Genomic DNA, 113,164 nt, shown 5'->3' with positions numbered 1-113,164 from the left:
GCCGAGGATCATCGCGCCGGTCGCGCCGAGCGGGTGGCCCATGGCGATCGCGCCGCCGTTGACGTTGACCTTGTCGAGCGAGAGGCCCATGTCCTGGGCGAAGCGCAGGACGACACCGGCGAACGCCTCGTTGATCTCGACGAGGTCGATGTCGTCGATGGTCAGTCCGGCTCGCTTCAGTGCCTTGCGGGTGGCAGGGGCGGGGCCGGTGAGCATGATGGTCGGCTCGGAGCCGGAGACGGCGGCGGAGACGATCCGGGCCCGCGGGGTGAGGCCGTAGCGCTCGCCGACCTCCTTGTTGCCGATGGCGACGAGGGCGGCGCCGTCGACGATGCCCGAGGAGTTGCCCGCGTGGTGGACGTGGTCGATCTTCTCCACCCAGTGGTACTTCTGCAGCGCGACGGCGTCGAAGCCGCCGAGGTCGCCGATGCCGGCGAAGGAGGGCTTGAGCGCGGCGAGGGAGTCGGCGGTGGTGCCGGGGCGCATGTGCTCGTCGTGGTCGAGGACGACGAGGCCGTTGCGGTCGCGGACCGGGACGACGGACCGGGCGAAGCGGCCGTCCTTCCAGGCCGCCGCGGCGCGCTCCTGCGACAGCGCCGCGAACTCGTCGACGTCACGGCGCGACCAGCCCCCGAGGGTGGCGATCAGGTCGGCGCCGATGCCCTGGGGCACGAAGCCCGTCTCGTGGTTGGTCATCGGGTCGGCGAACCAGGCGCCGCCGTCGGAGGCCATCGGCACCCGCGACATGGACTCGACACCGCCGGCGAGGACGAGGTCCTCCCAGCCGGAACGGACCTTCATCGCGGCCATGTTGACCGCTTCCAGGCCCGAGGCGCAGAAGCGGTTCTCCTGGACGCCCGCGACCGTGTCCGGCAGCCCGGCGGCGATGGCCGCGATGCGGGCGATGTCGGAGCCCTGGTCGCCGACCGGGCCGACGACGCCGAGCACGATGTCGTCGATGGCGGCCGGGTCGAGGCCGGGAAAGCGGCGCTCGATCTCGTGGATCAGCCCGACGACGAGGTCGATCGGCTTGGTGCCGTGCAGGGCGCCATTGGCCTTCCCGCGCCCGCGCGGGGTGCGGATCGCGTCGTACACATACGCTTCGGTGCTCACTGTCTGGAGCCTTTCGATGAGGGTGGGACCGTGCGATGAGGTGAGTCTGCGGAAGGAGACGGTGCGGAGGTGCTGAGTTGGGGCGGTGTGCCTGTCGTCGGGCGCGTCTCAACTGAGGAGGGAGCGGCCGATGATCTCCTTCATGATCTCGGTCGTCCCGCCGTAGATCGTCTGGATGCGGCCGTCCGTGAACGCCCGGGCGACGCGGTACTCGTTCATGTAGCCGTACCCGCCATGGAGCTGGAGGCAGCGGTCTGCGGCGCGCTTCTGGAGCTCGGTCGCCCACCACTTGGCCATGGAGGCGTGGACGGCGTCCAGTTCGCCGGCCGCGTGGTCGGCGATGCAGCGGTCGAGGAAGGCGCGCGTGACGGCGCACTCGGTGGCCAGCTCGGCGATCTCGAAGCGGATGTGCTGGAGCCTGGCGAGCGGCCGCCCGAACGCCTCGCGCTCCTTCACATACGCGGTCGTGATCTCCAGCAGGTGCTCGGCGGCGGCGATCCCGGCGACGGCTATGGCCATCCGCTCCTGCGCCAGGTTGGTCATCAGGTGGACGAAGGCGCCGTTCGGTTCCCCGAGGAGGTTCTCCTTGGGCACGCGCACGTCGTTGAAGAACAGCTCGGCGGTGTCCTGGGACTTCTGGCCGATCTTGTCGAGGTTCCGGCCACGCTCGAATCCCTCCATACCGCGCTCGACGACGAGCAGGGACAGGCCGTGCGCGCCGCCCTCCGGGGTGGTCTTGGCGACGACGATCACCAGGTCGGCCAGGATGCCGTTGGAGATGAAGGTCTTGGAACCGTTCAGCACCCAGTGGTCGCCGCGGTCCTCGGCGGTGGTGCGGATGCCCTGGAGGTCGGAGCCCGCGCCCGGTTCCGTCATGGCGATGGCGGTGATGGTCTCACCGCTGCAGAAGCCCGGCAGCCAGCGCCGCTTCTGTTCGTCGGTGGCGAGCGAGGTGAGGTACGGGCCGATGATGTCGTTGTGCAGCCCGATGGCCAGGCCGGGTGCACCGGCGCGGGTGAACTCCTCGTGCAGCACGGCGGCGTAGCGGAAGTCGTCGTTGCCGCCGCCTCCGTACTCCTCGGGCACGGCGAGGCCGAGCAGCCCCTGACGGCCCGCCGCGAGCCAGGCGTCCCGGCTGACGATGCCGTCCTTCTCCCAACTCTCGTAGTGCGGCAGCACCTCCTTGGCGAGGAAGGTGCGGACGGTCTCGCGGAAGGCGTCGTGCTCGGCGGTGAAGATCTGGCGCTTCAACGGTCCTCCAGGGGAACGGACAAGGTCACGCCCCAGTCACGGGCGACCTCCGCGGTGTCCGCGCCCGGCAGGGCCGGGGGCCGGGTCACGGCGCCTGGCGTGGCGGAGAAACGCGGCGCGGGCGCGGGCTGGGTGATGCCCGCGTGGTCGACGAAGGTGGCGCGGGCGGCGAGGTGCGGGTGTGCGGGGGCCTCCCGCAGCGTGAGCACGGGTGCGACGCAGGCGTCCGAGCCCTCGAAGACGGCGGTCCACTCGGCGCGGGTACGGGTCCTGAAGCGGGCGGCGACGGCCTCGCGCAGCTCGCCCCAGCGGTCGAAGTCCTTGCGGGCGGGGAGCTCGTCCTTGATGCCGAGCAGGTCGACGAACTCGTCGTAGAACCGCTGCTCCAGCGCGCCGACCGCCATGTACCGGCCGTCGGCCGTCTCATAGGTGCCGTAGAAGGGGCAACCGCCGTCGAGCAGGTTCGCGCCGCGCCTGTCCTGCCAGCCCCCGGCCGCCATCATGCCGTGGATCATCGTGGCGAGGTGGGCGGCCCCGTCGACGATGGCCGCGTCCACGACCTGGCCCCTGCCGCCTTCGCTGCGCGCGTGCTGGAGGGCGGCCAGCACACCGATGACGAGGTAGAGCGAGCCGCCGGCGTAGTCGCCGACGAGGTTGGCGGGGACGACGGGCGGCTCACCGTCCTTGCCGATCATGGAGAGCGTGCCGGCGAGGGCGATGTATCCGATGTCGTGTCCGGCCCTCGGGGCGAGTGGGCCGTCCTGCCCCCACCCGGTCATCCGCCCGTATACGAGCCGTGGATTGCGGGCCAGGCACACGTCCGGGCCGACGCCGAGGCGTTCGGCGACACCGGGGCGGTAGCCCTCGATCAGCACGTCGGCCCGTTCGACGAGATCGAGGACCCGGCCAGGACCGTCCTCGGACTTGAGATCGATCAGCACCGAGCGCTTGTTGCGGTTGGTGAGGTCGTGGGCCGGATCGATACCGAGTCCCGCGCCGCCGGGCCGGTCGATCCGTACGACGTCGGCCCCGAGGTCGGCCAGGAGCATGGCGGCGAACGGGCCGGGCCCGATGCCCGCCAGCTCCACCACACGCACCCCGGCCAGCGGGCCGTTCATTGACGCTGCCATCCAGCCCCCAGCACCGTGACACAACTGATGTAACACCAGTGATGGTAAGAACGCGTTCCACTCCGCACAAGGGCTTCGGCAGAGCAAGCGCTTAGAAGTTGCGGAGTGCCAGGTTACCGATGGGAAACGCTTCTTCTGCGAGGCCGCGCGGCGCGCTAGCCTCAGCCACCGACATCGGCGTTCTGGCCCCGTGCCCTGATCCGCCGTACAGCCCCGACCGGCGGAGGAGCCATTGGACAGCCAGAACGGGACCGGCCGCGCGCAGCGCCCGTACGACATCGTGCTCTTCGGGGCCACCGGGTTCGTCGGGCAGCTCACCGCCGAGTATCTGGCGCGGCACGCGCCGGACGACTGCCGGTGGGCGATCGCCGGCCGCAGTCGGCCCAAGCTGGAACGGCTCCGCGAACGCCTCGCGGTGATCGCTCCTTCGTGCGCGGACCTGCCCCTGATCGAGGCTGACGCGGACGATCCGCGCGCCCTGCGGGAACTCGCCGAGTCGGCACGGGTCGTCGCGACGACGGTGGGGCCCTACGTCATGTACGGCGAGGCCCTGGTGGCCGCGTGCGCCGAGGCAGGGACGGACTACGCGGACCTGACGGGCGAGCCGGAATTCGTGGACGCGATGTTCGTACGCCATGACGCGCGCGCCCGTGAGACCGGCGCGCGCCTCGTCCACGCGTGCGGATTCGACTCGGTCCCGCACGATCTGGGTGTCTGGTTCACCGTGCGACAGCTGCCCGAGGGGGTGCCGCTGAGCGTCGACGGGTTCGTCCGCTCCAACGCCATGTTCTCCGGCGGCACCATGGCCTCGGCGCTCACGGCGATGGCGCGCGGCCGCGAAACGCTGCGCGCCGCGCACGAGCGCCGGCTGCACGAGCCGAGACTCGTCGGGCGGCGCGCCCGCGCACCGCTCGGCACGCCGCGCTTCAGCCGGGAGACGGGCGCGTGGGCGCTGCCGCTGCCGACGATCGACGGGCAGATCGTGGCGCGTTCGGCCCGCGCGCTGGAGCGCTACGGCCCCGACTTCCGCTACCGCCACTATGCGGCGGTCCGGTCCCTGCCGATGGCACTCGGCGGCCCGGCGGCCATCGCCACCGGGTTCGCCCTCGCCCAGATCCCGTCGGCCCGCCGTTGGCTGATGAACCGTTACGCACCGGGGGACGGCCCGAGCGCGCACCGCCGTGCGAAGAGCTGGTTCTCGATCCGCTTCGTGGGCGAGGGCGGTGGCCGCCGGGTGTTCACTGAGGTGTCGGGCGGCGACCCCGGGTACGACGAGACGGCGAAGATGCTGTCGGAATCGGCGCTGTGCCTGGCGTTCGACGATCTGCCGGGCGTCGGGGGCGGCCAGTTGACGACGGCGGTGGCGATGGGGGGTGCGCTGGTGTCACGCCTGGACTCGGCGGGGATCGTCTTCCGCGTGGCCGCGACGCGGTAGGCGCGTGGTGGCCGCTGCGCGGGGCTCGGGGGCTCTGCCCCCGGGCCCCGCGCCTCAATCACCGGCGCTGCTCAATCACCGGCGCGCCTCAATCACCGGCGCGGCTCACTGTGTCAGCCCCTGTGGGCTCCGGGCGAAGCCCACAGGGAGGTTGAGGACGCGTCCGAAGGGCGGTACGGGGTTCTGGGACCAGGGGCCGTTTCCGGCAGACCTTGCCGGGCGACCCCTGGTCCCGGTGTGGGCTCAGCGCTTGAGCATGAAGGTGAAGTCGCCGGAGAGCTTGCCGCTCAGGCGGACGGCCGAAACGAGTTTCCCCTCCGTGATCAGTCTTTCGACCTCGGCCCGCGAAAGGCCACAGCCTTCAGCGATCAGTCGCACCGGCCGGACAGGAATCCGCGCCGCAAAGCGGACCGAGACGTCGATCACCTCGCGGTCCAGGTGATCCGACCCGCCGGTGTCGAGATGCCAGGCGTTGTCCCAGTCGAGGGCGATGCGATTACGGCGCCGCACGACCGGATCCTGGAGCAGCTCAGCTGTCAGGCCAGGGTCGTTGTCATGCAGCCGGTCCAGCAGCTCAGGTCGTACGGAGCGCACATTCATCCGCTCCAGGACCGTGAGCTTTGCAGTTTCCCCGCAAGCGGTACAGAGCGCGAGGAGCCAGGCGTCGATGAGCTTGTGGTTTGCGTTGACGCGAAATTTACCGCTTGCCCGGAAGCGCTCGGACGCGCACGCGTGGCAACGACGGAGAACGAGCGGCAGGCAGGTGGGCACGACCACCCAGTTTTTGAGCACAGAAGTACACCGGTTTCAGTGAGAAGTCCGCAGCAAAAAGAAGCGCGGCGCACATGCGCGACGCGCGACGAATCAGCACTCGGGAGGTCTCACAGGGTGTACAACGGCACGTCCTTGACCAGACGACTTGGTTCGGCAGCACGGTAATGGCGCACAGCTGCGCTGTTCCACCGGTTTTCGAGCGCCTCACCGCCAGGTCCTGTCCGGCGGATCACGGACGAAGCCAGAGCCGGATCGCGGCCACTTGTTCTCCGGTCGGTGTGCTGCCGTACCTCCCACAGACGGCCACGCCGGGCGATTCCCTACGGAGCGATCAGTTCGCAATTGCTCGTGGGCAGCCAGGTCGTCGTGGGGTGTCGGGCGGCCAATCCACGCAAGCCGTCAGCGGCAGAAGACGTAGAGCCACACCCGACACCCCTGGGCGGGTCAAGCTGTCTCTTCCCGGCACTCGCGGCGGTTTCTTGCGCGCTCGGGCGGCGTGTTGGTGGGCGCGACAGGAGGTGGAATCCACGCGCGCCATGGACCAGTCGATGCGGCCTGCCGCATCGGCGTCGGCTCGGACGGCCCGCAGGATCTTGTCCCACGTGCCGTTCGCAGAGCAGCGTCTGTGTCGTTCGTCCCTGAGCCCCGGCTTCGGGAGGGGGGGTACCTCCCACCGCCGCCAGGTCCTAGGCGGAGGGCGGGTAGGGGGAAGCGCCCGCCGCGGACGTCACGACCCCGTCGCCTCCAGCAGCGCCCTCCGGCACAGCGCGTCCGCGTGGCGCGTCGTCTCCGGGATGCGGAAGCGCGGCGCCAGGTGCAGTACATGTGCGCACGCCGTGTCCAGCGTCACCCGGTGGCCCGCCGAGACGTAGACCGGCTTCACACCCGACCGGGTGCGCAGCGCCCGGCCGACCTCCTCGCCGTCGTCGGCGCGCAGCGGCGCGAAGTCTCCGCGCCGATCGCCCAGTTCGCCGTGCGTGAAGACGAACGGGTTCTTCGCGACCCCGATCGCCGGCAGTCCCGTCACCACCCCGAGGTGGCTCGCGAGTCCGAAGCGCCGTGGGTGTGCGCGTCCATAGCCGTCGCAGACCACCAGGCCGGGCGGCACGGGCAGGGACTCCAGCGCGGCCAGGACCGTCGGCATCTCCCGGAAGGCGAGCAGGCCGGGGACGTACGGGAAGGAGACGCGGCCGATCGCCGTGGACTGCGCCACGACCTCCAGGGTCGCGGCGTCGAGCACGACGGCCGCCGCGGCGACGATGTCACGCTCGTCGTCGTACGCCACGTCGACACCGGTCACCGACCCGTGGCCGGGCGGTGGCCCGGGCTCGTCCAGGACGACGCGCTTGCGCAGTTCGTCCTGGACGGCCAGGGCGGCCTCTTCGTTCGCGGGCCAGTCGGCGGGCACTTCGACGATCTTCATGGTGGGCCCAGCCTAGTGCGGTGACCGCGTAGGTCCGCCGTGGCCGGCAGTCGGGGCGGATGGATGGTCGGTGACGTCTGTGCAGACCGCTGGAGGTGCTTGGCGGACAGGCCCACGAGGACTGCTCGTCCCTGTGGCAGCCCTGCGCGGACCGATCTCGGTCAGCTGGACGAGCCGGCGTAGCCGTGGTCATCCCATGTGCGGGCGGTCCCGATCGCCGCCGAGTCGGCGGCGATCGGACACCCGGGCCACGTATGGCGACGGGCGCAGCGGTACGGTCGTACGCGATCGCTCGTCCAGCGGGCCAGGGAAGCGCCATTTCGAGCATCGCGAGCCGGTGAACCCGTCCGGTCACAGCACTGGGCCCGCCCGTCCCGAGGCGGTCCTTCCCGGGCACGGACGGTATACGCCACGGCCCCGGCTCCGGCGGACCCCGGGCGGTAATCTGGCGATCATGTTCGTCATGGAATTGACCTATACCGCTCCCGTCGACCGCGTCGAAGAGCTCCTCGCCGCACACGTCGAGTGGCTCGACGCGCTGTACGAGGAGGGCGTGGTCCTCGCCTCCGGCCGCAAGAACCCGCGCGACGGCGGCGTGATCCTGGCCGTGGGGGACGACCGCGCGCGGATCGAGCAGATCGCGGCGGCCGACCCCTTCGTCGTCGGCGAGGTGTGCACGTACCGGATCACGGAGTTCATCGCGACGAAGACCGCGCCCGAACTCGCCGCGTACCGGCAGAAGTTGCCGTCCTAGCTCCGTCCGGTCAGAACTCCAGGCGCGCGACCCGGCCCTTCTCGCCCGACGCCCAGCACCCGAAGTCCGGTGTGCAGTCGACCGTGTCGAACGATCCGGTGTCCACAGTTCGCCACGTACGGCCGCCGTCGACCGTCAGGTCCGTGCCCGTTGGGCCCACGGCGAGCGCGGCGGACTTCAGGTGAGGCAGCCAGGCGACACCCGAGCGGTAGGCGGGCGGCGGTGTCGTCGTCTGGCGCCAGGTGCGCCCGCCGTCGCCCGTGACGGCCGCGGCCCGGGGCGATGCCTCGCCGGAGCGGTAGTCGCCGCCCACGGCGATGCCGTGGGCGCGGTCGCGGAAGGCGAGGGCGAAGACTCCGCGCGCCGGGTCCCCGGCCGGAACGGTCGACTCCGCGACGCTCCAGTTGAGTCCGCGGTCGGCGGAGTGCAGGACGCGGGCCGTTGCCCCTCCCCCGGTGGCCAGCCAGACGTCCTTCGGGCCCGAGCTGACCAGGCACTGGCCGCTCGCGGCGAATCCGGCCTCGCCCGGGAGGGCGGCCGGCATGCCGTCGTTCGGCAGCACCTTCCACGACCGGCCGCCGTCACCCGTCGACAGGATCCGGTACCTGCCGTCGACCGGATCACTCATGGCGAGGCCGTGCCGGCTGTCGAAGAAGGTGAGGCAGTCGTAGAAGGCCCGGGGATCGGTGTTGCGGAACGACTCGGTCCAGGTCGCCCCGCCGTCGTCGGTGCGCAGGACCCGTGACGCCTCGCCCTCGCCGATGGCGAGCGCCACGGCCCGGTGGGCGTCGAACGCCTCGATGTCCCGGAACTCCAGCTCCCCCGCTCCCGGCGGCGAGACGTCCACCCACTCACGGCCGCCGTCACCGGTGCGCAGCACCGTCCCCTTGGAGCCCGCCACCCACGCCACCGTGCGGCTGACGGGCGCGAGGCCGCGGAAGCGAACAGCGGTCCCGGTGTCCTTCAGTTTCCAGGCGGGCAGCGTCGCGGCCGCGCGCGTGTCCGCCTCAGCGGCCGGGCGGGCCGCCTGCGCCGGTACGGCGAGCGCTGCGGAAACCGCAGCCGCGCACAGCCCCACCGACACCATTCGTCTCGTCTTCCCCTTGGACGTCATGGCGCTGGAAGTTAGCCCACGGCCCCAGCGGCGTCCAGAGTGCGAGACGGCGCACGGCACCGGGCAGCGGCGGTGACGCAGCTCACTGGGTTCCCGGATGCACGGATTCCGTTGATCGACCGTCTTCCCCGGTGTCCGGGAGCCCCGGGTCCGACGATTCCACCGAGCCGCACACGAAGGAGCGGGCCTTGTCCACCGTCATCGAGCAGGCCGTTCATGCCCGCCTCGTCTCCTCGGCACCTCGTACGAAGTCGGTTCCGGCGACGCTGCACTACGACCGCCGGGACCCCTTCGCCGTGCGCATCGGTTTCCCGGCGCCGGCGACACTGGAGGGAATCGACACCTCGTGGGCGTTCTCCCGCGAGCTGCTGGCGGAGGGGGTCCATGCGGCAGCCGGTGTCGGAGACGTACGGGTGCGGCCGTACGGCTACGACCGTACGGTGCTGGAGTTCCACGCCCCGGAGGGCATCGCGGTGGTGCACCTCCGCACCGGCGAGCTGCGCCGCTTCCTCGCACGGGCGCAGAGCCTGGTGCCGGCGGGCAGCGAGCACCTGCATCTGGACCTCGACCACGAACTGGCCGAGCTGCTGCGCGACGCCTGCTGATCCGAGGGGCGATCCGCTACATGTCCCTCCGGCCCTTCCCCATCAGGGCATTGAGCTCCCCGTAGTCGTAACCGCCGGCCAGCGACGTGTATGTGCCCGTCCGAAGCAGTTCGACCGCGGCTCGGCGCACAACGGCGTGCGTGGCCTGCGCTATCCCCGATCCGACGCTGACGCGCGCCGCCCCGAGCCGGCCCAGCTCGGCCGCATCGGGGGCGCCGGGGCCGGCCATCACGTTCAGCGGCGCGCCGATGCCCTGTGCCAGGGCCCGCACGGTCCCCGGGTCGGTCACCCCGGGCACGAAGACCCCGTCCGCCCCGGCGGCGACGCACGCGGCGGCCCGCTCCAGCGTCTCGGGCAGCCGGTCCTTCTCCGCGCCGATTCCCGCGAGGTACACGTCGATGCGGGCGTTGACGAAGAGGGGAACACCGGCCGCGTCGGCCGTCGCGCGTGCCGCGGCGATCCGGCGGACGTGTTCGTCCGCGGGCCGCGGGCCGTCCTCGATGTTGATGCCCACGGCGCCGGCGGCCAGCACCGCGCGCACGGTCTCGGCCACGCCGTCGGCATCGACCGCGTAGCCGCCCTCGACGTCCGCCGTGACGGGCACGCCGACGGCCGAGGCGATGCGGGCCACCTGTGCGAGCGCGGCGGTCCGGTCCAGCCGGTCACCGTCGGCGGCGCCGAGGTCCCAGGCGACCCCGGCGCTGGTCGTGGCGACGGCCGCGGCGCCGGCGTCCGCGATGATGCGGGCGCTCGCGGTGTCCCAGGCGTTGGCCAGGAGCAGCGGGCGGCCGGTGGCGTGCAGGGCGTGGAAGCGGAGGGCCAGGTCACGGAGGTTCGTCATGCCCGCACTCAATCAGCGCTCACCCTGCGGCCGCTGGCAGGTTTGCGACATCAACGCCGGGGCCCGGCTCGCACTTTAATCGCGTTGACAGCCTCGCGTCCCGCTCCCTACCGTGAGGGACGGTTCTGTTGTCGTCGATCGGAGTAGGACGTTGCTCGTCTGAGGTTCTGAGACACCGTGCAGCCCGGCTTCCGCCCTGCGCGCATGTGTGCGACCTCGACGCCTCGCCGTCCGCTTTCCGGCCGACCGGGACCTCTTTTTGATCCCGTACGGCTCCGTCGCCACGTGTCCCGGTGTCTCCACCCGTTGCCCTGCCCCCTTCCATGCAACCGGGAGACCCGTATGACCCTCACCCCCACCTTCATCACCCTCTCCTCCCTCGGCTTCGCCTGGCCGGACGGGACGGAGGTCTTCGACGACTTCCAGCTCGCCGTCGGCCCCGGCCGCACGGGCCTGATCGGGCTCAACGGCTCGGGAAAGTCCACCTTGTTGAAGCTGATCGCCGGTGATCTCGCCCCCACGTCGGGCACCGTCCGCGTCGCGGGCGAGGTCGGCTACCTGCCGCAGAATTTGGTCCTCGACACCGGACTGCGGGTCGACGAGGTGCTCGGCATCGCGGCGACGCGCGCGGCGCTGCACGCCATCGAGGGCGGCGATCCGAGCGAGGAGCACTTCACGGCCGTCGGCGACGACTGGGACGTCGAGGAACGCGCCCGCGCCACTCTCGACCAGCTCGGGCTCGGGCACATCGGCCTGGACCGCACCATCGGCGAGGTCTCCGGCGGCGAGGGCGTCCTGCTGCGGCTGGCGGCCCTGCTGCTGGCCCGGCCGGACGTGCTCCTGCTCGACGAGCCCACCAACAATCTCGATCTGTATGCGCGCCGGAGACTCTACGACGCGGTCACCGCCTGGTCCGGGGTCATGGTGATCGTCAGTCACGACCGCGAACTGCTCGAACTAGTCGACCGGATCGCCGACCTGCGGGACGGCGAGGTGAGCTGGTACGGGGGCGGCTTCACGGCATACGAAGAGGCGCTTGCCGTCGAACAGGAGGCGGCGGAGCGGATGATGCGCGTCGCGGAGGCCGACGTACAGCGACAGAAGCGCGAACTGGCGGACGCCCAGGTGAAGTTGGCGCGCCGCAAGCGGTACGGCCAGAAGATGTGGGACACCAAGCGGGAGCCGAAGATCGTGATGGGCGCCCGCAAACGCGCCGCGCAGGAGTCGGCCGGGAAGCACCGCATCATGCACACGGAACGGCTCACGGAGGCGAAGGAGCGTCTGGACGAGGCGGCGGAGGCCGTGCGCGACGACGACGAGATCCGGATCGAACTGCCGCACACCACCGTCCACCCGGGCAAGGAAGTGCTCCGGCTGAGCGGGCTGCGGCTGCGGCACGGGACGGAGGTGCCCGGAGAGCTGGAGGTGCGCGGGCCCGAGCGCATCGCGCTGGTCGGCCGCAACGGCGCCGGCAAGACGACGCTGCTGCGCACTGTGGCCGGAGAGCTGGCGCCGACCGGGGGCGAAGTGGCCGCCCAGGTGCCGCTGCGCTTCCTGCCACAGCGCCTCGACCTGCTCGACGACGAACTGAGCGTGGTGGAGAACGTGGCCCGCTTCGCGCCGGGTGCGACGAACAACGCGATCCGGGCCCGGCTGGCGCGGTTCCTGTTCCGCGGGGCCCTCGCCGACCAGCGGGCGGGCACGCTCTCGGGCGGTGAGCGCTTCCGGGCGGCCCTCGCGGCCCTGCTCCTGGCAGAGCCGGCCCCACAGCTGCTGATGCTGGACGAGCCGACGAACAACCTCGACATGGCGAGCGTGCGCCGCCTGACGGCGGCGCTGGAGTCCTACGAGGGCGCGCTGATCGTGGCAGGCCACGACCTGGCGTTCCTGGAGTCGATCGGGGTCACGCGCCGGCTGCTGCTCGACGACGAGGGGCTGCGGGACATCTCGGCCGACGAGCTGCGGACGGAGGTGTTTCCGGCGGACTGACCGGTCGGGGTGGCAGGGCCGCTTGGGGCGCGGCCCTCCCCCAGTGCGGTGACGTGCCTCTCCCTTCCGTTCCGCCACCTGCCGCCATAACTGAGCGTAAAGGGACATTACGGATCCGGGCTTGGCCGAGGCCTTATCGCACCCTTAACCTACGGTCTCGTAACCTACGAAGCCGTAAGTATTACTCGACCCGCCCCAGGAGCACTCGTGACGATCACCTCTCCCCACCTCGGCAGCTCGGAAGCGTGGACCGACGCCCGGCTGCTGTATGCGCTGGAAGAGGTGGTGGAGAAGGAACTCAACCGCCATCTCAAGGTCGCCAAGGACTGGATGCCGCACGAGTACGTGCCGTTCAGCGACGGCCGGAACTTCCCGGGCATCTTCGAAGACGGCGAGGCCTGGGAGCCGGAGCAGTCCAAGGTCACCGACATCGGCAAGATCGCCCTCGTGGTGAACCTGCTGACCGAGGACAACCTCCCCAGCTACCACCACGAGATCGCCTCCCTCTTCGGCCGCGACGGAGCATGGGGCACCTGGGTGCACCGCTGGACCGCGGAGGAGGGCCGGCACGGCATCGTCATGCGCGACTACCTGCTGACGTCACGCGCCGTGGACCCGGACAAGCTGGAGCAGTTCCGCATGGCGCACATGGCGGAGGGCTTCGAGTCGGACAACCGCCACTCGATGCTGCACTCCGTCGCGTACGTCGCCTTCCAGGAGCTCGCGACCCGCGTCTCGCACCGCAACACCGGCCACCAGTCGGGCGACCCCGTCTGCGACCGGATGCTGGCGCGCATCGCGACGGACGAGAACCTGCACATGGTCTTCTACCGCAATCTGCTGGGCGCGGCGTTCGAGCTCGCCCCCGACCTGACCATGCAGGCCGTCCGTGACGTCGTGGTCAACTTCCGGATGCCCGGGCACGGCATGCCCGGCTTCGAGCGCGCGGCCGCGCAGATGGCGATCGGCGAGATCTACAACATGCGCATCCACCACGACGACGTCCTCCAGCCCGTGCTGCGCTTCCTTAAGGTCATGGACATCGACGGCCTGGGTCCCGATGGCCTCAAGGCGCAGGAAGAGCTCGGCCTGTACATGGGCGGGCTCGACGCGGAGGCGTCGAAGTTCGACGAGAAGCTCGCGGCCCGCAAGGCCCGCATGGCGGCACGCGCCGGGCGCTGACCCCGCGTCTCACCACGCGGCCTCCTGGTAGTCCTTGAGGAACACGCCGGCGACCGGGTCCCCGGCCTCGCCGCGCACGATCGGATCGTAGATCCGGGCGGCTCCGTCGACGACGTCCAGGGGCGTACGGGTGCCGAAGGCGGCGATCCGCGCCTTGCGCGGCGCCGGATTCTCGTCCGTGATCCAGCCGGTGTCGACACTGCACATGTGCACGCCCTCGGCGGCGAGCTGCGCCGCGCTCGTGCGCGTGAGCATGTTCAGTGCCGCCTTGGCCATGTTGGTGTGCGGGTGGCGTGCCGTCTTGTTGCGTACCGCGAACCGTCCCTCCACGGCGGTCACATTGACGATGTACCGCCGCGGCCGGGGCGAGGCCATCAACAGCGGCAGCAGGCGGTCGGCGAGGAGCGCCGGTGCGAGGGCGTTGACCAGCTGGGTCTCCAGCAGCTCCGCGGGGTCGAGCCCGCCGAGCCGCACCGACCACGAGTTCTCCGGCGCGAGGTCGGGCAGCAGGCCCGCCTCGTCGGCCTCCTCCGGCTCCGACAGTACGAGGGAGAGCGCGCCGTCCGCTGCCCCGACGGCCGCCATGGGCGCGTACCCGGGCGCCATGAGCACACGGGGCCGCGGCACGCCGCTCTCCCCCGCGGCCAGGAGCGCGTAGGCCTCCGGCGGGCGGCGGATGGTCTGGGCCGCGTTGTTGACGAGGATGTCCAGCGGCTCGCCGGCGGCACGCAGCCGCTCGCACAGGCCCAGCACCTGCCGGGGGTCGCGCAGATCGACGGCCACGACGGTGACCCGGTCGAGCCACTCGCCGCTGCCGGGCACGGCCCGGAACCGGCGCAGTGTGTCGTCCGGGAACCGGCTGGTGACCAGCAGCTCCGCGCCGTCCCGCAGCATCATCAGGGCAAGCTGGAAGCCGATCTTCACGCGGCCGCCGGTGAGCAGGACCCGCCGGCCGTGGAGGTCGGTGCTCAGCGAGCGCCTGGCGGTGTTGTCCTCGGCGCAGGGCGGGCAGAGGCGGTGGTAGAAACTGTCGACCTGTCGGTAGAGCGTCTTGCAGACATAGCAGTGCCGGGGCCGTGCGTAGTGCTCGACGCCCCTGCCCGGCTCGACGGCCTCGAGCGGCGCGTCCTCCCGCCGGTCGAGCGCTCCGGTGGCGGTCGCGGCCGCGAGAGCGGCATCCGCCTGTGACCGCGCGTGCCGCACGGCCTTGCGGCGCAGGTTGCGGCTCTCCCGCGCGAAGGTCGCGGCGATCTCCTCGCCCCGCATCCGCCGCGGATCCCCCAGGGGCAGTGTGCGCAGCCGTTGCACCATGACGCCGAATGCGTCGAGCTCGTCGTTCGTGACCTGGTCGTTCATACCGCCGCACCACCCCCGTGACTCCGGGCGATCTTAACGACAGCACGTCGACCGGAGCATCCGGATATCCCCACCGCGGTGCGGGGTAGGGGGTTGACGCGGGCTCAGGGATGGATGTTCACGGGCTCGTCGTACCGGTGCGTGGCGCCGGGTCGATGGCCATACGTGGCGAACGACACTGAATACGGCGCGAGCGCAACACCCTGCCCGCCCCGCGAGCAGTCGGCCGGTGTCTGGGCAGCGCCGTCCGCGGACCACTGCAACTCGGTACGGCCCGGGGAACGGAAGCGCCACGTGCGCCGCGTGCCCGCCCCCGCTCGACGGGGCACCCGCCCTCTCCGGATCACCGCAGGTCGGCGCGCCCTCCCCCGCGGCGTCGGTGCCACCGGCGGGCGGGCGGGACCGTGCGGCGGAAGCTAGCGCCCCGCCCGCTCGCGGCCCTGCTTCAGCCGGTGCCGCTCCTTCTCCGAAAGGCCGCCCCATACGCCGAATCGCTCGTCGTGCGCGAGCGCGTACTCCAGGCACGCCACCCGCCCCTCGCACGCTCCGCACAGCTGCTTCGCCTCGCGGGTGGATGATCCGGGGGCCGGGAAGAAGAACTCCGGGCCCGCCTGGGCGCACAGCGCTGTCTCCTGCCAGGCCAGTTCCGGCTCGATGATGGTGTTGATCGCCATGCAGGTCACCTTGCCGCGTGGCGATAAACAGCCGATCAATGAAGCGTCAACAAGCCGGGGCCCAGCCCTTCAGCTCCGTTGCTCCACACCCCGCAGCACCGCGAACCGCGCACCCGCCGGATCCGCGAGCCGGGCGAAGCGGCCCACCCCCTCCATCGTGGTCGGGGGCATCCTGATCTCGCCGCCGAGTTCCTGGGCCGTGGCCGTGCTCGCGTCGCAGTCCGTGACCTCGAAGTACGGGAGCCAGAAGGGTCCTTGGGCCTTCTCCCGGGGATCCGCCGTCAGCGGTACGGCTCCGGCGAACGCCGCCTCGGGGTCCGAGCCGCCCGGCCTGATCAGGGTGTAGTCGCCGCTGCCGTCCGGGAGCGGCATCGTGTCCGTCTCCCAGCCGAGGACGGTGCGGTAGAAGGCGAGCGCGGAGTCCGGCTCGGGGGTGTAAAGCTCCAGCCAGCACAGCGTGCCGGGGTCGTTGACGGCGTCGAGTCCCTTGTTGATGCGCGGCTGCCAGGCGGAGAAGCCCGCCCCCGACGGGTCCATGAAGACCGCCATACGACCCTGGTCGAAGACGTCCATCGGCTCGTACACCACCGAGCCGCCATGGCCCTCGACCGCTTCGGCCGTCGCGTCGAGGTCCGGTGTCTGGAAGTAGACGCTCCAGCCGGCGGGGGCCTGTTCGGCCGGCACGGTCATGCCGGCAGCGACGGTCCTGCCGTCGAGGCGGAACATGCCGTAGCCGCCCGCTTCCGGCCCGGCGGACGCGAATTCCCAGCCGAACAGCCTGCCGTAGAAGAAGGCGGCCGCATCGAGGTCAGGCGTGCCCAGGTCGATCCAGTTCGGGGAGCCGGTGACGTAGTCGGTGCTCAGCATGGTCCCTCCTTCGTGGCCCCCCGGGCGGCGGTTCCTGCGACCGCGGTCCCTGCCGAGTCTGCTACCGAACAGCGCCGGACGCACGCAGTACCGACTCCACGGCGATTCGCGCCCGGCTCAAGTGCGTTGCGGGTGCGCCCGACGCATGGGCAGGATCGGCGTCATGACGTCCAGAAAGGCCGGCGCACTGGTAGGGCGCGCCGCCGGGTGGTCGGCCGTGGCCCGCGCATCCACGTGAAGGCCGCGCCGTACACCGCGTGGAAGGTGTGGGACCTCGGCGTGTCCGCCTAGCGACTCAGTGCGCGTGGCCGCCGTCGGTGGCAGGGTGGTGCGGCTCGTGGCCCGGGATCGTGCCGTCCTCCTTCGCGACCAGCAGCAGCCCGGCCATCCCCATGTCCGAGTGGCTCTGCACGTGGCAGTGGTACATCCAGGCCCCCGCGCCCACGTGTTCGCCCGCGATCACCTGGAAGCCGAACGAGTCCGCCGGGCCGGTGATCTTGTTGTCGATGACCTGGCTGACATCCTCCGGACCGGCCGGCAGGCCCGTCCTGTTGTCCGCCCAGCGGTGACCGTGCAGATGGAAGGTGTGATAGAACTCGCCGTGCGTGATCATGATGATTTCGACGCGGTCGCCCACGGTGGCAAGGAAGTTGGGCGGATCGGCGGCCGGCCGGTTGTTGATCGTCATGTCGTTGAAGACGATCGTGAACTGCTTGTCGGGGAGGACGTCGCCCTTCCTGCGCACCACCAGCGGGCCGTAGAGCCCCTTGCGGATGCCTCCGGAGCCGTGGTCGGTGCCCACGACGTGGTCGTGGTAGTGCCAGTAGCCCGCGCTGCCGGGCCGCCAGGTCCCGTCGGCCCGTCTGCCGGGGGCGTGGGTGCGCCAGGTGTAGGTGCGGGTGGCGCCCGGTTCGACATGGCTCCGGCTCATCTTCGTGCCGTCGTTGTGGATGTCGTAGTCGACGCCGTGCGGATGCAGGCTGACGGGCACGTCCATCAGGTTCTCGAACTCGATGTGGAGCGTGTCGCCCTCGTTCAGTTCGATCAGCGGGCCAGGGACGGTCGCCTTGCCCTTCTCCAGGCCGTAGCCCATCGAACCGTTCGCCAGTTTCTCGGCGTACAGCTTGAGGTGGCGTACCAGACCGCCTGCCGGGGCAGTCTTCGGTGACGCTGCCGCGGCGGGGGCGGCGTTGGAGGTCGAGGCAGGGGACAACGATGTCATTCCCGTGGCCGCGACGCCGCCCGCGATCAGGCGCCGGTTGAAGCTGCGTCTGTCCATGCCGAACTCTCCAGTCGTCGGCGGAGATTGAGGGGCGTGGCGGCGCCCCCGGGGACGGCCATACGGTAGCCGGGCCCCCTCTGTTTATCCACGGTCAGGACAAAGTTCGTTCTTCTCCGGCCATACCTATTGGCGAACCGTCAAAAGAGGTCTAGCTTCAACGGCTGTCGTTGTGACCAAAGAGGGGTGGGTGACCACATGCAGCGCGCACCACATCACCGGTCGAGATCCCGAAGAGGGCTTCTGGGTGCGGCACTTGGCGTCGGAGCCCTGACCGCTTCACTCCTGGGCGGCAACGCCGCCTCGGCCAGACCGTATCCGGATGCGCCCCCGACAACGTTGTCCCTCCCCTCTCCGCCGGGCGGCGCGAACGTGAGGGTGCTCGTCTTCCACGCATCGGCGACCCAGGAGTCGCCGACCGTGAACGCGGGGATCTCCGCGATCGAGACGATCGGGCTGACCGGTCCCGCCGAAGGCCGGTTCAGGACCGAGGCCACCGACGACCCGGCCGTGTTCACCGACGCCAAGCGGCTCGGCAGGTTCAACGCGGTCGTGTTCCTGACCGGCGGCGGCGATGTGCTCGACCCGGAGCAGGAGGCCGGGCTCGAGTCGTACCTGGAGGCGGGCGGCGGATTCGTCGGCATCCACGACGCCGCGCGCACGGAGCCGTACTCGGACTGGTTCACCGGGCTTATCGGCGCCCGGCCGGCAGGGCCCGCGAGCAGCACCCAGCGGGCGGTCGTCGAGGTCGGTGACCGCCGGCATCCGGCCACCCGGTCCCTCCCGCTGAACTGGCGGCGGCCCGACAAGTGGTTCAACTGGGCGCAGAATCCTTCCGGAGCGGTGCACACCGTGGCCCGGCTCAAGGAAAATTCGTACACCCCTGCCGAGAAGCCCAACGGCTGGGACCACCCGGTCTCCTGGTGCCGCGACTACGACGGCGGACGGTCCTTCTACACCGGTATGGGCGGTACGGTCGACAGCTTCGCCGAGAGCGACTTCCGCGACCACCTGCGCGGCGCGCTCGCATGGACGACGCGCCTGTCGCAGGCCGACTGCAAGGCCACGATCGACGCCAACTACACGGCCGAGCGCGTCACCAAGCCCAACCAGCCCGGCCGGAACGACCAGATCGGCGAACCCCACGGCCTGGTCGTGGCACCCGACGGCCGGGTGCTCTACATCGGTCGCGGCGGCGCCGACTCGAGCGTGCCGGTCGTCAGGGACTGGAACAACCCCAACATCGGCAAGGGCAACGGCGAGATCCACGTCTACGACCCGTCAACGGGCAAGGTGACCAAGGCCGGTGCCCTGACCGTCTTCGGCAACAAGGGCGGCGGCGACGAGCTGATCAAGAACGAGGAAGGCCTGCTCGGCATCGAGCTCGACCCGGACTTCATGACCAACGGCTGGGTGTATCTGCACTACACGCCGCACTCGCGGATCAACCGCGATACGCACACGGCCGAGCGGCGCGTCTCCCGCTTCACACTCGACCTCGCCACCAACACGCTCGATACGGCGAGCGAAAAGGTGCTGCTGCACTGGCCGGTACAGATCCACAGCTGCTGCCACGCGGGCGGCGGCATGGCCTGGGACTCGAAAGGCAACCTCTACATCGCCACGGGTGACAACAACTCCTCGGGCTTCAGCGGCGGTTACTCCGGCAACAACCCGGAGCCGGACTTCCAGGGCGTCTCGTTCGCCGACGCGCGCCGCACCGCGGGCAACACCCACAACCTCAACGGCAAGATCCTGCGGATCCACCCCGAGGACGACGGCACCTACACCCTCCCCGAGGGCAATCTGTTCACGGGCCGGGAGATGGCCGAGGGCGGCGGCAAGACGCGCGGTGAGATCTATGTGATGGGCGTACGGAACCCGGCGCGCGTCTTCGTCGACCAGCAGACGGACATCCTCTACGCGGGCTGGGTCGGCCCCGACGCGGGCGCGCCGTCGACGACGTGGGGCCCGGCCAAGTACGACACCTTCGCGGCGATCACCAAGGCGGGCAACCACGGCTGGCCGTACTGCATGGGCAACAAGCAGCCCTACCGCGACCGGAATCTGCCGGACCCCAGCGTGCCGCTCGGCTGGTACGACTGCGACGCGCCGAAGAACGAGTCACCGAACAACGACGGTCTGGTGAATCTGCCGCCCGTCACGGCCAACACCATCTGGTACTCGCCGCAGGGCGGCGGCGTGGACTACCCGCGTGACGCGAACGGCGTCCCGAGCTACAAGCAGGAGGAGCAGAAGCTGCTCATGCCGTGGCTCAGGGGCGGCGGCCAGGCGACGATGAACGGTCCGGTCTACCGCTTCGACGCGGCGAGCGACTCCCGCGTCAAGTGGCCCTCCTACTGGGACGGCAAGTGGTTCGTCGGTGACTTTTACGACGGAGACCAGCCGCGGCACGCGGTGCTCACCGATCCGCGGACCGTGGGGCAGGGCGGCATCCCGGTGCACGCCGAGTCCCTGAAGAAGATCGTCCCCGTCGGCGCCGGCGGCATCCGCAACCTCATGGACTGGAAGTTCGCCCCGGACGGCTCGCTGTACGTGCTCGACTACGGCCGCGGCTTCTTCACCTCCGACTCCAACTCCGCGCTGTGGCGTGTGACCTACAAGGGCGGCGGGGCGACCCCGGCCGCGGACCAGCTGGCGAGGAAGGCGGCGCAGTGAGAACGGGACACCGAACGGCGAGCCTGTGGACGGCCCTGCTGGCCGCGGTGGCCATGGTCGTGGGACTGACGTCCGCGGTGGCGTACGGCAGGACCGACGACGACCGGGTGACCGAGGCGGCCCAGGTGCTGACCTGGACGGCGGGCGACCCCATCGACCGCTATCTGTCCTTCCCCACCACGGCGGTGGCGGGGGCGGCCACGATCGTCTTCGAGAACAGCACGGCCACCGGCAACACGACCGGCATGCCGCACACCCTGACCTTCGACGTCTCGGACCCCGAGTACAACAACGACGTGCCGCTGAACATCCTGGCGAACCCCAACGACGACATGGGCGGCCGGCACACCGCCGAGGTCACACTGACGCCGGGCCGCTACCTCTTCACGTGCACGATCCCCGGTCACGGCCAGATGCAGGGCATCCTCACGGTGACCGAGGGCGGTGGTGCGGACACCACCGCCCCCGAGACCACGGTGAAGGTCGACGGCGACAGGAACGCCGACGGCGCGTACATCGGCCAGGCCACGGTGACCGTGGGCGCGACCGACTCGGGCTCGGGCGTGGACAGGGTCGAGTACGCCGTGGGCGCGGACGGACCCTGGCAGCCGTACACCGCCCCGGTGGTCGTCGACGAGGTCGGCGCCCACACCGTCCGCTACCGGGCGAGTGACAAGGCGGGCAACACAGCGGCCGAGAAGTCCGTCGACTTCACGGTCGTCGCCCCGCCCACCGACGACACGACACCGCCGGAGACCTCGGCGACCGTCAGCGGCGACAAGAACTCCGACGGCGCGTACATCGGCCGCGCCGAGGTGACGGTGTCGGCGACGGACTCCGGTTCGGGCGTGGACCGCGTCGAGTTCTCGCTCGACGGCGGGCCCTACCTCGCCTACACCACGCCGGTGATCGTCGACCGGGTCGGCTACCACACGCTGCTGTACCGGGCGACGGACAAGGCGGGCAACACCTCCGCGGCGAAGAGCGTCGCGTTCTCGGTGGCCGAGGGCGGCGGAGTGCCGCCGCCCAACTGCCCCGAGTACGACGAGCGGCCGACCGTGATCGTCGGCACCGTGGACACCGGCATCCCGAACCGGATGACGGGCAGCCGCTGCACGATCAACGAGCTGATCGAGGACGAGAAGGACTGGTCCTCGCACGCCCTGTTCCTCAAGCACGTCGACGGTGTGATCGACGGGCTGCTCGCCGACGGTGTCATCGACGAGCGCGAGCACAGGAAGATCTACCGGGCGGCCAAGGAGTCGGGCATCGGCAAGCCCGGCCGGACGGCCGGCTACCGGGACCTCTTCGACGGCACCCAGGAGACCTTCGCCAAGTGGGAGCAGGTCGGCGGCGGCAGGTTCGCGCTGGGCGACGACGGCGCCATGACCAGCAGCACCACGGTGCCGGGCATGGGGATGCTGTGGTTCCCGCAGCGGCAGTACGGCGACTTCTCGCTGAAGCTGCAGTGGCGGGACGACGCCCCGGGGTCGGGCAACGCCAACGGCGGTGTTTTCGTCCGCTTCCCGTACGTCCACGACAACCCGGAGGAGTCACGTCCGGAGTGGGTCGCCATCAAGTACGGCCATGAGGTGCAGATCCTGGACCGGCCGGACGGCGACATGTACAAGTCGGGTTCGATCTACGGATTCGACCGCGTGGGCCTCGGCGGTGCAGGGGTCACCCCGAAGGGCACCTGGAACGACTACGAGATCAGGGTCGAGGGCCAGCACTACTCGGTCTTCCGCAACGGCAAGCTGGTCAACGAGTTCGACAACACCGGCGGGCAGGTCTTCGAGCCGCCGCGCTCCGACGACCCGGGCACCGACGGCCGGCGCTATGCCTCCGGCTACATCGGCCTCCAGGTCCACGGCACGACGGATGTGATCTCCTACCGCAACATCAGGGTCAAGGAGCTGTAGGCCAACTCCGCACACACAGCAGGCACGGACGGCGGTTCTCCTCCCCCACCGCGGGGAGGAGAGCCGCCGTCCGCCGTACGCGCGGTCAGTCCGTCGCCTTCTTCGCCCTGCTGGGCTGCACCCGCTTCGGCTCGCCCGGCATCTTCGGGTACTCCGGCGGATAGGGCAGGTCACCGAGCCCGTGGTCCGCCTCGTCCTTGCGGGCGATCTCCAGCAGGCTCTCCAGGCTGAAACGGTGGTCGTCCATGTCCGCGTGGACGTCACCGACCTCGGCGTAGCGCCCGGGCATCGTCTTGATGTCGAAGTCCTCGGGGCGTGCGATGTCGAGCTCGTCCCAGCGCAGCGGGGCCGAGACGGGGGCGTGCGGGCGGGGCCGTACGGAGTAGGCGGAGGCGATGGTGCGATCGCGGGCCGTCTGGTTGTAGTCGACGAAGATGCGCCGGCCGCGTTCCTCCTTCCACCACTTGATCGTCACCCGGTCCGGCATCCGGCTCTCCAGCTGCCGCCCGCAGGCGATGGCGGCGCGGCGGACCTGGGTGAAGCTCCAGCGGGGCTCGATCGGCACGAAGACGTGCACGCCGCGTCCACCGGAGGTCTTGGGCCAGCCCCGCAGTCCGGCCTCGTCGAGGACGGCGCGCAGTTCGTGGGCTGCCCGCACGGCGTCGTCGTAGTCCGTGCCGGGCTGCGGGTCGAGGTCGATGCGCAGCTCGTCGGGGTGGTCGGTGTCGTCGCGGCGGACGGGCCACGGGTGGAAGGTGACGGTGCCGAGGTTGGCTGCCCAGATGACAGCGGCGGGTTCGTCGGGGCACATCTCGTCGGCGGAACGGCCGGAGGGGAAGGTGATGTGCGCGGTGGGGATCCAGTCCGGGAGATATTTGGGGACGCGCTTCTGGAAGAACGATTCGCCGGTCACTCCCTCGGGGTAGCGCTCCAGCGTCGTGGGGCGGCCGCGCAGGGCCCGGGTGATGCCCTCGCCGACGGCCAGGTAGTAGGTGACCATGTCCAGCTTGGTCCAGCCGCGCTCGGGGAAGTACACCTTGTCGGGATTGGACACCCGGACGGTGCGCTCCCCCACTTCCAGTTCCACCGCTCCAGCCATGCCCGCCAGCGTAGGCCGTGCCGAGTGGGGCCGCATGCCGGAGAATCGGCCCATGGATCTGCCCGTGATGCCGCCCGTGAAGCCGATGCTGGCCAAGTCCGTGAAGGAGATCCCGCCCGGAATGCAGTACGAGGCGAAGTGGGACGGCTTCCGGGCGATCGTCCACCGCGACGGCGACGAACTCGTCATCGGCTCCCGCACCGGCAAGCCGCTGACCCGGTACTTCCCCGAGCTGGTCGCCCAGCTCCTCGGCCAGTTGCCCGGGCGCTGCGTCGTCGACGGGGAGATCGTCATCGCGCACGAGGGCCGGCTCGACTTCGACCGGCTCACCGAGCGCATCCATCCGGCCGACTCCCGGGTCCGCATGCTCGCCGAGCGCACACCCGCGAGCTTCGTCGTCTTCGATCTGCTCGCCCTCGGCGACGAGTCCTTGCTCGACGCACCGCTCACGGTACGGCGGACCACGCTGGAGCGGGCCCTGACGGGCGTCCGGCCGCCGGTCCATCTCGCCCCCTCGACGACGGACGTGGCGGTGGCGGAACAGTGGTTCGAGCAGTACGAGGGCGCCGGCCTCGACGGGGTCGTCGCCAAGCCGCTGGATCTGCCCTACCGGCCGGACACCCGGCTGATGTACAAGATCAAGCACGAGCGGACCGCGGACGTCGTCGTGGCCGGTTACCGCTTCCACAAGAGCGGTCCGGTCGTGGGCTCCCTGCTGCTCGGGCTGTACGACCACTCCGGGGCGCTCCAGCACGTCGGCGTGTGCGCTGCGTTCTCCGTGCGGAAGCGTCAGGAGCTGGTGGAGGAGCTGGAGCCGCTGCGGATGGAGGACGTCTCGGAGCACCCGTGGGCGCGCTGGGCCGAGGAGAGCGCGCACGAGAGCGCGCGGCTGCCCGGCGCGCCGAGCCGCTGGTCGGGCAAGAAGGACCTGTCCTGGGTGGCGCTGCGGCCCGAGCGGGTGATGGAGGTGGCGTACGACCACATGGAGGGCGACCGCTTCCGGCACACCGCGCAGTTCCGGCGGTGGCGGCCCGACCGGGAGCCCTCCAGTTGCACGTACGAACAACTTCAGGAGCCGGTGCGGTACGACCTGGACGAGGTGCTGTCGGCTCCCGGGCGGTGAGCGGCGCTCACCGCCCGGTGGGCGCAGGCCCCTGCCGCGCCGGGGCGGCGCCAGGGCCCGCGTGAGCGGAGGACGTCAGGCGTAGAGCGCCTTGATCTCGGCGGCGTAGGCCGCGGCGACCGCATGCCGCTTGATCTTCAGGGACGGCGTCAGCAGGCCGTTCTCCTCCGTGAACTCGCCCGCGACGATGCGGAAGCGGCGGATGGACTCGGCGCGTGACACCGCCGCGTTGGCGTGGTCGACGGCCCGCTGGACGTCGGCGATCAGCTCGGGGTCCTCGCACAGCCGCGCGAGCGGCGTGTCCTTCGGCCTTTTGCGCACGGTGAGCCAGTGCTCCATCGCCTCGGGCTCCAGGGTGATCAGGGCCGCGACATGGGGCCGGTTGTCGCCGACGACGATGCACTGGCCGACGGGCGGGCGGCTGCGCAGCCGGTCTTCGAGGACGGCGGGCGCGACGTTCTTGCCGCCGGAGGTGACGAGGATGTCCTTCTTCCGGCCGGTGATCGTCAGATAGCCGTCGTCGTCGAGTGATCCGAGGTCGCCGGTGGCGAACCAGCCGTCCGCGAGGGCCTCGCCGGTCGCCGCCGTGTTGTTCCAGTACGCGCCGAAGACGATGCCGCCCTTGATCAGCACCTCGCCGTCGCCGGCGATCCGGATCGCCGTGCCCGGCACCGGCTGCCCGACGGTGCCCGGGCGCGGCGCGAGCGGCGGGATGATCGTGGCGGCCGCGGTGGTCTCGGTCAGTCCGTATCCCTCGTAGATCACGATGCCGGCCGCGCAGAAGAAGAGGTTGAGCTCGCGGTCGAGCGGGGAGCCACCGCTGATCGCATAGCGGAGCCGGCCGCCGAGCTCGGTGCGGATGCGGCGGTAGACCAGCAGGTCGTACAGGGCCCAGGCCAGGGTGAGACCGACGCCGGGCCCTCTGCCGGTGCCCAGGAACCTGGCGAGATACGCCTCCGCGAACCGTACGCCGATGCGGTGGGCGCGGTCGAAGGAGGCGCCGCGGCCGATCTTCTCGGCCGTGGCCCGGCCGGTGTCGTGGATCTTCTCGAAGAGGTAGGGGACGCCGACGACGAAGGTGGGCCGGAAGCGCCGCAGCTCCGGCCTGAGCTCGTCGGGCTTGATGCTCGGGCAGTGGCCGAGCTCGATACGGGCCATCAGACAGGCGATCTGGATGGTCCGGCCCAGAATGTGGGCGAGCGGCAGGAACAGGAGCGTGGACGCCGCCTGCCCGGTGACCGCCTGGAAGACGGGGTGCAGCAGTTCCACGGTGTTGGCGGCCTCGGCGTGCAGGTTCGCGTGGGTCAGGACGCAGCCCTTGGGCTTCCCTGTGGTGCCGGAGGTGTAGCAGAGGGTGGCGACCGTGTCGGGCGTCAGGGCGGCCCGCCGCTTGGTGATCTCCTCGTCCGGGACGTTTCGGCCGAGTGTGGTGAGTGTCTCCATCGCCGCGTCGTCGAAGGTCCACACTCGGGGCTCCCCGTCGAGCCCACAAGCGGCGGCGGTCACGGTCGCCGCGTGCTCGGCGGTCTCGGCGACGACATGCCGTGCGCCGCTGTCGTGCATGATCCAGGCGACCTGCTCGACGGAGGAGGTGGCGTAGACGGGGACGCTCTGGCCACCGGCGGCCCAGATCGCGAAGTCGATCACGGTCCACTCGTAGCGGGTTCGGGACATCACGGCGACCCGTCCGCCCGGCTCAAGCCCCGCGGCGATCAATCCCTTCGCGGCCGCCGTGACTTGGCGGGCGAAGCCGGCGGCCGTGACGGGGCGCCAGTGACCGTCGTCACCCTTGCGCCGGAGGATTACCGATGCGGGTGCTTCGGCGGCATTCGCGTAAGGTATGTCGGCGGTGCTGCCGGATGCGGACGGCCGGGCGAGATGTGCGGTGCGCGCCTCTCGTACGACGCCGTCCTCCCTGACCAGTTCCACCGGGACGCGGTCGGCGAGATCGCTGTGCTTTTTCGCCCTCTTCAGATCCTTGTGTACGCCCATGGTCGGCTCCTGTTCGCGGCTCTCGCGTTGCGCGGGCGGGGAGTTGACGGGACCTCGGCACTTACTCGAGGGTCAACTTACTCTCGCGTATCGACAAAGCAACGGGGCGATCAGCAACCGATGCCGCACAAAGACACCCCCGCCGCGGAACCCGGACAGCGCTCCGGTAGTCATGGAGGGGTGGGAGGCCGACCGACCGACGGACTCCCGACGAAAGAGAAGACAAGGACTTCGACGTGACCGCCTCCAACCTCGTCCCGGTACCGATCCCCGACCGCGTGGCCGTGATGATCGGCTCCTGCATGCCGGCCCATGTCCTGCACGCCGAGATCGAGGCCGAGTGCGCCGCGCGCGAGGTGTACCGGTTCCGCGGCCCGCTGTGTGCCGACGACCGGGCCGACCGCGAGCACGCGCTGTCCGCACTGGCCCGGGCGAACAAGGTGCTCGCGGCGTACGACCCCCGGCTCGCGGTCAGGCCCGGCCGCACCCACTGGTGATCGCCGGCTGCCCGACGGCCTGGCGCCCGCTCACTCGATGAAGGTGCCGTCCACGTAGACCCACGCCCCGTTCTCGCGGGTGAAGTTGCTGCGTTCGTGCAGTTCTCCGCGCTTGCCGTGGTGCCGGTAGCGGGCCCGGAAGGTGACCGTGCCTTTGGTGTGGAGCGCGCTGCCGTCCGTGACGTCGGTGATCTCCAGGCTCGACCACTGCATCCCCGGATCCAGTGTCAGCTGCCAGGGCCTGGTCGAGGAGTGCCAGGTGCGAAGCAGATACGCCGCGTCATGGGCGGCGAAGGCGCTGTAGCGCGAGCGCATCAGCAACTCCGCGGTGGGTGCCGTCTCCTCGCCGCTGTGGAAGCGGCCGCAGCATTCCGCGTACGTGGCGGGCAGACCGCAGGGGCAGGGCGATGCGGGGGTGAGAGCGGGCGGTTCGGTGCGCCCGGGGCGCTTGGTGCGTCGTGCCATGGCTCCATTTTCCAGCCATTGAAGGAATGGGCCCACGCGTGGCTTCCGGGTCACGAGGGTTCTTCGTATGCTCCTGCGCCGGACCGCGAAAAGTTACCGTCGGTAAGGGGATCGGATGGACCGTTCGGGGACCTCACGACGCACGTCACGACGCACCTTCATCGCGGGAGCCGCCGCGGCCGGCGGCACTGCGGCACTCTCCTCGGTCGGGGGTGTCGCCGCGGCGGCCGCGGCCCCGGTCCCCGGATCGGTCGCCGTGCTCGGCGGCGGCGTCGCGGGGCTCACCGCCGCGCACGAGCTCGCCGAGCGCGGCTTTGGCGTCACCGTCTACGAGCGACGGGCGCTCGGCGGCAAGGCCCGCAGCATGGACGTGCCCGGCAGCGCCCGCGGCGGGCGCAGACCGTTACCGGCCGAGCACGGCTTCCGCTTCATTCCCGGCATCTACCACAACCTCCCCGACACCATGCGGCGCATTCCCTTCCCCGGGAACGCGCGCGGGGTCTGGGACAACCTCGTCGCCCCGCCTGAGATGTCCCTCGCCCGCACCGGACGCGAGGATTTACGTATCCCGCTCCCGTGGCCGGGGCACCGGCCCGCCGAGCTCACGCTCGACGAGATCCGCCGCGCGCTCACGGCGATGCTGGACACCGCGCTCGGCATCCCCGTCCACGAGACCGCGTACTTCGTGAACCGCGTACTCGTCTTCCTCACCAGCTGCGACGAGCGCCGTGACGAGGTCTGGGAGCGCACGCCCTGGTGGGACTTCATCCGGGCCGAGCGCATGAGTCACGACTATCAGCGCATCCTGGCGATCGGGATGACGCGCAACATCGTGGCCACCAAAGCCGAGGTGGCGAGCACGCGCACGGTCGCCACCCTGCTGGAGGCGTTCGTCTTCAACGCGCTGGGCCGCGGCGCCGACGGCCCCCTCGACCGCATCCTGGACGCGCCCACCAACGAGGCCTGGATCGACCCCTGGGTGGCGCATCTGGCCTCGCTGGGCGTCCGGTTCGCGGTTGGCTGGACCGTACGGGAGATGGCGTACGGCGACGGACGGATCACGGCCGCGGTCGTCGAGGACCCGCAGGGGACGCGCCGCTCGGTGACCGCCGACCACTACGTCTCCGCGCTGCCCGTCGAACACGCCCGGCGCACCTGGGGTCCCGCGCTGCGGGCCGCCGACCCGCAGCTCGCCCGCTGCGACGAACTGCACACCGACTGGATGACCGGCATCCAGTTCTATCTGACCGAGAGCGCACCGCTGCTGCACGGCCATCTCAACTGCGTCGACTCCCCCTGGTCGCTGACGGCCATCCAGCAGGCGGGGCACTGGCCGGACCGGGACTTCCCCGCCGACTACGGCGACGGGGCGGTGGTGGACTGCCTGTCCGTCGACATCTCCGAATGGGACCGGCCCGGGGTCCTGTACGGGAAAACGGCCAAGCAGTGCACCCGCGCCGAGGTCGCGAAGGAGGTGTGGGCGCAGCTGAAAGCCGCGCTCAACGACACGGGAAGGACCGTTCTCAAGGACAGCGCCCTGCACTCCTGGTTCCTGGACCCCGGCGTCGACGGCCTCGGCACCCCGCACCCCACCAACGAGGACCAGCTCCTGATCCATCCCGTCGGCACCTTCCACAACCGGCCCTCCGCGGCCACGGCGGTCCCCAACTTCTTTCTCGCCGGGGACTACGTGTCCGTCGACATCGACCTGGCCACGATGGAGGGGGCCAACGCGTCGGCGCGCGCCGCGGTCAACGCCCTGCTGGACGGCACCGGTTCGGCCGCGCCCCGGTGCACGGTCACCCCCCTGTTCCGGGCGCCCGAGCTGGAAGCGCTCAAACGGCACGACCGCTCCCGCCACCGGTGGGGGCTGCCGAACGCCTTCGACCTCGGTTAGCTTCCATCGGCCGCAGACGGGCCGAGGAGAGGGGGTGTCCGGCCGGTCAGGGACGGACACCCCCGCCGCGTCTCAGGCGCCCAATCCCACCGGGGTGCGCAGGTGCGCCGGGGCGATCAGGCGGTTGTTGGGGTTGTCGCCCAGTGGCTCACCGTTGACGATCGTGTTCCGGCGGGCGTCCATGAGCGCAGTGTGCAGTTCCTCCGCCGAGCCGGCCGTCACCACGAACAGCGTGACGCTGTCCAGCTGGTCCGAGCGGCCGGTCAGCCGTGCGCCGATCTCCTTGGTGATCCGTACGTGGCGCGCGGCCGGCGGAACCGTGATGTCACGCAGCTCGGTGGTCCCGGGCCGGGGCAGCACGAGGCACTCGGCGGCCCACCGCACCGGGCGGAGCGCGGCCAGATCCGGCGCGACCCCGCACGCGAGGTCCGTCAGCAGTTCCTCGTAGGGGCTTCTCAGTACCTCCGAGAAGGCGAGCACCGCCCCCGCGCCGGCGACCCGCAGGTTGAAGTCGATCAGCTCCACGGGCCCGTCCTCGGGGACCATCACCTCAAGATGAGTGGGGCCGTGGGTGATGCCCAGACAGCGGTGGAACGCCACTGCCGCCTCGGCGATCTCGTCGTACCGCGGGTGCCGGTACGGGAAGACCGCGGCCTGCTCGACAACGGGGTCGTCGGCGAGGACGTAGCGGCCGAGCATGCCGATCACGTTCACCTCGCCGCCGTACACGAGCGACTCGACGGACAGCAGCTCGCCCTGAGCCTTCTGCTCCAGGACGAACTCACCGGTCCGCAGGACGTAGTCGCGGGTCATCCCGGCGTCGAGGGTGGTGCGTTCGATGTCCGCGGCGGCGGTGCGCAGCGCGTCCAGGGAGTCGACGGTGTAGCACAGGGCGCTGCCTGTGCCGTGCACCGGCTTGAGGATCGCCGGTCCGTCGAAGCCCCAGGTGTCCCAGAGCAGGGCGCCCGAGAGGGTGGTGGAGCGCAGCCGGGACAGTCCGGCGGCACGGAGCCGGTCGCGCACCCTTGCCTTGTCGAGCGCGGCGTCCAGGGTGGCGGCACCGCTGGTGGGCAGCCCGAGGCGTTCGCGGAACTCCGCGTCGTAGGGCAGCGCCGCTTCGAACGCGGCGTAGGTGCCCACGACGTCGTAGCGTCTGTGCAGGTCGTCGAGCGCCGCGCGCACCCCGTCGGCGTCGGACCAGCCGGCGATCGGGACGAACTCGTCCACGACCCCGTCAGGGACGGCGTACGGGCCCTGCCGCGGCAGCGGGCTCTGCCCCACGACCACCACTGCCAGGCCGCGGGCCTTCGCCGACCTGGCCACCAGCGCCACGTGATTGACCAGTTCCAGCAGGACGAATGCTTTCCGCATGACGACTCCCAGATCGGTGTGCGCGGGCTTCCCAGCCGATGACCAGCAGGGAGATGAGGACGAGATCGAGGGCGACGGCCCACTCGGCGCCGAGTGCGTCCATGCCCCAGGAGAAGACGAAGCCGAAGACGGCCATCAGGCTGTAGCCCACCGCCGACATCAGGCCCACGACGGAGGACACCTTGGCCTCGGGGGTGTGGGCGATGAGCCGCTTGTACTGATGGGCCCAGACGACCTCGCCGGCGAGGACGACGGCGACGAACGCGGTGAGTGCGAGGGCGAGGCTCGACCGGGACGAGCCGAGCACCGCGTACATGCACACCGCGAAGCCGGTGACGGCGAGGTTGAGGAGCCGCTGGCGGTGCTCGGGCACGAGTCCGCGGCGGCTGAGGTACTGGTAGAGGAACAGACCGGCGATGACCGCCAGGGACTCGGCGGTGAAGAACAGCGCCGTGCCCGACTCGCCGAGCGAGAACCAGAGGTCGGGGACTGCGGTGATCAGCACTTCGTACGTCGCCTGGAACGCGGTCACCGCGAGGACGATGTAGAAGACGGCGGTGGAGATCGCCGGGGTCGCCGCGATGATCCGCGCGGCCGACCTGACGTTCTGAGCGGCGCTCTCCCGCTTCGCGCCCGCCACGGCCCGGGCCTCCGCGATCCGCGCCCGGTTGGGGCGTACGCACGCGAACAGGGCGGCCGAGACGAGGAACGTCGCCACATCGATGAGCACAACGGTGCCCATGCCGGTGAAGTTGAGGATGATCGTGCCGACCGCGCCCGCGGCGGCGATCGCGATGAACAGGCTGGAGTTGAGCACCGCCGAGTAGATGTCGGTCTGCTGCTTGTCGAAGAACTGCACCAGGGCCTTGACCCGGGCGGCGTTGACGGCGCTGTTGAGCAGGGCCCGGACGAAGATGACGGAGACCGCCACCGGGAACTGATCGGGCGTCAGGCAGGCAAGGAACACAAGCGTGACAGCCGCGGCCGCCAGGTTGAGCCGCAGCAGCAGACGTTTCGCGTCCGCACGGTCGATGTACTGCGTGGTCAGCAGACCGACGAAGAGGTTGGCGATCCAATCCGCGGCGAAGACGGCGGAGGCCAGGGTGGCGCTGCCGGTCTCGCCGTAGACGAAGGCCACATAGGAGATCATCAGCAGCTTCGACCCGAACAGCGAGATGAACGACGCGGCATAGGTCAGAAGGAAGTTGCGGTCGAGGTAGACGCGCATAGGGGCGCTCCTTGATGAGGGCTCCGTGACGGGGGGCCTGGACGCCGACGACCGTAGACAGCACCACTCGAACAGGGGAACGGCCGCCTGGGGACTTCATCAATTCCCGTGGGCGTCGTACCGCCCGGCGGGAAGGTCTGCGCCGACGTCGGGGAAGGGCGCCGACGTACCGTACGGGGATGAAGCTCACGATTCTCGGCGGTGGCGGATTCCGTGTGCCCCTGGTGTACGGGGCGCTCCTCGGCGACGGCGGTGAGGGCCGGATCACCGACGTGTGCCTGTACGACGTGGACGACGGCCGGCTCGGGGCCATGGCCCGGGTGCTGGAGGAGCAGGCCTCCGGACGCCCGGACGCGCCGCGGGTCTCTCTCACCCCGGACCTCGACGAGGCAGTGCGCGGCACGGACTTCGTCTTCTCCGCGATCCGTGTCGGGGGCCTCGAAGGGCGCGTGGCCGACGAGCGGATCGCGCTGGCCGAAGGGGTACTGGGACAGGAGACCGTGGGCGCGGGCGGGATCGCGTACGGGCTGCGTACGGTCCCCGTGGCCATGGACATCGCCCGCCGCGTCGCGGCGCTGGCCCCCGAGGCGTGGGTCGTCAACTTCACCAATCCGGCGGGTCTGGTCACCGAGGCGATGAGCCGCGTCCTGGGCGACCGGGTCATCGGCATCTGCGACTCGCCGGTCGGGCTCGGACGGCGGGTGGCCCGGGTGCTCGGCGCCGACCCCGCGACCGCCTGGGCCGATTACGTCGGGCTCAACCATCTCGGCTGGCTGCGCGGGCTGCGCGTCGGCGGCCGGGATCTTCTGCCGGGGCTGCTCGCCGACCCGGAGGCCCTCGGCTCGTTCGAGGAGGGAAAGCTGTTCGGGGCGGACTGGCTGCGCTCGCTGGGCGCGGTCCCCAATGAGTATCTGCACTACTACTACTTCAACCGGGAGACCGTCCGCGCCCATCAGGAGGCCAGGCGGAGCCGGGGCGCGTTCCTGCGGGAACAACAGGCTGGATTCTACGAGGATTTGAAGCGGCCGGGCACGCCGGCACTGGCCACCTGGCGGCGCACCCTCGCCGAACGGGAGGCCACCTACATGGCGGCCAACCGGGAGGCCGCGGGGGTGGGCGAGCGCGCCGAGGAGGACCTGGAGCCGGGCGGCTACGAGCAGGTGGCCCTCGCGCTGATGCGCGCCGTGGCGCGCGACGAACGCACCACCTTGATCCTCAACGTCCGCAACCGCGGCACGCTCTCCGTCCTCGACGAGGACGCCGTGATCGAGGTCCCCTGTCTCGTGGACGCCAACGGGGCGCATCCCCTCGGCGTCGACCCGCTGCCCGGCCACGCCACCGGCCTGGTGACCTCCGTGAAGGCGGTGGAGCGCGAGGTGCTGGAGGCGGCAGGGAGCGGATCCCGGGCGGCCGCGGTCAAGGCGTTCGCCCTGCACCCGCTCGTCGACTCGGTGAGCGTGGCCCGCCGCCTCATCGACGCATACCGCGCCGAGCATCCCGGTCTCGCGTATCTGCGCCACCCCTAAAGGTCCCCCGCCCGGGGGCGCCACTCCTTACGGACCTGTGACGCACCGGCGCGGACCGGCGGTCTTTGCCGGCCCGGACCGTAGCGTCGGCCGTATGCGTGTACTCGTCACAGGAGGCGCGGGCTTCATCGGCTCGCAGATCGTCACGGCCCTGGCGGCGCGCGGGCACGATCCGGTCGTGCTCGACGCCCTGCTGCCCGCCGCCCATCCCTCGCCCCCGCGGCTGCCGGAGGCGGAGTGTGTGATCGGGGACGTACGCGACCCGGACGTCGCGACCCGTGCGCTGCGCGGCGTGGACGCCGTGTGCCACCAGGCCGCGATGGTCGGCCTCGGCACGGACTTCGGTGACGCCCCCGACTACGTGGGCTGCAACGACCTCGGGACCGCCGTCCTGCTGGCGGCGATGGCCGGGGCCGGCGTCGGGGACCTCGTGCTCGCGGGCTCGATGGTCGTCTACGGCGAGGGCCGCTACGACTGCGCCCGGCACGGTCGGGTCCGGCCGGGCCCCCGGGCCGCGGCGGACCTCGCGGCCGGGCGGTTCGAACCCCGGTGCCCCGAGTGCGGCGCGGAGCTGACGCCCGGGCTGGTCGGCGAGGACGCGGCCTGCGACCCGCGCAACGTGTACGCCACGACGAAACTGGCCCAGGAGCACCTGGCCGCGGCGTGGGCCCGGTCCACGGGCGGCCGGGCGGTGTCCCTGCGCTACCACAACGTGTACGGCCCCGGGATGCCGCGCGACACCCCGTACGCGGGCGTCGCCTCCTTCTTCCGCTCGGCGCTGGAGCTCGGCGAGGCCCCGCGGGTGTTCGAGGACGGGCGGCAGCGGCGGGACTTCGTGCACGTGCGGGACATTGCGGAGGCGAACGCGATCGCGCTGGAGGCCGTGCACGGCCGGGAGCCGGGCGAGCTCAGCGCGTACAACGCCGGCAGCGGCACCCCGCACACCGTGGGCGAGATGGCGGCGGCCCTGGCCGAGGCCCGCGGCGGGCCCGCCCCGGTCGTGACGGGCGAGTTCCGGCTCGGCGACGTACGGCACATCACCGCCGACTCCCGCCGTCTGATGACCGAGTTCGGCTGGAAGCCGCGGATCACGTTCGGCGAGGGCATGGCCGCGTTCGCGACGAGCGGGATGCGGGGTGCGCGGTCGTGAACGTCGATGTCGTGCTGCCCTGTCTCGACGAGGCGGCGGCGCTGCCATGGGTGCTGGAGCGGATTCCGGCCGGGTGGCGGGCGATCGTCGTCGACAACGGGTCGACGGACGGTTCGGACCGGATCGCGCAGGAGCTCGGTGCGCATGTGGTCCGGGAGCCGCGGCGGGGTTTCGGGGCAGCGTGTCATGCCGGGCTGCTGGCGGCCCAGGCGGAGTACGTGTGCTTCTGCGACTGCGACGCGTCGCTCGATCCGGGCCTGCTCACCGGCCTCGTACGCCGCGTGGCGGGCGGGGAGTGCGACCTCATGCTGGGACGGCGGCGGCCGCGGGCCCGAGGGGCGTGGCCCGTGCACGCCCGCGCGGGCAACGCGGCCCTGTCGTGGATGCTGCGCGGGCGGACCGGGCTGCGGCTGCACGACCTGGGTCCGATGCGGGCGGCCCGCAGGGCGGACCTGCTGGCACTGGATCTGACGGACCGGCGCAGCGGCTACCCGCTCCAGATGGTGGTGCGCGCGGCGGACGCGGGGCTGCGGGTGTGCGAGACGGAAGTCCCGTATCTGCCGCGAACCGGGAAGTCGAAGGTCACCGGCACCTGGCGTGGGACCTGGCACGCGGTGCGGGACATGCGGGCGGTGCTGGCGGAGAAGCCGCGCGTGCCGGTGGCCGGTGGTGCGCGGTGAACGGGACGCTGCTGGTGATCGCCAAGTCCCCGCTGCCGGGCCGGGTGAAGACCCGGCTGACGCCCGCGTTCTCGCCACAGCAGGCCGCGCGTCTGGCCGAGGCGGCGCTACGGGACACCCTCGACGCCGTACGGGCCACCCCGGCGCGACGGCGCGTGCTCGTCCTGGACGGCGCGCCCGGCACATGGCTCACGCCCGGCTTCGATGTGGTGGCGCAGTGCGGCGGCGGCCTCGACGAGCGGCTGGCGCACGCGTTCGGGCTGTGCGAGGGTCCCGCGCTGCTCGTGGGCATGGACACCCCTCAGCTCACGCCCGCGTTGCTGGCCCCGGGGCTGGAACTGGCGGCGGACGAGGCGTCGTTCGGGGCGGCGGAGGACGGCGGGTTCTGGGCGCTCGGCCTCGGCGCGCCGCGGCCCGCGCTGCTGCGGGGCGTGCCGATGTCCTCGCCGTCGACGGGGGCGGTGCAGCGGGCGCGGCTGGTGGCTAAGGGGCTGACGGTGCGTGAACTGCCCGTGCTGCGGGACGTGGACACGGCGGCCGACGCCTTCGCGGTGGCCGCGCTCGCTCCGAGGTCCCGCTTCGCGGCGGTCCTGTCCTCGTTCGCCGGGGCCGGGGCGCGATGACGGCCCCGGCGTGGCAGGCGGACCCGTACACCGACGCCCTGCGCACCGAACGCGGCCCGCTCTTCCTGCGCCGCCCGGACGGCTGGCTGCTGCCCCTGGACGTCGAACGCTGGTGCGCGAAGCCGGACGAGGCGGACCAGACCGTGCTGGACCGCTGCCGGGGCGCGGTGCTCGACATCGGCTGCGGGCCCGGCCGGCTCGTCGCCGCGCTCGCCGTGCGCGGGCGGCCGGCGCTCGGCATCGACGTCAGCCCCGAAGCGGTGGCCCGCACGACACGCATCGGCGGAAGCGCACTGCGCCGCTCCGTCTTCGACCCGCTGCCGCGGGAGGGCGCCTGGGACACCGCCCTGCTGATCGACGGCAACATCGGCATCGGCGGCGATCCGGTGGCCCTGCTGGGGCGGGCCGCCGAACTCCTCGCCAGGCGGGGCGCGTTGATCGTGGAAAGCGCGCCGGTCGAGGTGGACGAACGGGCGGAGGTCCGCGTGTTCGCAGGCCCGGGCGCGGAGGGCGCGCTGTTCCCGTGGGCACGGGTGGGCGCGGGGGCGCTGCGGCGCTACGCGGGGGCGGTGGGGTGGGAGGTGGTGGAGTCGTGGGAGTCGGCGGGACGGTGCTTCGTGAGGCTGGGGCGGGGGTCTCCCCCGCCCGTCCCCTTCCCGTGACGGGGCCGGCGCACTGGCGGGCCGGCGGACGCGGGCTTCGGGGCTCCGGCCCCGGACCCCGTACCGCTGTTTCGCGGTGTCGTCACACTCCCCCTGGACGAGTTCCAATCCCAGCGGCTCTTCGGCGAACCCGGCTACCTCCTGCGCGTGGCCACCACCGACCTGGCCACCTGCCAGCAGCTCTACGACCAGCAACTGGCCAAACAGCGGGGCGTCCAGCGCCTGACCGCCACCCTCGTCATGAAGAACGTCATCGACGACCGGCCACTGCCCGAGTAACCGTCACGCGCACGGGGCAGCACCCCCGGAGCCGTCACGCGCACGGGGCAGCGCCCCGGAAGCCGTCACGCGCCCGTCGGGAGCGCGCGGAGGGCGCCCGGGCGGCGGCCTGTCAGGGTGTCCAGGGCGCGGCTCGTCGCCTCGTCCGCCGGCAGGTGGACCAGCAGGCGCTGGTCGTCGTCAGCGGGGAGCTCCAACGTCTCGTAGGACAGTCGCAGGTCACCCGCCTCGGGATGCGTCAGGCGCGCGACGCCGTTCGCGCGCGGCAGGCCCGGCACGGAGCGGAGGCGGTCCACGAACTCCGGGCCCGCCGTCACCGTCAACTCATCGACGAGCAGCGCCACATGGGGGTCCGCGCGGAACGGCCCCTGTTTCAGCGCCGCTACCTGTTCGTCGGCCACCCGGTCCCAGTCCGGGTACGCCCATCTCGCCCGGGCGTCGGTGAACACGTACTGCGCCAGGTTCGGCGGATCGCCGTCCAGCAGGCCGAGCGGGCGGACCAGGCGCTCGTAGCCCTCGGTCCAGGCGAGCAGTTCGCCCAGGCGGTTGAGCACGACGGCCGGGGTGGGCTCCAGGCGGTCGAGGAGCGCGCGGACCGTCGGGCGCACCTGCCGGTTGACCTGGGCGTCTCCCATGCACGTGAAACTGCCGTCCGCACCCTTGGAGAGCCGGTACAGATGGATCCGCTCGGCAGGGGCGAGGCGCAGCGCGTCGGCGAGGGCGGACAGCACCGGCGGGGACGGCCTGCGGTCGCGGCCTTGCTCCAGGCGCGTCACGTACTCGACGCTGACCCCCGCGAGGGTGGCAAGCTCGGAGCGGCGCAGGCCGGGGGTGCGGCGGCGCGGGCCCGCGGGCAGGCCGACGTCGGCCGGTGCGAGGGCCTCACGGCGGTTGCCGGAGGGCGCCGCGAAGGTGCTGCTGGACCAGCTGGAGTGGTGGGCGACCGCGCTGAACGACGCCCGGCGAGCGCGGCCGTTCGTCACCGTCTGAAGCGGCCGGCTTGGGAGCGTGATGCCTGAAGATTACCGGCGGGGGTCGTCACCGCCTGAGACGGCCCGGCCGTTCGTCACCGCGACGGCGGACGCGCCAGTGGGGGCGGAACCGGGCACGGCGGCTCCACAGCCAACGGCTGCCTCCCAGTGCCGCCGTGGCCACGGCGACGGCTGCCATTGTCAGCAGCCAGTTGCGCGGGTAGTCCAGCGGCAGCACCGACGTGTTCCGGGGCGTGCCGGGGCGCAGCAGCACCGGCAGGGCGACGAGCGTGAGGCAGCCCGCCGTGATCAGCGCCCCGCGCACGGTCCCCCGCGCCGGCAGGCCCGCCACGAGCAGGCCCACGCCGAGCACGACGGGCGCGATGATCCCGTCGTGGATCACGATCGCTCCGGCCAGCCAGAGGGCGACGTCCCTGATCTGTCCGCCGTTCACCAGGAGCGAGGCGCCGACGCCCATCAAAGCGAGGCCCACCGCGCCGGTCACGATGCGCAGACGCATCACAGCACCTCGATTCTGCTGACCCACTTGGTCTGCAGCACCCCGGGACGGTTCGGGGCGATGATGCGGGCGGGGTAGCCGTGGTCCAGGGAGAGCACCTCGCCGTTGAGGCGCAGGGCGAGCAGGGTGAGCGGGTCCTCGGTGTAGCCGGCGCCCATCTCCGCGACGCGCCATGCGCCGCGGCGTTCGAGGGAGGTGATGCGCAGGGCGGAACCGGGCGGGGCGCCGGCCCGCTCCAGCAGGTCCCTGATGCGCACGCCGGTCCATCGGGCGTTCTTGCTCCAGCCCTCGACGCAGGCGATGGGCAGGGTGACGGTGTGCTGGGGCAGGGCGGCGAGTTCGTCGAGGGTCAGTGTGCGCGGGCGGGGGCCGGTCACGGTGAGCCGCCAGTCGGTGACGGCACGTGCCGTCACCCCGGCGGCGGCGGCGGTGCGGTTGACCGGCAGGCCCTGCGGGCCGTGGTCCGGGTGGCGGGGCGCAAGCAGGTCCAGACGCCGCAGCGGGGTCAACGCCTGGCCGACGGTCGTCACGGTCACCGCGCCGACGGCCGCGGCCAGTCCGATCATCAGCGAGCGCCGGTCGGGCCCGTCCACGGCGGGCAGTTCGAGCGTTCCGGGTGAGCGTCTGGACCAGTGCGCTGTGATCTCGGGGTGCTTCACGGCGATGTGCAGGACGAGCGCGCCGGTGAGCAGCCACGCGACGGCGAAGTGCACCGGCACGAAGGAGAACGGCCACGGGTACCACTGGACGGTGTTGAGCAGTCCGGTCGCGAGCTGGAAGACAGAGGCGGCCACCAGCACGGCGATCGACAGCCGCTCCAGTGCGTGGCGTACGGACTTCAGCGGCGGCCAGACGAACAGCCTCGGGTACACGGTCCACAGCTTCGCCAGCAGCAGAGGGACCGCGGCGGTGCCGCTCGCCACATGCAGCCCCTGGGTGAGGCGGTAGCCCCAGTACGGTCTGCTGGGCAGCGCGTCGGCGAGCCACCCCGGCGGGTTCTGGAGGTAGTGGCTGATCAGGCCGGTCACGAAGCACACCGCGAACGCGACGCCCAGCCACCGGCCGATCACGGTCGCGGTGCGCGCGTCGTGCAGACGGCCGGAGAAGGTGGGCAGCGGCGGCCGGGGCAGGCGCAACGTGGGCAGCGGCGGCCGGGGCAGGCCCCGGAGCCGTCCGGCGACGGCCGCACCGACCGTTCGGAATCTCATGTCTCCATGAGACCTCCGCGAGGGCTCACGTGGCGCCGTCCGACACCTTACGGAACGCGGACATCGAGCCCCGCGTCCCGCGTCCGGCGCACTCGGGCTGCGACGCTGAGCCGGTGATCACGATGCGCACCCTCACCGCCGCCGGTCTGCTGGTGGCGCTGATCGCCACCCTGGCCGCGACCGTGCTCAGGGGCGGTTTCGTCACCGATCCCGCCGGTCTGTCGTGGTGGTACGCCGCGTGCTGGGTCCTGTTCGCGGCGGCGGCGGCCGCGGCGCGGCGGGCGCCCGTGCGGCACGCGGTCGTGCTGGTGCTCGTGGGCGGTGCGGCGGTCGCCGCGACGGGGCTGCTCGCCGAGCCGCGTACCAGCACGGATTCCTACCGCTACGCCTGGGACGGCAGGGTGCAGGCCGCCGGGATCTCGCCGTACGACCACCCGCCGGCCGATCCTGCGCTCGCGGACCTGCGGGACGCGTGGCTGTTCCCGTCGGGCGCGGAGTGCGCCGAGCCGGAGCGGCACCGCATCGCGGGCCCTCGCGGCGAAACACACTGCACGCGGATCAACCGGCCACAGGTGCACACCGTCTATCCGCCCGTCGCGCAGGGCTGGTTCCTGCTGGTGCACGCGGTGGCGCCGGACGGCGTGCGCCACAAGGCGCTGCAGACGCAGGGCGCGCTCCTCGCGGTCGGCACCACGGCGGTGCTGGTCCTCGTCCTGCGCAGACGGGGCGACCCCCGCACGGCCGTGTACTGGGCGTGGTGTCCGGCCGTGCCGATGGAGGCGGTGAACAACGCCCATGTCGATGTCCTCGGCGTGCTGCTCTCGGTCGCGGGGCTCGCGGTCGTGGTGCGCACCCGGTGGGGCGGCGGGGTGCTGCTCGGTGCGGCGGTGGCCACGAAGCTCCTGCCCGCGGTGGTGCTGCCGGGTGCGCTGTCGGGTGTGCGGCGGATCCGGGACGCGGCGGCCGTACTGCTGCCGGCCGCGTCGGTGGTCGCTGTGTCGTACCTGCCGTACCTGCTGCTCTCCCGGGAGTCGGTGCTGGGCTATCTGGGCGGCTACGCCGAGGAAGAGGGGTACGACGACCCCGCCGCCCGCGGCCGGTACGGGCTGCTGCGGCTGGTCCTGCCGGACGCGTGGGCGCAGGCCGCCGTCGTGGTGGTCATGGTGGCGGTGGTGGCGCATGTGCTGTGGCGCGGTGATCCCGATCGTCCCTTCAGCGGCGCGCTGTTGGTGACGGGAACGGCGTTCCTGCTGATGACGCCCCGCTATTCGTGGTACGCGCTGCTGCTGGTCGCCCTGGTGGCCCTGGACGGGCGGTGGGAGTGGCTGGCGGTGGCGGCCGCGGGCGCGGCGCGCTATGTCGCGGCGTCCGCCGTGCCGGACGTGGACGTGCTGGGGAACATCGCGTACGGGGCGGCGGCCGTCGCGGTGCTGATCGGCGCCGTCGTCCGGCATACGTCGCACCGGCCCCACCCTGCCGGACACGCCCCGCGGCGCGAGGCATTCGGGCGGGTCGCCGAGGGCAGAGACCACCGCGGGCCGCTGCGGTGAGGCGCGTCGGGCTGATGCCGGGGACGTCCTACGACGCCGTCGACGCGGCCGCCGCCGACATCGGCTTCGAGGGCGACACCCTGACCGTGACACCGCTCGGCATGGTCGGCGCGGGCTACGACGAGGAGCTGCGGTCGGCGCTGACCGGTGCCCTGCCGCCCGCGCGAACGACGCTCGCGGACGTCTGCCCCCCCCTCGACACCCGTATCGGCCGCCTTCGCGGCAGTGGTGCTGACGGCCGACCGCGAACTGTGCGGCGGCCGGGCCGATCTGATCGCCTCACACGGGCAGACGGTGTACCACTGGGTGGACGGCGGCCGGGCGCGGGGCACGCTCCAGCTGGGGCAGCCCGCGTGGATCGCGGAGGCGACGGGCCGCCCGGTGGTCTGCGACTTCCGGGCCCGTGACATCGCGGCCGGCGGGCAGGGCGCGCCCCCTCGTGAGCCTGGTGGACGTCCTGTGGCTGCGGGGGGCGGCCCGGTGTGCCGGTCGCGCTCAACCTGTGCGGGATCGCCAATGCGACGGCCGTCCCTGCGTCGGGTGATCCGGTGGCCTTCGACACGGGCCCGGCGAACGCCCCGCTGGACGCGGCCGTCACGGAACTGACCGGCGGCCGGGCCACGTACGACGCAGGCGGGCGCGCTCGCCGCGGCGGGCAGGGTCCACGGCCCGCTGCTGGAGCGGCTGCTCCAGCAGCCGTACTACCGGCGGCCGGCGCCGAAGACGACGGGCAAGGAGCTGTTCCACCACGGCTGTCTGCGGACGGCGCTGGCCGGGTTCGGGGCGTTCCCGCCCGAGGACGTGCTGGCGACACTCACCCTCCTCACCGCCCGCACGGTCGCGGAGGCGGTGCGTCCGCTGGGCGCCACCGAAGTGGTCGCCTCGGGTGGCGGCACCCGCAATCCCGCCCTGATGGCGATGCTCCGCGCCGGGCCGGCCCGGGATCCGCCTGCGCACCTCCGACGAGCTGGGGTGCCTTCGGCGGCGAAGGAGACGTACGCCTTCGCCGTACTCGGGTTCCTGACCGTGCACGGGCTGCCGGGGAGCCTGCCGTCATGCACGGGGGCCGGGCGGCACGCGTGCTCGGTTCGATCACATCGGGGCGCCTGCCGCTGCGGCTTCCCCCACCCGACAAGCAATTCGTCAACTTCCCCGTATTTACTGTCGGTTGATCCCACGCGTACGCTGCATCACCATGACCTCATCCGTCACACGGGCGCGCGGAGCGGCGCTGTTCGCGACCGCGGCCGCCGTGCTCGCCGCGCTGTTCCTGGGCACGGGCGCCCCCTCGGCCGCGGCGGACGCCGCCGTGGCGGACACTTCCGTGGCGAAGGCTTCCGTGGCGAAGGCTTCCCCGACTCAGGCGGCCGCGGTCGTGCCGGTGCAGACGACGGGCCCCGCCGACAAGCGCTTCAACCTGGTTGTTCTCGGGGACGGTTACACGGCGGCCGAGCTGCCCGAGTTCCGTGCGGACGTCGAGACCCACCTCAATGTGCTGTGGTCGACGGAGCCGTTCGCCTCCTACCGTTCGTACATCAATGTGTGGGCCGTGGAGGTCGCATCCGCCGAGTCCGGCGTCGACTGCGACCCCGGCCTCGACGCCCCGCGCCGGGACACCGCGCTGGGGATGGGTTTCTGGGGCGGTTGCAACGCGAACAGCGTCCAGCGGCTGCTCACCGTGGACAGCGGCGCGGCGAGCGCCCTGGCCGATCTGGTGCCGGGAACGGCGAACGCCAACCGGCAGATCGTGGCCCTGGCCAACAGCGACACTTACGGCGGCGCGGGCGGCGCCTACGCCACCGCATCGGGCGGCAACGCCCTGTCCTCACTGATCACCCCGCACGAGATCGGCCACTCGCTCGGCGGGCTCCAGGACGAGTACGACTACTACGCGCGCGGGGTGCCGGGCGGCGCCTACAGCGGCGGCGAGCCGGCGTCCGCCCACCACACGCTGCTCACCGAGGACCAGATGCGTGAGCAGCGCGCCAAGTGGTGGCGCTGGCTGGGCGAGGAGAGCGAGTCGGGCGGGGTCATCGGGCGCCACGAGGGCGGGATGTACAGCACGAAGGGTGTGTGGCGGCCCAGCAAGCACTCGATCATGAAGACCCTCGGGTACCCGTTCGACCAGGTCGAACGCGAGGTGATGGTGCAGAAGATCTCGGCCAGGGTGAACCTCGTGCAGGGGCACGCGCCGAACTCCGCTCCTGTCGGGGACGACCGGACGGTGTGGGTGGACACGCTGCACCCCGTCGGCGGTGAGCTCGACGTCGTATGGCGGCTGGACGGGAAGCGGCTGCGTGCGGTGGCTGACGCCCGCACGGTCGACCTGCGCCGCCTGCGCCTTTCGCCCGGCTCGCATACGCTCACCGCGACCGTCACGGATCCCACTCCCTTCGTACGCGACCCGGCCGTACGCGCGTCCGCCGCGCTGACGCGCACGGTGAGCTGGACGGTGGACACCTCGCTCGCCACCGCGCCGCAGGAGATGTCGTCGGCGTTCACGGACCACACCGCGACCGCTGCCCCGGTCGGTGCCGCGTCGGTGGTGTACGCCGAGACCACGCACCCCACCGACCGCACACCGGCGGTCCGCTGGACGCTCGACGGCCGTCCGGTCGCCAACCCCGGCAACGACCGCGACCTGGACCTGGGCGCCCTGCGGCTGCGACCCGGCACGCATCGGCTGACGGCTCGGATCGCGGGCACGGACCAGGAACTGGCGTGGAGCGTGGACGCGTCGGCGGCCACCGCCGCGTACGAGTTGTCCGAGCCGCTGCGGACGGTCCACCGGCCGGGCCGGCCGGTGGAGTACGTCTACGACGGTGCGTTCACCATGCGGCTGACCGCCCGGGACGACCGGGACGGATATGTGGTGCGGCAGTTCAGGGTCGACGGCGACGGATGGCAGACGTACTACGGCTGGCCCACCGACGCCGGCGCTCCCTACCGGTTCACCCCGCAGGGCACGGTGATCGACGATCTCGTGTACGGAAAGCTGGGCACGCCCCGCGTGGTGCCCTGGGACGACGCCACACCCGACTACGGCACCCACACCGTCGAGTACCGCACGGTCGACGCGGCAGGGAACGTCTCGTCCGCGCAGCGGTTCCTGGTGACGCTGCTGCCCCCGCGGCAGCAGGTCAGCTGACCAGGAAATCCGCTTTGCCGGACTTCGCTCCCTGGATGAAGGCGGCTATCTCGTTGGTGGTGTAGATGAGCGCCGGGCCGTCGGGATCGGCGGACTGGCGAACCGCGACCCGGCCGTCGGCGAGCTTCATGGTCTCGACGCAGTTGCCGCCGTTGCCGCCGCTCCAGGGTTTGTGCCAGCCGTCCTCGCCCAGCTCGGCGGCGGGCATGCCGTTGTATATGCGACTCATTCACAACTCCTTGCGGAGATCGTTCAGGATCTCCTTCGTACGGTGTGCCGTCGCGGCCTGCGTCGCCATGCGGTCCATGACCTCCAGATGCGTGGCGACCTCGGGGCGCGCGTCCAGATAGACGGCACCGGTCAGGTATTCGCTGTAGACCATGTCCGGGAGCTCGGGCATGGCGAACCGGAAGAGGACGAAGGGCCCGTACGTGCCCGGGTGGTGGCCGCTCGCGAACTCGGCCAGCTGCAACGTCACATGGGGCAGCCGGGTGCTGTCGAGCAGCCTCTCGATCTGTGCCCGCATCACGCCTGGACCGCCGACGGGCCTGCGCAGCACCGTCTCGTCCATGATCACCCACAGTCGGGGCGCATCGGGTCGTTCGAGCAGCGCCTGACGCTCCATCCGCAGCGCGACGTGCCGGTCTATCTCGTCCGGATCGGTGTGACCGATGGCACCGCCGAACATGATCGCCCGTGCGTAGTCCTCCGTCTGCAGCAGCCCGGGCACGAACTGCGGTTCATACGCACGGATGAGGCTCGCGGCGCCCTCCAGGCTGACGTACATGCTGAACCAGCCGGGCAGGACGTCGTGGAAGCGCTGCCACCAGCCCGGTTTGTTCGCTTCCTCGGCCAGCTCCACGAAGCCGCGGGCCTCCTCGTCGCCGATCCCATAGGCGCCGAGGAGCAGTTGGACATACGGAATCTTCAGGGCGACCTCGGCCGTCTCCATCCTGCGGATGGTGCCGGGGGCGACACGGAGGACCTTTGCCGCTTCCTCGCGCCTGAGACCGGCGCGCTCCCGGAGATCCTGCAGGCGTTTGCCGAGGACGACCTGTCCCACGGTGGGGGCGGACCGCGGTTCACTCACTTCGAGACCTCCCCACGTGCTCTGTGTGCGAGCAGTGTGCCACGGCGTTTCAGCGATGAATATGCCCACTCTGCATTTTTCAGAGTGACTCTTGCCAAGGTGCCCGCTGCGGCGGGAGACTGGGATGCGTGAACCGTGACGCGCTCACCACCCCCCTCCTGGACGCGAGTCCGGACACCGCTCTCCCCTCCCGATACGGCTTTGAGGTGCCGGCGCGCGTCGAATCCGTCTCCTGCGCGAGACGACGGGTGAGCGAGCGGCTCGACCACTGGGCCATCGGCGGTGACACCCGCGACACGGCCCTTCTGATCGTCTCCGAACTGGTCACCAACGCGGTCGTGCACACCGGCGGTCACCTGGTGTCCTGTCAACTTGCCCTGGCAGGCGGTCATTTGCGCATCACCGTGCAGGACCAGGGCTCCGCCCCGAGCGGCCCCCGCGTCTGCCACGGCCTCGAGGAGGAACGCGGGCGCGGACTGCTGCTCGTCGAAGCGGTCAGCGCCGCCTGGGGGACGTACGACCGCGAGTGCGGCACGGGCCGGGTCGTATGGGCCGAACTGCCGTACGACGGCGCGCCGTTCGAGACCGCGTGGCCGTGCTGAAGATGCTGGCGACGCTCCTCGCCCGGGGCGTGCGCCAGGAGCCGCCCGGCCCGACGCCACGCCGGTGCCGGCAGCCGCGGCTCGTACAGCAGTGCCGTCGCCCGGAGGCCGCACTCACTCACCTCCCCCTGCCCGACTCGCCGCCCGCGTCACTGGGTTGCGACGCCGTGGGCGTGCCCGCCCGGTTCGGCTTCAGACTCCTCGGCAGTATGCCGCGCAACGGCTGCGTCTTCGCCGACGGCCAGTGGTGGTGGTGGATCGTTCCGGCCGGATCCGACCTCGACCTGCTGTGGCCGCTGCCGGCGCACTACGCCCGGGGCGCCCGCGTGCCCGGCAACAGCCCGCGGCTGATCCGCGGCCCGGACGGCGCGAGCCCCTACACGCCTCCTATCCCGCTGTATCTGATGGCCTGCCAGCTCACCGGCTCAGCACCGAAGTGGCCCGCCAAGGTGGGCAGCGCACAGGGTGTGTGATCCGCCGGACGGTCCCCGGGACCCTGCGGATAGGCTTTCGACATGTCAGAAGCCAATACGAGCCCGGAACGGCAGGGGCTCACACCACGCCAGGCCCGCCATGTACGCATAGCCCTCTCCGCGGCCATCATGATCGCGGTCGGCGCCGTCCTGGTGCTGCGGCTCGGCAGTACGCACTCGGTGCTCACCCTCGGCTTCTACGGCATGGCACTGATCCTCTCCGGCAGCGCGCTGGTCCTCAGCCGTGCCGGCCGCACCCGCTGGGCCACGCTGGTGCTGGGCGTCGGTGTGGCGGTGGCCATCGTCGCGGAATGGGCGGTTGCCGCGATGCGCTGAGGCACGGCGGGGTCCGGACCGCCGCGCAGGCGCCGGAGAAGGCACTGAGGACCGGGACCGCCGCTCAGCCCGTGGAGGCCCCGCGCAGGACCCGGACCGCCGCCAGGCCGCCCGAGACCGCGAGAAGAAACGGGGCTCTGTTGAGCCGCTGGAGAGCGCGAGAAGGAACGGGCCCCGTTCAGCCGCCGTTGGGACCGCGTACAGGGCCTCGTTCAGCCGCCCGAGACCGCCCGCAGATGCGCCCTGCCACGGGCCACACCCGGTGCCGCCGAGCGGTTCTCGCGGAGCACCAGGGTGAGCCGGGTGTACCCCTTGCTCTGGAGCGTGGCGGGCGTCTCGTCCACGATCCGGCAGTCGGTGCGCCCCCAGCGGGGGTCGGGGTGGTTCACCGGCCGCACGGCTCCGTCGTGGTGGATCGCCGCCGCGCCCACCGCGCTCATCCAGTGCGGCAGTCCGCACCGGTAGGCCGCGTCCATGATCGGGTCCAGCGCGATGTCGTCACGAATGGCCGAAAGGCCGTCGTCCTCGCCGTCGCCGTCGCCCTCCAGGGCACCGGCGAGCTGTGCCATCAGCGGCAGGCACCAGCTGGTCTCGTGCTCGGCGAGCACCGTGGGCGCGTCGGGGTGGAAAAGCGCGAAGCGGAGGAAGTTCTGGTGGGGCATGGCCGTGGGATGCGGACCCATGTTGCGGAACAGGGCGTCGAAGGCCGGGTTGGTGTGCACCACGTCCCAGCGCCGGTCGAACAGCAGCGACGGCAACGGCACGGCGTCCATCAGGGCGGCGTAGTCGCGCAGGTAGGCCTGGGTGGCGGGGTCGGCGGGCGCCGCGGGCCCCGGGCCGGGTGCGGGCGCCGGGGGGCGGACGGGAACGGGCGGATGGAGAGGCCCGGCAGGGCGGGCCGGGGCGGGCCTGCGGACCGGCCCCGAGGGCGGAACCGGACCCGAGGGGCGCAGCGGGGCGCTCCACTCGCGGAAGCTGTCGCGGTCGCCGTTGATCCGGCGGAGCCGGCCGCGCGGCCCGGCGTCCGGCTCCAGGGCGTCGCCTTGTCGTTTCGTACGGGCGCTGCCGCGCGTGGTTCCACTGCGGCCGGGGCGTCCCTGACCTCCAGGGCGCTCGACGCCCGCCTCGTACGTCATCGAGAACGCCACCCTTCCGAAGCTTCTCGAAGTCCTGCCAAGTCCCGCTGTGGCAGCCCCCTTTGGATCTTCATACTGCTTGGCGATCCTCTTACCACCGAGGCAACTATGTCAACTATCGTGGCATTCCACGGCGTTCATCGCGCGATTCGCGCCACAGCTGTGGCAAGACCTGGTTGCATTCACTCGAAGCGGTTAACCTCCCGGCAGCCCCTTGAGTGCGGGGCCGCCTCGTGCGATCTAGGAGACCTACAGGTGACGGACGGCTTCTCGGTTCCGGGTCCGGCCGCCGGCGACCCTCTGGCGGCATCGGTCGCCCGGCTCGCCGACCTCGCGGACAAGCTCGGAATCAGCCACGACGAGGTCTTCGACGTCGACCTTCTCTCCGAGGCCTCTGGCGTGCCGGCCGATGTGGTCCGCGCCCTGCTGGACGGCCGCCCGGCCGGCGAGACGGACCTCCAGGCCCGCTTCCTGCAGCGCTTCGATCTCCTGCGCAGGACCCGGCTCAAGCCCAACGGCCGCCGGTACACCCAACAGGAGATCGCCGACGGCGCGGGCATGTCGCGCCAGCAGGCGGGCGCGCTGATCAACGGCGACCGACGGCCGACCATGGAGCACTGCGACGCGATCCAGCGGTTCTTCAAGGTCCATGCGGGCTTTCTGACCGCTGACGACTCCGACGCGCTCGTCGGCGCCCTGCATGCCACCGAGCAGAGTCTGCTTCAGGACATCGTGGGGGAGAGCGACCCGCTGGAGCGGCTGTTGCAGGACCATGGTGTGCGGGGCATCGCCTGGCGGGCGGCCCAATTGCCCACCGACAAGCACCGGGACAAGGTCACGGAGTGGCTCGACCTGCTCCTCGAGAGCGTCAGGCCGACGGACACCTGATTTCCGGACAGGCTCGGAGTCAGGACGTGTCCCGACGCGTGCGCGCGGGGAAAGGAGAGCGGTGAGCATAGGCAAGGACATGCGCAGACTGTGCGGCGAGCTGGTCGCCGGAATCGACCTGCCGGCCCCCGCCGCCCCCGCCGATCTCTACGGTGCGCTGTGCGCGGGCATGAGCAGACACCGTGGCAGGCCCGTCCGTTACCGCATGGCCTCATTCCCGCCCGGCACCGCCAGCGGTCTCTGGCTCGACATGGCGGACCAGGATCTGATCGTCATCGAGGAGCGCACCGCCCCCGACCACCAGCTGGTCATTCTCGGTCATGAGCTGTGGCACATGAAGGCCGGGCACTGCAGCCACCACGTCGAGGGCGCCGCCGTCGCGGCACGCCTGCTCACCGACGAGGCCGACCTGCAGGCCACGGTGCTCAAGGTCGCCGCCCGGTCCCGCTCCGACCAGGCCGAGGAGCGCGAGGCGGAGAGCTTCGGGCTGCTGCTCGGCAGCAAGTGCCGTGCCTGGCTGGCCGGTTCGACCGGGCGCAGCCCGGTGCGCCGGGAGTGTGTCGCGGGTCGCATCGAGGCGTCCCTGGGATACCGCGGGCCACAGGGCTGATGCGTGGACGGACCCGACTACTACATACCGGCCGCCGCCCTCGGCGCCGCACTGGCGTTCAAACTGCCGGGGATGCTCCGCGACTGGCGTGATCCGCTGCTCCGTTCCGTGTGCGCCCTGCTTGTGCTCGCGGCCTGCACGTTCTTCTTCGCCGCGCCGCCCACCATCGCCGCGGTCAACCGCATCACCGGCATCCCCAACGTCTCGGCCCCGCTGGTCTACTGCATTCTGGCCGCGTTCAGCGCCTCCTGCCTGGTCCTGCTGGTCAACTGGCGCGGCGGCCCGCCGGAGGAGACCCGGCGCGTCTCCCTGCGCTGGGTCGTCGGCTACGGCGTCGTGGTCGTGCTCCTGATCGTCCTCTTCGCCCTCGGCGACGCACCCGAGGAGCGGCTGCGCGACCTCGACACGCACTACGCCACGACCCCGTACATCCGCGAGATGATCGTGCTGTACCTGGTCGGGCACAGCGTGGCGGCCGTCGGCATGACGGCGCTGTGCTGGCGCTGGTCCCTCCAGGTGTGCGGCTGGCTGCGCGGCGGACTGGTGGTCATCGTCTTCGGCTCGCTGTTCAACCTCGCCTACGGGGTGAGCAAGTTCTCCGCCGTCTTCGCCCGCTGGGCCGGCCACGACTGGGACGCGCTCAGCACCCTGGCCGCGCCGCCCCTCGCCTCCATCGGCGCGCTGCTCAGCGCCATCGGGTTCATCCTGCCGCTCGTCGGCCAGCGCCTGTCCGACAACTGGCATGCCTGGGCGGCCTACCGGCAGCTCGGCACCCTGTGGCGGGAGCTGCGCTCCGCGTCCCCTTCCGGCACACCCACGGTACGCATCTCCCCCCTCTCCCCCGTCGAACTGCGCGTCACCCAGCGCGAGTCCGACATCCACGACGGTCTGCTCCAGCTCGATCCGTACTTCGACCGCGGGCTGCGGACGAGCGCGTACGAGGAGGCGGTCGCGGCCGGCGCCGACACGCGGGAGGCACAAGCCGTCGCGGACGCCGCGATGGTTGCCGCCGCGCTGCGGGCCCGTGCCGCCGACCCCGAGGGCGAAGTCATAAGCTCGGCCCGGACCTACACGTCCGAGGCGACACAGGGACCGCGCGATCTGGTGCGTATGTCCCTGGCACTGCGTCATTCCCCCGTCGTCGCTGCAGCGCGCGTGCGCGCGGCCAGGTCAGAGAGCGGCACCCGATGAGTGATCCTGTGAGAACCGGCCGGAGCGCGCCCCGTACGGCGGTCGTGATCGGCGGCGGTCTGGCCGGCATGCTGGCCGCCGACGTCCTGCGTCCGTACGTCGCCGAGGTCACCGTCGTCGACCGCGACGCACTGCCGGACGGGCCGCACGCGCGCAGGAGCCTGCCGCAGGCCCACCACGCCCACTTGCTGTGGTCAGGTGGTGCGCGGGTTATCGAGGCGCTGCTGCCCGGCACCACGGAGCGCTGGCTCGCGGCGGGCGCCCGCCGCATCCCGCTGCCGACCGGGCTGGTGTCCATGTCGGCGCTGGGCTGGTTCCGCCGCTGGCCGGAGATGCAGTTCCTCATCGCGTGCAGCCGTGACCTCCTCGACTGGGTGATCCGCGAACAGGTCACCGCCCGGCCTGGGATCACCGTCCTGCAGCGCACCGAGCTGCTGGGCCTCCAGGGCGACGCGGCGCGGGTGTCGGGCGTACGAGTGCGCGGCGCGGACGGAGACGAACGCGTGCTCCCCGCCGACCTCGTCGTGGACGCGAGCGGCCGCGGCTCGCGGACGCCCGACTGGCTGAGGGCGCTCGGCTCCGGCGAGGTCCGCGAGGAGAAGGTCGACTCCGGGCTCGCGTACGCCAGCCGTCTCTTCCGGGCGCCCGCGGGGACCGCGCAGTTCCCCGTGGTCAATGTGCAGGCGGACGCACGGGAACCGCGGCCGGGGCAGACCGCGACCATCGTGCCCATCGAGGGCGGCCGCTGGCTGGTGACCCTGTCCGGCACCCGTGGGGGCCAGCCCACCAGCGCCGCCGACGAGTTCGAGAACTTCGCCCGCTCGGTGCGTCACCCGATCGTCGGCGAGCTGATCGCCCACGCCGAGCCGCTCACCGACGTCGTGGTCAACCGCAGCACGGTCAACCGGCGGCGCTACTACGAGAAGGCCGCCGACCTGCCGGAGGGCTTCGTCGCCATCGGCGACGCGGTCGCCACGTACAACCCGGTCTACGGGCACGGGATGTCGGTGGCCGCCCAGGGCGTGCTGGCGCTGCGCGAGGCCCTGGCGGCCCGGGGCGTCGGTGCGCCGGGGCTCGCCCGCGCCGTGCAGCGCGCGGTCGCCGGCCCCGTCTCGACGGCGTGGGACCTGGCCACCGGGCAGGACATCCTCTACCCGGGCGCGATCGGCAGGGAGCCGGGCGCGAGCGCGCGGGTGCTGCGGACGTACGTCGACCGCCTGATGCTGACCGCGACCGGGCGGCCCCTCGTCACCAAGGCACTGTTCGACGTGATGACGCTGTCCGCCCCCATCGCCTCACTCCTCAGACCGGAGATAGCGCTGGCGGTGCTGCGCGGACCGAAACTGCCACAGCTGCCCGGCCCGCCGCTGACGACAGACGAACTGCGTCTCGCGAAGGAGCGCCGGGGCGAGAGGGAGCCGGACGCGGCGGAGGCGTGAGGGCCCGGTTTGTCCCGGGCCTTGATGCCGACGGGCGGTCCCGGCCGGGTCGTTGGTGCGACGGCACGGCGGGGGCGTGGTGACGGGTCGGCTGCCCGTCCCGGCCCGTCCCGGCCCGGGCACAGGGCGAGGGGACGGCGGGGCCTGGTGCCGGGGGTCTGTCGGCTGCCCGTCCCGGCCGGGGCATGGTGCGACGGGGCGACGGGGCCGCGTGGCAAGGGCGGGCGGCGCCGGGTCCGTCGGGTGCGTCGTAGTTCTTCGGATGCCGGTCCATCGGGTTCTCCATGGGTGGTCCGTGCGGACCCGCTCGGGCTGATCCGGACGTGGCCGTTGCCGTACTGCGGCAGCGCGGCATCGCTTAGGCTCGGCCGCAATATGAACGGCAATCACACAGGCGTGGGACCGGTCGGCGGCGCGCGGGGCCGGGCGGGGCGTCACGCGCCGACTCCACTGGGGCCGAAGGCCGACCGGGAGACGGTCCGGCGGCACAACCTCAGCCTGGTCCTGCGCGCCGTGCGCGACGAGGGCGAGACCACCCGCGCCGGCGTCGCGGCACGAGTCGGGCTCACCCGTGCGGCGGTGTCGTCGCTGGTCGAACAGCTTCTGGAGAGCGGCTTCCTGTCGGAGTCCGGCAAGACCTTCAGCGGCCAGGCAGGACGGCCCGGCACGGTGCTGAAGGTCGCGCGCACGGGCGTCGCGGGCTGCGGCGTCGAGATCAACGTCGACTACGTCTCCGTGTGCGTGGTCGACCTCGCGGGCACCGACCGCGTGCGCCTCGTGGAGCACCTCGACAACCAGGGCGCACCGCCCGGCCTCGTCCTCGGCCGCGCGGCCGGGATCGCGGCGCGCGCGCTGGCCTCGGCCGCCGAGCAGGAGCTGCGCCCGGTGGGGGCGGCGCTGGCGCTGCCGGGCCTGATCGCGGACGGATCCGTCCGCCACGCCCCGAACCTGGGATGGACGGCGGTCGCGGCCGAAACCCCGTTCGCCGAGGCCCTCGCCGCACTGCGGCCCGGTGCGCCCGCCCTGCCGGTGCGCTCCGAGAACGAGGCCAACCTCGCTGCGCTCGCCGAGCTGTGGTTCGGCGGTCTCGGCGACGTACGCAGCTTCCTCTATCTGACGGGCGAGATCGGCGTGGGCGGCGCGCTGGTCCTGAACGGCGAACTGCTGCGCGGCGCGCACGGATTCGCGGGCGAGATCGGGCATGTGTCCGTCTCCGACGACGGCCCCTTGTGCCGCTGCGGATCCCGCGGCTGCCTGGAACAGTACGCGGGCCAGTCCGCGCTGCTGCGGGCGGCGGGCATCGACGAGGGAGCCGGCGCGGCGGGCGTGGTGGAACTGGAGGGCCGCGCCCGCGCGGAAGAGCCCCGGGCGGTGGCGGCGCTCACGCAGGCGGGGGCGATGCTGGGCCGGGTGCTGTCGGGAGCGGTGAATCTCTTCGACCCGGACGCGGTGGTCCTGGGCGGGATCTATCGCCCGCTGCTGCCGTGGCTCGCGCCGCCGACGGGCGCGGAGCTGTCGACCCGGGTGGTCTCGGGCCTCTGGCCGCCGGGCAGCACACGCCTGCGCGCCTCGTCCCCGGCGGCGGACGCGGCACGGGGCGCGGCGGCCCTGACGGTCCAGGACGCGCTGGCGGACCCGATGGGGTACGGGGGGCGCGGTCGCTGACGCGGGGGTTGGTCCCGCCGGCCCAGGATGAGGAACCGGCGAGGAGATACGCGGCGCCCTCGCCCGGGGAGGCGTACGCGCAGGTGCTGCCCGCCACCCGGCAGCACGCCGCGCCCGGGCTCAGCCGGCCGCCCCCAGGAGGTGGTCCATCGCCAGCTGGTCCAGGCGCTCGAACGCCATTCCCCGCTCGGCCGCCGCGTCGACATCGAACTCCTCGTACGCGCCCCGGTCCGCGAGCAGCCCCGCGAGGCCGTCGTCCGCCGTCGGGCGGGCCAGTTCGTCCAGTCGCGCGGCGCGCAGCGCCTTGGACACCTCCGGATCGGCACGGAAGGCCGCCGCGCGCTCCTTGAGGATCAGGTAGTTGCGCATGCAGCCGGCCGCCGACTCCCACACGCCGTCGGAGTCCTCGGTCCTCGGCGGCTTGAAGTCGAAGTGGCGCGGGCCGTCGTAGCCGGCCGTCTCCAGCAGGTCGACCAGCCAGAACGCCGCCCGCAGGTCGCCCGCGCCGAAGCGCAGGTCCTGGTCGTACTTGATGCCGTTCTGGCCGTTCAGGTCGATGTGGAAGAGCTTGCCCGCCCACAGGGCCTGCGCGATCGAGTGCGGGAAGTTGAGACCGGCCATCTGTTCGTGACCGACCTCCGGGTTGACGCCGTACAGTTCGGGCCGCTCCAGGCGTTCGATGAACGCGAGCGCGTGGCCGACCGTCGGCAGCAGGATGTCGCCGCGGGGCTCGTTGGGCTTTGGTTCGATCGCGAAGCGCAGGTCGTAGCCCTGCTCGGTGACGTACTCGCCGAGCAGGTCGAACGCCTCCTTCATACGGTCCAGGGCGACGCGTACGTCCTTGGCCGCCCCCGACTCCGCGCCCTCGCGACCGCCCCACGCCACATACGTCTGCGCGCCGAACTCGGCCGCGAGGTCGATGTTGCGGAGGGTCTTGCGCAGCGCGTACCGGCGCACGTCGCGGTCGTTCGCCGTGAAGCCGCCGTCCTTGAAGACCGGGTGCGTGAAGAGGTTGGTCGTGGCCATCGGCACGACCAGGCCCGTCTCGTCCAGCGCCTGCCGGAAACGCTTGATGTGTGACGCGCGCTCGCTGTCGCTCGCGCCGAAGGGGATGAGGTCGTCGTCGTGGAAGGTCACTCCGTACGCGCCGAGACCGGCGAGCCTGCGGACCGATTCGGCGGGATCCAGGTGGGGCCGCGTCGCGTCGCCGAAGGGGTCACGGCCCTGCCAGCCGACGGTCCACAGACCGAAGCTGAACCGGTCGCCGGGGGTGGGTGCGAAGTGTTCCGTCATGACCTTGTCCACCTTTGGAGCGCTGGTTTGTTTTCTTACCTTACTAATAATGCACACCCCGCCACGATCACAGAAGCACCGCAACCTCTGTTGCACCCGACCGGACGTGGCGTAATTTGTTCTCCGCTCGGCCAAATAGGGGCCATGGCGGAACGAGAGGTGGAGCAATGCCGACAGACGCGGTCGTCATCGGGGTGGACAGCTCGACCCAGTCCACGAAAGCGGCGTTCACCGACGCCACCACGGGCCGGCTGCTCGCCGTGGGCCGCGCCCCGCACCGCGTCGACGGCGAGGGCGGCGCACGCGAGAGCGACCCCGAGGTCTGGTGGCGGGCACTGCGCGAGGCGGTCGCGGGCGGCCTCAAGGAACTGAGGGCCACGGGTGCCGACGCGTCCGCGGTCAGCGGCATTGCGGTCGCCGGCCAGCAGCACGGCCTCGTCGTCCTCGACCGGGCCGGGGTTCCGCTGCGCCCCGCACTGCTGTGGAACGACACCCGCTCGGCACCCCAGGCCGCGGCGCTGACCGGCGCACTGGGCGGCCCGGACGCCTGGACGGCGCGCACGGGCTCGGTTCCGGTCGCGTCCATGACGGCGGCGAAGTGGCAGTGGCTGCGGGAGAACGAGCCCGCTACCGCCAAGGCCGCGGCGGCCGTACGGCTCCCCCACGACTTCCTGACCGAGCGCCTGGCGGGCACCGCGGCCACCGACCCGGGGGACGCGTCGGGCACCTGCTGGTACTCCACCGCGACGGGCGCGTACGACCCCGAACTGCTCGCCCTCGTCGGCCTCGACGCCGCCCTGCTGCCGCCCGTGGCGGCGACCGGCGGCGCCCGCGTCGGCACGCTCACGGCCGCGGCCGCGGCCGAGCTCTGCCTGCCGGCCGGGACCGCCGTGGCCGCGGGCACCGGCGACAACATGGCCGCCGCGGTCGGTCTCGGTCTCGGCGGTCAGGGGCTGCTCGACCATCCGGCGCTGAGCCTTGGCACATCGGGCACGGTCTTCGCCGCGACCCGCACCCGGCCCGCGTCGCCTCTGCTCGCCGGATTCGCGGCGGCGGACGGCACCTACCTGCCACTCGCCTGCACCCTCAACTGCACGCTGGCCGTGGACAAGATCGCGGCGCTGCTCGGCCTGGACCGCGATGCCGCCGAGGCGGGCGGGGAGCTGGTGGTCCTGCCGTACCTCGACGGGGAACGCACCCCCGATCTGCCCGCGGCCGCCGGTCTGCTCACGGGCCTGCGACACACCACCACCCGTCAGCAGATCCTCGGCGCGGCCTACGAGGGCGCGGTGGTCACGGTGCTCCGCGCCCTCGACGAGGTGATGCGCGCCTGCGGCGAGGACCCCGCATCGCCGGCGGCGGCCGCGCGCCCACTGCGCCTGGTCGGCGGCGGCGCAAAGGGCCGCCACTGGATCGAGACGGTACGCCGCCTGTCCGGCCGGCCCGTGCTGATCCCCGACAGCACCGAACTGGTGGCACTGGGGGCCGCGGCACTGGCGGCGACGGCGGCGACGGGCGAGGACGCCGTATCGGTCGCGACGGGCTGGGGAACGGGCGACGGCCGGGAACTGCCGCCGCTGGACCGGGACATGGAGACATGGGACCGGGTCTCCTCGGTGCTGACCCGCGCGACCCCTGCGTTGCTGACGTGACCTGAAGGCGGGGGCCCGGGGCTCGCGGGGCCCGTGACCCGCGACGGCCCCATGTCCGCTGACGGGACGCCCACCGCCCGGGAGCCCGCCCGCCAACGGCACCGGGCCGCCGAGGTGACTCGTGCGGGGTGGGTGGTGCGAGACGGGCCCGTTCCCGCCGACGTGACGCCCCGTGGCGGGCGGCCCGCCGTGGCGCGGCGCCCCGCCGGTCTGACGCTCACGAGCCGTGAACCGGCCCGCCCGCCACCGTGCCCGCCGGCCTGGCAACGCCCGCCGGCCGTGGCCCGCCCACGGCAACATGCCCGCCGCCCTGACAAGACCCACGGACGACGGCCCGCCCCTGACCGTCACGTCCGCAGGTCGAGGTCCAGGTCCAGATCGAGGTCCTCGAGCTCCAGCTCCGCGTCCACGTCCAGGTCGAGGTCCTCGTCCCCGAGGCCGAGATCCTCGTCCAGGCCCAGGCCCTCGTCCAGGTCCAGTTCGTCGACCGGATCGAGGTCCAGGGTGGGCGCTGCGCCGGCCGGCGCGCGGTCGCCGCGCAGAGCGATCTCGGCGCGGACCACGCTGCCCGTCTCCGTGCGGTGCGCGACTGTGCGGGACGCGTACGCATCGACCAGGCGCAGGCCGCGCCCGCAGGGCACGTCGGCGTCCAGCGGCTCCTGCCGCGGATTGGGGCGCGACTTCCAGCAGCCCGCGTCCATGACCTCGACGACCAGCGCCTCACCTCGGACACTGATCACCGTGGACACCCACGGGCTACCGCTGTGCATCACCACATTTGTGACGAGTTCGGTGACGATCAAGGACAGCGCCTCGTCGAAGTGCTCGGCGAGCCGCCATCGACGTGCGACGGCCCGGGCGAAGCGCCGTAGTGCGCGCGCGGCCTCCGGCGAGGCCGGCATCGCGCAGTGGGCCAGGCTTCGCAGAGCAGAGGTGGGTCCGATCCCATCCGGGTCCGGGTCCGGTGCACGTTCTATGGCAATCACTTGGGCTCCTGTTCGGCCGGGCTACGTCGCCCTGACCAAGGTCCAGCGGCCGGGAGGGCGGTACACGCCTCTCCGGGCCGTCGACAGCCATGCAGATCTTCTGCGGCAGCTCAACATTGGTGGCCGTGCACGGACGGAGCAATCAGGGACACTGAAACCCGTATACGTAAAGAATCGAAATGCCCCGGAACCTCCTAGGAGAGTGATTCGGTGGACACTCTGAGTGACCTCGCGGCGGACCGCTGGCTGACACGTGTGCTCACCCACGGCGGCGGGGAGGCCGACCCCACGGGCGAGCCTGCTCTGCTGCTGATCGAGGGCGCGGCCGGCACCGGCAAGTCGCGGCTGGCGCGGCGGCTCACCGAGGCCGCGCGGGCACACCCCGACGCCGAGGCCGCGCGGGCGCACACCGTGACCGAGGCCGCGCGGGCACACACCGTCACCGTGACCTTCTCCTCCTTCGGTGTGTCCGTGATGGAGTCCTTCGGCGTGTCCGAGACCGGGCAGCACGGCCGCCCCACCCCCTCCGCACCACCCACACATGCCGCGGCGTCGTGGCCCGCGCGTCCACCGGCACCCGAGCCCGGCGCCGACCTGCCGGCCGCCCTGGCTCCGCTCCTTTCGGCCGGCAGCCGGGACAGCCCCGGTGCCGCGCGGGCCACCGGGGCCACCGGCGACCGGCCCGTCCTCCTCGTCGCCGAGGACGTCCATCTCGCCGACGACCCCTCGCTGGACCTGCTGCGCCGTCTCGTCGCGCAGCCGCCCCCCGGACTGGCCGTCGCCCTGACCTACCGTCCCGAGGAGCTGCGCGACCCCGGACTCGTCCTGGGGCGCGGCGCCTGCTACCCCGCCGCGCTCACCGTGCAGCGGATACGGCTCACAGCCCTCGACGTGGAGCAGGTGCGCGAGCTCGTGGAGGAGGGACTCGGCGCGGACTGCGGCCCCTCGGAGCTGTTCGCCCGGATCCGGCAGCGTTCCGGCGGCAACCCCCAGGTCGTCACCGATCTGGTGCGTCTGCTGCGCGAGACCGGGGAGCCGCGCGAGCGGTACTCGCTCAGGGACCTGGACAGCGCCGGTGTCCCGCCCCGTCTGGCCGACCTCGCCCTCGCCCGTACCGCGGCGCTGGAGACGCGGATGCGCCGCGCCGCCTGGGCCGCCGCCGTGCTCAGCGATCCCGCCGAGGCCGAGGAGGTCACGGCGGTGGCGGGGCTCGCGGGCGAGGAGGGCACCAGGGCGCTCGTGGGCGCACTGCGCGGAGCCGTGCTGACCGAGGACGAACTCGGCAGGTACAGCTTCTTCGTACCGCTGGCCGCCGCGGCCGTGTACGACGAGGTGCCGGGCCCGGTCCGCCGCCGGATGCACCGCAGGGCGGCCGCCGTGCTCGCCCGCAGGCAGCCGGTGCCGTGGGGTCCGCTCGCCCGGCACCGGCGCCACGGCGGCGAGATCGGCGGCTGGCTGCGCTCGGTGGAGCGGGCCGCGCTGGAGCGGGCGGCGGCGGGCGACCACCAGGCGGCGATCGACCTGCTGGAGGAGACGCTGTCGCTGCCCACGGTTCCGCCGCAGGCCCGTGCCCGTCTGGCGCCGCTGCTCGCGCACAGTGCGGTGCTGGGACTTCGTTCCGAGCAGACGGTGAGCGTGCTGCGGCAGATCGTCGACGAGCAGACGCTGCCGCCCGCGGTCCGCGGCCAGATCCGCCTGGACCTGGGCCTGCTGTTGTGCAATCAGGCCGTGGCCGGGATGCAGGGCTGGCTGGAGCTCCAGCAGGCGGTGGAGGAGTTGCAGGAGCGGCCGGTGATGGCGGCCAGGGCGATGGCCGCGCTGGCGATGCCCCTGCTGTCGACGGTCCCGCTGGAACGGAACCTGTACTGGCTGGAGCGGGCCGAGAAGGCGGGCGCGGACAGCGGCGACGAGGAGGCACGCACGGCGGTGGCCGCCAACCGCGTCGGCACGCTGATGTACGTGGGCGACCCGTCCGCGTGGCAGGCGCTGGAGCTGCTGCCGAGGGACACCGACGACGCGGTGTACCAGCAGCATGTGGCCCGGGGGTTGTGCAACGCGGCGGACGGCGCGCTGTGGCTCGGCCAGCTCTCCCCCGCCCGCGAACTGCTCGCGGAGGGCGTGGAGCTGGCGGCCCGCAGCGGCGCGGCGTATGTGGAGCAGGGGGCGGGCGGCACGTCGCTGCTGCTGGACTGGGCCTCGGGCGCCTGGTCGGATCTCACCGCCCGCGCCCGGGCGTTCGTGGCCGAGTCCGACACGATGCCGGGCGTGGCCCTCGACGGCCGCATCGTGCTGGGGCTGCTCGCGCTGTCGAAGGGCGAGTGGCAGCAGGCGACGGCGTGGTTGGCCGGCGAGGGCCCCCGCGCACCGGACGGGACGTCCGTGCCGCACATGGCGACCGCCTCCGGCGCCCTGATCCGTATGGCGCTGGTGCGCGACGACGTCGACACCGCCGTGGAGGAGGCGTCGATGGCGTGGGACCGGCTGCGGGACAAGGGAGTGTGGGTGTGGGGCGCGGAACTGGCGCCGTGGGCCGTGGAGGCGACACTGCGCGCGGGCCGGCGCCCCACGGCGCAGAGCATGGTCGCCGAGTACGCCGCGGGTCTCCAGGGACGCCAGGCGCCCGCCTCGGACGCGGCATTGCAGTGGTGCCGTGCGCTGCTCGCCGAGGCCGACGGCGACCCGGGCGGGGCGGCGGAGCTGTTCCGGCAGGCGGCGCTCGTGTACGCGGGACTGCCGCGGCCGTACTCGGCGATCCTGGCCACCGAGGGCGCCGCCCGCTGTCTGCTGGACGGTGGCCGGGACACGGAGACCGCGGTCGCCGAACTCACCTCGTGCGTCCAGCAGTTGACGGAGCTGGGGGCGGTGTGGGACGCCGCCCGCATCCGGGCGATGCTGCGCGCGCACCAGCCCGCGGACGGGCAGCGTCCCCGCGGCCGCCCCGCTTACGGGGACCAGCTGTCACCGCGCGAGCAGGAGGTCGCCGATCTGGCGGCGACCGGGCTGACGAACCGGGAGATCGCGGCGACGCTGCACCTGTCACCGCGCACGGTGGAACAGCATGTGGCCCGGGCCCGCCGCAAGCTGGAGTCGCAGTCACGGCAGACGCTGTCCCGGGCGCGTTCGCAGCGCGCCGACTAGGCACGGCGGGGGCGCGCGGTTTCTTTGCGTATCCGTAAATCGGCGGTACGGATGGCGGTCCGGAAGCCGCGGCCGTAGCGTCCTGCCGGTGCCCGGGGTCACCGGGTGTCGAACGGCCGTGCCGACCCCCCACACCGACGGCGGCGCGGACGTACGGCCATGGGAGCCCGGCCCCCGGGCACGACGCCGCCGCGCTGCCGCTGCTCGCACGCGGCCGTGACGGGCCGAGGGTCGGTGCGGCAGGCCTTCGAGGCGGTGCGGCCCGTGCGGGGGCGGCTTTGTCAGCCGGCGTTCACCGGTCGGCCGGCAGGTCGTAGACGCGGCGGACGCTGGTGCCCAGACGGGAGATGTCGGCGCCGTAGACATGCAGCGATATCGCGGTCCCCGGCCCCGCGTTCCGCACGCGGTGGATGTCCCCGGGCGGCGCGAAACCGCAGAACTCGCCCTGCCGGGACACCACATCGGCGGTGGCGACGAGCCGCGCCGCGGTACGCGGGCCGTCGGCGGGGACGAGCCGGTAGCGCCGTTCGTACTCCTCCCCCTGGTGCACTCCGGTGGTGCACCAGGACACATGGTCGTGCACCAGGGTGCCCTGTCCCGGGAGCCAGACGAGGGCGACGAGCGAGAAGCTGCCGTCGTGTTCCGCGTGCAGAAGGTGCTGGCGGTAGCGCTCCGGATCGCTTGCGCACTGCTCCGGCGTGAGCAGGTCGTCCGCGCCGAGGTGCGGGGCGAGGCGCTCGCCGACGAGTTGGGCGGTCGGGTCGGGCGGCAGGCCGCGTCCGACCGCCTCGCGCACGCCGTCGATCAGCGAGTCGAGGCGGGCGGTGGTGCGGGCCGCGGTGAATGCGGTGGGAGGTGGTGTCGTCATACGGGCAGCGTCCGGGCACACCCACTGTCACGTCCAACAACGATGTGTTGGGTTCTCCCAAGCAGCGCTTATGAGACAAGGTGGTGGAGACGGCTCCTTCGTCCGGGCTGCGGTCAGCAGCCGACCTTGTTCGCGGCCACCGTCCGCAGCTCCTCCAGCACGCGCGCGGTGGCGGGAATGCGCAGGTGCTCCCGCAGCACGTAGGCGAAGATCTTGCGGCGCGAGAAGGGCTGGAGTGGACGGCCGGTGACCTTCTCGTGGCGCATGAAGTTCAGGACGAGCGCGGGGGTCATCGCCACCCCGAGCCCTTCGGCGACCAGGCTCTGCACGGCGAGGTTGTCGTCCGTCATGAAGGCGATGTCGGGCACGAAGCCGGCTTCGGCGCACTCGTGAAGAAGGTTGGCACGACAGCGCGGGCAACCGGCGATCCAGCGCTCGCCGGCCAGATCGGCCAGTCGCACCATGCGTCGCCGCGCGAGGGGGTGGGGCCGTGGCAGCAGGACGGTCAACCGGTCCTCGAGGAGCGGGATCTCGACCAGCTCACCGGGTACCTGCTCGCGCAGTCCGGGATAGCTGAAGGCGAGGGAGATGTCGCATTCACCGCGCGCCAGGCGGTGCAGCGACTCGGGCGGCTCGTTCTCCAGCAGGTCGACCCGGATGCCGGGATGGGAGGCGCTCAGCCGGGCGAGCGTCTCGGGCACAAGGGTGGAGTTGGCGCTGGGGAATGCGCACAGGCGGACCCGGCCGGAGCGCAGCCGGGTCAGGGCGTTCATCTGCTCCTGCGCGGCCGCCATGGAGTCCAGGATGCTTCGCGCGTGCCGTGACAGCGCCTCTCCGGCCTCGGTGAGCCTCATGCGGCGCCCGACGCGTACGAAAAGGGCGGAGCCGACGTCCCGTTCGAGGGCCTTCATCTGCTGGGTCACGGCGGGCTGGGTGTAGCCGAGGGCGCGGGCGGCGGCCGAATAGGAGCCGGTCCTCACGACTTCGTGGAAGGTCTTGATGTGCCGGGAATCGAACACCAGCGCATCATAGGCGGGGGCGCAACCATAAGCGGGATTTGGGGTGGCGCTCGGGCAGGCGGCGGGGCGGCCGGGACCACCCCCTGGGGGCCCTGCTCCTGTCCTACGGCTTGCGGGCCACGGCTCCGTACAGGGAGATCACCGCGTCCTCGTTCACGGACTCGCCCACTGCGAGCTCCGGGTGCCACTGCGTCAGTTGGACGACGCCGGGCTCGACGAGCTGAAGTCCGTCGAAGAAGCGGGTCACCTCGGCATGCGTACGCGGAGCGAGAGTGACGCCGCCCGCGGAGTACATCTGCACACCACGCATGACGGCGGCAGGGTCGAGGTCGGCGGTCAGCTGGGACAGGACCAGGTGGCTGCCGGAGGGCAGGGCGTCCACGAGCTCCTTCACCAGGTCGTACGGGCGGTCGTCGTCGCTGAGGAAGTGTGTCAGGGCCACCAGCGACAGGGAGACGGGCCGCGTGAAGTCGAGGGTCTTGCGCGCCTGCTCGAGGATGCGGGCGGGGGCGCGCACATCGGCCTGGATGTAGTCGGTGGCCCCTTCGGGGGTGCTGCGCAGCAGGGCCGAGGCGTGTGTGAGGACGATGGGGTCGTTGTCGGTGTAGACGACGCGGGACTCGGGTGCCGCGGTCTGGGCGATCTGGTGCAGGTTGGGCTCGGTCGGGATGCCGGTGCCGATGTCGAGGTACTGGCGTATCCCGGCTTCGCGCGCCATCCAGCGGGTGACGCGCTGCATGAACCAGCGGTTGGTCTGCGCCACATGCTTGGCGGTGCCGTCGACTCCCATGATCTGCCGGCCGAGCTCCTCGTCGACCGGGTAGTTGTCCTTGCCGCCGAGGTACCAGTCGTACACCCGGGCCGGGTGCGGCTTGCTGGTGTCGATCCGTGCGGCGGCCGGCTCGGTCCCGGTCATACGAGGCTCCCTCGATGCGTCTGGCCCAGCTCCTTGGACCTGATCGATCAGCGATCCTCGCAGGCGGTACCGATGGCGGCAAGTAACTCACCCCCGCGCCAGGTGAGTTCACGCACCGCGAGGGGAACAAGAGGTATGGAAAGGCAGCGTCCGGCGCGGGTCAATGCAATGACCGCATGCGCCGCGAACGCATCGGAGGTCACACGGAACATGAACAGACCCTGGTCACGTCCGCCCCGGCCCCTTCCGCGCACGGCAGCCGTCGCTTCGCTGGCGACCGTGACGGCCCTGGCGGCGACGGCGTTCACCGCCGCCCACGCCGCTCCCGCCTCCCCCTCCCCCTCCCCCTCTCCCTCTCCCTCCGCCCACGGCACCACGCAGGTGGTCAGTTGGGCCGCGAGCGCCGACCGGCTCGGCGCGGCGGCGCAGGACCTGACGTACCGCCTCGTCGTCCACACCAGCGCGGGCGGCAGCGCCCTGCGCATCCGCCTCTCCAACGCCTTCGGCGAGCAGCCGGTGACCTTCGGCAGCGCGCAGGCCGGGCTGCGGGCGTCGGGCGCGGCCGTCGTCCCCGGCACCAACCGCGCCCTGACGTTCGGGGGCGCCCGTTCCGTGACCGTCCCGCCCGGGGGCCTGGTCCACAGCGATCCGCTGCCCGGCAGCGTACGGCCGGGTTCGGACCTGGTCGTCAGCCTGTACGTGCGGCAGGCGGCGGGGAGGGCGACCGGACACCGGATGGCTCTGCAGACGTCGTACGTCGCACCGCTCGGCGACCACGCGGCCGACGAGTCGGCGACGCCGTACACCCGCACCGTGCGTTCCTGGTTCTACCTCGACGCCGTGGTCGTCGATGCCCGGCCGGGCATCGGCGCGGTCGCCGCCCTGGGCGACTCCATCACCGACGGCGCCTCGTCCACCCCGGACGCGAACCGCCGTTGGCCGGACCTGCTCGCCGCTCGCCTGAACAGCGATCCCACCACCAGGATCAAAGGCGTGGCCAACGAGGGCATCTCCGGCAACAAGGTGCTGAGCGACGGCTCCGGCGAGAGCGCCGAGAAGCGGCTGGAGCGTGATGTGCTGTCCCAACGGGGCGTTCGGACGATGGTCCTGTTCGAGGGCGTCAACGACATCAAGGCGGCTTTGGCGCCCACGGCGGAGGAACTGATCGCCGGCTACCGCCGGATCGTCGGCCGGGCGCATGCGGCGGGCGTCTGCGTGGTGGGCGCGACGGTCATGCCGTACGAGGGCTGGCGCGAGTGGACAGCGGGCGGCGAGGCCGTACGGCAGCAGGTGAACGCGTTCATCAGGGACGGCGGGCTGTTCGACGAGGTGGTCGACTTCGACGCGGCGGTCAGGGACCCCGCACGCCCGTCAAGGATGCTGCCGGCGTACGACGGCGGTGACCATCTCCACCCCAACGACGCGGGAATGCGGCGGACCGCCGAGACGGTGGACACCGACCAACTGCGCTGCACAAGAAGGCCGGCTCGCTGAGGCGTGTCCCGCAAGATCCTTTGAGCGCTGCGAACGGAGCCGAAGCGCGATAGTTGTCACACAGGCAGGCGTGTTGTCACCAACGGGGCTGCGGGCCTTTTGTCGATTGCTCTGGCGAAGCTGCTCGGCGTGTGGATCGAGCAGCGGCTTGAGGTCCGGTCTCCGCTTCCAGAGGTGCCGCACTCGATGTGCCCGCCCTCACCGCCCATGGCAGTTCGCGTGTGCCGGGCCCGTTTTGGGCGCGTCCGCAGGCCGGTCGTCAGGGCAGGGCGAGGACGTCGTCGATCGCGGACCGGATTGTTTCGTCCGGGAGGATCGCCCGGTAGTCACCGTACGTCGACAGCGGCTGGTCGATTCCCTGCACCGTACGCAGGACCGCCCGCACCGCCGGGGAGGGCGTCGGCGAACAGCTCGCGCCGGGCGAAGAAGCCGATCTTCGGTTGCTGTCGAAGGTCTTCTGCCGGCCCGCGGTGTAGGTGACGGCCACGTTTCACGCCGGCGGGATGCCCGGGACCCACGCCCAGCGGAGCCTCCCCAACGCTGACGCGTCCACGCCGATGCGCGGCGGCTTCCTCCTTCAGACGGACGCGGCGGTCTCCGCCTTGGTGATGAGCGTGTCGAGGAGCGAGAGCAGGGCGCCAAGGGCGTCCTGACGGGAGCGGGCGTCGAGCAAGAGGATGGGCGTGTTCGGGTCACGCAGGTGCAGCGCCGCCCCGATCTCCTCCGGGGTGTAAAGCTGCTCGCCGTTGAAGCAGTTCGCGCCGACCACGAACGGAAGCCCGCGGCTCTCGAAGAAGTCGACAGCCGGGAAGCTGCGGTCAAGGCGCCGGGTGTCGACCAGCACGATCGCTCCGAGAGCCCCGTTCAGCAGGTCGTCCCACATGAACCAGAAGCGCTCCTGGCCCGGCGTACCGAACAGGTAGAGGACGACTCCGGCGTCGGTGAGGGTGATACGGCCGAAGTCCATCGCGACGGTGGTCACCGTCTTGGACTCGATGCCGTCGAGGTCGTCCACGCCGACACCTGCGGCCGTCAGCCGCTCCTCCGTACGCAGCGGCTCGATCTCGGAGACCGTCTCGACCAGCGTCGTCTTGCCGACGCCGAATCCCCCGGCGATCAGGACCTTGACGGGGGCTGCTTCCTGGGCAGGGGATTCATATACGGGCAAGGCTGTCCCTGATTCTCATGAGCAGGTGGACATTGGTGGTCTCGGCCTCCGCCAGCGGCGGCCGGTGGTGGATCAGCCCGCGGTCCGCGAGTTCGCCGAGCAGGACCGTCATCGGAGTGAGGCGCATGTGCATCCGGGCCGCGATCTCGGCGACCGCCCGCCCGTCCGGCGCAGGGCACATGGAGAGGATGGCCTGCCACTCCGTGGGCAGGCCACCGTGGGCGTCCGCGGCGACCGCCGCCGTGATCGTGGTGTCCATGGTCAGGACGGTGTGCGGAGCGGCTGTACGGCCATCGGTCAGTGCGTACAGCCGAGTCCGGCGGCGGCCTCCGTGCTGCGGATCGTCGGGCATTACGACGCGGACGCCTGGCTGCGCTCAGGTGTGCCCAGCCACTCGCCGAGCGCTTGCGCGGTCCGCACCGCCTCGCCGCCCAACTCCCCGAGCCGTGCTTTGCGGGAGGTCACGACGATGAGCGTGCTGCCCTCCCCGCACCCGACGATGCAGAGATACCTGTCGTCCATCTCGACCAGCTGGCGGATCACCCGGCCACCGTCGATCTCCCTGGATATCGCCTTCATCGTGGCCGCGATTCCGGAGGACGCCGCGGCGATGCGCTCCGCCTGTGGCCGGTCCAGCAGGTAGGCGCTGAGCTTGATCCCGTCATTGGACAGGAGCACGGCTCCCTGGACACCGGCGATCCTGCTCAGATTGTTGTCCAGGATGCTGTAGATCATGTCGTTCGATGTCGTCGTCATGGCCGATCCTGTCGGAGCTCTTGTTCCACTGTCTGGGTTCCGTGTTCGTAGTCCGCCCATGCGTCGGCCACCTCTTCAGGTGTCGCCGCGTTCTGAGCGACCACAGGTTCCGATGCGCGTGGCTCGCGCAGTTGCTCGGCGATATGGGCCTGCGGGACACGCTCGGGCAGGGCGGGCCGCGAGTCGCCGTCCGAGGCCACGGACCGCACCGGGAGCGTGCTCTCCTGCAACCGCTCATGCCTCCGACGGCTCGGCAGACCGGACCGCGAATGCAGGACCAGCTCGGGCTTGCGTTCATCGAGGCGGCGCGGTGCGGGGACGGGCTCGGCGGGTACAGGCTCGGCGGAGACGGGCTGAGGGGGAACGGGCCGCACCGACTTGCGTGACTGTTCCCGCTCGGTCGGCACGAGCAGCTCCTTGGGAATGATCACAATGGCCGACGTCCCGCCGTACACCGACCTGCGCAGCGTGACCGTGGCCTGGAGCTGCTCGGCGAGGTGGCCGACGACGAAGAGACCCAGCCGGTGTGCGTTCTCCGCCAGGACGGCGTACGGCGGGGCCGAGTGGAGCCGCCTGTTCATCTCCTCGTAGCTCGCGGGGGTCACTCGCGGACCGCGGTCCTCGATCTCGACCGACAGACCGTCGGCCACCAGGTCGGCCCGGATGACGACCTTCGACTTCGGCGGGGAGAATCGGGTGGCGTTGTCGAGCAGCTCTGCAAGGAGGTGGCTGATCTGGCTGATCACACGCGGTTCCACGCTGATCTCGTCCAGGGCCTGCCGCTCGATCCGCCGGAAGTCCTCGACCTCCGCGGCGGCCTCGCGCAGCAGGTCGGCGACGCGCATGGGCTCGGTGTGCGGGTCGGGGATCTCACCGCCCGCCAGGATGAGCAGGTTCTCGATCTGCCGCCGCATGCCGACCGTCAACTGGTCGGATCGCATCAACTGGGCGAGGAGCGCTTCGTCGTGGCCGAAGGTGTCCTGGAGGTCTTCGGTGAGGCTCAACTGGCGGCTGACCAGATTGCCGGTGCGTGAGGCGATGCCCGCGGCGAACATGCCGAAGCCATGTCGCTCGTCCGCGAGTGTCCTGTGCCCGTCGACGGATACGGCGACGACCCGGGCGAACGCGTCGCTGATACGTCCCACTTCGTCCCGGTCTCCGCGGACCGTGGGCAGCGTGTCTGCTGCGACGAGTTGACCCCGCTGCAGGCGGTCGACGACGTCCGGCAGCGTGTCCTCGGCGATGGTCACCGTGCGTTCGTGCAGACGGCGCAGGCGGCGCAGCACCGAGCGCGTGGTGAACACGACGACGGCTGCGACAAGCAGCAGCGCGCCGCCGCTCGCCGTGATCAGCCAGGCGACCCCCGCCTCGAGCTCCGACGCCTTGGCGTCGGCCTGCGAGAGCAGTCCCCGCGCCCGGTTGGCGTTCAGCGTGTCCAACTGCGGCGCCCACTTCTCGCGCGCCGCCGACCAGCCGCTGACGTCCCTCGGCAGCTTCACGCCGAACCGCGTGTCCGTGTGCTCGGACACGACCTCGTCCTCGATGCGGGTCTTGGTCCGCCACGCGTCCGAGTGGGCCATCTGCGCGTAGAGCTCGTTCTCCTCGGCGGGCAGATAGGGCACGATCCACATGTCGTACAGGTACCTGTGTGCGCCGATGGCGTTGACGATGTCGGCGAACCTGGAGGTTGTCAGTTCCCTGGACGGCCCGGCCTGCGCGAGGATCGTGTCCTGCTGCGCCATCATCTCGGAGGCCGAGAACATGGCGACGGCCACGCGGCCTTCCTGAGTGAGCCCGCCGTCTTCCGTGTGGCTGAACTCGTCCTGGTAGAAGCGGACCATCTGGCTGATGACGCCGGTGTAGTAGGCGATCGCACTGTCGGCGCTGCCGCTGCGGGCGTCCGCGCGTTCGCGGAAGGCATCCAGGTCGTCGAGGCCCTCCCGCACCTCCAGGAGGCGACGGTCAGCCTGCTCGGATCGCGCCCCACCGGTGGACGAGGACCGGCGGAACTCGGCGGCGGCCCGGTCCGTGGCGGCGCGCCGCTTCCGCAGGTCGTCCTCGGGCACGGCAGAGCCCGCCCACAGCGCGGCAGTCATCGTCCGCTCGGCCTGCATCTCGACCATGAGCTCGTACAGGGGTACGCCGATCCGCTCACCGGCCACCACGTCAGCGCGCAGGTGCTGCGCGTCGTCCAGCAACCGGTTCGCGGTAACGACGGTTTGGGCACCCATCGCCACTGTGGGGACCACCGCCAGCCAGATGAGCAGCGTACGCAGGCGCAGGGTACGGCGCCGACGAACCGTCGACCGGCCTCGTGACCCTTCGGGTTCTATGGGAGACATCAATCCTCGGGAGCGGGGGAAGTGGGCGACAGGCCGACAGCCGGGCCAGGCGCAGTCCTGGGGAGGGGACTGGGGGAAACGGCCGGTCCGGCTTCGGTGGGACGTAGGGGTGCCGATCATAACCAGCCACGCGGAGAAATAGAGAGCTTGCGGCAGTGATCAATTGCATGGTATTGACCCAGGAAGCGTTGCGGACCACAGGCTGCGCCGGACCAACCGGTACCTCGAAGGGATCCGGCACCCCGTACTGCCCCCCTCAGCTGACGGCCGGCCATACCGGCTGGACGCACTTCGTGCACTACGCCACCGAAGTCCGAGCCCCTGGTGCTCTATCCGCACGAGGCGGGGCGTCTGTCGTCCGGGACGATGCGCAGCCTGTCCTTGGCCAACTTCAGCGCCTGCTGCCGACCGGCGTCCCAAAGGACGACGGTCCCGCCCGCGTCGCCCACCTTGAGGTAGGGGCGCGAGGGAACGAACTCGCCGCCCTCGACGGGTATCTCCTCAGCCTTGCCGATGGGATGGGCGCACACCCATTCCGGAGCGATCCCGAAATAGGCGACAGGAGTGCGGCCGCCCTTCGCCGCCGCCACCGCCTGACTGCCGGCTCTTCCCGCGGACAGCACGCCGAGCTCCAGGGCACCCTGGAGCAGCAGCACGAGACTCACGACAGCGAGCACGACGTTGCCGAACCAGCGGTCCTTCACGTACAGGTGCAGGTGCTTCATGTATCCCAGGAGAGCAAGCGCGGCGAGCCACAGGCTCATGCAGACCGTGAGCTTCACCGAGGCCGCGAACTGGTAGGCCCGCGGAATCTCGACATCCTCCAGGTTGAGCCCGAACGCGTCCAGGTAGAAGGTGTGCAGCCCGAGGCCGAGCGACGGCAGGAAGCCGAGGGAAATGGGCAGGAGAGCCGGCAGCAACCAGGGCGCGGTGCGCTGCCAGCTCCACTGCCGGACGAGCAGCCGGATCCCGTTGAACACCAGGCCTGCCGCGAAGCCGTAGACGATGACGCGCGAGCCCCAGCCCGAGCCCGGCTCGGTACGCACCATATGGGCACCGAACACCGCACTCGTAGCGCCGAGTACGACGCCGACGACAAGGGCGGCCGCCTTCGATGTGGCAGGGAACGCCTGGCGGAATACGAAGGCCGTGGCGAGGACCGCTCCGAGCCCGATCACGGCGAAGCCCCACCAGGAGTCGAACCCCTGCGCATGACGGTCGGCGATGCGCGCTCCGGCCCACAGCGCCAAGGCCATGAGCATGAGCAGCCGGGCGAGCAGCCGGCCGGATTCACGCCGCCTGCCGAGATCGGTACGCGGGCCGGTGCCCATGGGCCGGCGGGCGGCAACCCTTCCCGGCTGGAGGGCGGTTCCCGGCAGGGCGCGCGTCGCCAGATGCTGAGCTGCTGACGCCGAAGTGGCGGTGATCAGACGCCCGGTGTCCCGGACCCCCAGGTTCTCTGCCTGCCACAGCATCGACCGTTCTGCCCAGCGCCTCCACCGGGGCAGCGGAGCAGAACGGGGGTGGGCCTGCGGACGGCGGTAGGCGAACCAGTGGGGCCGGTCGACGGGATCGCGGACCACACGGTCGACGACCTCGACGTTCAGGTCCAGCAGCAACTCGTCGGAGATGGCTTCGATCCGCTCGCGTGCTCCCCTGACGGCGTTGAAACGGCTGCCGGGGAAGCGCGCCTCGATGGTGTACCAGGCCCTTCGCTCGGTGACCTCGGAGCCGGTACCACCACGCTTCTCCAGGACGGGCCAGCCCCGGGCCGCGAGCGCCTCCTCGAACATGTCGCACTCGATCCGGGTCCCCCGCAGCTCGATGAGCGCAACCGCTCGCTGATCGAATCTCGACGCCTTGGGCACGGGTCTCTGTTCCCTTTCGGTGTGCGGCCGGGCCGTGTCAGTGGTCCGTGAGAGAGTCGGCTCTCACCATGCACCACGGGAGTGACACATGACCGTACTGCCCGAGATCACCGGGCGTGACGAATTCGCTGCGCTGATCGTCCGGACCGCATTCGGCGACGAGGCCGCGTGGCAGGCCGGTGGCGGATCTGGCTCAGCCGTGGGGAGTTGAGGGCGAGTAGGAGGCCCATGTCCACCTCGTGGACATTCCCGCCCGGGGCCGGTGCAACGCCCGGCGACGTCGTCGCCGCGGTGAGGGCCGACGAGACTTGTGCGTGGTGTTCCTCGCCGACAGCGTCACGATGCAGTGCGCGCAGCGGGGGCTGTTGGCCCGCGCCATCTACGACGAGGACGACGACTCGACCCGATGCACGGCCAGGAGCTGATCGGCGACCCGCCGCCTCGGCAGTTTCGGACCGTCCCGGCAGGCGTCCACACCGTGCACGCGAACCTGTCGATCGCCGACATGGACTCCGAGGACTTCGCCGAAGCGGCGCTCACCGATCCGGGGGTGTGTTCCGATCCTTCTCGTAGGCCGGCGGGCCGCTGCGAACCGGTAGGGCGAGATAACCAGTTGAGATGCGCGTAGTGGGCTTGTGCGCCGACCGGCGCGTGCAGACTCCAGGGAACAGGGCGGGACAGTTCATACGCTCCAGGTCCGGGGCGACACCGTGTTCACCAGCTCTGCGAGACACTCGGTCTTCGCACTCCGCCTGCCGCAGTCCACGCGAACGGGCAACTGAGCGGCACACTCCCTGAATACCGACATCCGCCACCCGCGCCGTACAACGGCGGCCCGGGACGACGCACAGGCATAGGGTCGAGGCTTCGGCGACAACATCGACGACGCGAGACGGGCACTCGGTGAATGGGCAGGAGACGAAGGAACGCACTCCGCGCGTCGTGCGGGTGGCACTCGCCACGGCGGGGTCCTCAGCGGTGCTTCTCGCCCTGCACGCGCTCGGGGGCTTCTTCGTGCTCAACGCCCTCCTCACCGAGTCCGAGGGCCCCTGGGACCGCACGCTCACCGAGACCGTGCGGCTGATGGCTGTCCTCGGCCTCTGGGCCGAGGTCGTCGCGGCCGCGGTCACGGCCGGGTTCGTCGCACTCAGGTGTGTACGACGATGGTGGTACGCGATTCCCCTCGTGCTGATCCTCACCGCCATGGTGCGGATGGTGTTCGCCCCGGGGCCGTGACGTCGGTGCGAGCACCCGGCGCGGACCCCTCGCGGCGAAGGGCTCACTGCGGGCCTGATGCCCCGGAGCGGCGAGGCGGCGCGAGCGCGGAGATCGCGGCTGTCGAGCGTGCCGTCCTCGTCATGAGAGCGCTCAAGCAGGCAAGGCGAGGATGAGGGCGGCCAGACGGGGCAGTCGGCGGCGCATCTCCTGGTCGTCAGGAGAAGTCGAAGTCTTCCCCCATGTCGACGACGGCCCGGCTCCCGACAGCATTCTGTCGGCAGTTGCGCCACGCTGCCTCAAAGGCGTCCGCATCGCCGGTGATCCGCTCGAACGCGTCATCAGCCGCGTAGTTCACGTCCTCGTAGAACAGCAGCTCCGGTCGGTCCTGTTCCTCCGCACCGCGGATCACGAGGGGAAGCGCGGCAAGGCTGTCAGGACCGGCAGCTATGCGCTCGTACCACTCCCGTCCCTGCGCGATCACGCCTGCACGGAAGTCCACGAAGCTGTCATCCGAGCAGCCTCCGCCGATGAGACCCGCCGGCCGACTTCGTAGAGGCGGGCGGTCCCGTCCCCCGGCACTTCCGCGTGACCCTGGGCAGCGACGGACGGTGATGGTCAAAAACCGTAGAGGAAGCCGTACGGCGCGTTGTCGACCAGGTGGTAGAGGCCGAGAGCGCCGGGAAAGAGCACGAGGGCGAGCACACCCATCCGTACGAGTGCGGGCGCCGTGATCATGACGCCGCCCGTCTGCCCGGTGATGGTGCGCCAGTCGCGCCAGCGCCGGACGTCCCCCGCACAGGCTGCCCAGAACAGGCCCCCGAACACGATGCCGACCCCGGAGCCGACCATGGCGAATCCCGCCACCACGGCCAGGAAAGTCTCGCGGTCGTGATGGTCGGTGACGAACAGGCAGCCGACGGCCAGCAGGGCAACAGCGGCGATCCCGTGCACGGCTCCGCGCACGACCACGTCCTTGAAGCGCAGCCTCGGCAGCCTCACGCCGTCCTCGTCGGTCATCGGTTCAGAGGTCGGCTCCGGTGCGGTCCGCTGGGTGTGCGTCATGCCGGCACGCTACCCAGGGCTCGCGGGGCGATGCGGACCTGGTCTCCCAGACAGGGACGCCTTCCTGCCCCGTCCGGTCGCCCGGTCGTCCAGTCGGACTCGCGTGTCGGACCCTCCCGTTAAAGTCGTTCCCCGGTCGTCCGCACCTCGCGGCCGGACCAACCACTGGTGGGGAGGCGTGCTTGCCTCTCCGAGCTCGATCCACACCACCCGTAAGGAACGCGCGTGACCGACACCCCGACGTCCTTCCGGCTCCTGCCCGGTGCCGCCGACTCCCCCGTCGTCCTGCATGTCCCCCACTCTTCCCGTGCCCTGCCCGCCGACGTCCGGCGCGGGATCGTGCTCGACGACCGTGCGCTCGAGAGGGAGTTGGACCACATCACCGACTCCCACACCGCGGAGGTCGCCGCCGTGGCCGCCTCACTCTGCAAGAGCACGCCCTGGCGGTTCGTCAACCAGCTGTCCCGGCTGGTCGTCGACCCCGAGCGCTTCCCCGACGAGCGGGAGGAGATGCTCGCCGTCGGGATGGGCGCGGTCTACACGCGGACCACGCACCGTGAGGCGCTGCGGCCCGACGGGTACGACGGCAGTGACCTTGTCCGGCGCTACTTCGAGCCGTACGCCGCCGCCATGACCGCGGCCGTCGACGCACGGCTCTCCGCCGCCGGGCGGGCCGTGGTCATCGATGTGCACTCGTACCCGACCGAGCCGCTGCCGTACGAGCTCCACGCCGGCGGTCCCCGACCGCCGATCTGTCTCGGGACGGATCCGGTCCACACGCCGGCCGGCCTCCTCCAAGCCGCGCAGGAGGCGTTCTCGGGGTTCGGTGGTACGGGGCTCGACAGCCCGTTCGCGGGGACATACGTGCCGTTGAAGCACTACGGGCGGGACGAGCGTGTCAGCGCGCTGATGATCGAGATTCGGCGGGACGTGTACATGAAGGAACCGGGCGGTGAGGCAGGGCCCGGTCTGGAGGCGCTCGGCACTGCTGTGGCCGACCTCGTGGAGGCCGTCGGCGCGTTGGGGTGATCCGCCCCTTCCACTCGTGTCGCGCCCGGCCCGCTTCTGGCCGCCCCGCCGGTCAGGCGCGTGTGTTCACGCTGACCGGCCAGGAACCCGTGGGCGGTGTCCAGCCCTGGAGTGTGGCCGGGATGCCGACGCGTGTGTTGCAGTTGATGACCTGGAAGTGCAGGTGTGCGCCGTTGGCCGCTCCCGTCGCGCCGGACCAGCCGATGATCCGGCCCTGCGGAACCCAGTCGCCGGTGTTGTAGAGGGCGCGGTTGAGGTGCGCGTAGTCCTGCGCTGCCACCCCGCGGCGCGGTGTTGATCAAGGGCTACGGGGTGTTCGATGTGCTCATTTACCCGCCCCACGGCGGGCGGCGAAGCCGTCCTGAGTCGCTGACCTGCGCAGATGCCTTCTCTCTGGGATGAAAGTGGTGTCTGATCCCACCGCTGTTGACCGTGGTTATCCGCTCTCTTGGGCACGCTATGGGCACGACACCGTGCACAGGACTCAGCCTTGGGCCTGAACAGGCGAGCGTGACGGCGTATGCCGGCCCCCCGAACGGCCCGCCAAGGCGCGACAGGTGCCGGGGGAGGGATTTCCATGGAAGACATGTCCCGACTCGACAGTGCATGCCCCCGCTCCCTTCGCGCCGCCGCGGGACTGGGCCTGGTAGCGGCGCTGGCCGTCGGCTGTACCGGGTCCGGTGTCGACACCACCACCGCTGCCGGCCGTGCGGCCGTCGCGACGTCGCCGCTGCCCACCGTCCCACCCGCCCAGCCACCGCCACAGCTCACCCGGGCCGAGGTCGAGACCGCGGTGAGCAAGCTGGACGACGTCGTACGGGACGCCATGCGCCGCACCGGTGTGCCCGGAGTCGCCGTGGGCGTGGTGCACGACGACGAGGTGCTGTATCTGAAGGGGTTCGGCGTGCGGAAGGCAGGCACGAAAGACGGGGTCGGAGCGGACACCGTCTTCCAGCTCGCCTCGGTTTCCAAGCCCCTTGCGTCCACCGTGGTCGCCGCGGCCGTGGGCGAGAAGACCGTCGGCTGGGACGACCCGGTCGTCGACTACAGCTCCGGCTTCACCCTGAAGGACCCGTGGGTCACCCGCCATGTCACGCTGGCCGACCTGTTCTCGCATCGCAGCGGACTGCCCGACCACGCCGGAGACCTCCTGGAGGACCTCGGCTACGACCGCTCGTACATCCTGGACCACCTCCGCTACCAACCGTTGGCCCCCTTCCGTGCCCATTACGCGTACACCAACTTCGGGCTGACCGAAGCCGGCGTCGCCGCCGCGCGAGCAGCGGGGACCAGCTGGGAGAAGCTGTCCGCCGACAAGCTGTACCGGCCGCTCGGCATGGAGTCCACCAGCTCTTCCTTCGCCGACTACGAGAAGGCGGACAACAAGGCCGCCTTGCATGTGCAGACCGGGGACACCTGGCGTGCCGAGCATGTGCGTGACGCGGATGCCCAGAGCCCGGCGGGCGGGGCCAGCTCCACGGCCCGGGACATGACGAAGTGGCTGCGCCTGCAACTGGGCAACGGCAAGTTCGAGGGGCGGCAAGTCGTCGACGCCGACGCGCTGGAGCAGACCCACCTGCCGCACATGCTCTCCGAGCCGCCGCACTCGCCTGTGGGCCGGTCCGGGTTCTACGGGCTCGGCTGGAACGTGAGCTACGACGACCAGGGCAGGCTGAAGCTCGGCCACTCCGGCGGCTTCGCGCTGGGGGCGGCCACCCACGTCGCATTGCTGCCCTCGGAGAAGCTCGGCATCGTCGTCCTGACCAACGGCCAGCCCGTCGGCCTGCCCGAGTCGATCACCGCCACGTTCCTCGACACCGCGCAGACGGGCGGGCCCACCGTCGACTGGCTGACGTTCCTCGGGCCGATCATCAAGCAGACCCTCGCGGGGGAACAGTCGCCGGTCGACTACAGCAAGCCTCCGGCCTCGCCCGCACCCGCCAAGGCAAACAGCGCCTACACCGGAACGTACGCCAACGACTACTACGGCCCGATGACCGTCAGCGCCCAGGGGGGCGAACTCACCATGCAACTCGGGCCCAAGAAGCAACGGTTCTCCTTGCGCCACCACGACGGTGACACCTTCAGCTACCGCACCACCGGCGAAAACGCCGTCGGCCTGTCCGGCGTGACCTTCACCGTCGGGTCCGACGGACGCGCCGACAAGGTCCGGGTCGAGAACCTCGACACGACCGGTCTCGGCACCTTCACGAGGAACGACTAGGGCCAGTGGGCAAGACCGACCGGATACGGCGCAGGAGGTCGCGTTGCCGAGCGTCGCCTGCATCCGCTCCAGCATGATCTAGACAACAAACAAATCCCCAGGCCGCCGACCTGGGGTTTCAAAATGGAGCGGGTGACGAGAATCGAACTCGCGCTCTCAGCTTGGGAAGCGTCGGCGCTCAGGCGGACGTTTCAGCTCTGACGCGTAAATACGAACCGGCACAGGCAAAAGTGCAGGTAGTAGCTGAACTCGCCTCCTGCGCTGCCACCCCGCGGCGCGGTGTTGATCAAGGGCTACGGGGTGTTCGATGTGCTCACTTACCCGCCCCACGGCGGGCGGCGAAGCCGCCCTGAGTCGCTGACCTGCCTTCACGATGGCGGCAGCTCCGTGCTGAGTCTCTCGGCAGGCACTCGCTCGATGCGGGTCCAGCCCCTCCAGCCCCGCTCCTCCAGGATCGCCAACAGCCGTGCGGCGTGCGGTGAGGACACTGAGTCCAGCAGGTCGACGAACTGGTCGTCGATTCCGTCTTCGGCACCCACCTCGCCAGCCTCCACAGCGCGAACCATCAAGCGCTCCATGATGTCGGCGACCTCGACGATCCGCGGATCGTCGGCCGGCCAGCCGAGTGCCCCGCTGAGAAGGCTGTAGAGCTTCACCATGTCGGGGTCGTCCAGCTCCTCGTGCTTCTTGGCGATCACGGAGTCGATCGAATGCGGCACCTGGGCGGCGATCATGATCCAGGCGTCCCGCTCCATCTCGATGTACCGCTCCTCAACGCCGAGACCGCGCAGCCGGTCGAGGTAGTCCACGACGCTCTGCGGGAGCGCCAGGTGCTCTCCGGCGGCGAGCCTGGCGAGTCGGCTGCGAGTGTCCTGCAGCCGCCGGATCTCGGCGCGCAGGGCCTTGTCGATCTCCTGGACGCCGCTGGCGAACTCCTCCGGGCCGGCGGCGAGGAGTTCCTGCACCCGGGCCAGCGGCACGCCGGCGTCTGCGAGGGTGCGGATCCGGATCAGTCGCACGACCGCGACCGCGTCGTAGGTCCGGTATCCGGACCGGTCGCGTTCGGGCTCCGGCAGCAACCCGATCCGGTGGTAGTGGCGTACCGCCCGCACCGTCACCCCGGCGTACGCCGCAAGCTGGCTGATGGTGAGCATGGGTCTCAGCCTGCCTCAGGCGATCTTCCGGCGATAGGCGGCCATCGCGAAGATGTACGCCACGACGAGGATGCCGACGCACCACGCGAGGGCGGTCCAGATGTCGTCACCGACTGGCTGCTGGGCGAACAGGTTGCGGATCGTGTTGACGATCGACGTCACCGGCTGATGTTCGGCGAACCAGCGCGCCGGGCCGGGCATCGTCTTTGTGGGCACGAACGCCGAACTGACGAACGGCAGGAAGATGAGGGGGTAGGCGAACGCGCCAGCGCCCTCGACCGACGACGCAGAAAGCCCGGGGATCACGGCGAGCCAGGTCAGCGCCAGGGTGAACAGGAGCAGGATGCCGGGTGACCGCGAGCCATGCTGACGACTTCGGGGAGAGGTTCGAGGAGGCCGCGGTCCGCGAACTGGCAGAGGAGACCGGGCTGGAGGCGGACGCGGACGGCGTCCGGATCGGCACCATCCTCGTGGACGGCACCCGCGGGGTGACCCGGGTCACCGCCGCCGCTCTGGTCGCGGCGGCGTCGGGAACAGCCGAAGTCCGTGAACCGGAGGAGATCGCCGGCTGGGAGTGGTGGCCGCTGGACGCCCTGCCCGGAGCCGCTGTTCGCGCCGTCGGCGGCCGTGCTCGGCAGCTGGCGGCCTGCGCCGGGCCTGCGGGACGACGCGTTCCACGGCTACTCCGTCGACATGGACCGACCACGCGACTGACGCCCTCGGCACCACCCGCCCTTTCCCGCCCGCCGCCATGTGACGCCCGGTTCTGGATGGCCGTGCCACCGTCCGGGCAGGACCCAGCTTGCCGAAGTGCCCCCCAGCGCGGATCCCGCTGTCCTGAGCGCCCTTGCCTACCTCGGCAAAGCCTCGCAGGCGGGACTTCTGGATGAGGAGGAGTGATTCCGGTGTTGCGGCGCGTAACCTACCCGAGGAGCTGGTTCAGACGAAGCGGGCGAGCCCGCGACAAGCCTGCTCGCATGAGCCGTCGCGCCAGGGAGGGCAGGCCTCCCGCGCCCGGGAACGCAAAAAGACCCCAGACGAACTGGGGTCTCACTGGTGTCCGAGGGGGGACTTGAACCCCCACGCCCGATAAAGGGCACTAGCACCTCAAGCTAGCGCGTCTGCCATTCCGCCACCCGGACCGGTGGTCGGCCCCGGTCTCCCGCGGCGACAGGGACAACAATACCAGGGGTTCGAGGTGCCCTTCACCCGCATATCCCGTGGTCAGGGCTGTCCGAACGGGCCGAACCGCCGCAGTACAGCGTGTATCCGCGCGAGCGCGCAGCGTGCGGATACCGTCGGCTGCGTGAGCCATCGCACCTACCGGAGGCCCCGCGTCCTCTCCTCGCTGCGCGAGCACCTGCGCGACACCTTCTGGTTCGCGCCCACACTCACCCTGATCCTCGTCTTTCTTCTCTGGCTCGCGGCGGATGCCGTCGACACGGCACTGGTGGACGTCCTCAAGGAGACCGGCGACTACGAGGCAGTGCGCTCCCTCGCCGCGCTCTCCCAGGACGCCAAGACCATCGTGACCACGGTCAGCTCCGCGATGATGACCTTCATCGGTGTCGTCTTCAGCATCTCGCTCGTCGCCGTCCAGATGGCCTCGGGCAACCTCAGCCCCCGCGTTGTCCGGATCTTCATCCGGAGCCGGATCAGCAAGCTGACCTTCTCCGTGTTCCTCGGGACCTTCGTGCTTTCGCTTCTCGTCCTCACCTCGTACGACAGCGAGACCGATCCCCGGAAGGTGGTGTCGGTGCCTCTGGTGCAGGCCGCGCTGACCCTGCTGATGGTCGGGCTCAGTCTGCTGCTGTTCATCGCCTACGTGACCCAGACGCTCCAGCTCATGAAGGTGGGGCCCGTGGTGGAGCGGGTGACCAGGGAGTCGTTCGGGGTGCTCGACAAGATGCCCGTCCAGGACGCGGACACGGCGCCGCTGCCCGCCGAGGTGGCGCGGATCGGGCATCAGGGGCGGGCGGGGACACTGCGGGACGTGCATGTGGCCCGCCTTGTGCGCGTCGCCCGGCGCCGGGGGGTGGTCCTGCGGCTCATCCCGCGGATCGGGGACTTCGTCGTGCCGGGGACACCGGTCCTCGCCGTGCACGGCGGAGGGGGAGACCTGCCGTCCCGGCGGATCCTGGGGTCCGCGGTCTCCGTCGGGGTGGACCGCACCTTCCACCAGGATCTCGGGTTCGGATTGCGCCAGTTGTCCGACATCGCGCTGCGGGCGCTGTCCCCGGCGGTGAACGACCCGACCACGGCCGTGCAGTGCGTCGACCGGATCGTGCAGTTCCTCGCGGCCGCGGCCGGCCGGCCGCTCGGCGCCGTGCATTACCGCGACCGCGACGGTGTGGTACGGCTGGTGCAGGACGTGCCCGGGTGGGGCGATCTCGTGAACCTCGGGTTCGCGGAGATCCGGGGGTGCGCCGTCGGGAGCCCGCAGGTGTCCCGACGGCTGATCGCCGGCCTGGAGGATCTGCTGCGGTTCGTGCCCGAGGCGCGGCGCGAGCCGCTGGAGCGGCATCGCGCGCTGCTCGTCGCGGCCGTGCAGACCGCGCTGCCCGAGGCGGCCGAGCGCGCGTTCGCGCTGGAGCCCGACCGCCAGGGCATCGGCTGAACGGGAGCCCGGCAAGGCACCGGTTGAGGGGAGCCCTACCGCCAGGGCACCGGCTGAACGAGAGCCCAGCCGCCGGCACCGGCTGACGGGAGCCCGGCAGGCAAGGCACCGGCTGACGGGAGCCCGACCGCCAGACACTCGCTGAACGGCCGGCGGGACGGGCGCGACGCTACTTCACCGCGCTGAGCGTCGCGTAGACGACGACGTTGCTCTGATAGCCGGTGCCCGGGGAGTAGTCACCGCCGCATGTGATCACCCGTAGTTCCGGCCGGCCCGCCTCGCCGTAGACCTTCTCGTCCGGGAAGTCGCCCTTGTCGTGCAGCTCTACGGCGTCGACGGTGAAGACAGCCGTGCGCCGGTCCTCCCGGACGACGTCGATGGTGTCCCCCTTGGTGAGGGCCCCGAGCCGGTAGAAGACCCCGGGGCCGGCGGGGGTGTCCACGTGTCCGACGGTGATGGCCGTGCCCGTCTCACCGGGGGCCGTGCCGTCGCCGTACCAGCCGGCGAGGCCGGGCTCGTCGCCCGGCGGCGGCCGAAGCGCGCCCGCGTCGTTCAACTCCACCCGTGTCAGCGGGGCGTTCACGCCGGCGGCCGGGATCAGGAGGCGGACGGGATCCGCGCGGGGCAGAGGCCCGATGTCGGCGGTCTGCGGTGTGTGGTCCCGAGCCGACTGCGCGGACGAGGCCAAGGGCTGCGCCGACGAGGGCTGCGGGGGGTGGTCGTCGCGCAGCGCGCCGGCCACCAGCATGGCCCCCGCGACAGCGGCACAGGCGAGCAACTTGTACGAGGGAAGACGGGCGGCGTCGGTGGTCCTCGTCGTGGGGGTGTCGTCCATGGGGATGGTCCTTCGCACGGCAGCGGGCCGGTACCCGGCCGACCCCCGGCACCGGGACGGTGGCCAGGGGCCGGTGGGCAGGAGGGACGGTCGGGTCCTGAGGCGCCGCGGCGGCGGTGCGTCCGAGCCACTCCGCCGGAGGTCAGGTCCCGGCGGTGTCCCGGCGGCGCATCCTCGTCACGCCGCCGGCGACTGCTCCGGTCAGGAGCAGACCCCCGAGTGCGAGCTGCGTGCCCTCGTCGGTGGCGTCACCGAAGCCGGCGTCGACGCCTCCACTGGGGCGACCGTTGATCTGGTGCGTCCCGGTGACCTTGGTGCGCGGGGGGCACTTCAGCGTGATGGTGTCGGTTCCGGAAGCGGCGTCCTCAGGAATCTGGAACTCGCCCACCAGGACGCCTGCGCGGCTCCCCTCCAGGAGGTGGAACTTCCCACCCGCCTCCGACTCACCCTTGCCGTACGTCTCCTTCCCGCAGGCGGTGGTGCTGACGGTGACCTTGGTCCCCGGGGAGGCATTCCGCGGGCTGATGTCGATGTCGCTCTCACCGGCGGCCGCGGCGGCCGGGGCGGAGAGAGCAAGGATGCCGAACACCAGGGCGATCTTCAGACCGGCGCGTGCGATTCGCATGTCTTCCTCCAGCGGAGCCGTGTCCGGCCTGTCTGCGCGGCACCTCTTCCGTGCTCCGTACACGAGGCAACCACAGTCGGTGATCATCGCAATGTCAGACCGGGCGCAGGGTCACCCGGTAGGGTGCCGGGAATCAGGCCTCCTTCCGGCTTCCCGCAGGTCGCCGCGGGGAGCGCACCGCGGTGAACACGACGACACGGGAAGCGCGAACGGGCTAACGAGCTCTCCGTGTCGCCACCGGTGCGGACGTCCGCCGGGCTCCTCCGCGCCCAGTAGGACGTCCGCAAGGTCCGCGGGCACCGGTCCGGCCGATACCCCGGACACGGCCAGCGGTCCGGCCCATGCCCCCCGGGCATGGCACCGGTCCGGCCCATGTCGCCGGCGTGGCACCGGTCCTGCCGATGTCCCCGGACATGGTCACCGATCCGGCAGGTCGTGGCCGGACCCGCGTCAGGCGTTGAGCTGGTACTCGGGGAAGTTCCCGGGCAGCCGTTCCCCCGCCGGGCCTTCCGTCACCGCCCGCACCAGCAGTTCGCCCCCGACGAACGCGCCGCGCCAGGAGGCGCCGAAGCCGCCGAAGAGCTCGTCGCGGTCACCGCGTGAGCGGGGCTTGTTGTGGCCGGTCTTGAAGGCGCGGATCTGCGGTGCCAGGCGTGCGAAGGCCGCGGGGTCGTCCGTCGACAGGGTGGCGACGAGCGCGCCGTTGGAGGCGTTCATGGCGGCGAGCAGTTCCGCCTCCGTGTCGACGAGGACGATCGTGTCGACGGGGCCGAAGGGTTCGGCGTGGTGGAGCGGGGAGGACGGGGGCGGATTCAGGAGTGCGACGGGCGGGAGGTAGGCGGAGGTGTCCTGGCCGGGCAGGAATCGGCCGTCGTTCAGTGAACCCCGGTGGAGCGGGATCGCGCCGCGGTCTGTGGCCTCGGCTACGTGGTCGGCCAGCTCCTTGGCCTTGGCCGCGTTGATGAGCGGGCCGAAGTCCAGGGCGGGCAGCGGGTCGTCGGGGTGCTCGACGGCGAGAGGGTGGCCGGTGTGAACGGAGCGTACGGCGGGCAGGTAGGCGGCCAGGAAGTCGGCGAACGCCTCGCGTTGCACCACGAACCTGGGGTAGGCGGTGCAGCGCTGCTTGCCGTAGTCGAAGAGCTTGGGCACGACGGCGCTGAGGGCGGACCAGTCGGTGAAGTTCCAGATGCCCCAGGTGTTGAGGCCCTCCTGTTCCAGGATGTGGCGCTTGCCGAGGTCGGCGACGGCGGTGGCGATACGGGCTCCGGTGTCGCGGCCGCCGACGAAGGAGACGCAGCCGATCTCGGGCGAGCGGACCAGGGCTTCGGACAGCTCGCCGCCGCTGCCGCTGACCAGGGTGACCGGCAGGCCCTCGCGGGTCGCGAGCGCGCAGGCGAGGGTGAGGCAGGCGGCGCCGCCGTCGGTGGGCGTCTTGGCGATCACCGCGTTCCCGGCGAGGGCCTGGACGAGCATGGCGTGGACGAGCACGGACATCGGGTAGTTCCAGCTGGCGATGTTGGAGACCGGGCCGTCGAGTGCGCTGCGGCCTTCGAGCATGGGCTCGATGCCGTCGACGTACCAGCGTACGCCGTCGATCGCGCGGTCCACGTCCGCCTGCGCGAGCCGCCACGGCTTGCCGATCTCCCAGACGAGCAGCAGGGCGAGCAGCTCGCGGTGTTCGGTCAGGGCGTCGAGCACGGCGGCGACGCGTGCGCGCCGTTCGGGCAGCGGGACATGACGCCAGGCGCGGTGCTGGTCGAGCGAGGCGCGTACGGCCTGGTGGGCAGTGGCCGCGTCCAGGCGGGGCGGGCCGGCGATCGGGCCGAGGTCGACGGGGCTGGTGGCGGGCAGGGTCCGGCCGTCGGCCTGCCAGCGGCCGTCCCAGAGGTTGAGGACGCGCTCGTCCCGGAAGGCTTCGGGGGCGGCGGCCAGACACCGCTGCCAGGCGTCGGTCCAGGCGGTGCCCGGCTTGAGCGTGAGGGTGGGTGCCATCAGGTGTTCTCCGCTCGTACGAGTCGTGACGGGGCGGGAGGTGGCAGGGGCGGCCGGCTCGCACACGCCGGTCGCCCCGAGGAACTGCCCGAAAGGGTTTCCTCCGAGCACCGGTTGCGTAAAGGGGGGCGTGTCAGCCAGTGGACTCGGTGAGGCGCGTGCGGACGAGCTGCGAGGTCTGTGTCGGTGTCGAACCGACACGGATCCCGGCCGCCTCCAGCGCCCGCCGCGTGGCCCCGGCAGTGCCGGTGGAGCCGGACACGATGGCCCCCGCGTGGCCCATGGTCTTGCCCTCGGGCGCGGGGAAACCGGCGATCTGGCCGACGACGGGCTTGGGGACGTGGTCGGAGATGTAGGCGGCGGCGTCCGGCGTTCCGTCAGGCCACGGGTGGCCGCGGCGGCCGGGAGACCGGCCACCGCGGCCACCCGGCCGTACGGGCTCCGCCTACGACAACTGGCCGTCGTAGTCGGGGAGCTTGAACGTCCGCTCGGCGTGGCCGCCGACCAGGTCGGTGGTGTTGTTGCCGATGTTGGCGATGATCGTGTAGCCCTTGGCCTCGATCTCGGCGCGCTTCTCGGTCTTGTAGGCGCTGACCTCGTCGAAGAGGTCGGGCAGGTCGCGCACGTACAGGCCGTCGACCGGGTAGCCGGTCTTCTTCAGGTTCCAGTCGGTGAGGGAGTGGATGATGCCGGGGCGCGCGGTGACGAAGAAGACGGCGACGCCGCGGGAGTCGGCGTAGCGCGCGAGGTCGCGCATCTGGGCGATGGCCGGGGTGGGCAGCTCCCAGAACGGGTGGAAGTGCGTCTCCAGCGAGGTGTTGTCGATGTCGAGGACGATCGCCTGCTTCTCACCGGACGCATCGGCCGTGCGCTGTTCGATGTAGGGGCGGGCCTCGGCGACGACGGCGGCGACGTCGCGCAGCCAGGTGCCGTAGTCGACGCTCTGCGTCCGTACGGCGGTTGTCGTCGCGGCCGGGATGTCCGCGTGAGCGGTGGCGGCAGGCAGGGCCGCGACGAAGGTCAGGGCGGCGGCGGTCGCGGTGGTACGGACCGTCCAGATGCGTGCATGCATGGGGGGTCTCCTGGGTAGGGAGGCGGCTCAGGGAGCCCGTTCGGCCATGATCGACCGAACGGGTTGACATGCTCGCGATTAATGATGGACGGCAGGCGACATTCTTACTACTGGTCGGTAGCGGCTTTTGCGGGGACAACAGCCCGGCCGCCCAGTGGAGTTCTCCACCGGGCGGCGGGCGGGACGTGCGGTCAGCGACGGGCGCGCAGGGCCGCGAGCTTGTCGTAACCGATGCGGGCGTAGTCCAGTGACTGGCCGGGGTCGGTGGAGCTGGGCGCGTTGTCCTGTTCCACCATCGGGTTGTGGTAGTGCTTCGCACCCACGCGGGAGAAGAACGCGCGGTAGTCGATGTCGCCCGTGCCGAACGGCACCATGTCGTAGCCCTGCCCGCTCTGTGTGTTGACCGTGCCGTCCTTGGCGTGGAACAGCGGGTAGCGCCGGTTGTTCGCCGCGACGAGCGCGGCCGGATCGAAGACGTTCCTCTGCTGCGAGCCGTCGTGGGCGGTGTAGGTGTGGAACTTGTACTGCGCCACGTGCGCCCAGAAGATGTCCATCTCCAGCCAGACGCACTGCCGGTCGGTATTCCTGAGGAAGTACTCCAGCTTGCGGATGCCGGAGCTGCGGGTCGGCCGGCCCACCGCGTCGAGTGGTCCCCCGTCGAGCAGGAAGCCGTAGGCGGAGTCGTGGTTGTGCGTGTACAGCTTGATGCCCTCGCTGCGGGCGATCGCGCCGAGCGCGTTCCACTTGTCGGCCGCCACGTCCCAGTCGGACCGGTAGGAGCTGCCGGTGGGGTCGCCGCCGGTGCCCATGTGCTCCATGCCGAGGATGTTCGCGATCTCCAGGTGGCGCTTGAAGGTGTCGACGTCGGACGGCGTGAGCGGCCACGACGACGGGATGAAACCGTGGTTGCCCTGCGCGCGCAGGCCGTACTCGTCCAGCCAGGAGCGCAGCAGCCTGGCTCCCTGTGCCGTCTCCAGGTTCGCGCCGCCGGGCGCGCCCGCGTGCTGGCGGTATCCCGCGAACTCCACCTGCCGGTAGCCGTAGCGCGACAGCTCATGGAAGACCTCGCGGAAGCCGGAGGGCAGGTCCGTGGACATCGGGTCGCGGCCCGTGGCGTCACGGACGGTGTAGAGAATCATGCCGCGCTTGTGAGGTGGGACGAGAGCGGGTCCGTGGCCCGGCTCTCTGTCGCCCTGTTCCACCTGGGCCAGGGCCGGTGAGGCGCCGAGCACCGGGGCGGCGATCGCCGCGGCCGCGGCGGCGGTGCAGGTGCTCAGGAAGCGGCGGCGGCTGACGCCGAGTGTGCGGCGCAGCGCGTCGCCGGTGCGGGAGTCGTCGTTGAACGCGGTCACAGTGATTCTCTCTCTCGTGTCACGGGGGTGCGGATGCGGAGACGTCCTGCTGCCTCAACCGAGGCCGGCGAGCCGGAGCAGCAGCGACTTCACCTCGGTGGCCGCGGTGCGGCCTGATACGGCGCGGGGGGTGGAGCACAGGATGAGCGGACCTTCTTCGTCGCTCATGGGGAGGCGGCCGTGGCTGCCGCGGATCGGTGAGGGGTCCAGAGGCACGACCGCGAGGCGGTAGCGCATGCCGAGCTTCTTGCGGGCCACGGCCTTGGCGGCCTTCAGCCGCACATAGGGGTCCTCGGGGTCCATGAACAACTCGACTGGGTCGTAACCGGGTTTGCGGTGGATCTCGACGAGCCGCGCGAAGTCGGGAGCCCGGGCGTCGTCGAGCCAGTAGTAGTACGTGAACCAGGCATTGGGGTCGGCGACGGCGACGAGCTCACCCGAGCGGGGATGGTCCAGGCCGTGAGCCTTCTTGCCCTCGTCGTCGAGGAGCTCGTCGACGCCGGGCAGGTCCTTCAGGACCTCACGGGTGACTTCCAGGTCCTCCGGGCGGCGGACGTAGACATGGGCGAGCTGGTGGTCGGCGACGGCGAAGGCCCGTGAGGCCATCGGGTCGAGGTACTCCATGCCGTCCTGGGTGTGGACTTCGAGCAGCCCCGCACGGCGCAGGGCGCGGTTGATGTCGACGGGGCGGCTGACGCGGGTGATGCCGTACTCCGACAGGGCCACCACGGTGCGGCCTTCCTGGCGCGCGTCGTCGAGGAGGGGGCCGATCACGCTGTCGAGGTCGGCGGCCGCCCGGTGCGAGCGGTGGTCGTCGGGGCCGTAGCGCTGCAGGTCGTAGTCGAGGTGCGGCAGGTAGCACAGGGTCAGGTCCGGGTGGCGGGTGCGCATGATGTGGCGGGTGGCGTCCGCGATCCACCGGCTGGAGACGAGGTCGGCACCCGGCCCCCAGAAGTGGAACAGGGGGAACGTGCCGAACTTCTCGGTCAGTTCGTCGTGCAGGGCCGGCGGCCGGGTGTAGCAGTCGGGCTCCTTGCGGCCGTCGGCGTAGTAGACGGGGCGGGGGGTGACGGTGATGTCGGTGTCGGCGCCCATGGCGTACCACCAGCAGATGTTGGCGACGGTGTACCCGGGGTGGGCGCGGCGGGCCGCGTCCCAGATCTTGTCACCGGAGACGAGGCCGTTGTGCTGACGCCACAGCAGGACGTCGCCGAGCTCGCGGAAGTACCAGCCGTTGGCGACGATGCCGTGTTCGGCGGGGAGGGTGCCGGTGAGGAAGGTGGACTGGGCGGCGCAGGTGACGGCGGGCAGCACGGTGGACAGCGCCGACCGGGATCCGGCGGCGGCGAGCGCCTTCAGGTGCGGCATGTGGTCGAGGAGCTTGGGGGTGAGACCGACGACGTCCAGGACGAGGAGCGGGGTGGGGCGGTCGGTGTCGTTCACGGCAGCTCCTTGAGGCCGAGGCCGGTCAGCAGGTCGCGTGCCAGGGTGAGTTCGGCGGCGATGCCGTCGGCGAGCTGCGTGCGGTTGCGGGGCCGCAGCTCGGGCGGCAGGGCCTGCCAGGTGTAGGTCTCGACCTCGAAGTGGCGGGTGAGGGGCCGGGGGACGCCGACGAGCCGGGTCAGGGTGTCCTGGAGCACGGGCAGGGTGGAGGTGAGCGGCGGGGCGGGCGGCGCGTGCAGGGGCACATGGAAGTGGGCCCGCCACGGGGCGCCGTCCGGGAGCGCCGCACCGCCGACGGCTTCCGGGAGGTCGTCGGTGCCGCGGAGCCCGGCGGCGGTGCGGGTACGGGTCTGGTGCAGGAAGCGCGGCTCGGCGAACGCGGCGAGGGCGTCGCGCACCTCGGGCAGGTGGGGGTGCTCGGCGTGCAGTGCGGCGGACAGCTGGGCCTTGGGGACGGTGATGCCGGCAGCGGCGAGCGCGGCGAGCGCGGCCCGGGGTTCCTCGAAGGAGGTGGCGAGATGGCAGGTGTCGACGCAGACGCCGATGCGGTCCGGCGCTCCGACGTCGGTGAGGGGAGTGATGGCGTCGGCGGTGGTCTCCACGGTGCAGCCCGGTTCCGGTTCGAGGGCGATCCGGATGGACTTGCCGGTCAGCTCCTCAAGGGCGTCGAGCCGTTCGGCGAGCGTCGTCAGCGCGGCGCGCGCGGCGCGGGCCGCCTGCGGGCCGAAGCCGGTCCGCCAGGCGAGCGGCAGGGTGGAGAGGGTGCCCTCGGTGACGTCGTCGGGCAGCAGGGCGGCAAGGAGGCGGGCGAGGTCGGTGGTGTGGGCGAGGCGCTCGGGATCGGTCCAATCCGGCTTGTAGACGCGGTATTTGACCACGTCGGCACCGAAGCCCTCGTAGGGGAAGCCGTTGAGGGTGACGACCTCCAGTCCACGGCGGTCGAGTTCGGCGCGCAGGCCGCGCAGCGCGGCCGGGTCGTTGACCAGGGTGCGGGCCGCGTCCCTGGCGAGCCACAGCCCGATGCCGAGCCGGTCCCTGCCGAGCCGTCTGCGGACGGGTTCGCTGTGGTCGCGCAGCTGGGCGAGGACGCCGTCGAGGGTCTCGGCCGGGTGGACGTTGGTGCAGTAGGAGAGGTGGACGGTGGACCCGTCGGGGTGGCGGAAGCGCATCGACGGCTCTCCTCTCATTCCCCGCCGCGGAGGATGGAGTTGCCTTCGTGGAGTGCTTCGGGGGCGGGCACGTCGAGCTGGAGCCGGCCGCTGAGGCCGTAGAAGGCGACGGGGTTGCGCCACAGCACCTGGTCGACGTCGTCCTCGCTGAAGCCGGCGACGAGCATCGCGTCGGCGACCTTGCGGGTCTTGAGCGGGTCGCTCCTGCCCCAGTCGGCGGCCGAGTTGACGAGCACCTTGTGCGTTCCGTACGTCTTCAGAATCGTGACCATGCGGTCCTCGTCCATCTTGGTGTCGGGATAGATGGAGAAGCCGAGCCAGCAGCCGCTGTCGAGGGCGTGTTCGACGGTGGTCTCGTTGAGGTGGTCGAGCAGCACCCGTTCGGTGGGCAGGTTCGACTCGCGGACGACGTCGACGGTACGGTGCAGTCCGGCGAGCTTGTCCCGGTGCGGGGTGTGGACGAGGGCGGGCAGACCGTGGTCGGCGGCCATCTGGAGCTGTGCGGCCAGTGCGGTGTCCTCGGCCGGTGTCATCGAGTCGTAGCCGATCTCCCCGACGGCGACGACGCCGTCCTTGACGAGATAGCGGGGCAGGGCGTCGAGGACGGGCGTGCAGCGGGGGTCGTTCGCCTCCTTGGGGTTGAGGGCGATGGTGCAGTGGTGCGCTATGCCGTACTGGGCGGCGCGGAAGGGCTCCCAGCCCAGCAGGGCGTCGAAGTAGTCGAAGAACGCGGCCGGTGAGGTGCGGGGCTGGCCCAGCCAGAAGGACGGCTCCACCAGGGCGCGGACACCGGAGGCGTACATCGCCTCGTAGTCGTCGGTGGTGCGGGAGGTCATGTGGATGTGGGGGTCGAAGATGCGCATCACAGCTCCTCGGGCTTGTGGCCGGTCAGGGTCAGCACGCGACCGAGATCGTGGGGGACGGCGCGGCCGGCGGCGGTGCGCTCGGCGGCGAAGTCGGTGAGCATGCGGGCCAGTTCCCCGTCGCCGGCGGCGCGTCGCTCCAGCCCTGCCACGACGTCGGCGGGGACGCCGGTGAAGAGGCATTTGAGGACCGCGTGCCGCCAGGGGTGCGGATCGAGGTGGGCGGCGGCGTAGGGGCCGACGGCGGCCGCGATGAGCCGGGTGTCGTTGGTGCGCAGCGCGTCGTCGATCAGCGGCAGGGCCTGCGGGCCGCGGACGAGCGCGGGCAGGGCGAGGAGCACGGCGCGGCGTTCGGCGGCGCTGCCCTGCTGGTAGAGGCGGGTGAGTGTGTCCAGGCCGGCGCGTGCCTCGCCCAGGATCAGGGTGCGGGCGGCGTCGGCGTGCTCGTGTCCGCAGTGCCGGCCGGCCGCGGCGAACCGCAGTTCCCAGGTGTGCGCGGCGTACGGGGACGACGCGGCCGGGGGTGCGGCGGCGGCCCGGGCGGCCTCGGCGAAGGCGTCGCCGAGCCAGGCACGGGCGCTGTCGTCGAGCAGTTCCTCGAGTTCCTTGCGGGTCGGTACCGGTGCGGGCGTCACGATGCCGGTGCTCCCTTCGTGCGGGGCCTGCGCGCGGTGCGCAGGAACTCGATGGAGGTACGGGCCAGTTCAGGGCCCGCGTGGGAGTGTCGGGGCAGTTCGACGACGGTGAGGCCCTGGTGGCCGGTGGCGGCGAGGGCGTCGAGGACGGCAGGGAAGTCGATCTCTCCGTCACCGAAGGGCAGATGCTCGTGGACGCCGCGGCGCATGTCCTCGATCTGGACGTGCCGCAGCCAGGGGGCGGCATCGCGGATGCAGTCGGCTGGGGGTGCGGGTTCGAGGCACTGGCAGTGGCCGATGTCGAGGGTGAGGCCCAGCGGCGCCGGGTTGCCGAGCGCGATACGCAGGTGGTGGAAGTCGTCGAGGGTGGCTAGCAGATGACCCGGTTCGGGCTCGATCGCGACGGGTACGCCGGCCGCCGCGGCGGCGTCGAGCACGGGCCACAGGCCTTCCTCCAGGCGCTTCCAGGCCGTGTCGGCGTCGGTGCCGGCAGGGGTGATGCCGCTGAAGCAGTGCACGGCGTGTGCGCCGAGGTCGGCGGCGACGTCGACTGCGGTGAGCAGCAGCCGGGTGCGGGCGGCGCGGGCGTCGGGGTCGGGGTCGAGGAGGGAGGGTCCGTGCTTGCGGCGGGGTTCGAGGACGTAGCGAGCGCCGGTCTCGACGGCGGCGGTGAGGCCGAGTTCGCCGAGTCGGCGGGCGACGCGGGCGGTGCGGCCGGCGAGGTCGGGGGCGAGCGGGTCGAGGTGCATGTGGTCGAGGGTCAGCCCGACGCCGTCGTAGCCGAGGTCCGCGAGGAGGGCGAGGGCGTCGCCGAGGCGCAGGTCGGTGAGCCCGTTGGTGCCGTAGCCGAGGCGGAGTCCGCCGGGGTGGAGGGTCATGTGGGGCTGACCTTTCGTGCGAGCCTGCGGGCGATCGGTACGAGCCCCATGACGGCGAGAGCCGTGACGTTCGCGCCGGACCGGGCGGCGAGGGCTGCCTGGAGCGGGATCACGGCCCGGATCCCGCCGCCGACGGCGCGCTGGGTGAGGGGCGGCGAGGGATTGAGGGCGGCGTGGAGGTACGGGGTGGCGGCGGTACGGAGGTAGGCGGCGGCGAGCAGGACTGGGGCGGCTGCGCTCACGGCGCGCCGGATGGTGGCTCCCGATTCGCCGGGGCGATGCCGAGGGTGCGCCACCACGGCGCCCAGTACGGCGGTGGCGGCCAGAGCCGCGAGGGGCGTGAGCGTCGAACCGCCGTGCGCCTCGTGCCGGGAGACGGCGGTGACGGCGTAGGTGTGCGCGGCGAGTGCGGCGGCGGCGCGGGCCGGCGCGGAGAATCCCCCACCCCACCCCTCCCCGAAACCCTGACGGGAACCGGGAGGCTCCGCCCCCGACCCCCCGGCGGCAGCCACGCGCCGCACCCCACGGGCCAACGCCCCGGGCGAGGCCGCGGCGGCGGTCACCCGGACGGCGTCCGGCGAAACCGGGTCGGCGGCACGTCCGGCCGCTGCCGAAGCGGAGAGTCCCCCACGGAACCCAGGAGGCTCCGCCCCCAACCCCCCGGCGGCAGCCACGCGCCGCACCCCACGGGCCAACGCCCCGGGCGAGGCCGCGGCGGCGCGAAGCGCGCCCGGCGCATGGTCCCCGAACCGGGCTGCCCCGGACGCGCCGCGCGGCCGGGCAGCGTCGGTCCCTGGCGGGGGCGCGCCCACAGCGGCCCCTCGGTGGGCGGGGCGGGCGGGTGGCCTGGAGGCGTTGCGGCCCGAGCGGGTTGCCTCACGACCCGGCGCTGTGGGCCGCGGGCCGGTGACGCTACCCGTGGACAGGCCCCGGGCCGGGGGCATGGCAGACAGCCCGGAAACCTCGCGCCCCGGCGCGGCGGGCGGGGCCCCGGCCGGGGGCATGGCGGACAGCGTTGCCGTCGCGCCCAACAGGAGGTCCAGGCCGCGGGCCGTCGCCATCGCCGCCGGGCCGGCCTTGGTGTGCTTGAGGCGTAGGTCGTACGCCCACACCGTCGCGGACAGGGCCGTGGCCACGGCCAGGGCGGGACGGCCCGCGCGGGAGGCGAGGGCGAGGCCCGCCGTGGTGAGGGCCCCGGCCGCCGTCAGCGCCGCGGCCGGGGTGATACGGCCCGAGGGGAGGGGGCGGTGCGGCCGGTCGACCGCGTCCTCTTCGCGGTCGGTCCAGTCGTTGAGCGCCATGCCCGCCTCGTACAAACACAGCGAGGCGCACACGGCGAGTGCCGTGCCCCGGTTCGGGCGCAGCCCGGCCGCCGCGGCGCCCGCGAGGGCGTCACCGGGCACGGTGAACAGGGCGGAGACGCGCAGCAGTTCGGCCCAGGCCCGCAGCGTGGCATGGCCCGGCGGCCGCGCCGGCGCGCCCACGGCCCCGGGTGTGGAGGAGGGCATGGCGGGGCCGTGGAACCGGCCGGCCGGGGGCGCGAAGCGGGTGAGCAAGGAGTGGATCACCGGGTCTCCCGCAGGCGGTCGGCGAAGGACAGCAGCGCAGTGAACTGTTCGGACAGGCCCGCAGGACCGTCGTCCGGGTCCTTGAAGTAGAAGCCGAGTTCGGGGAGCGGACCCGAGATGCCCGCCTCGTGGGCGCGGGCGACAAGGCGGGCCAGGTCCAGGACCAGGGGCGCGGCGAGTGCCGAGTCGCAGCCCTGCCAGATCGTCTGGAGGACCATCCGGGAGCCGAGGAAGCCGTCGAAGGCGATGTGGTCCCATGCGGTCTTCCAGTCGCCGAGCGCGGGCACGTCGTCGATGTGGACCTCGCCCTCGGGGCTGTGGCCGAGGGTGTCGGCGAGGACGCGCTCCTTGCCTGCGTTCTTGGCGGCCGCGGCGGCGGGGTCGGCGAGTGCCGCTCCGTCTCCGCCGCCGAGCAGGTTGGTGCCGGACCAGGCCCGTACGGACAGGGCGCGCTGCACGAACATCGGGGCGAGCACGGAGCGGAGCAGGGTCTGGCCGGTCTTGCCGTCGCGGCCCGCGTGGGGAAGTCCACTGGCCGCGACGGCGTCGGTGAGGACCGCGGTGCGCAGCCCGGTGGAGGGGGTGAAGTTGACGTAGGGGCAGCCGGCGCGGACGGCGGCGGCCCCGTAGAGGGAGCTGGGCGGCAGTCGTACGGCGTCCGGCCCCGGCAGTGGTTCGGTGGAGGAGACGTTCACGACGACGACCCGTGCGAGGCGGTGTCTGTCGCGGAAGGAGGTGAGGTCGGCGGCGAAGGCGGTGATCAGTTCCTCGTCGGTGCGGGGGTCCCCGGCGAGCGGGCCGCCGGGGCGTATCTCCTGGTCGGCTGCCGCCAGTTCGCCGCGGACCGCGCGCACGAGGCCGTGTGGGAGGACGCCCGCTTCGGTGAGGTGCTCGGCTCGCTTGGGCAGCGGGCAGCCGGCGGTGTCGTGGCCGCCGAAGAGGAGGGAGGGCAGGGAGGGCAGTCCGGTGCCGGTGAACGGCGGTGTCTCGGTGACCATGCCGGTCGGCGGATACAGTCCGGCGGTGACCGCCGCGCATCCGGCGACGGCCGTCGTGGCCACCGATCCGCGGGCTCCGACGAACCAGACCCCCGTGCGCGCCTGGCCGATCCGGGGCTCGCTTGCGTTCCCGTCGTCGTTCACGGGCTGCCTCCCTGCCATGTCGATGTTCCGATGTGGTTGGAGGACGGCGGGCGGGGGTACGGCGCCTCCCCGCCCGCCGCCGGCTCAGTGGCGGCCCTGAAGGGGGCACTCCCTAGGAGCGCAGCTCCTTCAGCTGGATGTCGCGGAAGGACACCTGGTCGTCGGCGCCGTGGTTCTGGATGCCGATGTAGCCGTCCTTGAGGCTGCGGACCGGGTCGGTGTTGGTGAAGTCGTTGATCTTCTCTCCGTTGAGGAAGACCCGCAGACGTTCGCCTTCGACCCGGATCTCGTAGGTGTTCCACTCGCCCGAGGGCCGCAGCACCCGGTCGCGGGTCTCGATGTCGGCCGACTTGAAGCCGTAGACGGCGCCGGTGGTGCGGTCCGGGGCGTCGGTGGCGTCGATCTGGATCTCGTAGCCGTTGGGGACGGCCGACCACGGGTCGTCGGAGGCCGGGAAGCCGACGAAGACTCCGGAGTTGTCGTCTCCCTCCGTCTTCCAGTCGAGCTTGAGGGAGTAGGAGTGCAGCTCCTTGGCCTGGTACCAGAGCATGCCCATGCCGCCTTCGGTGCGCAGCTCGCCGTCGACGACGTTGAACCTGCCCGGGCCGGCCTGCTTCCAGCCGTCCAGGGACTCGCCGTTGAAGATCGGCCGGTAGCCGGTCCTCGGCTCGCAGTCCGCGCCGACCTGTCCGGTGGCGTAGCGCAGTCCGCCCAGGAGGTGCTGCCGGAAGGCCGGCTCGGCGTAGGACTCCTTGGTGTGGCCGCCGCCGGTGTAGAAGGAGCGGCCGCCCTCGTAGGTCTGGCACCAGGCGATCGGGTGGTCGCCCTTCATGGTGCCGCCCTGGTAGGTGGTCTCGTCGAGGGTGGCGAGGACACGTGCCTGCTCGCGGGGGTTGGTGCGGTAGTTGTACCACTCGTCGGTGCGCTGCCAGGGTCCGTCGACGTGTGCGGTCGCCGGGTGCTCGTGGTCCTCGACGCGTACGGTGGCGGGCTGGATCTGCGGGTGGGACGCGAAGTAGGCGCCGACGAGTCCGCCGTAGAACTGCCAGTCGTACTCGGTGTCGGCCGCGGCGTGCACGCCCATGTAGCCGCCGCCGGCGGCGACGTAGTCCTCGAACGCCTTCTGCTGGTCGGCGTTCAGGACGTCACCGGTGGTGGACAGGAACACGACCGCGTCGTAGCGGGCGAGGTTGGCGGCGGTGAACTGGCGGGCCTCCTCGGTGGCGTCGACGGTGATGTCGCTGCCGCTGCCGAGCTCCTTCAGCGCGGCGACGCCGGCGGGGATGGAGTCGTGGCGGAAGCCTGCGGTGCGGGAGAAGACGAGGACGCGCTTGGCGGCCTTGTCCACGGGTGTGTCGGAGATCTGGAAGTCGTCGACGTCGTACAGCGCTCCGGCTCCTCCCTTGAAGACGAGGAACAGTTCGGTGGTCCGCTGCGGGACGGACCGCAGGGCGACGTCCACGTTCTGGAAGGTGTCCCAGCTGCCGGTGACGGGCACGGGCGTGGAGCCGAGCAGGGTGCCGCTCGCGGATCCGGCTCGCACCTCCAGGATGCCGCCGGACCCCCCGGAGGAAACGCGTGCGGTGAGCTTGGCCGAGCCGGCGAGGTGATACGGCTTGAAGGAGATCCAGTCGCCGTTGTGGATGTCACCGACCGTCTTGCCGCCGTGCGCGCTCGTCTTGTCGTAGGTCTTGATGCCGGACGCGTTGTCGAAGTGCTCGGCCTGGCGGTGGCGCGGCTGGAGCTTCGCCTGGTCGTGGGAGGTCAGCGCGGCCTGGCCGCCGCCTCCGCCGTCGGTGTACTCGGCGTCGAAGACTCCGAAGATGTCGGCGTTGGGGTCGTGGCCGCCGTCGGCCGAGGTCTTGATGGTGCCGGTGCAGCCGTTGGCCGAGGTCTCGGGGTGGCCGTGGCTGTCGTGGCCGAGGATGTACGTCACCTTCACCTTGGCGCAGTCGATGGTCCCGTCTTCCGGGTCGGTGACCGTCACCTTGAAGGGGATCTCGTCGCCGAAGTCGAACAGGGCGCCATCGGCGGGCTGCTCAAGGGTGACCTTGGGAGCGGTGTTGCCGACGACGACCCGTACGCTGGCGGAACCGGTGCGTCCGCTGGGGTCCTCGGCGGTGACGGTGGCGGTGTAGGTGCCGTTCTTCCTGTAGGTGTACGTGGGATCGGCCGCCGTGGACGTGCCGCCGTCGCCGAAGTCCCAGCTGTAGGTGAGCGCGTCGCCGTCCGCGTCGGTGGTTCCGGCGGAGGAGAAGGAGACGCGCAGGGGCGCCGTGCCGGAGGTCTTGTCCGCGCTCGCCTCGGCGACCGGGGAGCGTCCGCCGGTGGCGTTCTCGATGCGGTAGAGACCGGAGTTCTCGTCGCCGCCGAACCAGGCGGTCCCGTAGTCGAGGACGTAGAGCGCGCCGTCGGGGCCGAAGGCCATGTCCATGATCTGGGTGCCGGTCCACGGGACGGGGTTGATCGACTGGACCACGCCGTCCGTGCCGTGCTCGATGCGCTTGATCCAGCGCCGGCCGAACTCTCCGGCGAAGAAGTCACCGTCGTACTCCTCGGGGAACTTCACCGGCGAGGTGGAGGCGGCGTCGTAGCGGTAGACGGGACCACCCATCGGGGACTCTGAGCCGGTGCCGAACTCGGGCACCGATCCGCCGTCGTAGGGGATCCACGCGGCTTGCGCGGGCGGCAGGTCGACCAGGCCGGTGTTGTGCGGAGAGTCGTTCTTCGGGGCGGCGCAGTCGAAGGTGGCGCCGGAGGTCCTGGTGGCGAAGTCGTAGTCGACGTACGGGTCGTTGTCGCCGGTGCAGAAGGGCCAGCCGTAGTTGCCGGGGCCGGTGACACGGGCGAATTCGACCTGTCCGGCCGGGCCGCGCTTGGGGTCGGCGGTTCCGGCGTCCGGGCCGTAGTCACCGACGTAGACGACGCCGGTCTTCTTGTCGACGCTGAACCGGAACGGGTTGCGGAAGCCCATGGCGTAGATCTCGGGCCGGGTCTTCTCGGTACCGGGGGCGAAGAGGTTGCCCTCCGGGATCGTGTACGAGCCGTCACCGGCGACCTTGATGCGCAGGATCTTGCCGCGCAGGTCGTTGGTGTTGCCGGAGGTGCGGCGGGCATCGTACGCGGGGTTGCGGCCGGGGCGCTCGTCGATGGGCGTGTAGCCGTCGGAGGCGAAGGGGTTGGAGTCGTCGCCGGTCGACAGGTACAGGTTTCCGGCCGCGTCGAAGTCGATGTCGCCGCCGACGTGGCAGCAGATGCCGCGGGTCGCCGGCACGTCGAGGATCTTCTTCTCGCTGGCGTTGTTCAGGGTGCCGTCCTCGTTGAGGACGAAGCGGGAGAGCCGGTTGACACCGTCGAACTTCGCGAAGTCGGCGGCGGTCCCCTCATTGGGCGCGTCCCCGGCGGGGGTGTCCAGCGGGGGTGCGTAGTAGAGGTAGACGAAGCGGTTCTCGCTGAACTGCGGGTCCAGGCCGATGCCCTGGAGCCCCTCCTCGTCGTGCGCGTAGACGGGGATGGTGCCGACGACCCGGGTGTTGCCGCCCGGGTCGGTCATGCGCAGCTCGCCGTTGCGCGAGGTGTGGAGCACGTTGCGGTCGGGGAGCACGGCGAGCGACATGGGCTCGCCGGTCTCCTCACCGCCCTTGGCGAGGGTGACCTGCTGGAATTCCGCGGCGGCCGGGGCCGCTTCGGGGTCGGCGGCGTTCGCCGTGGTCGGCGCGGTGAGGGCGAGCGAGGTTGCTGCGAGAAGACTGCCGGTGAGGAGCGCGAGGGCCTTGCGGACCCTGGGCCTATTTCTGTGCACGGATGTCCTCCGGTAGTGGCCGGTCGAACGAGCGGGTTGCCGTGGAGCGCTGGGGCTGTCCCCCCGGACTGCGCTCGCCTCGTGGAGCGGTGCTGTCAGCGGGTGCTTCGCATGGGACTGCGGGAGCTCCGCGTCGGGCTGGACGCCGTGGAACCGGAATGCGCCGTCAATCCGGAACCACCTATGTCGTGTACACGAGATGGGACGGTAGCCGGGTTCATCCTGGACGGAAACCCCTTGTGCATCAGGACAGTTGAACTTTTTCCCGTAGCAGGACAAAGGCGTGTTGGGGCATGCCGGACCGGCCCGGCGGCAGGTGCACCGCCGGGCTTGGAACTGGATGTTCTACTGATCGCCGCCCGAGAAGGCGGCGTCGAAGGAGGCGCTGGGAGGGTCGAAGTCGAACTGCTTCAGATGCGCAAGCGCTTGTGGCGCGCCGGCCAGCCGGTCCATTCCTGCGTCCTCCCACTCCACCGAGACGGGCCCCTCGTAACCGATGGAACGCAGCATCCGGAACACGTCCTCCCAGGGCACGTCGCCGTGTCCCGCGGAGACGAAGTCCCAGCCGCGCCGGGGGTCGCCCCACGGCAGATGGGAGCCGAGCCGCCCGTTGCGCCCGTCCAGCCGCCTGCGGGCCTCCTTGCAGTCGACGTGATAGATCCGGTCCCGGAAGTCGTAGAGGAAGCCGACCGGGTCCAGGTCCTGCCAGACGAAGTGGCTGGGGTCGAAGTTGAGCCCGAAGGCAGGCCGGTTGCCGACCGCGTCCAGGGCCCGCCTGGTGGTCCAGTAGTCGTAGGCGATCTCGCTGGGATGGACCTCGTGGGCGAAGCGGACGCCCTGGGTGTCGAAGACGTCGAGGATCGGGTTCCACCGCTGGGCGAAGTCCTCGTAACCGCGCTCGATCATCCGCTCCGGCACGGGCGGGAACATCGCGACCAGGTGCCAGATCGAGGAGCCGGTGAAGCCGATGACCGTGTCGACGCCGAAGGCCGCCGCGGCGCGCGCCGTGTCCTTCAGCTCGGCGGCGGCGCGCTGCCGCACGCCCTCCGGCTCCCCGTCGCCCCAGATGCGGGCGGGCAGGATGGCCTGGTGCCGTTCGTCGATGGGGTTGTCGCAGACGGCCTGGCCGACCAGATGGTTGGAGATCGCCCAGCAGGCCAGGCCGTACTTCTCCAGCAGCGCGTGCCGGCCGTCCAGGTAGGACGGATCCGTCAGTGCCTTGTCGACCTCGAAGTGGTCGCCCCAGCAGGCGAGTTCCAGGCCGTCGTAGCCGAAGTCACGGGCCAGCCGACAGACCTCCTCCAGCGGCAGATCGGCCCACTGACCGGTGAACAGTGTGAACGGGCGTGGCATCGGACCTCCTTGTCAGACCTGCGCCTGTACTGCCTGTGCTGCCTGTACTCCCTGTGCTGCGCCGTCCGCACCCGCGTGCGCACCGGCGGGCGCCGGCACCTCGGTGTACACGGCGTTCTTCCGCGCGCTCTCCTCGACCGCCGCGAGCACCCGCTGCACCTGCAGTCCGTCGGCGAACGACGGCAGGGGCTGCGCCCCGGTGGCGATCGCCTCCACCAGGTCGCGGGCCTGATGGGCGAATGTGTGCTCGTAGCCGAGCGCGTGGCCCGGCGGCCACCACGCCTGAAGGTAGGGGTGCTCCGCCTCGGTGACGAGGATGCGGCGGAAGCCCGCGGTGACGGCCGGCTCCCGGTGGTCGTGGAAGGAGAGCTCGTTGAGGCGTTCCAGGTCGAAGGCGAGCGAACCGAGCTCGCCGTTGACCTCCAGGCGCAGGGCGTTCTTGCGGCCCGACGCCATCCGGGTCGCCTCGAACGAGGCCAGCGCCCCCGAGGCGAGCCGTCCGGTGAACAGGGCGGCGTCGTCCACGGTGACCGGTCCGCGTTCCGTGCCGCCGGATGCCGTGAGGCCCGCCGACGCCCCCCGCAGCAGCGGCCGTTCCTTCACAAAGGTCTCCAGCTGGGACGAGACTCCGACCAGCGGCTCTCCCGCCAGGTACTGCGCGAGGTCCACGATGTGCGCGCCCAGGTCGCCGAGCGCCCCCGACCCGGCGTGTTCGCGTTCCAGCCGCCAGGTCAGCGGGAAGTCGGGGTCGACCAGCCAGTCCTGGAGATAGGTGACCCGGATGTGGCGCAGTGTGCCGAGCCTGCCGTCGGCGATGAGCCGGCGTGCGTAGGCAAGGGCGGGCACGCGCCGGTAGTTGAAGCCCACCATCGCCAGCTGCCCGCGTGTGCGGGCCGCTTCGGCGGCCGTGACCATCGCCTCGGCCTCGGCCACCGTGTTGGCCAGCGGCTTCTCGCACAGGACGTGTTTGCCCGCCTCCAGTGCCGCGATGGCGATCTCCGCATGGCTGTCCCCTGGAGTGCAGATGTCGACCAGTTGCACATCGTCCCGGGCCACGAGGGCGCGCCAGTCGGTCTCCGCCGCCGCCCAGCCGTGTCTGTCGGCCGCGGCGCGCACGGCGCGGGCGTCACGGCCGGCGATCGCGGCGAGAACCGGCCGCAGCGGCAGGTCGAACACCCGGCCCGCGGTGCGCCATCCCTGGGAGTGCGCGGCGCCCATGAACGCGTATCCGACCATGCCCACGCCCAGTGTCGGCGCGGTGGCATCGCTGTCCCTCTGTTCCATACGGATCCTCCTCGTCGGTGTGCACGGTGGGGGCGGCGCGCCGGTCAGTTGAAGCCGGTGGGCAGGTACGCGTCGACGTTGTCCTTGGTGACGACGGCCGAGTAGAGGGTCAGGGAGGCCGGGATCTCCAGTTCGGCCATGCCGCTGACGCCCTTGCCCTGTCCGAGCGCCCGCGCCAGGTCGATGGCGGACGCCGCCATCGTCGGCGGGTACAGGACGGTGGCCTTGAGCACGCTGTTGTCGGCCTTGATGGCGTCCATCGCGGACTTCGCGCCCGCTCCGCCCACCATCAGGAAGTCGTCACGGCCGGCCTGGGCGATGGCGCGCAGGGCGCCCACGCCCTGGTCGTCGTCGTGGTTCCACAGGGCGTCGAACTTCGACTGGGCCTGGAGGAGTTGGGCCATCTTGGCCTGGCCGGACTCGACGGTGAAGTCGGCGGCCTGGCGGGCGACCTTCCTGATGTTGGGATAGTTCTTCAGGGCGTCGTCGAAGCCCTGGGTGCGCTGCTTGGTCAGTTCGAGGTTGTCGAGGCCGGCGAGTTCGACGACCGTGGCGCTCGGCTTGTCCCTGAGCTGTTCGCCGATGTAGTTGCCCGCGTTGAGGCCCATGCCGTAGTTGTCGCCGCCGATCCAGCAGCGGTAGGCCTGCGGGGACGCGAAGACGCGGTCGAGGTTGACGACCGGGATGCCCGCCTTCATTGCCTGGAGGCCGACCTGCGTGAGCGCCTTGCCGTCGGCGGGCAGGATGACGAGGACGTCGACCTTCTTGTTGATGAGGGTCTGGACCTGGCCGATCTGGGCGGCTGTGTCGTTGGAGCCCTCGGTGATCTCCAGGGTGACGTCGGAGTACTTCTCCGCGCGCGACTTGGCGTTCTGGTTGATGGCGTTCAGCCAGCCGTGGTCGGCCTGGGGGCCGGCGAAGCCGATGGTGACGGCCTTGCCGGGCTTGTCGTCGGCGACCGGGGCGTTGCCGGCGGCCTGCTCCTGGTTCTTGGGCTCGTTGCTCGTGCAGGCCGTCAGGAGTGCTCCGGCGGAGACGGCGGCAGTGCCGAACAGCAGTCCTCTGCGGCTGGGGGATGGTGTGTGCGGCATGGCGGATCGACCCTTCGACTGGGCGGTGGGACAGAGGGGGGCGTGCGGGATGAAAGGGGCCGTCAGGCCTCGCCACCGCGCAGGGTGCGGCGCTGGACGAGGACGGCGGCCACGATGATCGCGCCCTTGGCGATCTGCTGGACGGCGGTCTCCAGGTTGTTGAGCGCGAAGATGTTGGTGATCGTCGTGAAGACGAGGACGCCGAGGACGGAACCGACGATGGTGCCGCGGCCTCCGCTGAGCAGCGTTCCGCCGATGATCGCGGCGGCGATGGCGTCGAGTTCGTACAGGTTGCCGTTGGTGTTCTGCCCCGAGCCGGCGAGCACGATCAGCATGAACGCGGCGATGCCGCAGCACAGGCCGGACAGCAGGTACAGGTACAGGCGCTGGCGGCGTACGTCGATGCCGGCGAGCCGGGCGGCCTCCGCGTTGCCTCCGACCGCGACCGTGCGGCGGCCGAAGGTGGTGCGGTTGAGCAGCAGCCAGCCGACGACGGTGACGGCGGCGAAGACCAGGACGAGGGGCGGGACGCCGAGGATGTAGGCGTCCTTGACGCCGAGGTCGAGCACCTCGTTCACGGTGACGATCTGGGTCCTGCCGTCGGTGATCTGCAGGGCGAGTCCGCGGGCCGAGGCCAGCATGGCGAGGGTGGCGATGAACGGCACCATCCCGCCGTACGCGATCAGCAAGCCGTTCACGAGTCCGCAGCCCACGCCGACGATCACGGCCGTGAACAGGATGCCGGCGAAGCCGTACTCCTGGGTCGCCAGGGTGGTGGCCCATACGGAGGCGAGTGCGACGATCGCGCCGACCGACAGGTCGATGCCGCCGCTGGTGATGACGAACGTCATGCCGACGGTGACGACACCGATGACGGACGCCTGGGTCAGCACGAGCTGGAGATTGCCGGCGTCGAGGAACTCGTCGGGCTTGGTGACGCCGCCGACGGCGACGAGTACGGCGAGGACGCCGACGAGGGAGAGGTTGCGGACGTCGGCGCGCAGTCCGAGCGGCCTGCGCCACCCCCCGCCTGCCGGTGCGGACTTGGCGGTGGCGGCCGGCGCGTCCTGCCGCGCCGTGGAGGCTGGCTGCGTCATGCCGTCGGGCTCCCTTCCATCACAAGGTCGAGTACGCGGTGTTCGTCGAGCTCCCGGGCGTCGGCCGTGTGCACGACGCTGCCTTCGCGCAGCACCAGCACACGGTCGGCGAGGCCCAGGACCTCGGGCACTTCGCTGGATACGAGAAGTACGGCGAGGCCGTCGTCGGCCAGCCGGCGGATGACGGCGTACAGTTCGGCGCGGGCGCCGATGTCGACGCCGCGGGTGGGCTCGTCGAGGAGCAGCACCTTGCAGCCGCGCAGCAGCCAGCGGGCGAGCACGGCCTTTTGCTGGTTGCCGCCGGAGAGGGTGCGGATACGGGCGTCGGGATTGTCGGGCCGCACAGACAGTTCTCTGGTGGCCTGCCGGGCGGCGGCCCACTCCCGACCGTGGTCCAGCCAGCCGGCGCGGGAGAAGCGGGAGAGCGTGGAGAGCGACACGTTCCGCGTGACGGACTCCAGCATCAGCAGGCCCTGCGCCTTGCGTTCCTCGGGCGCGAGACCGATGCCGGCGCGGACGGCGGCGCGGACACTGCCGGGGCGAAGCGGGGTGCCGTCGACAAGGACACGGCCCGCGGTCGGCCGGCGGGCACCGTAGATCGTCTCCAGGATCTCGCTCCTCCCCGAACCGACGAGCCCCGCGAGGCCGACGATCTCCCCGGGCCGCAGCTGAAGGTCGACGGGCGCGAACTCGCCCTGTCTGGCAAGCCCTTCGACGCGCAGGACCGGTTCGCCCGTGGCGGCGACCGGGCCCGGGGGGCGCTCGGGGAAGACGTACTCGACGTTGCGGCCGGTCATCAGCGAGACGAGATCACGCGTCGGCGTGGACTCGGCGGGCAGGCCGCCGGCGACGGCGCGGCCGTCCTTGAGGACGGTGACACGGTCGCCGATGCGGCGGATCTCCTCCAGCCGGTGGGAGATGTAGACGACGGCGACGCCCTCGGCCGTGAGGTCGCCGACGATACGGAAGAGGTTGTCGACCTCCTCGGGGTCCAGCGCGGCGGACGGCTCGTCCATCACGATCAACCGGACGTCGTGGGAAAGGGCGCGGGCCATGGAGACGATCTGCTGCTGGGCGGCGGACAGGTCGCCGACGTGGCGGGCCGGCTCGATCTCGGTGTGCCCGAGCCGCCGCAGCAGCTGTGCGGTCGCGGCCCGGGCGGCGGCGCCGCGTACGACGAAGCCGGCCGACGTCGGCTCGTGCCCGAGGAAGACGTTCTCGGCGACGGACAACCCTTCGACCAGGTCGAGTTCCTGGTAGATGGTGGCGATACCGAGGCGCATGGCGGCGATGGGCGACTTGAGAGAGACGGTCTCGCCCCGCCAGGCGATCTGCCCGCCGTCGGGCTGGTGCGCACCGGCGAGGACCTTGATCAGCGTGGACTTGCCCGCGCCGTTCTGGCCGAGGAGGCAGTGGACTTCGCCGGCCTGGACCTCCAGGTCCACGCCGTCCAGGGCGCGGACGCCCGGGAACGACTTGGTGATGCCGGACATGGTGAGCAGGGGTGGTTCTGGTGCCATGACGAATCCCCTCGGCGGGTGCGGCCGGTGAGCGGGCAGGGCGGATGAGGGCCCGGGGCGCCCCCGTCGGTGCGGCGGGGGCGTGCGGGGTGCGGGGTGTGGGTGCACGTCGTGGTGCGGCTCGTGCGTCGACCGGTGCGGGTGGTGCCGGTGGTGCCGGTGGTGCCGGTGGTGCCGGTGGGACGGGCGAACGATGTGTGGTGCGTGGCCGTGCAGGTGGTGCAGCGCAGGTGGTGCAGTGCAGGTGGTGCGATGGAGCGGTGGTGGTGCCTGGCCGCGCCGAAGGTGCGGGCGATGCGGTGCGGGTGATGCCTGTTCGGGCGGGCCGGGCCGAGCGGTCGGCCCGGTGTGATCAGGGTCAGGCCGGTGAGAACAGGTGGTCGCTGATGAGCCGGGCCGCTCCGATCACTCCGGCGGTCGGCCCCAACTCCCCCAGCACAATGGGCAGGTTGCCGGTCGCCAGCGGCAGCGACTGCCGGTAGACCTGGGTGCGCACACTGGCCAGCAGCGTGTGCCCGAGCCCCGTCACCCCGCCTCCGATCACCACGAGGCCGGGATTGAAGAAACTGACCAGTCCGGCGATGACCTGGCCGACCCGGTTGCCTCCTTCGCGGATCAGGTCGAGCGCGGTGGCGTCCCCGGCGGCCGCGGCCGCCGACACGTCCACGGCCGTCAGCTGCCCGGCCGCCTCCAGCCGGGCGGCGAGCTCGGGGGAGAGACCGGCGCGCGCTGCCTCCTCGGCATCGCGGGCGAGTGCGGCGCCGCTGAAGTGTGCTTCCAGACAGCCCTTGTTGCCACAGGCGCAGGCCCTGCCGTCCGGCTCGACCTGGATGTGTCCGATGTCCCCGGCGCTTCCCGTCGTACCGCGGTAGACCTCGCCGCCGACGACGATTCCGCAGCCGATGCCGGTGCCGATCTTGACGCAGAGGAAGTCGCCCACGGATCGGGCGACGCCCGTGTGCTGCTCCCCCATGGCCATCAGGTTCACGTCGTTGTCCACCATGACCGGGCAGCCGAGGTCCTGGCTGAGCGCCTCGCGGACCGGGAAGCCGTCCCAGCCGGGCATGATCGGCGGCGCGACGGGCACGCCTTCGGGAAAGCGAACCGGTCCGGGCACCCCGATGCCCGCTCCGTCGAAGCCCTCGGCGAGCCCGGACGCCTTGAGCTTGTCGGCCATCGACAGCACCTGCTCGAAGATCGCAACGGGCCCTTCGCGGACGTCCATGGGGTGGTTGAGGTGCCCCAGGACCTCGAGCTCCGCGTTGGTGACTGCGACGTCGATCGAGGTGGCGCCGATGTCGACGCCGAGGAAGCGCAGGGCGGGGGCCAGCCGGATGTTGTGGGAGCGGCGACCGCCGCGGGAGGCGGCGAGTCCGTCCGCGACCACCAGCCCGGTCTCCAGCAGCCGGTCGACCTCGACGGCGAGCTTGGACCGGGAGAGGTCCACCTGGTCGCCGAGCTGCGCACGGGAGTTGGGCCCACCGTCACGCAGCAGCCGAAGCAGTCGCGCCTGGTGCGCGTTCGCGGGTCGAGCCGTCATGCGTCTCACGTACCCCTCCCCTCCCCTGCCCTCGGCCTCAGCCCTCTCGGCGCGGGGAACCCTGGCCTTCCGTCTGCTTTCGAGGGGAACGTAGCAGCGCTTTGCCGGAGTGGGAAGAACTTGCGCACGATTCCGGCTCAACTTCTTCCACACTCGGGACAAAGCCGGTCGCCAGGGCCCTCCGCGGCATCGCACGGACGAGGGTGGGCCCGGCGCGGACCGCAAACGGCCCCACCCGATCAGGCCGACTGACGGTGCACCAGCTCCGCGGGCAGTTCACCGCCGCCGGTCTGCGACCTCGCAGGAACCGGGTCTCGCGGGCGCGGCCATGCGGGCACCGGGTCTCGCCGACGACGCGGCCATGCGGGCACCGGGTCTCGCCGACGACGCGGCCATGCGGGCGCCGGGTCCGCGGGCGCCGGGTCCCCGACCTTGCACGCACCGGGCCTGTCCGGCACCCCGCACCAGGTCTCGCGGGTGCCCGCCGCCGCTAGGGCTGTTCGCGCTGGTGGTACGCCGTGCGGGTGTGTTCGGCGTGCGCCCGCATGGTCTCCGTGGCGCGCTGCTCGTCGCGGGCGGAGATCGCCGCGATCAGGGCGCGGTGCTCGATCCACGACTGACGGCCGCGCTGCCGTGCCCCGGGTGTGTAGTACCAGCGCACCCGGCGGTCGACCTGCGCGGCCAGTTCGGCGAGGACGCTGTTGCCCGCAAGCTCCATCACCTTGGCGTGGAAGGCGGCGTTGGTCGCCGCCGCCAGGTCGACGTCGTCGTCCGCGACGGCCTGCTCCTCCTTGGCGCACAGCGCTTCGAGTGCGTCGATGCCGGCCGTACCGGAGTTGGCCGCCGCGAGGCGGGCCGCCTCGGCCTCCAGCAGGGTTCGCACCGACAGCAGTTGGTCGGCCTCGGCCTCGGTCGGCTCGTGCACGAACGCGCCTTGCGCCGGGCGCAGATCGACCCAGCCCTCGGTGTTAAGGCGCTGGAGCGCCTCGCGCACGGGCTGGCGGGAGACGCCGAGGTGGCCTGCGAGTTCGCTCTCGACCAGATGCTGGCCGGGAGGCAGGGCCCGGGTGGTGATCAGTTCGAGAAGTGCCTCGTACACGCGTTCGCGCAGCGGGCCCGGTCGTTCCAGCTTGGGCACGGTTCCCCGGGGCAGTCCTGCGGACACCATCACGGTCCCTCTCGAGGCTGACGGCAACGGCGAAGCGACCAGATTGGCTATCGTCTACAGTCTACCGAGCCCGATCACCCGCACCGAGATCCGCGTCTCTCCGCCGGTCCCGCATCCCCACCGGCGTCACAGGAACGGTTCGAGGCGGTCCAGGAAAACGCGCTGCGCCGCCACAAGCTTCTGCCGCGCGGTCCCGACGCCGAACCACTCGGCACGGTCGATCTCCGGGAACTCCCGCTGCACTCCCGAGCCTCGCGGCCACTCCATGGTGAAGGTGCCGGGGACGACGAGGTCGGTGTCGAGGTCTCCCTCCATCGCCCACACCGTGACGACCTTGCCGTTCGACTGCCGCGTCTCGCCGAGGGGGATCCAGTCGCCGACGGGCGGCTGCAGCCCCAGCTCCTCCTCGAACTCCCGCCGCGCGGCGGCCATTGGATCCTCGTCCGGCATGTACTCCCCCTTGGGGATCGACCAGGCCGCCTCGTCGCGCGACGCCCAGAACGGGCCGCCCATGTGCCCGATGAGGATCTCGGTCTCCGCGTTCCGCCGCCGGTAGAGCAGCAGTCCGGCACTTCGCTTCGTCTCCATGCCGCCCAGTGTGGCGGGGCGTGCGCTCACGGGCAGCGGATGACCTGGCCCGCGTACGAGAGGTTTCCGCCGAAGCCGAAGAGGAGAACGGGATCGCCCGAGGTGATCTCGCCGCGCGAGACGAGCTTGGACAGCGCCATCGGGATGGATGCCGCGGAGGTGTTGCCGGACTCGACGACATCGCGGGCGACGACCGCGTTGACCGCGCCGATCCGCTGGGCGACGGGCTCGATGATCCGGAGGTTGGCCTGGTGCAGGACGACGGCGGCCAGTTCCTCGGGAGCGACGCCGGCCCGCTCGCAGACCTGGCGGGCGATGGGCGGGAGCTGGGTGGTGGCCCACCGGTAGACGGACTGCCCCTCCTGCGCGAAGCGGGGCGGGGTGCCCTCGATCCGTACGGCGTGCCCCATCTCGGGGACCGAACCCCACAGGACCGGACCGATGCCGGGCTCCTGACCGGGCCGGGTGGCCTCCACCACGGCGGCCCCGGCGCCGTCGCCGACGAGCACGCAGGTGGTGCGGTCGGTCCAGTCGGTGACGTCGGCCATCTTGTCCGCGCCGATGACCAGGGCCCGGCTGGCCGCCCCCGCGCGCACCGTGTGGTCCGCTGTGGCGAGCGCGTGGGTGAAGCCGGCGCACACGACGTTGAGGTCCATCACCGCGGGCGAGCCCATGCCGAGCCGGGCCGCCACGCGCGCCGCCGTGTTGGGCGAGCGGTCGATGGCCGTGGACGTGGCGACCAGCACCAGGTCGATGTCGGCGGGGGTGAGCCCGGCCGAGGCCAGGGCCTTGGCGCCGGCGTACGCGGCCAGTTCGTCGACGGGCTCGTCGGGGCCGGCGACATGCCGGCTCGTGATGCCCACGCGGCTGCGGATCCACTCGTCGCTCGTGTCGACCATGGCCGCCAGGTCGTCATTGGTGAGCACCTTGGCGGGCTGATAATGCCCGACGGCGACGACACGTGAGCCGGTCATGGAGGGTCCCCCTCGGTGAGATGCAGGAACCACCCAGTCTTCGCGGCTACCCACCGGTACGACGGCAGGTGATCCGACAAGCTTCTCCGGGCGGTCTTTGGAGCTTCCCCAACGACAGCCCGCGTTTGCGGGGCACGACCTTTGACCGCAAAAGGGCTGTAGACAATATTTTGTCGACTACGCTTCAGCCCCGTGGAGGTCGCAGTTGTCGCCGCCGGTGGCGCAGCATGAAGAAGTGGCGCAGCATGAAGAAGCCGCAGAAGCGGTATCCGGGGGCCCCTGGTGCGCGGCGACGACGGCCCGCTGCACAGGGCGAGCTGAGGCGAGGCGCTGGGCCGGGCGGCCGCCGGTTTCCGGCACGCGCGTGGGGCGTACGGCCCCGACGCCTTCGCAATGCTCTCCTGCGCCCGTCCCCGCCGCGGCGATCCGCGAACTCGCCCACGCCTATGCCACCGTCGAACGGGCCCCAGCTGTGCTGGACGCTCGGCATCCCGAGCACCACAACGGCACCGACACAACGTCCACGCGCTGATCAACCTGGCCCTGCTCACCGGCCATGTCGGCGCAGACGCAGACCACGGCGGTGTGCGCGTACTGCGGCGTCGGCTGCAACCTCACGCTGCACGTGCAGGACAATGAGATCGTCAAGGTCACCTCGCCGCACGACAACCCGGTGACCCACGGCAACCTCTGCATCAAGGGTCGCTTCGGCTACCACCACGTACAGAATCGGGATTGATCGCCATGGGACGGGTCACCGAGCGCCGCCGCACCCTCCGGATCCGTGACGGGGTGGTCTCCTCGCGCCCCGACACCCTGGTCGCGGAAGAGCCTTTGGAGATCCGGCTGAACGGCAGACCTCTGGCGATCACGATGCGCACCCCGGGTGACGACTTCGCGCTGGCGGCGGGCTTCCTGGTGAGCGAGGGGGTGCTCGGAGCGGCCGAGGAACTGCGGTCCATCGTGTACTGCGCGGGGGCCCAGGACGACGGCTCCAACACGTACAACGTCGTCGATGTGCAGCTCGCGCCCGGTGTGCCGGTGCCGGACATCACGCTGGAGCGCAACGTCTACACGACGTCGTCGTGCGGGCTGTGCGGGAAGGCGAGCCTGGACGCCGTCCGGACGAACGCCCGTTTCGCGATCGCCGACACTCCCCCGGTCCGTGTCGAGCCCTCGCTGCTCGCCGGCCTCCCCGACCGGCTGCGGGCGGCGCAGCGGGTCTTCGACCGGACCGGGGGCCTGCACGCGGCGGCGCTGTTCTCGCCCGAGGGGGAGCTGCTGGACACCCGGGAGGACGTCGGCCGGCACAACGCGGTCGACAAGATCGTCGGCCGGGCGCTGCGGGACGGCAGGCTGCCGCTGTCCCAGTCGATCCTCCTGGTCTCGGGGCGGGCGTCGTTCGAACTTGCGCAGAAGGCGGTGATGGCGGGCATCCCCGTGCTCGCGGCCGTCTCGGCGCCCTCGTCGCTCGCGGTGGACCTGGCGGCCGAGACGGGCCTGACGCTCGTCGGCTTTCTGCGCGGCGCCAACATGAACGTGTACGCGGGCGACGAGCGCATCGCTCTGGGCACCGGCGTCTGAGGCGCCCCGCGGACACGGGAGAGCGACCCCGGCGGGGAGCGCCCCCTGCGCCGGCCGGGGCCTTCCGTCCCCTGGTCCCGGAGGGTTCGAGAGCCCTCGCACGGCCGCGGGCAGAGGGGCCCACCGTGTGGGGCGCGGCTCAGCGTCCCGCCCGGCGTCGGGCGTCCGAGGGCGGCGGGATCATCTGGAGCGTGAGGGTCGCCGGGGGCTCGGCGATGCCGGGGCCGCCCGCCTCGGCCCACGCGATCACGTCGTCCGTCGCATCGTCGTCAAGGGCCCACCCGATCCAGGCTGCGCGGGCACCGCGGCGGCGGCCCTCCGTGGAAGGCTGCACGACGATGACGTTGGCCTGGCCGCAGGGCCCGAGGCAGTCACTGGTGCGTACGGCGAGACGCCCGCCGGACGCGCCTGCCGCGTCACGCAGTCTGGCGAGCTGGCCGGCGTGGTCGGTGCCCGGGTTCTTGCGCGGGTCGCCGCAGCAGCACCCCCGGCAGACGACCAGGGTGCAGGGGCGGGTGCCGAAGGGGCGTATCGGATACGTCGTCACCGGGTGATTTTCGCAGTCGCACGACGGGGCCGCGTCGGCGCGGCAGGAAACCGGCCCCACGACGGTGGGCATCTGCACAACCTGGCGGCGTACGCACACACCGGTCAGCCTCGGCCGAGGCTCGGGTGGTCAGCCTGGCCGCCACTGTCAGTCCTCGTCGGGCACGGCCTCGGCCCCGTACCGCCCGCGCTGCGGACGGAGATCGGTCGGTGGCAGCAGTGGCCTCCGCGAGGCTGTCGGCCTCCGCCGTCCTGCCCTCCCGTCGCACGCCTGCTTTCACGGGGTCGGCCAAGTAGACCAACGGGCGGCGTTGTGGCGGAGGACACCGTCTCGGTACGCAGTGTTGTCCACGTCTCCACCGGTACGAGGACCTGCCCGCGGCGGCGGCCGGTCGCAGGTGGGCCGGCTTGGCGGCGCTTTCGCGGCCACCGGTCGCCATGGGACCACACCGCTCAGCCGCGCGCCGCCGCCGCGGCCGGTCGATGCACTGACGCCGAAGTCCCGGCCCCGCCCACTCCCGAAGTCCCGGCCCCGCCCGCCTCCGGCGGGGAAGCCGCCCCCGCGCGGCGCTTCGCGATCACCGCGCACACCATCAGTTGCAGCTGGTGGAACAGCATCAGCGGCAGCACCGCCAGGCTCGCCTGCGCGCCGAACAGCACCGTCGCCATCGGCAGCCCGGCCGCCAGGCTCTTCTTCGAGCCCGCGAACTGGATCGCGATCCGGTCCGCCCTGCCGAAGCCCAGCCGCTTCGCGCCGAACCAGGTGAGCGTCAGCATCAGCGCGAGCAGCAACGCCTCGACCGCGAGAAGGCCGCCGAGGCGCAGGGGGGTCACCTGGTGCCAGACCCCCGCGACCACGCCCTCGCTGAAGGCCGTGTAGACGACGAGCAGGATCGAACCGCGATCCACGTAGCCGAGCAGCCGCTTGTGGCTGGCGAGGAAGCCGCCCACCCAGCGTCGCAGCAACTGGCCCGCGACGAACGGGACGAGCAGCTGCAGCGCGATCCGCAGCAGCGAGTCCGCGGAGAGCCCGCCCGCGCCGCCGCCCAGCAGCAGGGCCGCCAGCAGCGGCGTGAGGACGATGCCGGCGAGGCTGGAGAACGAGCCGGCGCAGATCGCCGCCGGGACGTTTCCGCGGGCCATCGAGGTGAAGGCGATCGACGACTGGATGGTGGAGGGCACCAGACACAGAAAGAGCAGTCCGTTCGCCAGCTCGGGCGTCAGCACCAGCGGTTCGAGCCCGCCCGCCGCGAGACCCAGCAGCGGAAAGACCACGAACGTCGCGGCGAGGACCGTCACATGCAGCCGCCAGTGACGCAGCCCGTCGAGCGTCTCGCGGGTCGACAGCCGGGCCCCGTAGAGGAAGAAGAGCAGCGCCACCGCACCGGTGGACGCCCCGCCGGCCACGTCGGCCGCGGCGCCGGACGCGGGCAGCAGGGCCGCCAGCGCCACGGTGCCCAGCAGAGCAAGGATGTACGGGTCGATTCTCAGCCAGGACGGCAGGCGCACGGTACGGCGGCGGTTCATGAGCTCCACTTGCTCTCGGATCAGGACGTGCCCTTTCCATGGTCCTCCTGGGCGGGCCGATCGGGAATCCCGTACACCGCTCTGACTGTCATCACGTTTTGTGATGAGCGAGCTACGGTGGAAGGCGTGTACGACCCGACCCAGCTGCGCACCTTCCTGGCCGTGGCGCAGACCCTGAGCTTCACGCACGCCGCCCGCCGGCTGGGGCTGCGGCAGTCGACGGTGAGCCAGCACGTGCGGCGACTGGAGGACGCGACCGGGCGGGCGCTGTTCAGCCGGGACACGCACACTGTGGAGCTCACCGAGGACGGCGAGGCGATGCTCGGCTTCGCGCGGACGATCCTGCAGGCGCACGAGCGGGCCGCGGCGTACTTCACCGGCACGCGGCTGCGCGGCCGGCTGCGGTTCGGGGCCTCCGAGGACTTCGTGCTGACCCGGCTGCCGGAAATCCTGGAGGCGTTCCGCCGCGACCATCCCGAGGTCGACCTGGAGCTGACGGTGGAGCTCTCGGGGACGCTCCACAAGCGCCTGGAGGCGGGTCGTCTTGACCTGGTGCTGGCCAAGCGTGGCCCGGGCGCCTCGCAAGGGGAGCTGGTCTGGCGCGACCGCATGGTCTGGATCGCGGCCCGGGGCGTACGACCGGATCCGGAGCGGCCCCTCCCGCTGATTCTCTTCCCGCCGCCTGCGGTCACCCGCGCCCGGGCGCTCGACGTGCTGGAGCGCGAGGGCCGCGCGTGGCGGATCGTGTGCACGAGCGGCAGCCTCAGCGGCCTGGTGGCCGCGGCCCGCGCCGGGCTCGGCGTGATGGCGCACACCCGAGGGCTGATTCCGCCGGGCCTGGCGGCCGTGCCGGACCGGGCGGGGCTGCCGGACCTCGGCACGGTCGACTTCGTACTGCTCCAGGG

The 113,164-nt window shown here is 71.6% G+C and carries 100 protein-coding genes, 1 tRNA gene and 7 pseudogenes (2 of these 108 cut by a window edge); 42 read left to right on the top strand and 66 right to left on the bottom strand.

What is annotated here, in order from left to right; genetic code table 11:
* The 3 genes from J7E88_RS03915 to J7E88_RS03905 form a co-directional block, all read right to left on the bottom strand.
* Window positions 1–1,113, bottom strand: the 5' portion of a protein-coding gene (locus tag J7E88_RS03915; protein WP_215177167.1) for an acetyl-CoA C-acetyltransferase. Its footprint begins 102 nt before the window's first position; only the first 1,113 of its 1,215 coding nucleotides appear in the window; its start codon is at window positions 1,111–1,113; its stop codon lies off the left edge, out of view.
* 108 nt (window positions 1,114–1,221) lie between these two features.
* Window positions 1,222–2,364 (bottom strand): acyl-CoA dehydrogenase family protein, encoded by a 1,143-nt coding sequence (locus J7E88_RS03910; protein WP_215177166.1) that lies wholly within the window; start codon window positions 2,362–2,364, stop codon window positions 1,222–1,224.
* Entirely contained in the window at window positions 2,361–3,494 is a 1,134-nt protein-coding gene (locus J7E88_RS03905; RefSeq protein WP_285427499.1) for a CaiB/BaiF CoA-transferase family protein, read from the bottom strand. Before J7E88_RS03905 ends, J7E88_RS03910 begins: the two co-directional genes overlap by 4 nt.
* 232 nt (window positions 3,495–3,726) lie before the next feature.
* Between J7E88_RS03905 and J7E88_RS03900 the strand changes: the two genes are divergently transcribed.
* The gene (locus J7E88_RS03900; protein WP_215177164.1) at window positions 3,727–4,929 is read left to right on the top strand and encodes a trans-acting enoyl reductase family protein; all 1,203 of its coding nucleotides are present in this window, start codon (window positions 3,727–3,729) and stop codon (window positions 4,927–4,929) included.
* A gap of 243 nt (window positions 4,930–5,172) precedes the next feature.
* On the opposite strand, the gene J7E88_RS03895 is transcribed toward J7E88_RS03900, so the two are convergent.
* From J7E88_RS03895 to J7E88_RS03885, 3 genes and pseudogenes are all read right to left on the bottom strand, one after another.
* Window positions 5,173–5,721, bottom strand: a complete 549-nt coding sequence (locus J7E88_RS03895) for a DUF1062 domain-containing protein (RefSeq protein WP_215177162.1) — start codon at window positions 5,719–5,721, stop codon at window positions 5,173–5,175.
* 436 nt (window positions 5,722–6,157) lie between these two features.
* Window positions 6,158–6,337 (bottom strand): annotated as a pseudogene (locus J7E88_RS03890) (IS5/IS1182 family transposase); the annotation flags it as partial.
* Window positions 6,338–6,430: 93 nt separating this feature from the next.
* Window positions 6,431–7,126, bottom strand: a complete 696-nt coding sequence (locus J7E88_RS03885; RefSeq protein ID WP_215177160.1) for an endonuclease V — start codon at window positions 7,124–7,126, stop codon at window positions 6,431–6,433.
* A gap of 454 nt (window positions 7,127–7,580) precedes the next feature.
* On the opposite strand from J7E88_RS03885, the gene J7E88_RS03880 reads away from it, so the two are divergent.
* The gene (locus J7E88_RS03880) at window positions 7,581–7,880 is read left to right on the top strand and encodes a YciI family protein (RefSeq protein WP_215177158.1); all 300 of its coding nucleotides are present in this window, start codon (window positions 7,581–7,583) and stop codon (window positions 7,878–7,880) included.
* A 10-nt stretch (window positions 7,881–7,890) separates the two neighbouring features.
* Here the strand turns inward: J7E88_RS03880 and J7E88_RS03875 are convergent, their stop codons facing one another.
* A complete protein-coding gene (locus J7E88_RS03875; RefSeq protein WP_215177156.1) occupies window positions 7,891–8,994 on the bottom strand; it encodes an oxidoreductase in 1,104 nt (367 codons plus the stop codon).
* A 188-nt stretch (window positions 8,995–9,182) separates the two neighbouring features.
* Between J7E88_RS03875 and J7E88_RS03870 the strand changes: the two genes are divergently transcribed.
* A complete protein-coding gene (locus tag J7E88_RS03870) occupies window positions 9,183–9,599 on the top strand; it encodes an SsgA family sporulation/cell division regulator (protein ID WP_215177154.1) in 417 nt (138 codons plus the stop codon).
* Between the two features lie 16 nt (window positions 9,600–9,615).
* On the opposite strand, the gene J7E88_RS03865 is transcribed toward J7E88_RS03870, so the two are convergent.
* Window positions 9,616–10,440 (bottom strand): isocitrate lyase/phosphoenolpyruvate mutase family protein, encoded by an 825-nt coding sequence (locus tag J7E88_RS03865; RefSeq protein ID WP_215177152.1) that lies wholly within the window; start codon window positions 10,438–10,440, stop codon window positions 9,616–9,618.
* A gap of 342 nt (window positions 10,441–10,782) precedes the next feature.
* Between J7E88_RS03865 and J7E88_RS03860 the strand changes: the two genes are divergently transcribed.
* Together J7E88_RS03860 and J7E88_RS03855 are read left to right on the top strand one after the other, a co-directional pair.
* Window positions 10,783–12,429, top strand: coding sequence for an ABC-F family ATP-binding cassette domain-containing protein (locus J7E88_RS03860; protein WP_215177150.1), 1,647 nt, complete (start codon window positions 10,783–10,785; stop codon window positions 12,427–12,429).
* A gap of 207 nt (window positions 12,430–12,636) precedes the next feature.
* Window positions 12,637–13,611: an acyl-ACP desaturase gene (locus J7E88_RS03855; RefSeq protein WP_215177148.1), complete on the top strand. Its 975-nt coding sequence runs from the start codon at window positions 12,637–12,639 to the stop codon at window positions 13,609–13,611.
* Window positions 13,612–13,620: 9 nt separating this feature from the next.
* Here J7E88_RS03855 and J7E88_RS03850 read toward each other — a convergent pair whose 3' ends face one another.
* The 4 genes from J7E88_RS03850 to J7E88_RS03835 all read right to left on the bottom strand — a co-directional run bounded on the left by J7E88_RS03850 (window position 13,621) and on the right by J7E88_RS03835 (window position 17,787).
* Window positions 13,621–14,967, bottom strand: a complete 1,347-nt coding sequence (locus J7E88_RS03850; RefSeq protein ID WP_215177146.1) for an SDR family NAD(P)-dependent oxidoreductase — start codon at window positions 14,965–14,967, stop codon at window positions 13,621–13,623.
* A gap of 416 nt (window positions 14,968–15,383) precedes the next feature.
* A complete protein-coding gene (locus J7E88_RS03845; protein ID WP_215177144.1) occupies window positions 15,384–15,641 on the bottom strand; it encodes a WhiB family transcriptional regulator in 258 nt (85 codons plus the stop codon).
* 69 nt (window positions 15,642–15,710) lie between these two features.
* Entirely contained in the window at window positions 15,711–16,508 is a 798-nt protein-coding gene (locus tag J7E88_RS03840; protein WP_215177142.1) for a VOC family protein, read from the bottom strand.
* Window positions 16,509–16,803: 295 nt separating this feature from the next.
* Window positions 16,804–17,787: a multicopper oxidase domain-containing protein gene (locus tag J7E88_RS03835; RefSeq protein ID WP_215177140.1), complete on the bottom strand. Its 984-nt coding sequence runs from the start codon at window positions 17,785–17,787 to the stop codon at window positions 16,804–16,806.
* Window positions 17,788–17,985: 198 nt separating this feature from the next.
* Between J7E88_RS03835 and J7E88_RS03830 the strand changes: the two genes are divergently transcribed.
* A complete protein-coding gene (locus J7E88_RS03830; RefSeq protein ID WP_215177136.1) occupies window positions 17,986–20,466 on the top strand; it encodes a ThuA domain-containing protein in 2,481 nt (826 codons plus the stop codon).
* Window positions 20,467–20,519: 53 nt separating this feature from the next.
* Complete coding sequence (locus tag J7E88_RS03825; RefSeq protein ID WP_215177485.1) at window positions 20,520–22,388, top strand: OmpL47-type beta-barrel domain-containing protein; 1,869 nt, start codon at window positions 20,520–20,522, stop codon at window positions 22,386–22,388.
* 85 nt (window positions 22,389–22,473) lie between these two features.
* On the opposite strand, the gene ligD is transcribed toward J7E88_RS03825, so the two are convergent.
* A complete protein-coding gene (gene ligD, locus J7E88_RS03820) occupies window positions 22,474–23,487 on the bottom strand; it encodes a non-homologous end-joining DNA ligase (protein WP_215177135.1) in 1,014 nt (337 codons plus the stop codon).
* Between the two features lie 52 nt (window positions 23,488–23,539).
* On the opposite strand from ligD, the gene J7E88_RS03815 reads away from it, so the two are divergent.
* Window positions 23,540–24,610 (top strand): ATP-dependent DNA ligase, encoded by a 1,071-nt coding sequence (locus J7E88_RS03815; protein ID WP_215177134.1) that lies wholly within the window; start codon window positions 23,540–23,542, stop codon window positions 24,608–24,610.
* Between the two features lie 75 nt (window positions 24,611–24,685).
* Here J7E88_RS03815 and J7E88_RS03810 read toward each other — a convergent pair whose 3' ends face one another.
* Entirely contained in the window at window positions 24,686–26,602 is a 1,917-nt protein-coding gene (locus J7E88_RS03810) for a long-chain fatty acid--CoA ligase (protein WP_215177133.1), read from the bottom strand.
* Window positions 26,603–26,838: 236 nt separating this feature from the next.
* Here J7E88_RS03810 and J7E88_RS03805 point away from each other — a divergent pair, with 236 nt between their 5' ends.
* The gene (locus tag J7E88_RS03805) at window positions 26,839–27,099 is read left to right on the top strand and encodes a hypothetical protein (RefSeq protein WP_215177131.1); all 261 of its coding nucleotides are present in this window, start codon (window positions 26,839–26,841) and stop codon (window positions 27,097–27,099) included.
* Between the two features lie 30 nt (window positions 27,100–27,129).
* On the opposite strand, the gene J7E88_RS03800 is transcribed toward J7E88_RS03805, so the two are convergent.
* The gene (locus tag J7E88_RS03800) at window positions 27,130–27,564 is read right to left on the bottom strand and encodes a YchJ family protein (protein WP_215177129.1); all 435 of its coding nucleotides are present in this window, start codon (window positions 27,562–27,564) and stop codon (window positions 27,130–27,132) included.
* A 115-nt stretch (window positions 27,565–27,679) separates the two neighbouring features.
* Between J7E88_RS03800 and J7E88_RS03795 the strand changes: the two genes are divergently transcribed.
* Complete coding sequence (locus tag J7E88_RS03795) at window positions 27,680–29,461, top strand: FAD-dependent oxidoreductase (RefSeq protein ID WP_215177127.1); 1,782 nt, start codon at window positions 27,680–27,682, stop codon at window positions 29,459–29,461.
* A gap of 72 nt (window positions 29,462–29,533) precedes the next feature.
* Here the strand turns inward: J7E88_RS03795 and J7E88_RS03790 are convergent, their stop codons facing one another.
* Window positions 29,534–30,742 carry an ATP-grasp domain-containing protein gene (locus tag J7E88_RS03790; protein WP_308307281.1) on the bottom strand — a complete coding sequence of 403 codons (1,209 nt, stop codon included), beginning with the start codon at window positions 30,740–30,742 and terminating at the stop codon, window positions 29,534–29,536.
* On the bottom strand, window positions 30,696–32,060 hold the full coding sequence (locus J7E88_RS35510; protein ID WP_251022030.1) for an MFS transporter: 1,365 nt from the start codon (window positions 32,058–32,060) through the stop codon (window positions 30,696–30,698). Before J7E88_RS35510 ends, J7E88_RS03790 begins: the two co-directional genes overlap by 47 nt.
* 179 nt (window positions 32,061–32,239) lie before the next feature.
* Here J7E88_RS35510 and J7E88_RS03785 point away from each other — a divergent pair, with 179 nt between their 5' ends.
* The 6 genes and pseudogenes from J7E88_RS03785 to J7E88_RS03760 form a co-directional block, all read left to right on the top strand.
* On the top strand, window positions 32,240–33,586 hold the full coding sequence (locus J7E88_RS03785) for a 6-phospho-beta-glucosidase (RefSeq protein WP_215177123.1): 1,347 nt from the start codon (window positions 32,240–32,242) through the stop codon (window positions 33,584–33,586).
* 94 nt (window positions 33,587–33,680) lie between these two features.
* Window positions 33,681–34,736 (top strand): NAD(P)-dependent oxidoreductase, encoded by a 1,056-nt coding sequence (locus tag J7E88_RS03780; protein WP_215177121.1) that lies wholly within the window; start codon window positions 33,681–33,683, stop codon window positions 34,734–34,736.
* On the top strand, window positions 34,733–35,416 hold the full coding sequence (locus J7E88_RS03775; protein ID WP_215177120.1) for a glycosyltransferase family 2 protein: 684 nt from the start codon (window positions 34,733–34,735) through the stop codon (window positions 35,414–35,416). Before J7E88_RS03780 ends, J7E88_RS03775 begins: the two co-directional genes overlap by 4 nt.
* Entirely contained in the window at window positions 35,413–36,039 is a 627-nt protein-coding gene (locus tag J7E88_RS03770) for a DUF2064 domain-containing protein (protein ID WP_215177119.1), read from the top strand. Before J7E88_RS03775 ends, J7E88_RS03770 begins: the two co-directional genes overlap by 4 nt.
* Window positions 36,036–36,701: a bifunctional 2-polyprenyl-6-hydroxyphenol methylase/3-demethylubiquinol 3-O-methyltransferase UbiG gene (locus J7E88_RS03765; RefSeq protein WP_215177118.1), complete on the top strand. Its 666-nt coding sequence runs from the start codon at window positions 36,036–36,038 to the stop codon at window positions 36,699–36,701. Before J7E88_RS03770 ends, J7E88_RS03765 begins: the two co-directional genes overlap by 4 nt.
* Window positions 36,702–36,806: 105 nt before the next feature.
* Window positions 36,807–36,980 (top strand): annotated as a pseudogene (locus J7E88_RS03760) (Lrp/AsnC ligand binding domain-containing protein); the annotation flags it as partial.
* Window positions 36,981–37,045: 65 nt separating this feature from the next.
* Here J7E88_RS03760 and J7E88_RS03755 read toward each other — a convergent pair.
* The 3 genes from J7E88_RS03755 to J7E88_RS03745 form a co-directional block, all read right to left on the bottom strand.
* Window positions 37,046–37,837 (bottom strand): helix-turn-helix domain-containing protein, encoded by a 792-nt coding sequence (locus tag J7E88_RS03755; RefSeq protein WP_251022130.1) that lies wholly within the window; start codon window positions 37,835–37,837, stop codon window positions 37,046–37,048.
* Between the two features lie 181 nt (window positions 37,838–38,018).
* Window positions 38,019–38,471 (bottom strand): hypothetical protein, encoded by a 453-nt coding sequence (locus J7E88_RS03750; RefSeq protein WP_215177116.1) that lies wholly within the window; start codon window positions 38,469–38,471, stop codon window positions 38,019–38,021.
* Window positions 38,471–39,679: a molybdopterin-dependent oxidoreductase gene (locus J7E88_RS03745; protein WP_215177115.1), complete on the bottom strand. Its 1,209-nt coding sequence runs from the start codon at window positions 39,677–39,679 to the stop codon at window positions 38,471–38,473. Before J7E88_RS03745 ends, J7E88_RS03750 begins: the two co-directional genes overlap by 1 nt.
* 122 nt (window positions 39,680–39,801) lie before the next feature.
* Between J7E88_RS03745 and J7E88_RS03740 the strand changes: the two genes are divergently transcribed.
* From J7E88_RS03740 to J7E88_RS03730, 5 genes and pseudogenes are all read left to right on the top strand, one after another.
* Window positions 39,802–41,229: a glycosyltransferase family 87 protein gene (locus J7E88_RS03740; protein ID WP_215177481.1), complete on the top strand. Its 1,428-nt coding sequence runs from the start codon at window positions 39,802–39,804 to the stop codon at window positions 41,227–41,229.
* Between the two features lie 147 nt (window positions 41,230–41,376).
* Window positions 41,377–41,604: pseudogene (locus tag J7E88_RS37305) on the top strand (anhydro-N-acetylmuramic acid kinase); the annotation flags it as partial.
* 107 nt (window positions 41,605–41,711) lie between these two features.
* Window positions 41,712–41,822 (top strand): annotated as a pseudogene (locus J7E88_RS37300) (anhydro-N-acetylmuramic acid kinase); the annotation flags it as partial.
* A 79-nt stretch (window positions 41,823–41,901) separates the two neighbouring features.
* Window positions 41,902–42,246: pseudogene (locus tag J7E88_RS37295) on the top strand (anhydro-N-acetylmuramic acid kinase); the annotation flags it as partial.
* Between the two features lie 178 nt (window positions 42,247–42,424).
* Window positions 42,425–44,377 (top strand): M64 family metallopeptidase, encoded by a 1,953-nt coding sequence (locus J7E88_RS03730; RefSeq protein ID WP_215177114.1) that lies wholly within the window; start codon window positions 42,425–42,427, stop codon window positions 44,375–44,377.
* Here the strand turns inward: J7E88_RS03730 and J7E88_RS03725 are convergent.
* Window positions 44,370–44,606: a DUF397 domain-containing protein gene (locus tag J7E88_RS03725; RefSeq protein WP_215177112.1), complete on the bottom strand. Its 237-nt coding sequence runs from the start codon at window positions 44,604–44,606 to the stop codon at window positions 44,370–44,372. The genes J7E88_RS03730 and J7E88_RS03725 overlap by 8 nt on opposite strands.
* Entirely contained in the window at window positions 44,607–45,467 is an 861-nt protein-coding gene (locus tag J7E88_RS03720; RefSeq protein ID WP_215177111.1) for a helix-turn-helix transcriptional regulator, read from the bottom strand.
* A 128-nt stretch (window positions 45,468–45,595) separates the two neighbouring features.
* On the opposite strand from J7E88_RS03720, the gene J7E88_RS03715 reads away from it, so the two are divergent.
* From J7E88_RS03715 to J7E88_RS03705, 3 genes are read left to right on the top strand one after another with little or no spacing between them, the layout of a single operon-like run.
* A complete protein-coding gene (locus tag J7E88_RS03715) occupies window positions 45,596–46,069 on the top strand; it encodes an ATP-binding protein (RefSeq protein WP_215177110.1) in 474 nt (157 codons plus the stop codon).
* 2 nt (window positions 46,070–46,071) lie between these two features.
* Complete coding sequence (locus J7E88_RS03710) at window positions 46,072–46,542, top strand: hypothetical protein (RefSeq protein WP_215177473.1); 471 nt, start codon at window positions 46,072–46,074, stop codon at window positions 46,540–46,542.
* Between the two features lie 42 nt (window positions 46,543–46,584).
* The gene (locus J7E88_RS03705; RefSeq protein WP_215177109.1) at window positions 46,585–46,878 is read left to right on the top strand and encodes a hypothetical protein; all 294 of its coding nucleotides are present in this window, start codon (window positions 46,585–46,587) and stop codon (window positions 46,876–46,878) included.
* Window positions 46,879–47,090: 212 nt separating this feature from the next.
* Here the strand turns inward: J7E88_RS03705 and J7E88_RS03700 are convergent, their stop codons facing one another.
* Complete coding sequence (locus tag J7E88_RS03700; RefSeq protein WP_308307267.1) at window positions 47,091–48,026, bottom strand: transcriptional regulator; 936 nt, start codon at window positions 48,024–48,026, stop codon at window positions 47,091–47,093.
* Window positions 48,027–48,269: 243 nt separating this feature from the next.
* Here J7E88_RS03700 and J7E88_RS03695 point away from each other — a divergent pair, with 243 nt between their 5' ends.
* The 5 genes from J7E88_RS03695 to J7E88_RS03675 all read left to right on the top strand — a co-directional run bounded on the left by J7E88_RS03695 (window position 48,270) and on the right by J7E88_RS03675 (window position 53,807).
* Window positions 48,270–48,902, top strand: coding sequence for a helix-turn-helix transcriptional regulator (locus J7E88_RS03695; protein WP_215177108.1), 633 nt, complete (start codon window positions 48,270–48,272; stop codon window positions 48,900–48,902).
* Window positions 48,903–48,981: 79 nt separating this feature from the next.
* Entirely contained in the window at window positions 48,982–49,512 is a 531-nt protein-coding gene (locus tag J7E88_RS03690; protein ID WP_215177469.1) for a toxin-antitoxin system, toxin component, read from the top strand.
* A gap of 3 nt (window positions 49,513–49,515) precedes the next feature.
* Complete coding sequence (locus tag J7E88_RS03685) at window positions 49,516–50,703, top strand: MAB_1171c family putative transporter (RefSeq protein ID WP_215177107.1); 1,188 nt, start codon at window positions 49,516–49,518, stop codon at window positions 50,701–50,703.
* Window positions 50,700–52,142, top strand: coding sequence for an NAD(P)/FAD-dependent oxidoreductase (locus J7E88_RS03680; RefSeq protein WP_215177105.1), 1,443 nt, complete (start codon window positions 50,700–50,702; stop codon window positions 52,140–52,142). The genes J7E88_RS03685 and J7E88_RS03680 overlap by 4 nt, the downstream gene beginning before the upstream one ends.
* A 375-nt stretch (window positions 52,143–52,517) precedes the next feature.
* Entirely contained in the window at window positions 52,518–53,807 is a 1,290-nt protein-coding gene (locus tag J7E88_RS03675; RefSeq protein WP_215177103.1) for an ROK family protein, read from the top strand.
* A 120-nt stretch (window positions 53,808–53,927) separates the two neighbouring features.
* On the opposite strand, the gene xylA is transcribed toward J7E88_RS03675, so the two are convergent.
* Window positions 53,928–55,100 (bottom strand): xylose isomerase, encoded by a 1,173-nt coding sequence (xylA, locus tag J7E88_RS03670; protein WP_215177100.1) that lies wholly within the window; start codon window positions 55,098–55,100, stop codon window positions 53,928–53,930.
* A gap of 167 nt (window positions 55,101–55,267) precedes the next feature.
* On the opposite strand from xylA, the gene xylB reads away from it, so the two are divergent.
* The gene (gene xylB / locus J7E88_RS03665) at window positions 55,268–56,752 is read left to right on the top strand and encodes a xylulokinase (protein WP_215177099.1); all 1,485 of its coding nucleotides are present in this window, start codon (window positions 55,268–55,270) and stop codon (window positions 56,750–56,752) included.
* Between the two features lie 347 nt (window positions 56,753–57,099).
* Here the strand turns inward: xylB and J7E88_RS03660 are convergent, their stop codons facing one another.
* A complete protein-coding gene (locus J7E88_RS03660; protein WP_308307266.1) occupies window positions 57,100–57,738 on the bottom strand; it encodes an ATP-binding protein in 639 nt (212 codons plus the stop codon).
* Between the two features lie 210 nt (window positions 57,739–57,948).
* Here J7E88_RS03660 and J7E88_RS03655 point away from each other — a divergent pair, with 210 nt between their 5' ends.
* Complete coding sequence (locus J7E88_RS03655; protein WP_215177097.1) at window positions 57,949–60,876, top strand: LuxR C-terminal-related transcriptional regulator; 2,928 nt, start codon at window positions 57,949–57,951, stop codon at window positions 60,874–60,876.
* Between the two features lie 292 nt (window positions 60,877–61,168).
* Here the strand turns inward: J7E88_RS03655 and J7E88_RS03650 are convergent, their stop codons facing one another.
* From J7E88_RS03650 to J7E88_RS03635, 4 genes are all read right to left on the bottom strand, one after another.
* On the bottom strand, window positions 61,169–61,744 hold the full coding sequence (locus J7E88_RS03650) for a cysteine dioxygenase family protein (RefSeq protein WP_215177095.1): 576 nt from the start codon (window positions 61,742–61,744) through the stop codon (window positions 61,169–61,171).
* Window positions 61,745–61,857: 113 nt separating this feature from the next.
* Window positions 61,858–62,763: a LysR family transcriptional regulator gene (locus J7E88_RS03645; protein WP_215177093.1), complete on the bottom strand. Its 906-nt coding sequence runs from the start codon at window positions 62,761–62,763 to the stop codon at window positions 61,858–61,860.
* Window positions 62,764–62,866: 103 nt separating this feature from the next.
* A complete protein-coding gene (locus J7E88_RS03640) occupies window positions 62,867–63,679 on the bottom strand; it encodes an SAM-dependent methyltransferase (RefSeq protein WP_215177092.1) in 813 nt (270 codons plus the stop codon).
* 47 nt (window positions 63,680–63,726) lie between these two features.
* Window positions 63,727–63,891 (bottom strand): hypothetical protein, encoded by a 165-nt coding sequence (locus J7E88_RS03635; protein WP_215177090.1) that lies wholly within the window; start codon window positions 63,889–63,891, stop codon window positions 63,727–63,729.
* Between J7E88_RS03635 and J7E88_RS03630 the strand changes: the two genes are divergently transcribed.
* Entirely contained in the window at window positions 63,890–65,173 is a 1,284-nt protein-coding gene (locus J7E88_RS03630; protein WP_215177088.1) for an SGNH/GDSL hydrolase family protein, read from the top strand. The two genes, J7E88_RS03635 and J7E88_RS03630, sit on opposite strands and share 2 nt — an antisense overlap.
* A gap of 259 nt (window positions 65,174–65,432) precedes the next feature.
* Here the strand turns inward: J7E88_RS03630 and J7E88_RS03625 are convergent, their stop codons facing one another.
* From J7E88_RS03625 to J7E88_RS03600, 6 genes are all read right to left on the bottom strand, one after another.
* Window positions 65,433–65,660, bottom strand: a complete 228-nt coding sequence (locus J7E88_RS03625; RefSeq protein ID WP_215177086.1) for a hypothetical protein — start codon at window positions 65,658–65,660, stop codon at window positions 65,433–65,435.
* A 90-nt stretch (window positions 65,661–65,750) separates the two neighbouring features.
* Window positions 65,751–66,341 carry an ATP/GTP-binding protein gene (locus tag J7E88_RS03620; protein WP_251022029.1) on the bottom strand — a complete coding sequence of 197 codons (591 nt, stop codon included), beginning with the start codon at window positions 66,339–66,341 and terminating at the stop codon, window positions 65,751–65,753.
* On the bottom strand, window positions 66,328–66,693 hold the full coding sequence (locus J7E88_RS03615; RefSeq protein WP_215177084.1) for a DUF742 domain-containing protein: 366 nt from the start codon (window positions 66,691–66,693) through the stop codon (window positions 66,328–66,330). The genes J7E88_RS03620 and J7E88_RS03615 overlap by 14 nt, the downstream gene beginning before the upstream one ends.
* Window positions 66,693–67,097 carry a roadblock/LC7 domain-containing protein gene (locus tag J7E88_RS03610; RefSeq protein ID WP_215177082.1) on the bottom strand — a complete coding sequence of 135 codons (405 nt, stop codon included), beginning with the start codon at window positions 67,095–67,097 and terminating at the stop codon, window positions 66,693–66,695. The genes J7E88_RS03615 and J7E88_RS03610 overlap by 1 nt, the downstream gene beginning before the upstream one ends.
* The gene (locus J7E88_RS03605) at window positions 67,094–69,328 is read right to left on the bottom strand and encodes a sensor histidine kinase (RefSeq protein ID WP_251022028.1); all 2,235 of its coding nucleotides are present in this window, start codon (window positions 69,326–69,328) and stop codon (window positions 67,094–67,096) included. The genes J7E88_RS03610 and J7E88_RS03605 overlap by 4 nt, the downstream gene beginning before the upstream one ends.
* 440 nt (window positions 69,329–69,768) lie before the next feature.
* On the bottom strand, window positions 69,769–71,307 hold the full coding sequence (locus tag J7E88_RS03600; protein WP_215177078.1) for a hypothetical protein: 1,539 nt from the start codon (window positions 71,305–71,307) through the stop codon (window positions 69,769–69,771).
* 88 nt (window positions 71,308–71,395) lie between these two features.
* On the opposite strand from J7E88_RS03600, the gene J7E88_RS36695 reads away from it, so the two are divergent.
* From J7E88_RS36695 to J7E88_RS03595, 3 genes are all read left to right on the top strand, one after another.
* Window positions 71,396–71,518 (top strand): hypothetical protein, encoded by a 123-nt coding sequence (locus tag J7E88_RS36695; protein WP_285427498.1) that lies wholly within the window; start codon window positions 71,396–71,398, stop codon window positions 71,516–71,518.
* 195 nt (window positions 71,519–71,713) lie between these two features.
* Complete coding sequence (locus J7E88_RS37290) at window positions 71,714–71,935, top strand: hypothetical protein (RefSeq protein WP_374196217.1); 222 nt, start codon at window positions 71,714–71,716, stop codon at window positions 71,933–71,935.
* A 275-nt stretch (window positions 71,936–72,210) separates the two neighbouring features.
* The gene (locus tag J7E88_RS03595; protein WP_215177076.1) at window positions 72,211–72,543 is read left to right on the top strand and encodes a hypothetical protein; all 333 of its coding nucleotides are present in this window, start codon (window positions 72,211–72,213) and stop codon (window positions 72,541–72,543) included.
* Window positions 72,544–72,739: 196 nt separating this feature from the next.
* Here J7E88_RS03595 and J7E88_RS03590 read toward each other — a convergent pair whose 3' ends face one another.
* Both J7E88_RS03590 and J7E88_RS03585 read right to left on the bottom strand, forming a co-directional pair.
* Complete coding sequence (locus J7E88_RS03590; RefSeq protein ID WP_308307263.1) at window positions 72,740–73,006, bottom strand: DUF4240 domain-containing protein; 267 nt, start codon at window positions 73,004–73,006, stop codon at window positions 72,740–72,742.
* A 134-nt stretch (window positions 73,007–73,140) separates the two neighbouring features.
* Complete coding sequence (locus tag J7E88_RS03585; protein WP_251022026.1) at window positions 73,141–73,587, bottom strand: DUF6336 family protein; 447 nt, start codon at window positions 73,585–73,587, stop codon at window positions 73,141–73,143.
* Window positions 73,588–73,812: 225 nt separating this feature from the next.
* Between J7E88_RS03585 and J7E88_RS03580 the strand changes: the two genes are divergently transcribed.
* The gene (locus tag J7E88_RS03580; RefSeq protein WP_215177074.1) at window positions 73,813–74,616 is read left to right on the top strand and encodes an N-formylglutamate amidohydrolase; all 804 of its coding nucleotides are present in this window, start codon (window positions 73,813–73,815) and stop codon (window positions 74,614–74,616) included.
* Between the two features lie 52 nt (window positions 74,617–74,668).
* Here J7E88_RS03580 and J7E88_RS03575 read toward each other — a convergent pair whose 3' ends face one another.
* Window positions 74,669–74,896: a M23 family metallopeptidase gene (locus J7E88_RS03575; protein ID WP_308307262.1), complete on the bottom strand. Its 228-nt coding sequence runs from the start codon at window positions 74,894–74,896 to the stop codon at window positions 74,669–74,671.
* 306 nt (window positions 74,897–75,202) lie between these two features.
* On the opposite strand from J7E88_RS03575, the gene J7E88_RS03570 reads away from it, so the two are divergent.
* On the top strand, window positions 75,203–76,840 hold the full coding sequence (locus J7E88_RS03570) for a serine hydrolase (protein ID WP_374196224.1): 1,638 nt from the start codon (window positions 75,203–75,205) through the stop codon (window positions 76,838–76,840).
* A 368-nt stretch (window positions 76,841–77,208) separates the two neighbouring features.
* On the opposite strand, the gene J7E88_RS03565 is transcribed toward J7E88_RS03570, so the two are convergent.
* Together J7E88_RS03565 and J7E88_RS03560 are read right to left on the bottom strand one after the other, a co-directional pair.
* Window positions 77,209–77,994 carry a MerR family transcriptional regulator gene (locus J7E88_RS03565; protein WP_215177070.1) on the bottom strand — a complete coding sequence of 262 codons (786 nt, stop codon included), beginning with the start codon at window positions 77,992–77,994 and terminating at the stop codon, window positions 77,209–77,211.
* A 15-nt stretch (window positions 77,995–78,009) separates the two neighbouring features.
* On the bottom strand, window positions 78,010–78,300 hold the full coding sequence (locus tag J7E88_RS03560; RefSeq protein WP_308307261.1) for an ABC transporter permease: 291 nt from the start codon (window positions 78,298–78,300) through the stop codon (window positions 78,010–78,012).
* A 44-nt stretch (window positions 78,301–78,344) separates the two neighbouring features.
* On the opposite strand from J7E88_RS03560, the gene J7E88_RS35505 reads away from it, so the two are divergent.
* On the top strand, window positions 78,345–78,884 hold the full coding sequence (locus J7E88_RS35505; protein WP_308307259.1) for an NUDIX hydrolase: 540 nt from the start codon (window positions 78,345–78,347) through the stop codon (window positions 78,882–78,884).
* Window positions 78,885–79,048: 164 nt separating this feature from the next.
* On the opposite strand, the gene J7E88_RS03550 is transcribed toward J7E88_RS35505, so the two are convergent.
* A tRNA-Leu gene (locus tag J7E88_RS03550) sits at window positions 79,049–79,136 on the bottom strand.
* Window positions 79,137–79,300: 164 nt separating this feature from the next.
* On the opposite strand from J7E88_RS03550, the gene J7E88_RS03545 reads away from it, so the two are divergent.
* Entirely contained in the window at window positions 79,301–80,611 is a 1,311-nt protein-coding gene (locus tag J7E88_RS03545; RefSeq protein WP_215177068.1) for a DUF2254 domain-containing protein, read from the top strand.
* 169 nt (window positions 80,612–80,780) lie between these two features.
* Here J7E88_RS03545 and J7E88_RS03540 read toward each other — a convergent pair whose 3' ends face one another.
* The 23 genes and pseudogenes from J7E88_RS03540 to J7E88_RS03435 all read right to left on the bottom strand — a co-directional run bounded on the left by J7E88_RS03540 (window position 80,781) and on the right by J7E88_RS03435 (window position 108,602).
* Window positions 80,781–81,359 (bottom strand): class F sortase, encoded by a 579-nt coding sequence (locus tag J7E88_RS03540; RefSeq protein ID WP_251022118.1) that lies wholly within the window; start codon window positions 81,357–81,359, stop codon window positions 80,781–80,783.
* 229 nt (window positions 81,360–81,588) lie between these two features.
* A complete protein-coding gene (locus J7E88_RS03535; RefSeq protein ID WP_215177064.1) occupies window positions 81,589–82,071 on the bottom strand; it encodes a sortase in 483 nt (160 codons plus the stop codon).
* Window positions 82,072–82,521: 450 nt separating this feature from the next.
* Window positions 82,522–84,063: an aldehyde dehydrogenase family protein gene (locus J7E88_RS03530; RefSeq protein ID WP_215177062.1), complete on the bottom strand. Its 1,542-nt coding sequence runs from the start codon at window positions 84,061–84,063 to the stop codon at window positions 82,522–82,524.
* A gap of 133 nt (window positions 84,064–84,196) precedes the next feature.
* Window positions 84,197–84,442, bottom strand: a pseudogene (locus tag J7E88_RS35500) (succinate--CoA ligase subunit alpha); the annotation flags it as partial.
* 66 nt (window positions 84,443–84,508) lie between these two features.
* Window positions 84,509–85,135 (bottom strand): HAD family acid phosphatase, encoded by a 627-nt coding sequence (locus J7E88_RS03525; protein WP_215177060.1) that lies wholly within the window; start codon window positions 85,133–85,135, stop codon window positions 84,509–84,511.
* A gap of 191 nt (window positions 85,136–85,326) precedes the next feature.
* On the bottom strand, window positions 85,327–86,487 hold the full coding sequence (locus J7E88_RS03520) for a sugar phosphate isomerase/epimerase (protein WP_215177058.1): 1,161 nt from the start codon (window positions 86,485–86,487) through the stop codon (window positions 85,327–85,329).
* Between the two features lie 54 nt (window positions 86,488–86,541).
* Complete coding sequence (locus J7E88_RS03515; RefSeq protein ID WP_215177056.1) at window positions 86,542–87,930, bottom strand: nucleotide pyrophosphatase/phosphodiesterase family protein; 1,389 nt, start codon at window positions 87,928–87,930, stop codon at window positions 86,542–86,544.
* Window positions 87,927–89,099: a metabolite traffic protein EboE gene (eboE, locus tag J7E88_RS03510; RefSeq protein ID WP_215177054.1), complete on the bottom strand. Its 1,173-nt coding sequence runs from the start codon at window positions 89,097–89,099 to the stop codon at window positions 87,927–87,929. The genes J7E88_RS03515 and eboE overlap by 4 nt, the downstream gene beginning before the upstream one ends.
* 14 nt (window positions 89,100–89,113) lie before the next feature.
* Window positions 89,114–89,962, bottom strand: coding sequence for a TatD family hydrolase (locus J7E88_RS03505; protein ID WP_215177049.1), 849 nt, complete (start codon window positions 89,960–89,962; stop codon window positions 89,114–89,116).
* The gene (locus J7E88_RS03500; RefSeq protein ID WP_215177045.1) at window positions 89,962–90,597 is read right to left on the bottom strand and encodes an EboA domain-containing protein; all 636 of its coding nucleotides are present in this window, start codon (window positions 90,595–90,597) and stop codon (window positions 89,962–89,964) included. Before J7E88_RS03500 ends, J7E88_RS03505 begins: the two co-directional genes overlap by 1 nt.
* Window positions 90,594–91,475, bottom strand: a complete 882-nt coding sequence (locus tag J7E88_RS03495; RefSeq protein WP_215177036.1) for a sugar phosphate isomerase/epimerase — start codon at window positions 91,473–91,475, stop codon at window positions 90,594–90,596. Before J7E88_RS03495 ends, J7E88_RS03500 begins: the two co-directional genes overlap by 4 nt.
* The gene (locus J7E88_RS03490) at window positions 91,472–93,043 is read right to left on the bottom strand and encodes a UbiA family prenyltransferase (RefSeq protein WP_308307256.1); all 1,572 of its coding nucleotides are present in this window, start codon (window positions 93,041–93,043) and stop codon (window positions 91,472–91,474) included. Before J7E88_RS03490 ends, J7E88_RS03495 begins: the two co-directional genes overlap by 4 nt.
* Entirely contained in the window at window positions 93,040–94,203 is a 1,164-nt protein-coding gene (locus J7E88_RS03485; protein WP_215177035.1) for an inositol-3-phosphate synthase, read from the bottom strand. Before J7E88_RS03485 ends, J7E88_RS03490 begins: the two co-directional genes overlap by 4 nt.
* A gap of 94 nt (window positions 94,204–94,297) precedes the next feature.
* Window positions 94,298–97,987: a ThuA domain-containing protein gene (locus J7E88_RS03480; protein ID WP_215177033.1), complete on the bottom strand. Its 3,690-nt coding sequence runs from the start codon at window positions 97,985–97,987 to the stop codon at window positions 94,298–94,300.
* Window positions 97,988–98,332: 345 nt separating this feature from the next.
* A complete protein-coding gene (locus J7E88_RS03475; RefSeq protein WP_215177031.1) occupies window positions 98,333–99,340 on the bottom strand; it encodes a sugar phosphate isomerase/epimerase in 1,008 nt (335 codons plus the stop codon).
* A gap of 12 nt (window positions 99,341–99,352) precedes the next feature.
* Entirely contained in the window at window positions 99,353–100,624 is a 1,272-nt protein-coding gene (locus tag J7E88_RS03470; RefSeq protein WP_215177029.1) for a Gfo/Idh/MocA family protein, read from the bottom strand.
* Between the two features lie 44 nt (window positions 100,625–100,668).
* Window positions 100,669–101,715 (bottom strand): substrate-binding domain-containing protein, encoded by a 1,047-nt coding sequence (locus tag J7E88_RS03465; protein ID WP_215177027.1) that lies wholly within the window; start codon window positions 101,713–101,715, stop codon window positions 100,669–100,671.
* Between the two features lie 62 nt (window positions 101,716–101,777).
* Window positions 101,778–102,812, bottom strand: coding sequence for an ABC transporter permease (locus tag J7E88_RS03460; protein ID WP_215177025.1), 1,035 nt, complete (start codon window positions 102,810–102,812; stop codon window positions 101,778–101,780).
* Window positions 102,809–104,332, bottom strand: coding sequence for a sugar ABC transporter ATP-binding protein (locus J7E88_RS03455; RefSeq protein WP_215177023.1), 1,524 nt, complete (start codon window positions 104,330–104,332; stop codon window positions 102,809–102,811). Before J7E88_RS03455 ends, J7E88_RS03460 begins: the two co-directional genes overlap by 4 nt.
* Before the next feature lie 358 nt (window positions 104,333–104,690).
* A complete protein-coding gene (locus J7E88_RS03450) occupies window positions 104,691–105,872 on the bottom strand; it encodes an ROK family transcriptional regulator (protein WP_215177022.1) in 1,182 nt (393 codons plus the stop codon).
* A 490-nt stretch (window positions 105,873–106,362) separates the two neighbouring features.
* Window positions 106,363–107,040, bottom strand: a complete 678-nt coding sequence (locus tag J7E88_RS03445; protein WP_215177020.1) for a GntR family transcriptional regulator — start codon at window positions 107,038–107,040, stop codon at window positions 106,363–106,365.
* A gap of 126 nt (window positions 107,041–107,166) precedes the next feature.
* Complete coding sequence (locus J7E88_RS03440) at window positions 107,167–107,628, bottom strand: NUDIX domain-containing protein (protein ID WP_215177018.1); 462 nt, start codon at window positions 107,626–107,628, stop codon at window positions 107,167–107,169.
* A gap of 26 nt (window positions 107,629–107,654) precedes the next feature.
* The gene (locus J7E88_RS03435; RefSeq protein WP_215177016.1) at window positions 107,655–108,602 is read right to left on the bottom strand and encodes a beta-ketoacyl-ACP synthase III; all 948 of its coding nucleotides are present in this window, start codon (window positions 108,600–108,602) and stop codon (window positions 107,655–107,657) included.
* Window positions 108,603–109,161: 559 nt separating this feature from the next.
* Here J7E88_RS03435 and J7E88_RS03430 point away from each other — a divergent pair.
* Window positions 109,162–109,341: pseudogene (locus tag J7E88_RS03430) on the top strand (Fe-S-binding domain-containing protein); the annotation flags it as partial.
* 5 nt (window positions 109,342–109,346) lie between these two features.
* Complete coding sequence (gene fdhD / locus J7E88_RS03425) at window positions 109,347–110,186, top strand: formate dehydrogenase accessory sulfurtransferase FdhD (protein ID WP_215177014.1); 840 nt, start codon at window positions 109,347–109,349, stop codon at window positions 110,184–110,186.
* Window positions 110,187–110,325: 139 nt separating this feature from the next.
* Here fdhD and J7E88_RS03420 read toward each other — a convergent pair whose 3' ends face one another.
* Window positions 110,326–110,733: a (2Fe-2S) ferredoxin domain-containing protein gene (locus tag J7E88_RS03420; protein ID WP_215177011.1), complete on the bottom strand. Its 408-nt coding sequence runs from the start codon at window positions 110,731–110,733 to the stop codon at window positions 110,326–110,328.
* Window positions 110,734–111,185: 452 nt separating this feature from the next.
* Window positions 111,186–112,259, bottom strand: a complete 1,074-nt coding sequence (locus J7E88_RS03415; protein WP_251022024.1) for a bile acid:sodium symporter family protein — start codon at window positions 112,257–112,259, stop codon at window positions 111,186–111,188.
* Between the two features lie 126 nt (window positions 112,260–112,385).
* Between J7E88_RS03415 and J7E88_RS03410 the strand changes: the two genes are divergently transcribed.
* A protein-coding gene (locus J7E88_RS03410; RefSeq protein ID WP_215177009.1) for a LysR family transcriptional regulator crosses the window boundary here: on the top strand, window positions 112,386–113,164 show its 5' portion. The gene runs 94 nt beyond the window's last position; 779 of the gene's 873 nt are visible here — the first part of the coding sequence; it begins with the start codon at window positions 112,386–112,388; its stop codon lies off the right edge, out of view.

Origin of the sequence: Streptomyces sp. ISL-10 (assembly GCF_018614575.1) — a bacterium.
Classification (GTDB): domain Bacteria; phylum Actinomycetota; class Actinomycetes; order Streptomycetales; family Streptomycetaceae; genus Streptomyces.
The sequence above is the reverse complement of the archived record's forward strand: the minus strand, read 5'-3'. Positions and strand labels throughout refer to the sequence as shown.

Bases quoted from the DNA above. Each gene is read 5' to 3' on its own strand.
- J7E88_RS03905 (WP_285427499.1), bottom strand. From the start codon at position 3,494: ATGGCAGCGTCAATGAACGGCCCGCTGGCCGGGGTGCGTGTGGTGGAG.
- J7E88_RS03885 (WP_215177160.1), bottom strand. From the start codon at position 7,126: ATGAAGATCGTCGAAGTGCCCGCCGACTGGCCCGCGAACGAAGAGGCC.
- J7E88_RS03880 (WP_215177158.1), top strand. From the start codon at position 7,581: ATGTTCGTCATGGAATTGACCTATACCGCTCCCGTCGACCGCGTCGAA.
- J7E88_RS03875 (WP_215177156.1), bottom strand. From the start codon at position 8,994: ATGACGTCCAAGGGGAAGACGAGACGAATGGTGTCGGTGGGGCTGTGC.
- J7E88_RS03865 (WP_215177152.1), bottom strand. From the start codon at position 10,440: ATGACGAACCTCCGTGACCTGGCCCTCCGCTTCCACGCCCTGCACGCC.
- J7E88_RS03860 (WP_215177150.1), top strand. From the start codon at position 10,783: ATGACCCTCACCCCCACCTTCATCACCCTCTCCTCCCTCGGCTTCGCC.
- J7E88_RS03850 (WP_215177146.1), bottom strand. From the start codon at position 14,967: ATGAACGACCAGGTCACGAACGACGAGCTCGACGCATTCGGCGTCATG.
- J7E88_RS03845 (WP_215177144.1), bottom strand. From the start codon at position 15,641: ATGGCGATCAACACCATCATCGAGCCGGAACTGGCCTGGCAGGAGACA.
- J7E88_RS03840 (WP_215177142.1), bottom strand. From the start codon at position 16,508: ATGCTGAGCACCGACTACGTCACCGGCTCCCCGAACTGGATCGACCTG.
- J7E88_RS03835 (WP_215177140.1), bottom strand. From the start codon at position 17,787: ATGGACAGACGCAGCTTCAACCGGCGCCTGATCGCGGGCGGCGTCGCG.
- J7E88_RS03830 (WP_215177136.1), top strand. From the start codon at position 17,986: ATGCAGCGCGCACCACATCACCGGTCGAGATCCCGAAGAGGGCTTCTG.
- J7E88_RS03825 (WP_215177485.1), top strand. From the start codon at position 20,520: ATGGTCGTGGGACTGACGTCCGCGGTGGCGTACGGCAGGACCGACGAC.
- ligD (WP_215177135.1), bottom strand. From the start codon at position 23,487: ATGGCTGGAGCGGTGGAACTGGAAGTGGGGGAGCGCACCGTCCGGGTG.
- J7E88_RS03815 (WP_215177134.1), top strand. From the start codon at position 23,540: ATGGATCTGCCCGTGATGCCGCCCGTGAAGCCGATGCTGGCCAAGTCC.
- J7E88_RS03810 (WP_215177133.1), bottom strand. From the start codon at position 26,602: ATGGGCGTACACAAGGATCTGAAGAGGGCGAAAAAGCACAGCGATCTC.
- J7E88_RS03800 (WP_215177129.1), bottom strand. From the start codon at position 27,564: ATGGCACGACGCACCAAGCGCCCCGGGCGCACCGAACCGCCCGCTCTC.
- J7E88_RS03795 (WP_215177127.1), top strand. From the start codon at position 27,680: ATGGACCGTTCGGGGACCTCACGACGCACGTCACGACGCACCTTCATC.
- J7E88_RS35510 (WP_251022030.1), bottom strand. From the start codon at position 32,060: ATGCGCGTCTACCTCGACCGCAACTTCCTTCTGACCTATGCCGCGTCG.
- J7E88_RS03785 (WP_215177123.1), top strand. From the start codon at position 32,240: ATGAAGCTCACGATTCTCGGCGGTGGCGGATTCCGTGTGCCCCTGGTG.
- J7E88_RS03780 (WP_215177121.1), top strand. From the start codon at position 33,681: ATGCGTGTACTCGTCACAGGAGGCGCGGGCTTCATCGGCTCGCAGATC.
- J7E88_RS03765 (WP_215177118.1), top strand. From the start codon at position 36,036: ATGACGGCCCCGGCGTGGCAGGCGGACCCGTACACCGACGCCCTGCGC.
- J7E88_RS03750 (WP_215177116.1), bottom strand. From the start codon at position 38,471: ATGCGTCTGCGCATCGTGACCGGCGCGGTGGGCCTCGCTTTGATGGGC.
- J7E88_RS03745 (WP_215177115.1), bottom strand. From the start codon at position 39,679: ATGAGATTCCGAACGGTCGGTGCGGCCGTCGCCGGACGGCTCCGGGGC.
- J7E88_RS03740 (WP_215177481.1), top strand. From the start codon at position 39,802: ATGCGCACCCTCACCGCCGCCGGTCTGCTGGTGGCGCTGATCGCCACC.
- J7E88_RS03730 (WP_215177114.1), top strand. From the start codon at position 42,425: ATGACCTCATCCGTCACACGGGCGCGCGGAGCGGCGCTGTTCGCGACC.
- J7E88_RS03725 (WP_215177112.1), bottom strand. From the start codon at position 44,606: ATGAGTCGCATATACAACGGCATGCCCGCCGCCGAGCTGGGCGAGGAC.
- J7E88_RS03710 (WP_215177473.1), top strand. From the start codon at position 46,072: ATGCTGGCGACGCTCCTCGCCCGGGGCGTGCGCCAGGAGCCGCCCGGC.
- J7E88_RS03705 (WP_215177109.1), top strand. From the start codon at position 46,585: ATGTCAGAAGCCAATACGAGCCCGGAACGGCAGGGGCTCACACCACGC.
- J7E88_RS03690 (WP_215177469.1), top strand. From the start codon at position 48,982: ATGCGCAGACTGTGCGGCGAGCTGGTCGCCGGAATCGACCTGCCGGCC.
- J7E88_RS03680 (WP_215177105.1), top strand. From the start codon at position 50,700: ATGAGTGATCCTGTGAGAACCGGCCGGAGCGCGCCCCGTACGGCGGTC.
- J7E88_RS03675 (WP_215177103.1), top strand. From the start codon at position 52,518: ATGAACGGCAATCACACAGGCGTGGGACCGGTCGGCGGCGCGCGGGGC.
- xylA (WP_215177100.1), bottom strand. From the start codon at position 55,100: ATGACGGAACACTTCGCACCCACCCCCGGCGACCGGTTCAGCTTCGGT.
- xylB (WP_215177099.1), top strand. From the start codon at position 55,268: ATGCCGACAGACGCGGTCGTCATCGGGGTGGACAGCTCGACCCAGTCC.
- J7E88_RS03650 (WP_215177095.1), bottom strand. From the start codon at position 61,744: ATGACGACACCACCTCCCACCGCATTCACCGCGGCCCGCACCACCGCC.
- J7E88_RS03640 (WP_215177092.1), bottom strand. From the start codon at position 63,679: ATGACCGGGACCGAGCCGGCCGCCGCACGGATCGACACCAGCAAGCCG.
- J7E88_RS03630 (WP_215177088.1), top strand. From the start codon at position 63,890: ATGAACAGACCCTGGTCACGTCCGCCCCGGCCCCTTCCGCGCACGGCA.
- J7E88_RS03635 (WP_215177090.1), bottom strand. From the start codon at position 63,891: ATGTTCCGTGTGACCTCCGATGCGTTCGCGGCGCATGCGGTCATTGCA.
- J7E88_RS03615 (WP_215177084.1), bottom strand. From the start codon at position 66,693: ATGCCCGACGATCCGCAGCACGGAGGCCGCCGCCGGACTCGGCTGTAC.
- J7E88_RS03610 (WP_215177082.1), bottom strand. From the start codon at position 67,097: ATGACGACGACATCGAACGACATGATCTACAGCATCCTGGACAACAAT.
- J7E88_RS03605 (WP_251022028.1), bottom strand. From the start codon at position 69,328: ATGGGTGCCCAAACCGTCGTTACCGCGAACCGGTTGCTGGACGACGCG.
- J7E88_RS36695 (WP_285427498.1), top strand. From the start codon at position 71,396: ATGACCGTACTGCCCGAGATCACCGGGCGTGACGAATTCGCTGCGCTG.
- J7E88_RS37290 (WP_374196217.1), top strand. From the start codon at position 71,714: ATGCACGGCCAGGAGCTGATCGGCGACCCGCCGCCTCGGCAGTTTCGG.
- J7E88_RS03585 (WP_251022026.1), bottom strand. From the start codon at position 73,587: ATGACGCACACCCAGCGGACCGCACCGGAGCCGACCTCTGAACCGATG.
- J7E88_RS03570 (WP_374196224.1), top strand. From the start codon at position 75,203: ATGTCCCGACTCGACAGTGCATGCCCCCGCTCCCTTCGCGCCGCCGCG.
- J7E88_RS03565 (WP_215177070.1), bottom strand. From the start codon at position 77,994: ATGCTCACCATCAGCCAGCTTGCGGCGTACGCCGGGGTGACGGTGCGG.
- J7E88_RS03540 (WP_251022118.1), bottom strand. From the start codon at position 81,359: ATGCTGGTGGCCGGCGCGCTGCGCGACGACCACCCCCCGCAGCCCTCG.
- J7E88_RS03535 (WP_215177064.1), bottom strand. From the start codon at position 82,071: ATGCGAATCGCACGCGCCGGTCTGAAGATCGCCCTGGTGTTCGGCATC.
- J7E88_RS03530 (WP_215177062.1), bottom strand. From the start codon at position 84,063: ATGGCACCCACCCTCACGCTCAAGCCGGGCACCGCCTGGACCGACGCC.
- J7E88_RS03525 (WP_215177060.1), bottom strand. From the start codon at position 85,135: ATGCATGCACGCATCTGGACGGTCCGTACCACCGCGACCGCCGCCGCC.
- eboE (WP_215177054.1), bottom strand. From the start codon at position 89,099: ATGCGCTTCCGCCACCCCGACGGGTCCACCGTCCACCTCTCCTACTGC.
- J7E88_RS03505 (WP_215177049.1), bottom strand. From the start codon at position 89,962: ATGCGCATCTTCGACCCCCACATCCACATGACCTCCCGCACCACCGAC.
- J7E88_RS03495 (WP_215177036.1), bottom strand. From the start codon at position 91,475: ATGACCCTCCACCCCGGCGGACTCCGCCTCGGCTACGGCACCAACGGG.
- J7E88_RS03485 (WP_215177035.1), bottom strand. From the start codon at position 94,203: ATGGCAGGGAGGCAGCCCGTGAACGACGACGGGAACGCAAGCGAGCCC.
- J7E88_RS03475 (WP_215177031.1), bottom strand. From the start codon at position 99,340: ATGCCACGCCCGTTCACACTGTTCACCGGTCAGTGGGCCGATCTGCCG.
- J7E88_RS03470 (WP_215177029.1), bottom strand. From the start codon at position 100,624: ATGGAACAGAGGGACAGCGATGCCACCGCGCCGACACTGGGCGTGGGC.
- J7E88_RS03465 (WP_215177027.1), bottom strand. From the start codon at position 101,715: ATGCCGCACACACCATCCCCCAGCCGCAGAGGACTGCTGTTCGGCACT.
- J7E88_RS03460 (WP_215177025.1), bottom strand. From the start codon at position 102,812: ATGACGCAGCCAGCCTCCACGGCGCGGCAGGACGCGCCGGCCGCCACC.
- J7E88_RS03455 (WP_215177023.1), bottom strand. From the start codon at position 104,332: ATGGCACCAGAACCACCCCTGCTCACCATGTCCGGCATCACCAAGTCG.
- J7E88_RS03450 (WP_215177022.1), bottom strand. From the start codon at position 105,872: ATGACGGCTCGACCCGCGAACGCGCACCAGGCGCGACTGCTTCGGCTG.
- J7E88_RS03445 (WP_215177020.1), bottom strand. From the start codon at position 107,040: ATGGTGTCCGCAGGACTGCCCCGGGGAACCGTGCCCAAGCTGGAACGA.
- J7E88_RS03440 (WP_215177018.1), bottom strand. From the start codon at position 107,628: ATGGAGACGAAGCGAAGTGCCGGACTGCTGCTCTACCGGCGGCGGAAC.
- J7E88_RS03435 (WP_215177016.1), bottom strand. From the start codon at position 108,602: ATGACCGGCTCACGTGTCGTCGCCGTCGGGCATTATCAGCCCGCCAAG.
- fdhD (WP_215177014.1), top strand. From the start codon at position 109,347: ATGGGACGGGTCACCGAGCGCCGCCGCACCCTCCGGATCCGTGACGGG.
- J7E88_RS03415 (WP_251022024.1), bottom strand. From the start codon at position 112,259: ATGAACCGCCGCCGTACCGTGCGCCTGCCGTCCTGGCTGAGAATCGAC.